Source organism: Pseudomonas donghuensis (assembly GCF_000696345.2).
GTDB lineage: Bacteria > Pseudomonadota > Gammaproteobacteria > Pseudomonadales > Pseudomonadaceae > Aquipseudomonas > Aquipseudomonas donghuensis.
Genome location: NZ_CP071706.1, coordinates 2,928,538 through 3,043,880, shown reverse-complemented (window position 1 = coordinate 3,043,880; position 115,343 = coordinate 2,928,538). Strand labels below are relative to the sequence as shown.

Below are 115,343 nucleotides of genomic sequence, written 5' to 3'. Positions count from 1 at the left end.
TCCGAAATGCAAAGTTCCTTCAAGACGGATTGTCGTTGTCGGGCTAGTCGAGAACGGGCCACGTGGAGTATTACCAGTACTGTCGGTAACTGACTTCTCATACGTGCGGCAACGAACTCGGAACAGCAGGTTTTTCCAGTCCGCGACGAGCCTTCGAACAATACTGCGGCGCGCCTCGCGCCAACGCGGTCCAGGCACAGTTGATAGACTCGCACCATCTGTTGGGTGATGATCTGCGCCTGAGCGGTGACCAAAGGGTGGCCGGAAGTCTTCATCGTTCACCTCGGTTCAGCGCTTTTCCGGGTGTGGGTAGCTCTCCGTACTCGACATCCGGCTGTAAGAAATAGTCCGGGCGCGGTGCTCGTTGCTTTTTCGAGGTGGTTTTTTCTACTGGAGGGGCGGCGTCTCGACTGATGGACAGCGCCACGGCAGCCTGCCCGTGCTGGGTGAAGTAATCGACGAGTTGTGGCACGGGGTCATGTTCGCTATCAATCCTCAACTCGCCAGTACGGATCAAACTATTGATCCTGCGCCGCACTGTGGGCGTATGTTTGAAGGTCCCCCAATAACCCTGGGCGCGAAGAAAACCAAGGCACTCACCATTCGGCAGATACGCTTCGATGGCTCGGTAATCGTGATAGTCGACTTTGATCAGCAGTTCCATCCCCACAAACCCAAAATCACCTGCTAACACCTCGTTGGTGTAGCGGGCTCGATCCAGTTGGATATGCGGTCTTCGGCCACTGTTTAATCCGCCCCGTACTGTCGCCTTGACCGTACTCATGTCCGCCTCTAAGCGTTGAATCTGGTCTGCCTCATAGTGGGGATGGAGCATGCCTTGATCGAAGTACTGCCGCAGGTAAGCCAGAGGGGAGAGCCAGCCCAAACCCTCAGTCGGCTTAGCGTTGTAATTGCACAGGAAGACATCCATCGCGTCCTCCATCAGCAGAAGGTCAATTTCGTACGTGGCTGCCTTCTGTTCCGCCTCGTTGACACGCCCTTGGTGAGGGTTGCTCCCGGTCGATGACATGAGCTGATGAACTGTACGCGCCACTTCCAGGAAGGAGCGTTCTATTTCTGCGCGCGTCTCGAAGTGCCCGACCGGCCCAATACACACCTGAAAACCGAAGTCGCAGCGCGCGGTAGTGGTGATCTTCTTGGCCAGGTTGGACAGGGCGCTGTCAGCGAAAAACACACCGAAACCAGTCCCTTGGCATTCATCCAGAACGCCCGAGGGCAGTCCTGCCCCTGCTGTGTAGGGAAATGCTTGATTAACCAACTCCCGCGGCCGCCAGTGGCCAAGACACGCTTGGGCAATGACTTCGCGGACATCGGCGGCCGACACCTCACTTCTCAATACCAGCTTGTACGCCAAGACAGCATTGGAAAAAGCTTCAATCATTGACAGCAGCCAGATTCGGTCAATGGTGATCCATTGGTAAATGCCGGGTGCCTGCTCGACCCGCAAGGCAAAGAAAGCGTCAATGTAATGGCCGTCCAGTTGCACACAATCAAAGGGGCGTTCTGCTTTGATGTAACGTTCATGGCCGGTACCCGTGGCGAGATGCGCCACAGCCTCCGGACTTCCGTGACTGTGTATGTATTGAACGGCGTACCGTGCTCGGAGCCTTTTCAGGTACTTGCGGATACTGGTGCGCCCTGCATGCTTGGTGTTGAACGGCCAAGCGGGGGCTGAGATCCCAGCCTTAATTAGCAGCTTGTAAAACTCGGTTATCAAATAGCTCAGTTCGCTTCGAGTGCTATCGTGCGGAGCGCCAGGTCTACGTAAGCGCTCGATCATGGCCGATTCGATGTTGCTGTGCTCGCCCAGCAGCTTGTTGAGCAAGCCAGACATGCCACCCCGCTGTTCCGTCCGTTTTGGCCCTGCAGCTTTCCGACGCTCGTAGAGCGTCACTCGTGCGTGAGCCAGCAAGGCCCGTTCGCCAAAGTAATGTCCATCCGCATCAATCGCGCAGAAACGATCAACGATTCGATTGACTTCGCTGGCTGGAAAACCGGTTCGCAATCTGATTTCGGTCATGGAGCGACCGTCAATGTACAGTTCCACCGCCAGCCGTTTACGGGCAAAAATCGGCCACTGTTCTTGCGGGACGGACGTCGGTTGGACGCGTGGCCAAGCGCCGTCCTTGATTGCTTGCGGAATGCCGACACGCTTCATAGTGACGCTCTCGCTGACCACCGCGTTTGCCGCGTCGGAGTGGTTTGCTCAATATCGAGTGTCACCCGGCCTTCGATCGCCAGCTGGATCAACGATGCAATGAGATGAGTGGGCGGTAGTGCAGAGTAGGCTTGCAGCATCTCACCCAAGGTCCCCGACTGCGCTTCGCTCACATAATTCAGGAGCGCCTGCCGAACATGATCAATGGATTGACTGCGGCTTACGGAAACGAAATGCATGAGTCGAAGCCGCGGCATTAACTCATATCGGCGTGTTAGCCGTGTTGATTCATCAAACAAGCGGTAGGTAGCGCCGTTGTCGGTAGCCATCTGCCGTTGCACGATGATCTGCTCACTGACTGTGTTTTCCTCGACGTACCCTGCCTTGACTTCGTGCCACTCCATTCCACCAGAGGCGCTCGTGGCAATCACGTCCGGCCGGGTCTTTCGACTGCCGCGTTGGTCAGCGTAGAGTTCGTCCGCTCCTGGAATCCAGAAGTTCACGATGTTTGGGTCAAATTCCAGGTGCAGCAACCAGTGAGCGAGCTCCTGATGGCTTTCCAAAATGAGGTCAGAGCGAGTCTTATGGCTGTAGACCAGCCACAGGTTGCTGCGCGTCGACTTGCGCCCCCGCAGACGGGCCAAAAAGGCATTTTCCGGTGTCTTATTAGGCATAGCCATCCCCTCGACTTAGATAGATCGCGTCGTGGAGTGACTCGCCACACCCTCGCGTGAATTCCTTTTAATCGGGGGGGCATGCACCGTCATAGGAGTATAGACCAGGCCTCTTGGGGCAGAGCGGCACGGCTCGCGGCGTGCCTGTCGGCCGCACGTTCGAAACGCCCGCAGCCCGACCACTTCACTGCTCACGTTTCTCCGCCTGAGTTGCTGCATCCGCATTGGCCAGCCTGTGCGGTGAAGTGAATCAGTACGCCGTAATTGAGGCGTTCACGAGGGACCTGCCAGGCCCACCTTCGCCGAGGAGGGGATGGGTTCCATGTAGCGGACATTACAACCCTGTGGCGACTCGACCGTAAACGATTGGAAAGGGCGCGGCCCTTACGCCTTGAGTAGCCTGGCCACCACGGAATCCTGGCTCGGGGTATTGAACGCAATTGATGGCATTATGCGAGCACTGGGTTAATATACAGCTATATGCGCGACGGGGTTTCCACGAGGACGCTGATGACTACTTCGATTGAAATTGTTGAGCTGAGAACGCTTGCGGATTTGAACTCGCTTTATCAACTCGCATCCGAGTGCACCTTTACCAAAGAGCAGTATAGGACTCCTCTGCGACCCTATCGGTTGATAAAGGCCGAGGCGAGCTGTCAGTACCAGAAGCATGGAAGGCGTTGTGCTCAGTTGCATCAGCATGGTTACGTAGTCGAGCTTCATGATGCTTCACAGGTGCTGATCGGTAACTGCTGCGCGCTCAATCACCTGGGTTTGGATGACGAGCAGGTCAGGGGACAGTTCAAGCGGCTGAGCGCTACCGAGCGGCAGAACATCCGGCGCCACAGGGTCGAAACCCTGCTTAGCCAGCGGCAATCTTTGATTGAACGAGTTCGCGCGGCGAATAGCAAACACCGTGAGCTGCAGGGCCGCGCCAGTGCGGTTCTGTCTTCCCTTCCTCAGCGTATTGGGGAACTTCTGAATAACCGCTGGAAGAGTAATGCGCTGGGAATCTCCTGGGACTACCAAGTCGTCAAGAAGGGGGTCGACGAGAAAGGCAAACCCTACGAGGAGCGGCACTGGTACCCACATTCGTTCGGCACGCTCAAGGGCTTGGGAGTGTGGTTACAGCTAGGGGGGCAGCGTTATCAGGAGCGTTTGTTTGAAATGCGCAAGCGGCTTGAGGCAATCCCAACCAAATCACGATTGAACACTGCGGAGCTGGAGTCAGCCGAAGCGGCGCTCAATGATATGACTGAGTTGGCGGTTATCGAGCGAGAACTGCATGCCCAGACCACGCTGCTCAACGACTTTCTCGACCCCGGTAATCTTCAGCTAACGGTCCAGCTTGTCAGCAGTCATCAGGCGCGCGCTGATACCGTGAAAGCCGTGCACCATTTGCTAGGACAGTCGCTCGACGTCTCTCCAAGCCAATACGTCGCGGCCATCGACCTGGCCTTCAAGCAGCGCTATTCAACCGGTGCTATCCGCATCGCCTCCTGATCCGACGCCCAACGTTCGTGCTTAGCCGCTTTTGTTACGGCGCCTGTAGGTAGGATTACGTTAGATAGGATCAAATACGTCCCATGAAGCTTTACGAAAACATCACCATCGGCAATTTCCTCTTCTCATTGGGTTACTCGATACGCGATAAGCAACGAGACTCCGGCCTGGGAGCGGCGGGATCTGTCAACTTGCTCCAACAAACGCCTGCCGACCAACTGTTGGGCGATGTGTTGGTGAAATTTAGCGGGGTGGTCCGGCTCTTGGAGTTCAAAGCAGAGGGAGCGGACTTAAGGAAGGAGCGGGGCAAACACGCAGGACTCAAGCAAATCATTAACGACCTGGGTCTCGCCGAAATTTCCCGAGAAGTGCATTGGTACGTTGAGACTAAAGCCACCGCTGATACATTAGGTCTGCTGACGGTCCCGTATCTGGATGCCTTCCCCAGAGATCATTATCCACGAAGCGGCCGGCTTGAGGCCCTTGTTCAGTCGACAGCTGAAGCCATCGCCACTCAGCAAACCCGCTTTTCCGGCGCGCAAATCAACCAGTACCTCTTGGCTATCAAGACTGTCAGTGGCAAAGCCGCTTCAGGCACTGGCGGACTGCTGCTTTTGGCTGAACCCGGTGGCGTACTGAAGTTCGCGCCGCTGGAGGACATGCTTGAGCTTAATATGAACCACCGCGATTGGGTGATGGAGCGGATCGCCCGTGCTGAGCGCAGCCACGAACTGCTGCTTCGGCAAGAGCAAGAAAAGGAGCTTGCCAAACAGATGACTTACGATCGAGGTTTGAGCCGATGACGACCCTCGTGACTGCGCGAGAATACGAAAGCTACGACGAGAAAATTCGAGCGCAAGCCGAAATGCTCACATCATTACTCTCGGCAGGATTGCAGACACAGGACGCCGCTGACAAAGCCGTTCTAGCGCTGAGCAGGCTTCAGCAAGAGGTGCACAGGCAGATCTCAAGCGCGAGAAATGACCTATCGACCCTTGCGGATGCAACTGCTACCGAGGCTGCGAAATTGCTAACTGAGAAATTCGACCAGGCCAATGAAGCTGCAGCGGTGGCAACAAAGCGCTATGAGAAAGCAGGACGCCTCTTGGGGGTGAAAACATTTGTGACCTTGGTTGGTGCTCTTGCCGTGATCGGTGCGGCCGCATGGTTCCTGGCCAGCCCTCTGTTACCGAGCCACGAGGAAATTGAGTTCCGTCGCAGGCAAATCGCCGAGATGGAAGCGAAGGCCGCGGTGCTGGCGAAGAAAGGGGTCAATCTCGACTGGGACCAATGCAAGACGGGGCTCTTGAACAGAACGAAACTGTGCTTTAGGTCGGATGGTGAGATTTACACGAGAAAAGGGACTGACCAGCACTACGCTGTACCACACCATTGAGCCACGTGGCCAAGCGCCACTGCGTTTTTGCTGTCCTGTGCCAGCTCTATGAGTGCGCCTCCCTCTCTGCGATTCCTGGCTAGATAATGTGGATCGAGTGGGACGCCGTGGCGCGGTATCGGCTGTCGGTGCTGCGTGCCGAGGTATGTCCCTATCGTGTAATGACGGTGACGCTGCGGTTCAGGCATTTTGATCAGGGCGATGCAGCTCTTCGTCACCCAGCAAACAGGTGGCGCGGCTGGACAGCATGGCTCCGGCTTGGAAGTACCCCATGACCGTATTCACGCTGCGGTGTTCGGTCATGGCCATGACCTCGCCGAGCGGCACGCCCTGACGCCCGGCCTCAGTGACGAAGCCCGAGCGCAAACTGTGCGCTGCCCAATCGCCCTCTAGGCCGGCTAACTGAGCGCGGCGCTGAACGATGCGCGCCACCTGATCCGCTGACAGCGCGGTGGTACCCACCTTGCCGCCTTTGTACAGCCGTCGGAAAAGCGGTCCGCTGACAGCCGGCGCTATTGCCAGCCAGGCGGCGAGCGCCTGTGCCGCTGGCCCACGCAGCGGTTTTTCGCGGCGAATCCCGCTGGTCTCAGTCTTGGTCGCCTTTAACGCGTACAGCCAGGTGTCGGTATCCAGGCGGCGCAGATCTTCGATCTGCAGGCCCACCACCTCCGATCGGCGCCGGCCGCCGCCACTCCAGGCCAACAGCAGCAGGGCGCGATCGCGGATTCCACGCACGCCATCGGTGCAGGTCGTGAGCATCCTCTGGAGGGGTTCCAGCGCCACCGCGGTTTTCTTGCGCACCGCCATACCCTGGCGCGCCTGCGCCTTGCGTGCCTCACGAAGCAAGGTCTTTACAGCCGCGGCTTCGCAGGGATTGTCCCAATCCTTGAGCCGGTGCCACTTGGCCACCACCGCCAGACGATGACTCACCGTACTGAACGCCAGAGCACCCAATTTACCCTTGACCCCAGCGGCGACCAGCGCTGCATCGACGTTCGCCGGCAGCAGGTGGCTCCAGGTACCGTCGGCGGTCGGGCGAGCCAGGTGATCGACGATGAACTGCACCGCCACTTCCGGTGGTAGGGCGCCGTCGCCGAGCGCCCGGCCGTAGCGCAGGCGCAGCCAGGCGGCCCAATAGGCGAGGGCGCTGCGATAGCTGCGCACGGTGTTGACAGCCGTGCCGGCGGCGATGAACGCCTCGGCTGCCGCGCGGGTAGTGTCAGCCATCTCGTGCAGGGCTAGTAGGTTATCAAACCGTGCCTGCAGTGCATCTGTATTATTCATTACGTTCAACGTATTATAAATTGAGTTTTAAATTTATAAGGTCGGATAATCTTTTATTATCAGACCTAATATACTTGGAGATGAGCCATGGCAGTAGGGGTGCCGGAACAGGAGGTGTTCGCGGCGGCGGACGCCGTATTGGCCCGCGGCGAACGGCCTACGGTTGAGCGCGTGCGCATGGAACTAGGGCGTGGCAGCCCAGCACGGGTCGGCAGCTTGCTCGATCAATGGTGGGCGCAGCTGGCCGTGCGGCTGAGCGGCGAGACCCGCCTGCCGGCGTTGCCGGCGGAAGTGTCGCAGGCGTTTGTCAACGTGTGGCAGCAGGCGATCCACTTGGCGCAGGCAGTCGCCGAGCAGGCCCTGGTTGGACAGCGGCAGGTGCTGGAATCCGAACGCGAGCGGGCGATGGCGGTCGAAGACCAGGCGCGTCAGGATGCGGCGCAGTATCGCCAGCAGGCGGCGGAGGCGGTGGCCGGCCGCCAAGTCGTGGAGACCCGCCTGGCCGACCTGGAGCAATTGTTGGTCCAGTGCCAGCAGCAGATCAATGACCTGCGTGAGCGGCATGAGGCCTTGCTCGATCAGCGTGATGTCGGGCAGGCGCAACTGGCCCTGGCGCATCAGCAGTTGCAGGACATGCACCAACAGGCGGAACAAGCACGCGAGGCCCAGCAGCACTACAGTCGCGAGGTCGAAGACCGGGCTTATCGCGAGGTCGATCGGGTTCGCGAGGAGAGCAAAGCGTTGGCCGTCCAGCTCAAGGAAGCCCATGCCCGCCTGCAAAGTCTGCAGCAGGCGTTGCTTGCGGGGCAGATGGAGTTGAGCGAGGTGCGTGAGCAACGTAGCGCGGCCTCGAGCCAAGCCCGAGGCCTACAAGACCAACTGCAGCAGTACCGTCAGGCAAGCCTGGAGGCGACGGAACAGCGCAACGCCGTGCAGCAACGCTTGCTGCAGGCCGAAGCCGACTTGGTGAGCGCCCGCGAACGGGCGGCAGCGGCGCAGGCACGGGCCGAGATTCAGGCCGAGCAGCTGGCGGCGGCTACCCGCAGTGTCGTGGCGGAGCCTGCTCGGCAGCCGCGCAAGGCTGCGTCCAATAAACGCGGAAAAGCCCTACCTGCAGGCGTCACCGTCGAACCCGCCCCCAAGCAGACCTGATGCCCGCGGGGTCCGTTGCTCCTCCCCTCGGCGCTCTGGCCAGAGCACCGACCTGATGAGCCTGAAGGCAAGGCGTAGGTCATCGGGCGCTGTACTTCCAGGCTTAGTAACGGCGCGCAGTTGGAACCAGGCTCGCCACCTGGCGTGTGTGACCAAGGGCTGAGAGCGATCCGCCGGCTGAATGATCGAATGAGCTGCGGACCTCCCGACCCGCGGTCCTGTATTCGCGTCCGAGGCGAGAGGCGTACGATTGAGGTCAGGCGACAAATCTGATATCACGCTGAGGTCACGTCGAACTGGAGAGGGTCATGCATGTTAGTCAGCTGCCTTGCCCTTCACAAATCCTAGAGTTGCTTCAAGCGAACCCTGGCCGGTGCGCCCCCTAATTTTGTTGATACCGTCACATGCTTAAACTGAAAATGTACCCGGCCAAGAACGGCGATGCCTTCTTGATCAATGCGAATGGTCAGCACGTGCTGGTCGATGCCGGCTATGCCAGCACCTACACCACGCACCTTGCGGGGGAGTTGGCTGAGCTTGCCGAGCGGGGAGAGCCCCTCAGGCTAGTGGTATGCACCCACATCGACGCGGACCATATCGGTGGTCTGTTGGCCTTGTTCAACGACAACGGTCCTCCCGGGCGTCGCCGGATCGAGATCGATGCGGTCTGGCATAACAGTCTGCGCTCGCTGCCTTACACGGCAGAGGGGGCGTGTTTAGGCGATCATGCCGGCGTGCTGGAGGCCATTAAACGACGCGGCTTCCCCGTGCCGCCAGCGCTTGCAGTCAATCCTATCGGGGCCGAGCAGGGGAGTTCGCTGGCCAAACTCCTCAGGACTCAGGGGTATCACTGGAATGATGGTGACGGCTCTCGCTCGATCGATAACCGCAGTGCTCCTTATATCTTGCTCAACCAGGTGCGTCTGGATGTGCTCGGGCCTCGCCTCGAACGATTGGAAGCCTTGCGTACGCTGTGGCTGCGAGAAATACGCCGACTTGGCCACCGAGGCAAACTGCTCAACAGCGACCTGGTCGACGATGCCTATGAAATGTGGTGCAGCTGCGCAGCGCAACAAACCAGCGCCCCGAGTGTTCGTCCTATTGCGGCTCACCGCGACCCCACCCTCGCCGAAACCTATACGCCGGATACTTCCGAGGCCAATGGCAGCTCCATTTCGTTGGTGCTCACCGCCGGCCAGGACCGTATGCTGCTGTTAGGTGACGCGTGGGCAGAAGATGTCCTCGACGAATTGACACGACGCCATCCGGGGACCCAGCAGCTGATGTTCAGTGCTGTCAAAATCGCCCATCACGGCAGCCACTACAACACCAGTCCGGAGCTGCTTGCATTGATCGATGCGCCTTGCTACCTCATTTCCACCAACGGTGGAAGGCACGGCCATCCGGACTTTGAAGTTCTGGCAGCGATCGTTGATCGACCTGCGAGCTTTGAACGCAAGCTCTATTTCAACTATGAAACCGCAGCCGCACAACGGCTACGGAGCTATTCATCAAAAGCCGGAGCGCGCTTCAGTGTTCACGTCGTCACGGATGAATGGATTCAACTAGGAGACGTCAGCTGTGGCGGATGAAGCAGTTAAACAAGCGACATGCCGGGTCACCAATGTTCATCAGGTGGGCACAGGCTGGCTGATTAGCCCCTCCTTGGTAGTGACGGCCTTTCACTGCGTGGAGGCAGCGGTGGCCGCCGGGGCAGACCTCTACGTCGAATTTAACACCGGTACCTCAGCGATACGGCATAGCGTGGAGGTTCAGGCTCACGATGAGGATTTGGATGTCTGTCTGCTGCGGCTTCCTGTCGCTCTGCAGATCGAGCCCCTCGCGATTGATAGCCGACTGCCCCGGGGCGGTGAGCAATGGTCTGCGTTTGGCTATGCCGTACACAAGCTGAACTTAGGCCACGCCCTCAACGGCACGATCCAGCAGACGTTGGGCGAACTCATTCACGGCGTGGACCTTGACCTCTCTGTCAGCCCCGAGACCCAACTCACCGATTATGGCGGTCTTTCCGGTGCGGTGTTGATGGTCGCCGGGGATTGTCGCGGCCTGTTGCGGGTCAGTGTAAATACCGCTGTCGCGGCCATAAGCTTTCACCAGTTGCGCCCGTTTCTGGAAGCCAACGGCGTATTGGCCAAGGCCGCTGCGGACGCAACGCCGAACGAGCCTGTCGGCGCCCGTCCGGACTTCGACGCGCTGTTTGAAGAGCGGCTAGCCACGCTGCAGAACGGTTACCTGATCCTGGACGGGGCACATGGCATCGGCAAGTCGACCTATTGCCAGCAATTTGTGCCCACCAGCGAATCGGTCGAGGTGCTGGGTGTGTATGCGCTGTCTGAGCGCGGACGCGGGATCACGCCTGCGCACCAGGCCCAGCCGGAAGTGTTTTTCGATTGGGTCAATTCGCTGTGGTCGAGTACGGTGAGCGGAAAGCCGGCGCGTCTGCAGGAGCTTTCTTACCCGGAGCTGATCCGGGCCAGCCACAAGCGCCTTCAAGAGCTGGCCGATCGACAGGTAACCGCGGGCAAGATTGGCGTGATCTTCATCGACGGCCTGAACGAAGCCGTCGGCGCTGGCACCGACGCGCTGCAACGTCTAGCGGCGTTGTTCCCGCCGACCTTGTCGAACGGGCTGGTCATCGTGATCACCGGTGCCGGTTTGGACGGGCATGCCGCGAGCCTGAGCACCGTACTGCCGGGGGCGATTCGGCTCACGCTGCCGGCATTGGGGCCAGACAGCCAGCGAGCGCTGTGTGCCGAGTTGCTTGATCAAGGCGTGGTGACCTCAAGGCTGGTCACCCTGTTGTGTGAGCGGGCTAAGGGGCATCCGCTGTACCTGCGGTACCTGACCGACATGGTGAACGGCGGCGCAAGTGAGGCCGACATTGTCCAAATGCCTGCATTTAGCGGCACCATCCAGGATTACTATGAATCCTTGTGGGGGCAGTTGTTGGCCGATCAGGATGCGGTCAATCTGCTGGGCCTTCTGGCGCGGCTGCGCTGGGGAATTCCGACCAAGGACTTGACGGATATGCTGCATCCGGCCGAGAGCGCGGTGTACGTCCCAACCCTAACCCGGATTCGCCATCTATTGACTGAAGCAGACAACACCGAAATCTACCACGCGTCGTTTTCGGAATTTGTCGCGCACAAAACGGCTGCGGTGAGCGAGCGGCTGCAAGAACGGTTGGCGGTGTTCTGTTGCACAGGCCACAGCGGTGACTATGGACAGTTGAATCGCGTTTATCACGGGCTGCGGGGCGGCACCGCGGCGCAGCAGCAGGCGATTCAGCTCTGCCAGCAAACCTGGGTGGACACATCGGTCACGCTCGGAGCGGAACCCGATGTGCTGCTTGGTGACATTGCGGCGACACTGACCGTGGCGACACACATCGGCGCCGCGGAGGATACGATTCGCTTGCTGCTGTTGTCGCAACGACTGACTTTCCGGTACAACACCTTGTTCACCCAAGCGGCCGAACAAGTGGCCTTGGCCCTGTGTGCACTGGGGCAGACCGACCAGGCGCTGCGTCATGTTATTCGCAACGGCCGTCTAATCGCCCCTCCGCTGGGGGCTTACGCGGTCGTTCACACCCTGATTCGGATGGGCAGTACTGAGCACGCCATTCAGCTCCTCGATACTATTCAACAATCATTGGATCCGGTTTTCGAAGCCTTTAGAGCGACAGGGAGTATTGAAACGGATCTTTTTCTCCAGACCATCATGCTGCGTCTTCATGGATTCGCTCTGGAATGCGCCGCCGGTGGCGAACCACCGACAGGTCGCATCTTGGCGGCGGCGATTCGGCAGGTCCGCGCTACGCCGGAAGCATTTGGCGAAGGCGGCTTGGTTGACGTACTCGCCAACCTAAGCGGCAGCTTCCATGGGACGAGGCTATGTCTGGACGGGCGGTATACCCCGGTTGCGCAATTGCCCTTGGCGGCTGTTCCGCCGGAAGCCCTGGTGTCGATGCTGCTCGGCGTGCTGCACCATGCTGAAACTAGCGCGGGCCTGTACGGGACACCCTTGTCTGCCAGCAAGGTTGGCTCACTGTTCAGTGATCTGGAGATGGCCAGTGATCGACTTCAGCAGCCCACCGAATTGAGTTCAGGCGTGGTCAGCACACTGATTGAAACCGGGGCGTCACCGGACCTGATCCGCAAGTGTGGTGGGACCAGTATCGTCAATGACCGGTCACTGGTGCTGTATGGGGACAATCGAGCGCGGCCGGACCTGGAGGGGTTCCAGGAGTCCTATGCACGGTGGCGGGCTGCGGAGTTTCTCGATGAGAGCCAGGTGCAACCGACAATTCAACTCGCTCCAAGCGATGACTGGGAGGCGTGGTTACGTTCGTTGGTGGCTGCCGTCGCCTGGGCAGACGGTGCTGCCCGTCGGGCAAAAGCAGGCGCTGATGAGCAGTCCCTAGGTCATGTATGGGCGTTTCTGTCGGACCGAGTACTGCCGATGCTCACGCGTCCGTTGAGTGTGCGCAGCCAATGGAAACAGGCCTATGCCATACCGGAAACCATTTTTCCTGCGCTTTTCCAGCGTTTGGCGAAACTGCTGCTGGACTGTCTGCCACAGCAGGCTGGGCAATTGTTAAAGGTACTCGATCAGGGCTTCGCCGAGCAGTTGGGGCTGTATAACGAAGGGTTTCGACAGAGCCTGGGCCTGGTGACGAACCAATTTCTGACTGTGGCTTTGGAGCCTGACACCGCTGATGCATTGTTTGATCTGGTAATCCGTTGGCGCGATTACGTCCAGACCAACGTGGAAAACCGTTACGAGCTCATTCCAGAGTTGTTGCAAATCGTGCCGTTGCTGACGCGCTTGGACGCACAGGAAGAGGCGGCCAGGACTTACCAGGCGGTATTACGCTTTTCTATGGGGCCGAGTTGGTACAAGGAAGATCAGTTGTCGCTGATGTCCAGCACACTCGCAGCGCTGCCAGCGGTCACGTCAGTACCGACCGCCTCATTGGTGCAGGTTGCGGCGTACCTGGAGCGGGCGAGCGGGGAGATGACGTTTCAGCGCTATGTGCGGGCCGACAAGAGCCATTTCATAGCGCAACTGTGCCGACGATCCCTGTACGGCCAGGCCGTTGACTACTTCAAGCATCAAACGTGTGGAACCTTGTCGCAACTGCAAGTACAAGCGGCGGCAGGGGATTTGGACCGGGTGGGGCCATTGACCGGTATGCATTTCCCTGGCGGCGCGCTTGAAGAGCAGTCCGCTTTGCTCGCGCTGCTGCGGGAAACATCGGACGGTGTTGATTGGCGGTTGCACTGGGCTTTGCTGGAAGTTTACCAGCATGGCGATGAACGCCACCTCGACGACTGGGGAACGCACTATGCCCGCTTGATCGGCGTAATGGCAGTCGGTTCCGAAGAGCTCATCTGGGCGACACGCCGCATATGGACCATTTCGCAGGGCATGAGTACCGAAAAGTCACGCAGCCTGCTACGTGCCATGGTATCAGCCATACCTACGACCCATGCTCCCGCTTTTGAGCCATTGCTTGCCGCCATCGAGAAACGGGCCCAGCCACAACTATTCGAGCCGTTGCTCGCCAGCTCGAGCCAAAGCGCTTCCGCTGCGCAGCCGGCAGCGGTTGAACCTGCGGCGACGCCAGAGGCTGAGTCCATCCACGCCAAAACCGTGGAGGAATCGCTCTACCAGCCCGGCGTGTTTGGACGGTTCTCGGTTGACGATAAGGCGCGTATCGACTTGCAGGCGGCCCTGGCGCTAAAACGTCGTGGCAATACTGCGGCCGCCGTCAAGGCGGCTGTCAACGTATTGCAGACGTTGCAGGAGGGCGGCTGGTCCATTTGGACAAACAACCACACTGGAGCACCCGCAGAACAGCTGATTCAAGACGCGGTTGCAGAGGCTGACGCGGTGATCAGGCTCTATGGTCCGCTGGTTTTGGATGAACGCCATGCGCAACACTGGTGGATCGCGTCCCACCTCATCGATAAGGTGGCCAACAAACTGGATGCGAAAGAGCAAATCAGGCTACTCGACATTTCTCTCGAGCATGTGGGGCACATGGTCGGAGTCGCCTCACCGACGGGTTTCGACTACCTCGGAGGCTCAACCACGGACCCCGCGGCAGCACTTTTCGACTTATTACTGTGGACGCTCGATCATCCGTCCTGGGAGCGGCGCGATAGTGCGGCAGCGATGTTGCTCTGGTTGGTGAGCCAAGAGGAGCGCTATTTTCCCCAAGTTGCGCGACTGGCATTTTCGATGGATCCGCGTAACCGGGCGGATCTCTCGGCGGCGGCGTTGGACCTGCTCTCCCAACGCAATCCTGTGGATTGTTGGGAGCGCCTTGCGCCACAGATAGATATTGCGGCGCTGCTCAGCGCATGTCGACACGTGTCGCGCTTGGCAATATTTTCACGCATCGTTGATCGCGCCGCAGGGCAGGGGAGCGTCTCGGCATGCACCGCACGGGCAGCACTAGACACCTTTTTAATCCAGCAGACCACTGGTTTGTCCGTCGAGAAGAGCGCCCCACCAGACTACTTCCCAAAGAGTCTGTGTACGCACTGGGAGACCCTGGTGGGGCAAGGTCTGGTAACGCCAGCCACGCGGATCACAACCGATGAGACGCTGGCGCGCCTCTGCTCACCGCTGTCAACAGACGTCGCGCAGTTACTAGAGCTGCGCGTCGCAGAAAACTTCAGAGAAGCGGAACAATTCCCGACGAGCCGCTGGGCCAACAAGGTGGGTTATGCGTTCAATATCGGCTTGTATCATCCCATGTCCCGAGAGCAGTTGTACGTTATAGACAACCTGCTGCGCTGCTATAACCCAAACAGTAGCGCAACGCCGCAGAATGGGCCGCAACTGCTCTCAGACTTCATCGCAGCGCTGAAAAGCCGGTCGCTAAAAGGGTTCCGGCCGTTCAGTCAGGGGTTAGTGTTTCTCGACGTGCAATCCGTTATCGAGCTCAATGGGGAAATGGCCACCGTTGAACTGCTGGCTCACCTTCGTCCTCCGGATCCTCGGCAGCCACCGTATTTATCGTTTGAAGGGTTCAGAGCCAACGACATGGCCCCACATATGCCTGACGGGCAAATGGCCATTTGCGTGCGGTCCCGGCCTACGGTGGCGTATTTTGCATCGCACACGCCTTCCGTGCCGACGCGCAAGTTCCTCCAGTTGATCGGGGCAAGCGAATCGGCGACTGTCCGTTACCACTGGCGTGATGGCAGTACCGTAGCGGGAAGCGGAGGCAGTCGTCGCTACGAGGCGGCGATGCTTGCTATCCATGAAGGTGCATTAACACTCCCACATGGATGGGATATTGGCTGGGAGATTCGTCTGAATGGCAAAGTCCTGGCCGTAATGAATGGTCAATAGGACAGGAGATCGCGATGAATTTTTTTGACACGCCAGGAACGCGCGCTGATTTTGAAGAGCGAATGGGCGTGCTGGCCGAACTCTGTCGAACCGGCCGCATGCGTTTTTTCGAGGGAGTAGGGGGGATGGAGAGCCTGACCCGGGTCAGATATTTACCGAACGGTAGGGTAGATTTGCTCAGTATTGATGAGTCAGCACGCCTGCAAGCGAACTCTGCTCATCAGATGCCGAATTTCGCCGCTTTGCTTGCTGCTGATGAAGCTCAATCGCCTACGGCTGTGGATAGCTGAACGCGGGGCGGCCAGTCGTAACAGCGCATATGCCACTGTGCCCGTCCCCGAAACATTCTCAGCCGCCCAGCGAGTTGTGTTTTTCTCACAGACAAAACCCTAATCTGGGCGACGCTCAAATGGCATGGCGAGCCACATACGCAGCCACCAGAGCTAAGACCCATTTCCCTCAGTCGTTGATGAATTCTTCAAATTTCCGATGGAGCGTATGACCCGGATACCTGGATATACGCTCACTTCCTACAAGATAGGAAGCAATGCTTTTGGGCTTTCGCCCCAGCTCGCGAGCGGCCAATGCTGAAACGGCACCAATCAACATCCCTGTGCATATCCTCCAAGGCTCATAAGGATCGCCGGAACCGAAGGTTGGGAGGGCAATCATCGTGGCAGCCACGGGAATCCCGACGGAGAAGATGCTGCAGATGTCATCCGTACGAAAGAATTTAATCGAATCCCTATAGTCGGCTTTTGCCCGCTCAAATCGCTTTACAAAATCGCCGACGATGTACTGAGCGTGGCCTTTGTTGTTGCACGTTGAGATCTCGGCTTTCAACAGCTTTAGTTCGTTCTGAAACAGCGTCCTAACCTCGGTATGCTCCTCGCGAAACCTCAAAAGTTTGTCGATCTTCACGTGCTCCAGATTGTGCGGCAACAGGTCGTTGATGGCCATATTTGCAAGGTACGCATTGGCGTCATCATCGTAAACGGCCTCGGTGAAACATCCTTCGTTGGCGAAGTAGGTACCCACGGCCCAACAGTCCGAGGAGTCCGTTGTAAGCTGCAGGGAACGTTGTTCAGCAACGGACGTTGCAAGGTAGAACATGTAGCCGCCGGCCAAGTCGTACGGCACCTCCAGAAAACCATCCGCGTTCAAGCGCTGGGCCAGCCCCTCAAACAATGGCAAAAGCTTGGCTTCGATCTTGCCCGGATTGATCCGCACGAATGATTCTGACGAGCATCCTGCGGGCCAGACCAAGGGACTCTCTGTGCGGGTTCGAAGGTTATAAAAGTCCAGAAAACGAGTCGCGGCGTTGTGCTTCTCGATCGGTTCAAGCGTCAGGTCAACTACTGCCCCGGCCTGGACTGCTTCCCGAACTTCCGCGTCGTCTTGTGGCGCATATTCCGCGGGTACTATCCGGTGGATGCCATCCCAAACCAGCAGCGACCGCTTCAGCGCGTCGGTATCCTGGAACTCAATTGATGGGTAGTGCAGGGCGCGTGTCATGTGGACGTCCTTGTATTCTCTGAAAAAGGTCTTGAGAGTAGTCCCGAATAGAAGATCATTACAAAAACTAGTTGGCCCATCCTCCGGCCAACGCCCTTTAAACCCCAGCTCAAGGAGCGGTGCTGGCCCGTGGTGAGCGGCCGACGGTGGAGCGGGTACGCCTGGAACTCGGCCCTGGCCGCCAGACCTGCCGGCCGAAGTGTCTCAGACCTTCGTCGCCATCTGGCAGCAGGCGATGGAGTAGTAGAGCAATCAGTGGACGAGCAGCGCAAGGTGCTGACGGAGAAGCGCGAGCAATTAGCCACGTTGGAAGTCCGAGCCGCACACTAACAGGCTGCCGAGGCGGTAGCGGCCCGCCAAGCGGTTGAAACCCAGCTGGCATAGACAATTGCTGGATCAGCGGCAAGTTCAGACAGCATCTCAACGGAGGCAAGCCGACACCCTATCTCAGCAACTGACGCTCCAAGTCCTCCTAGCCAGTGTCGAAACCGAAGGGCCGTAAACGTCCTACTATGGATTCAAAGCGAAAAAAGTAAGAATTCAGCCTGCGCCTCTCCGTGCTGGTGCTATTTATTGATTGGGGCGACGGCGTAAAAGCAGGCTAGGGGAGCCTTGCTCGCCGTTCTGCACCATTGTGTAGCAACGCACCTATCGATCATGGGGCAATGGCCTATGGACATCCTTCGGCCATTTAGCGACATTGGTCAGCCCCGCGGGCGCCAACGTTAAACGGCAAGGATGAGATTTAATGTACTTGAAACAGCTAGAGATTGAGGGCTTCAAGAGTTTCGGCAGGCGTTTCACGGTTGAGTTCCACGCAGGGCTGAACGTGTTGGTCGGAGAAAATGGAGCCGGAAAAACCGGCGTGATCAATGCGTTGCGTCAGTTGTTTCAGGATTCGGAGTCGGGTAAACGCTCGGTCGCCGAGCGCGACTTTCACAAGTCGTTCGAGCTTGATGCCGTGCCAGCCTCCAGTTTCGCCATCAAGGCGATATTTGGCGACCTCAGCATCTTTGAGAAAGTCGCACTCAATTCCTGGTGTGGCGAGCAGGACGAGGCGGTGCTTAATTTGACCGTGCTCAACCGCGAGATGCGCGGTCGCTACAGTCAGGACTTGTGGGGCGGAGCTATCAGGACGGGCGTCTTTAACCAGCAGACGCTGGACCTTATCCACTGCATCTATTTGCCGCCGCTGCGTGATGCGGAGCAAAAGTTACGGGAAGGGCGACAGTCCAGACTATCCAGGCTGATGAAGGCGTTATGCAAGGATCAGTTGCAAGTCTGCGCCAAGACCGGAACGTTGCATCCGCTTGAAGTAAAAGTCGCTGACTTCAACTCCCAGTTGGCCGCTGAACAGGACATTAAACGTGCGAACGCTCTGATCTCTAGTAGTCTGCGTGCGGCTCTCGGGGAAAGGCTGTCGCAAAACACGACGATTCAGTTTTCCGAATCCAACTTCACCAGGATCGTCGAAGGTTTGCGCTTGCTGTATTTCCCCAATGCATCACCCGCCGAACTATCGCAATTCCGTTCGCTGGATGAGAATAGTCTGGGCTACAACAATCTGCTCTATATTGCCTCTATTCTCGCCGAGTTGATTGTCGAAGATGGGGAGGGTCCAGGAGAGCGCACACTGCATAAGCTGTTGCTGATAGAGGAGCCCGAAGCGCACCTGCATCCGCAATTGCAAATCAGGCTTTTAAAGCACTTGCAGGAGGTGGCCCTCAATAAGAATATTCAGGTAGTGATTACTACCCATTCAACGGTGATTTCGTCAGCTGTTTCCATCGACAATATCATCCATATCAACGGCGGCGTCGAACCATTGGCCGTTCCTGCGCGCTTTTGCGGTCTGTCGGAGCCGAGTCGACGATTTATCGACCGCTGGTTGGACGTTACCAAGTCCAACCTACTTTTCTCCAAAGGCGTCATACTTGTCGAGGGTGTGGCGGAGGCCATTGCGTTGCCAGAGTTGGCGAAAATCGTGCTTGCGACCCGCGGCAAAGGGTTGGATACCCTGGATGACTATGGAGTGTCCGTCATCAATCTCAATGGCATCTATTTCGCCCATTTCATGCAGCTGTTTTGTGAGGTCGAGGGGCAGATGCGTAGCCGTAACCTGCCCATTCCCTGCGCAGGTCTCACTGATAAGGATCCGGTCAAAACCCAAAAGGTGCGGGTACAGGATCAGTTGGTCGACGTTATCGTCAAACCGCATGCAGGGAATTTGGCGGACGGGACCAATCCTGCACTGGGCCTGATCCCCAACATTGCGATGTCCCAATACGGGCGCTTGTTTAGTGGCGAGCTGAAAACCTTTGAGTATGACCTCGCAATGACGGCGAGCAATCTGCAGTTGATGCTGCAGGTGGCGTATAACAACTGGCCCACCGATGGCCCGATCAAGGCTTCGTTCAATGACATGCTTGCGGCCGACTTTGGGGCTATGTCTGAAGCGCAGAAAGCCGAATATGCCTACGAGCTTTTGGAGCGCATTGATTCCAACAGTATGGGGAAGGGGCTGTACGCCCAGCTACTGGCCGACAAGCTTGAACAGGGCGACTGCGCGTTTGCCGTACCGTACTACATCCAGCAGGCCATCTTTTGGGCGTGCGCTATCGCTGAGGAAGCGGTTCAATGACCTTTCCCAGCGAAGAGCAGCGGCGGTACCTCGGCTCCTCCATTGACGACAATGTTTACCTGGAAGCCTGTCCAGGGAGCGGAAAAACCGAAGTGATTGCCGCCAAAGTGGCGCGCGAAATCGAAGATTGGCAAGGTTATCCGGGGGGGATCGCGCTGTTGTCATTTGCCAACAGCGCCGCCGATGAGCTGAGGAGCCGGCTGATCGCTCACCGGCAACGGGCCCCGGTGGCCTACCCGCACTGGGTGTCGACGATTGACAGCTTCATCCTCAATTGTCTCGTGGGGCCCGTTGCCCATCGACTCACCGGCTATGCCGGCAAGGATGGCGATTTCCGGCTGCGGTTAGTCGATGCTTCGTCAACGGTTTACGTCAAAACTAAATACGCCATAGAACGCATCCACGTTCCCGCCAACCAGTACGACTTTGATCTGGCTACGGGACGGTTTGTCTTCCGAACGGGGGAGCCCGGGCTGGACCGCAAGCTGAACGCCATGGACTTGGCCGATTGGCAATTGCGTGACCTCAGAGAGGCCAAGACGCGTTTCAAAGCAGCAGGTTTTGCCACCTACCGAGATGTCGAACATCTCGCTATCCAGATCCTGAAGGAACCAAAGTTGTTAGACTTTTGCGCTCGATTGGCCCTGCGCTATCCATTTTTGGTGATCGACGAGTGTCAGGATCTCTCGGTGGAGCAGTTGACCGTCCTGGAGGGCTTGCTCGGACTGGGTGTGAAAATGCATATCGTGGGAGATCTCAACCAGTCTATTTACGGGTTTCGCCATGCGGATCCTTTACGTGTCGTGCAGTTCATCCGCGATCATGGATTCATCCGTCTGCTACTGCGTCAGAACTTTCGCAGTTCTCAGTCCATTGTCAATCTGTGTTCTGAGCTGGTGCCGGGAAACAAAACTCACGGCAATCCAACGATTCAGCCGGTTATGCCAGTAATTGTCGAGTATGACGACTGCCCCTCGGAAGCGATGCCTCTGTTCATGCGCCTCAGTGACAGCTATGCAAACCGGGTGATCGTCTCACGTGGTCATTCGACACTGAACCGATTTTTCAGCGGCGCCAATGACCTGAACAATACTGAACGCTTGGCACTTGCCTGCTCTTTGACGGGCAATGATTCGGCGTTCGCCATCCAGAAGTCACTCGCGCTATTTGGAGAGTGGCTGTCCAGCAAGTTGGATTATTCCGCAAAACCTAACTCCTTCCATTGCCCTGTAGATGTTGAGTCCGAGCTCGAATGGCGATTGTTTCTACATCAGGCACTAGCATTCATCACAAGCGCGGGCGCTTCTGTCGCGGGCCAGAATTGGAGCCGGTGGTGCCGGGTTGCCAAGGCCCGTCTTAATGAGCTACCAATGCAGGCCTTTGTCATCGCGGATATCGCTGTGGCAATTGCACCATTGGCAACACTTGGATTGCGCTCCCCTGCGGGACTCGGTGAGCAACTGGTAACTCAGAGACTTTCGTTAGTGACGTTGCATCAGCGCCGCATTCGACTGGCAACGATTCATGAAATTAAGGGTGAAACTCACGAAGCGACAATGCTGGTCTCAGCATCACGCCGCGGGGATCAGTCTCATTGGGCGGATTGGATTAGTGACAAAAACTTAGAAGCGGCAAGGCTCGCTTATGTCGCGAGTTCAAGACCAAAAAATCTATTGGTCTGGGCAGTCAAGAAATTAAAAGCCGCCGAGAGAATTACGCTTCAACGGATTGGATTTGAAATAGCTAATCAATAAGGCAGCAATAACAAATGTAAATCGAGGAGCTAAGAGAGGATACTAAGAAGTGAACTTTGCACTAACTATGTATTCTGCCGTCAGCCCAAAAAGTTTGCAACTTTTGGATAACTGAGCAAACTTCAGCAGCTCAGCCCCCGTAGAGCCCAATTGTCCCCACACACCGACTTAGAGCGTGCTCGGGCGTGAGTGGTATTAAGGAGAAAGTGCTTGCAGCCGGCAGTGATCGATGTATTGTATCGAGCGGTAGTTTTTAATCATCAAGAAGCCTGGCAGCAACTCGATGAGCGCGCTGCTGAGTGCGCAGCTATGCGGAGCCTAATCAGTACGGATCAACCAGGTGGAATAGATCTGGGTCTTGGACTTGGCGTAGATGGCAACGAATTTATAATCCCGCTGATTCAGGGGCCTAGGGCCTTCTTTGTCTCAGCCAAGACGGCTGTGCAGGGATTGCTGCAGGCAGGTCGATCCGAAATATTGCTTGATTACTCACTGAGTTTTGACTCGAATTTTGCTGAAAGATTAAAGCGGCTAATCAATCAAACAACGGCTTCTGCAGATCAAGATCTTGCACGGGTCAAAACCATTCTTATGTTGAAGGCGAACAATCCGCGGGTTCAATTCGATATCTTGCCGTTTCTCTATGAAAACGTCCGACTTTCAAGAGATGACACGAGTAATGAGCGACCAATCGACACCCTTGTCGCGTTTCGCACTTTGGATTATCTCGATTGGGACCGCTTCCGAAAAACGGAGGAGTTGCACTTCAATGGCGAATCGATCCACGCTTTGAAGGGGCGGCTTCGTCCTGCGGCTGAACGGCTTATTTACGGCCTCCACGCAAACGAAGAATTTTTGCGCCATGAAGCATCGGTCCTGGCGACAGAGGCCTTACTGCTGAGGCTAGCGGGGCTTTGGCATGCACCCAATCGAGATGTGAAAGCGATCTTTGGACAACTGATCGACTACTGCGTCAATGATCTAGGTTTCATTCCGATGACCGACTTGAGTTTGATTTGGAAGGGAATAGCGACGAAACAGGCGGCTCGCTTTTTCGGCCCCATCACTGGTCGTTCGCACACGATTTTCGAAAAAATAAAGGGAATGGCGTGGGATCTCTCCCATCTACGACTACTGGAGCGCATGGCTGCGCAAAATAGCTATGGCGCTTTTCACATTCCGTTTTTTGTCTCGTTAGATGCCAAGTGGCGGGAGTTATTGCGCTTGAATCCGATCCGCTTCATGTTGTTCGATGACCACACCCGCCGGATGCTCTCGGGACGGGCTGATGAAGAGAGGTTCCAAGAGATCTGTTTATCCAGCGTTAGCGAGAGCACTAAGCGTCTCCTATCACATGAGCAAGTTGCAAAACGTCGCGCTGCCGCCTCCTCACTGAGCATTGAAGCGATGCACACTTTGGTGAGGAAAGAGCAGGAGCGATGGCTGTGAATGGAACCTTTCTGCAAATGTCAGCAGATGGGAAATTGCACCTGACTTGACCAAGCGTTTGCATCCCATCTGACCACCTGTTTGCATTTGACTTGACCAGCCATTTGCATCGGATGTGGCCAGCGCACGGGTACGTCTTGACCGGCAGGTATCGACCCTTAGCTGGCCTTCATGTAGGGCAGCTTGCGGCCAAACACGGACAGGGGTGGAGCGCCACGCCGAAGGCCATTCTGCCGGGTGCATGCATGTCCATTATGTAGCGGCACGGAGGAATGCGGAGGCGTGGCCGGAAGGGAAGATCTGGACTTGGCTGTCTCCTGTAATGACCGACCCTATGATCGGTGAGGCAGGCGCTGACCGGTCAAAAACAAAGCCCGCCTTGGTAGGCGGGCTATCGAACGTCTCCAAGGGGAGGCTCATCGCCAACAAGTCTCGGAGCAAGCAAGTTCAGAATACACAGTTTTCAGCACGATGTCGTTACGAGGTCAGGGTGGCTTTGACCAGCGAACGCACACCCGAAAATTTACACAGCTCGCGGGCAAGAACTAAAAATTTCAAAACATGCAGGGAGTCCGGTTTTGCATCGTTAGTTTTCCGCATTTCGCAGGTTTAGTTCTGAGCGCTTCGGGGGCTGGTGACATCATGAACATCTCTAACATAGCACATCATTTAACATAATATACATTATGCGTAGTCACCTATAGAGGCTTGGCCCCCGTGCCAGGCTGCTTTTCACCAGGTGTTCCGGCTGACCAGGTCGAATTTCTCGTGTGCGAGAAAAACACCGTCACAAGCATGGCTATGGTTTGCATGGTTCATCAGCGGCATCGATTCGAATGTTGGCACGTGCAACGACGGCTATCGCCTCGACAATATGAGCTGCGTCACCAGTCTCGTATGCATCGGCCAAAAAGACATCTACGGCCTCAGGGTCAACCAGCGCGTCTGCTGGATCATAATCATGAATCGGCTCTGTCATTTGATCACCTGGGAAAAATATGAAGCCAGCATCTGGCTCTGACAATAAACGCTGGAACGTCACCTGCAAAGACGCTGCTGATGGACTGGCAACCTGATCGTACCTTTGCCTGACGATTTCGAGCGGCTTTCGGATTAACCACTGGTGACAAGCTGGACATGAAAATACAACCGGACGGCACGATATCCCTGGCACCCGTTTGTTCGTAGGTTTTATTCAGCCATTCAATGCCAGATGCATCTACAGCCCTCAGACTACGCGGCCTGTTACCGATTACGCGTGCATTCACTGGACGCTAATCTCGGTCTTTTTGAGAGATGGCGTTCAAATTTGTTAGATATCTAACATGGATGAGCTACCCCTGGATCATCTGGTGAGCTACCCTCTCCCACTAATATCAATAACTTATAACTCAACTAAATAGTCATTTAGTTGAGTTATAAGAGTCAAGCAATACAAGGGGCCGTGGCGGATAGCCACAGGCCCCCTGCTCCTCCTCCGGCCTCCTGCCAACCACAGGCCGGAATTCGGCTATCTGGGCGCTACCGAGGGTGGTTTCCATACCACCCTCGCCTGTCACTCGTGCGCTGCCTCAGGCGCCGCCAAACACAATGTCGCTATTGAGCAGATCGACCCCGACCAAGGTGATGGTCGTTGTCTGCCCGCCCGTCTCGGCAACCGTCACGATGCTGTCTGCACCGCTGTTGTCGATCGATTGGACAACGGCGCTCTGGTCGCCGTTGAGCACCAGCGTGTCGCGCAGGCTTAGGCTCACATCGAAGCCGGTGACCTGATACAGGTTCTCGGCGACAGACAGATCGATGTTGAAGGCATCCCGCTCACCGCCCGTGCCGACCAGGATGAAGTCGAACGTTGCGTTGGCCGCCTCGTTGGCGAACAGGTTGGCGTCGAACGTACTGGTCGCTGTGTCCCCGTCCTTGTCCGTCAGCGTCGCGTTGAACGCCAGCTTGATATCGCTGGCCAGGTTCTCGGTCTCCTGAATGAACTGGATCACCGGGATCTTGATCTCGCCCCTGGCCATCGTCAGCTGCACCGCATCGATCAGCGCCGTGCCCTGCTTCTCAATGAGGAAGGATACCTGCCCACCGGCCTCCGGCGTCAGGGTGTTGACCTCGATGAGGTTCGAGAATGTGCCATCCTCGTAGTAGATCCTGTAGTACAGGTCCTCGGTCGCCGTGTTGTATCCCCCCACGGAGTTGTCGATGAACACCTTCATGGCTGTCAGCAGGCTCTCCGGGTTGATGACGAAACTTTCATCGGCGTTGCTGATGGCTGCCAGGTTGTCCCCTTGGAAGAGGTTATTGGCGACGCCGATGCCGGATGTGCTGACGTTCATGGCCGCCGGGTCTATGTACGCTGGCAAGGGGTTGGTCTGCAGCGCAGCTTCAGTGGGGTCGGGTTCTCCGAGCCCGATGCCGGTCAGGATGTCCGCCGTAGACGCAAGCGCCTTGGCGGAAAAGAACACAATCTCCTCGGAGGGCGAAGGGATAGCCGGGTCATCCGGCTCTGGAATCAACAAGGTGCGCACCGGGTCCGGGCCGCCGGCAGCGAGTGCGCCGTCGGCACTGCTGAGCACGATCGTCGAAGCAAAGCCTTGCACCAGATCCAGTGCATAGCTGCCATTGGCAAAGGCGGTCAGCGTGTAGTCGACGGTGGTGTCCGCCGTTGCGGCGTTGTTGTCGAAGTCACCGGTCAAGGTCCCGGCGAACTGGTACGCACCATTGAGGTCCGGCGAGGGCACCAGCTCGGTGAGCGTGCCGGTCCCGGTCGTGGTCGTGTTGTCGGGTCTGACGAGGGTGAACTGGCCATTGACCAACGAGATGTTCAATCCCGTCGTCCCCAGCCCATCGGCGCCGGCCGACTTGCTCCAGAAGCCGTATTGCGCAAGGACGCTACCGGTCCCGATCAGGTTGCCGAATGCGAGTGCCGGGCCGTCGTCCTTGATCACCAGGTTCTGCCCGATATTGAGGGTGGCCTGGGCGCTGTCACCGTCCTTGTCGGTCTTGGTTGCCGTCAGGGTCACCAGGTTGTCCGAGGCCAGGCTGGTCGAGTCATCCGGATTGGTCGCGTCGGGATGGATCACGGCGCGGAGCTGGTCGAGGGTGACGTCACCGTTGGCGGCAACGCTGACGGTGAGCACCAGTTGATTGGTCGTCGCCGTGCGGCCTTCGACCACGCCGCCGTTGAGCGACAGGTTGACCGCCTCACCGGTGGCGGAATCGGTCAGCCCGGAGGCCCCCGCTACCACGCCCAGCGCATAGGTCAGGGTGCCAGCGCCATCGGCGCCGAACGCCGAGCTGAAGTTGGCGGCGAAGTTCTGCGTGGCGTTGGTCGCCAGCACCGTTTCGTCCACTGTCAGTGTCGGCTCCGTACCGGTGGTGTTGATGCTTGGCCCATCATCCTTGAACACCAGGTTTTGCCCGATGTTCAGAGTGGCCTGGGCGCTGTCACCGTCCCTGTCGGTTTTGGTTGCCGTCAGGGTCACCAGGTTGTCCGAAGTCAAACTGGTGGAATCATCCGGATTGGTGGTGTTGGAATGCACTACGGCGCGGAGCTGGTCGAGGGTGACGTCACCGTTGGCGGCGACGCTGACGGTGAACACCAGTTGATTGGTCGTCGCCGTGCGGCCTTCGACTACTGTGCCATTAAGCGACAGGTTGACCGCCTCACCGCTGGCGGTGTCGGTCAGTCCGGAGGCCCCGGCTACCACGCCCAGCGCATAGGTCAGCGTGCCAGCACCATCGGCGCCAAACGCCGAGGTGAAGTTGGCGGCGAAGTTCTGCGTGGCGTTGGTTGCCAGTACGGTTTCATCGACTGTCAGTATCGGCTCCGTGCCAGTGGTGTTGATGCTTGGCCCGTCATCCTTGAACACCAGGTTTTGCCCGATGTTGAGGGTGGCCTGGACGCTGTCGCCGTCCCCGTCGGTTTTGGTTGCCGTCAGGGTGACCAGGTTGTCCGAGGTCAGGCTGGTGGAGTCATCCGGATTGGTGGTGTCGGAATGCACCACGGCGCGGAGCTGGTCGAGGGTGACATCACCGTTGGCGGCGACGCTGACGGTGAACACCAGTTGATTGGTCGTCGCCGTGCGGCCTTCCACCACTGTGCCGTTGAGCGACAGGTTGACGGCCTCACCGGTGGCGGTGTCGGTCAGCCCGGAAGCCCCCGCTACCACGCCCAGCGCATAGGTCAGGGTGCCGGCGCCATCGGCGCCAAACGCCGAGGTGAAGTTGGCGGCAAAGCTTTGCGTGGCGTCGGTTGCCAGCACGGTTTCATCGACGGTCAGCGTTGGCTCGGTGCCAGTGGTGCTAATGCTCGGGCCGTCGTCCTCGAAGATCATCTTCGAGCCGATTTCGGCGGTCGTAGTCGAGGCTTGGAGCAGCTTGAAGCCACCGATATCGAAATCGGCGTGGTTATTGCCCTTGGCGTCGACGGCCGCGCCGTTCTCGATGAGCACGCGGTTGTGGTCTGCCGTTGTGGTGTATTCAATCCTGTAGCCGGCTTTAACGCCGGTGATGGTCGCAACCCCGGAAGCAAAGCTGATGACAATGGCCGGATCATTCGCCGATCCGTCCGAGTTCTCGATCACCAGCCCGGTGCTGATGTTGATGACGCGAATATTGCCGATTGCAACCGACGCATCACCCACATAGCCGTTGATGAAATTCGCGCCAGGTTCAGCAGCGGTGCTGAATGCGCTGATTTTTACCACCGCGCTCTTGCCGCTTTGCAACTGCACGACGTCGAACGTGGCCGACCTCGTATTGAAGACATTGGTGAAGTCGATGTTGGATTCAACATCTGCTTCGTTCTGATCCAGGTTGGGAATGGTCACATTCTGCCTGGCACCGGTGACGAACGAAAAGCGGATGCCCTCCTGTTCAACAATCATCTGGTTGTTAGTGCCGAAGGTGGTCGGGCCACCTGCCTGGCTGGTATTGATCGTATCGCCCGTCGTTATATTGGCGCCGCTCGATTGGTCGGCGGGGTTCTTGCCGGTGGCGATAATGGTCGGGTCAGTGATCCGCAAGACCCCACCGTCGTCGACCACGGTCGGGTTCGCCGTCGTGAACATCAGGAACAGGTTTTGCCCGGAAGGCGCATTGGCCAGGCTGAATACCAGGTCCTGGCTGGTGCCGATGAACACCTTGTTCAGCAGGTTGAGGGCATCGTCCGGGTTACTGGCGTCTGGATGCTTGAGCGGCTGGTATTCCACGGTCCAGATCTTGCCGCCGGTGACCGGCGATCCGCTTTCTTGAATGTAGGCCGCGAACACGATCGCACCGGCTGGCCCCCCGGCTCGGCCCAGCAGGATGTTGTTGTTGGTATCGGTATAAAGAAGGATGCTGGTGCCATCGAGGGTATCGAGTCCGCTGTCCAGGCCATTGAGCGGTGCGCCCAGGCTGTCGGTGAAGCTGACATCGGTAACGCTGGCTCCGGGTGCCGCGGTGATGGTGAACGCATCGCTGCCGGTGTTACCCACCGCCCCCGTATAGCCACTCAGGGCTGCACCTGTTGCGGTACCGGCCCCCAGCGCTGTCAAGCGGGTAGCGAAGGCCGAGGGCAGCGCCGAGATCAGAATGTCATTGTCGTCAGCGTCTCCCGCAGGGCTTGCGGTGGCCGTGCTGTTCTGCAATCCGGCGGTTTCGTCCAACGAAACGTTCACCCCCGTCGCCGCGACACTCAGGGTGCTGGCCACGGTGATGGCAGTGCTGGCGGGGGCGGCGTCTGTCGGGTTGGTGGAGGCGATCGTGATGGGAAACAGGCCGGCATCAGCGTCATCGGTAAGGTCGCTCGTCGGCGATGTGGTTTTTTTGCGGATTGTCATAGCGTTCTCCCGAGCAAGCCCAGCCACAGAGGCTGGAGCGTGGACCTTTACTGCTAGATGCCATCACTGTGAACACGCGTCGGGAATTGCGCATCGGCCGATACTCCCAGGCCGGATGGGAGTTTCAGCCTACCTGGGAGGGCAAACGAGATGATCTGGGAGCGCGCTACCGATCTGATTGGTGAATTCGGCGTCCCTCTCCCCACGAGGTTGATCGTTTGCGGGTTTCAGGGGCTGTCGAGGGTAGTCCGACTGGGAATCGTTTTTTTACAATTCATAGCATTTTGACCTTTCTGCGCTAACGTCAATTAACAACGACAGTTATTCAAACCAGAAGAGCAATCCCCTCTCGGGATCGCCAGACGAACAATAGGTGTGAGCAATCTGTAACAAGCAGACCTAAACCAGACAAGGAAGCAGTGAATGAACAATGATTACGTGAAAGTACTCAAGCGAGCTGCGTGGACTTTGGTTTTCACTGGATTACCTGCCAGCATGGCCCTGGCAGCCCCCGGCAACTGTTCAACATTGGCCCCCCTACCCGCCGTCCTCGAAGTCGGTGAAGGCATGCAAACGGTGATGGGCTCGGAGGTGGCCATCACTCGATTGGCTGTCGGCGATCCGAAAATCGCCGACGTGCACCTCAATAACAATAAGGACTTCCTGGTGACCGGCATTGCCCCCGGCGCTACCAGCCTGATGGTCTGGACCGCATGTTCCAGCTCACCTCGCCAGAGCATGGTGTTTGTCCAGGGCAAAGGCGCCGGTTCGCTGGTGAGCACGGTGATGCCGCCCTCGGAAGACCCACTGCTGCCCAGCCAGGTACAGACCGACATCCGCTTTGTCGAAGTCAGCCGTACCAAGTTGAAAGAGGCCAGCACGTCGATCTTCGGCAAAGGCGGCAGTTTTCTGTTTGGCTCCCCCGGCACCGTCCCCCTGGTCACCGTGTCGCCCGGCCAGCTTGGCAACACGGCAGCCCGTATCCCGCTGGATAATGGCAGTTTCAATATCGGCTTCGGTGGCGGCAACGTGCTGGGCTTGATCAACGCGCTCGAAGGCAGTGGCTTTGCCTATACCCTGGCGCGTCCGAGCCTGGTGGCGTTGAGTGGTCAGAGTGCGAGCTTCCTGGCCGGCGGCGAGGTGCCTATCCCGGTGCCCAGTAGTGGTAGCGACACGGTCACTATTGAGTACAAAGAGTTCGGGATTCGCCTGACCCTGACGCCAACCATCATTGGCCGCGATCGAATCGCCTTGAAGGTGGCACCGGAAGTCAGTGAACTCGACTATGAAAATGGCGTGAGGATCCAGGACTTTGTCGTTCCCGGGTTGCGGGTGCGCCGCACTGACACCAGTATTTCCCTGGCTGACGGCGAGAGCTTCGTGATCAGCGGCTTGATCAGTTCGACCAATACCTCATCGGTGAGCAAGTTCCCTGGCCTGGGCGACGTTCCGATTCTTGGGGCGTTCTTTCGCGACTCCACCATCAGCCGCGAGGAAAAGGAGCTGCTGATGATCGTGACCCCGCGCCTGGTACAACCGTTGGCGGCGAATGCCCGACTGCCTTCGTTGCCGGGCGAAAAACTGCGTAATTACGACCCGAACTGGTTCCGTATGTATTTCCTCGAAGACGGTAACTTCGACAAGCTCAGCGGCTTGTCGAAATGAGCACCAGGACATTGCAGGAGCACAGCATGAAGACAATGATTGCGGCGTTGGGACTGGTGATGCTCAGCGGCTGCGCCACCGATGGAGGCGCACGATGGTCGGGCATGGGCTCGGCCTCGTGCGCCAAGCCGAGCCCGGATCAGGAGCTGTCGCTGAGCATGGCGGATGACATGATCAGTGACGGCAAGTTGCATGCAGGCTTGGCCAATTTGCAGAACCTGCCGCCTGATCTTGCGGCCGTGCGCCTGCGCAAGGCCAAGATCTACCGCATGCTTGGGCAAAACGAGGCCGAGCCGCTGTATCGCAGTTTGCTGGGGACTTGCCTTGCCGCCGAGGGGGAACACGGCCTGGGCCAATTGGCCGCCGCGCACACCGATACCGAGCAGGCGCTAAAGCATTTGCAGCGGGCCGCGCAACTGTCCCCCACTGACGAGAAGATTCGCAACGACCTGGGCGTGGTCTACCTCAAGCAATTCAAGCTCAAAGAGGCACGTTTCGAGTTCATCACCGCCATGGAATTGAAGCAGTCCGATCAGTTGGCGGCCGTCAACCTGGTGACCTTGCTGATTTATCAAGGTAACTGGAAGCAAGCCTCGGAGTTGGTCAGTCGTATGGGCTTGAGCCCCGAACAAGTCAGCGAAGCCCAGGTACGCGCCGAAAAACTCAAGAGCTCGGCCAAGGCCGTAGCAGTGCCCAGTGATCGGGTAGCAACAGCGCTCGATCCGTCGCCATCCGGTGTCAATCCGCCAACAACGCAGAGGTAGTGATGAAACAGAACATACTCAGCTACCTGGGACTGTTGCTTGTTCCGCTCGCAGCCCAGGCTATCGAACCCGGTCCTTCATCGAAATATCAGCAGGAAACCGAACACTGGTTACTGCTGCAGTCTCGCGGTCAGGCCGTTTCGCCTATCCCGCAAACAGCGGCGGCCAGTGAGCGCGACCTGAGCCTGCAACGCTGGCTGGAGAGTTACAAACATCCCATCCCGCAGTTCTTCAAGGACTACTCCGGCTCAAACAGGAAGTAACCCATAACGACAAGGGGCCTCTGCCTCCAGCGGGTAAACCCGCTGGAGGCAGAGGCCCCTTGTCGTTGAGGTTTGCCCGCCTCTGCTTACAACTTCCCGAAGACCTTGAACACACCAATGATTGCTGGGCCGATCGCCACCAGGAAAAAGCTCGGCCACAGGCAGAAAATCAGTGGGAACATCAGTTTAGTGCCGATCTTAGCTGCTTTCTCTTCCGCCAACTGGGTACGCCGGTCGCGAAACTCTTCAGCGTAGATACGCAAGGTAGCCCCGACACTGGTACCAAAGCGGATGCTCTGCGCGAGCAAGCTGACCAGCCCGCGAATGTCTTCCAGGCCAGTCCGTTCGGCCAGGCGCTTGAGCGCTTCGGTACTGGGGATCCCGGCGCGGACTTCGGAGTTGACCAGCGCCAGTTCCACGGCCAGATCGGGTTGGCTGACCGCCATTTCCTCGGATACCCGCTCGATCGCCTGGGGCAAGGCCAGGCCCGACTCGACACACACCACCATCAGGTCCAGGGCATCCGGGAAGGCGACAAGCAAGCGGGTCATCCGTGCCTGTTTGCGCGCGTTGACGTAAATGGACGGTGCCAGCCACCCCACCCCCAGCGCCACTAGCAGCACGACCATACCGACGAGCAGCGACAGTTTTGGAATCAGCGGCAATGCCAGCACCGCAAGGCCCACCATGGCCAATGGCGACAACAGGCGAATGGCCCAGTACATCTGCACCGCTGCGTGCGAGCGATAGCCGGCATGGGTCAGCAGCGTTCGGGTCGCCGAGGGCTGGCCCTGCTCTACCGAGGAAAAGCGCTGGCCGACTTGCTCCAGCAACAGTTGCAGATTGCTGGGCGTGCTTTGCCCGTAACTCTCCCCGCCATGACCGCGTTTAATCAGCAAAAGACGCCGCTGTACCGGGTCTTGCAACCCCTGCACCAGCAGCACCAGCGTTGCCACCGCGAGCACTACGCTCAGGCCGATGGCCCCCGCGAACAACAGGCGCGCCAGTTGCTCGTCGCCCACCACACTGTTGATCAAGCTCAGCAGATAGTTCATGACCCCCTCCTCGACACCTGGCGATGTTCAAACCTGGATGCGGATGATTTTGCGGATCCAGAAAATCCCGATCAGCATCGCCACAAATGCCCCGATCACCATTTTCTGGCCCAGGGGCTCGTTGAGCAGCATCGGCAGGTAAGTCGGGCTCGACAGCACAATCGCCGCGGACAATACAAAAGGCACGGAGACCAGTATCCAGCCCGACATGCGCCCTTCGGCCGACAATGTCTTGATCTTGCGTTGAAAGCGAAAGCGCCCACGAATCAGGCTGCTCAACCGTTCCAGCACCTCCGTCAGGTTGCCGCCGGTTTCGCGGTGGATCAGCACCGTTGTCACCAGCATCATCACGGTCATGCTCGGCATGCGCTCAAGCAGACCCAGCATGGCCCGACGCACATCGTTGCCGTAGTTGATATCGGCGAACGTCAGGCCGAACTCATGGGCGACCGGCCCCTTATGCTCCTCGGCCACCAACTGCAGGGTTTCGTTGAACGGATGACCGGCACGCAACGCCCGGCACATCGCATCCAGGGCATCGGGTAGGCCTTCCTCGAACTGGGCGAAGCGTTTGCCACGGTCGCGGGATATCTTCAGCACCGGCAGCCAGAATGCCAGCATGGCCGCAGGGACAGCCACCCACCAGAGTTGGCTGAACAGCCAAACCACGAGCCCGGTTGCCACCGCCAGGACCAGCCCAAGCAACAGTACCCGGTAGGCGCGGTAGTCATGCCCGGCCTGTTCAATCATCTGTGCCAGCGACTCCATCGCCGGCAACTGCTCCAGACGGGCTTCCAGCGGTGACAAACGGCGCAGGTATTTCTGGCGCAGCACCGACTGCATGTTCGCCTGGTTACTGGCGGTCTCCAGCAGATTCAGGCGGCTACGGATACGCTTGCGCACCTTGCTGGCCTCGCCAAACACCGGAACCGCCAAGCCCTGGCTGAGCAGAAACATGGCCGTGAACACCATGCCGAGGAACGCCAGAATAAACTCGCCGGGGATTTGGTTCATGTTTATCCCTCCATCCAGTCAGGCCGAAACAGGCTGAGCGGCAGTTCGATACCGCGCCTGGCGAGCACATCGCGAAACGCCGGCACCATGCCGGTGGGGCGAAATTCGCCGAGGACTTCACCGTGCTCACCGATACCGTTGCGCACGAAGGCGAAAATCTCGGTCATGGTGATGATCTCGCCCTCCATGCCGTTGATCTCCTGGACGCTGACCAGGCGCCGTGTGCCATCCTCCTGACGCTCCAGCTGGATGACGACGCTGAGGGCCGAGGCTATCTGCTGACGCATGGCCTTGATCGGAAAGGTCGCGCCGGTCATCGAGACCATGTTCTCGATCCGGCCCAGGGCGTCGCGCGCGGTGTTGGCATGGATGGTGGTGAGCGAACCGTCGTGTCCGGTGTTCATCGCCGTCAACATATCCAGCGCTTCGGCGCCACGCACCTCGCCGATCACGATGCGGTCAGGGCGCATACGCAGGCTGTTACGCACCAGTTCGCGCTGGCTCACCTCGCCCCTGCCCTCGATATTCGCCGGACGGGTTTCAAGGCGTACCACATGGGGCTGTTGCAACTGCAACTCGGCCGAGTCTTCGATGGTAACGATCCGCTCGTTGTGCGGGATGAAGCTGGACAGCACGTTGAGCATGGTGGTCTTGCCACTGCCGGTACCGCCCGAGATCAGCACATTCATGCGGCCACGAACGATTGCCTTGAGCATCAGGGCAATGGAGGGCGTCAGGGTGCCCATCTTCACCAGGCTCTCCGTGTTGAGCAGGTCCACGGCAAAGCGCCGGATCGACATGCTCGGCCCGTCGATGGCGAGCGGCGGGATGATGGCATTGACCCGGGAACCGTCCTTGAGCCGGGCGTCCACCAGCGGTGACGACTCATCAATGCGCCGGCCCAGGCTGGAGACGATACGGTCAATGATGTTCAGCAGGTGGTGATTGTCGCGAAAATGCACATCGGTTCTCTGCAACTTGCCAAACCGCTCGACATACACCGAGTCAAACCCGTTGACCAGGATGTCGGACACGCTGTGGTCGGCCAACAGCGGTTCCAGGGGGCCAAGGCCAAGCACTTCGTCCGTGATCTGCTTGATGATCATTTGACGGCTGCTGGCACTGACCGGCGCCGAGTGCTCGTCGAGCAGGCGCTGACAGATCTCGCGGATCTGCCGCGTCGCTTCGGCAGGCTCCAGGGAATCGAGCAATGACAGGTCCATGACCTTGAGCAGCAATTGGTAGATCTTCTCCCGCCAGTCGGTCTCCACCTGATTGAGTTTGGTCCGGGTTTCGTAGAGCACGTCCGGTATGGCGGCCTCCCAGGCCATCAGTACACTGACGCAGTTTTCACTGTCGGCCTGTACATTCTGCTCGTCTGCCGGAGCATTTTTGCTGGCATGCTGACGCAGGCGATTACGAAAGTCGCTGAGCATGGCTTAACCTCCGAACAAACGGCTAAAGGTACGTTTAAACAGCCCCCGCTCGCTGGCCACCACCCCGATCAGGTTCTGGTTCAGCTCACGCATGGCTAAAGTCACGGCTGCACGCGGCGCGTGGACCTCCAGCGGTACACCGCTGTTCTGGCTTTCACTGACCACCGAATAGTCGTTGGGGAGCTTCTGCACGTCGGTGCAGCGCAGGGCCTCGGTAATGTCCTTGAGGCTGACCGGCGAGGTTTTGTTGTAGCGATTGACCACCACCTGCAAGCGATTGCCCTGCACACCCAGGTCGTCGCGCAGGATGCGTGTCAGGCGCGTGCCGTCTTTCAGGTGGCTGAGACTCTGTTGCATCACGATGTAGATCCGGTCCGCCTGCTCCAGCGTGACGCCTGTGAGGTGGTCGATTTGCCGCGGCAAATCCACCACCACCCAGTCATAGGTACTGCGCGCCAGCCGCAACAGGCTTTCCAGTTGTTCCAGGCGAACATCCTGCGACAGGCACAGTTCACCCGTACGGCCACTGAGGACATGCAGGGTCGGGCTGAAGTGGCTGCAGAAACCGCGCAAGGCGATGCTGTCCAGCTCGTCGACCTGTTTCAACACTTCCATGTGGCTGTGTGTCGGCAGTACATCCAGGCAGTGGGCCACCGTGCCGAACTGCAGGTCCAGGTCCAGCAGCAGGGTTCTGCCACCGCGGATGCTCAGCTGATGGGCCAGATTACAGGCCAGCATGGTGGCGCCCGATCCGCCCTTGGCATTCATCACCGCCACCAGCTTGCCGCCTGTGCCCTGTTCGGCATGGACCTCCAGCAACATGCGGTTGATTGCCGCCTGCAGGTCGTCAGCCGCCACTGGCTCGGGCAAGAAATCCCGGGCGCCGGCCTGCATCGCCATGCGCATGCCTTCACGCTCATCCAGCGGGCCGCAGACCAACAATGGCGGTCGCTCTTTGAGCGGATGCTGCAGCAGGGCCGCCAGCTCCTCGCGCCACAAGTGGCTGACCCGCAACAGCAACAAATCAGGCATTTGCTCCAGCCCATACAGCGGGTCGGTGTGACCGTTGCTCACCAGGCGCGTGTTGACGTTCAGGTTGGGCAAACCCTGGCTCAACGCTTTCAGATGGTTCAACGCCGTCACGTCACGTCCACTGATCAATAGGCGCATGCCTGTTTTTTCAGTCACGCTGGCGACGGGAGCTTCTTTGGTATTTAGCATGGCGTAATCTCCGGGGTGACTCCCGCCTCGGGTTGCCGACCAAGGCTTTCACGCGGCACGGTCGACCTGTACACCGGCAGGGTGAACCCCCCACCGAACCCGGGGATCAACAGCTTGAAGGTGAAGTTGCTCAGTTGTAACTGGATATAGCGAATGGCTCGAAAGCCGCTGGCGCCGCTGAGGTCGCCGGGGCTTGCGATCACCGCACCGTCCTCGTCCAGGTAGACCAGGTTCAGGTTGGCCGTGGCCAGGTTGCCGATCAGACTGCTCGTACCACTGTTAGTGGCCGCATTGAAAATGGCCCGACGCAAAATCACCGGGTCATGGATATCGCACACCGCCGCCAGGCGAGCACCGCGGCGAACGCTTTCATTCAGTGCGTTGACGGTGAAATACAGTCGGCCCATTTCCAGCACGCCGAACAGCAAGGTGAAAAACACCAGGCTGGTAATCGCGAACTCGACGACATACACACCGCGCATACGCTTGAGATTCATCATAAGGCCCTCATCACCACGGTAGAGGTCAACGTCAGGCCAAGCGGTTCGCTCTGGCCATAGAACGCAGGTAGTGCGCTACCGATCACCGGCAAGAAGGTGTAGTTGATACTGACCTGGACGTGATCAGTGCCCACTACCGTCACCGAGACTTTTCCGGTGGTCAGCCCCGGTACCACCGCCGGGTAGCCATTGGGGTTGGCCGGCACACCGTACACCGCAACGCTCTGGGCCTGGGCGCGAAGCGTGTCGCTCACTTCGACCTTGCCCAAGGTTGCATTCCAGGCCTGGCCGGCGACAAAACGTCCAGCATCCCGACTGGCTTGCATCAGGCTGTTGTACTGGAACAGCATGCGGCCGAACTCACCGAAGGTGAACAGCAGCAGTACCAGCAGTGGCAGCGTAATCACCATTTCCACCATCGCCAGCCCACGCTGGGCCTGCGGCGGCTTGCGTCCACGGTGTCCCATAAGGCCTCCTAAGAGTCGGTACTCGGTGTCTGGCTGTTATCGATATAGGTTTTGTACAGCTGAATGATTTGCGGGCCTGCGTCGTTGACAGGATTGGGGCCAGGCACATTGTCGCCCTCGCACTGTTTGACGAACTGGCCGAATATCTGCGCCGAGTTGCCCTGTTGATTGGCCGGTTGCATCACGTAATAGCAGCCGAAGCTCAACACCGGAATCGACGACGCCCCGTCGTTCTTGCCGGAGCAATCGCCGATCACCACTTTCAGGATCCGCCGCTCGAACGCGCCGTTGCCCAGGCAGCCGCCGCCGGTGCCGGCAACACATGCGGCAGAGGCCCGTGCCCAGTCGTTGTAGTCGTACAGGGCTTCACCACCGGCGGTGACGAGGTTGCCATTGGTGGAGGTGACGGTCTGGTTGTTGTACTGGATCTGTTCCGGTGTACCGGTGTACGTCAACGACTTGGCATTGACCGCAATCACCAGGTCCGGCGGATAGTCCGCAGCACTGAGGCCACCTGAATATTCGTTGAAGCGCGTATTCAGGCCTTGAGAGGCAGGCCCTACGGTGTTGCCCGGCTTGGTCAGGACGTTGTCGCCGACGCTGTTGCACTGATTGATTCCGCCCGCCAGGCCTTGCCTCACGGTGTTGCCGCCCGAGCCGAAGTCGAGCAGCTGAAAATTGCCGGGGCCGATTGCCGAACTGTTGTTCGCCGCCGTTTTCAACACTTGCAAATCACCGAACTTGAACCCCCAGAACATCCCGGTAGCGGGGTCGTTCTTGCTCGGGTCGCCACACACCATCAGCGGCGTGATATTACACGGGCTGGCAGGGCTGGGGCCGGCGGTGGCCACCGCGGCCACGGCCTTGTTCGGGGCAACGCCATCGCCGATCGCCTTCAATATGCCCCAGAAAAAACCGCTCAGCGGGTAGTTGGGCACCGAAACCCGTACATAGCTCGCATTGGCCGGGCCCGGAAAGGAAAAAGGCCCATAGACACTGGCAGACAGCTCTACCGTGGCGAAGCCGGAAACATTATTGCCAACAGCGCTGGCCAGTTCCTTGTTGCCACTGGCGTTGGCATTAAGCGTCAGTGTGCCCAGGGCAGCGGCTTGCGTGAGGCTGGCCGAGCCGGTTGCACCGTATACCTCGCTGAGCGTCTTGGCCCCGCTCAGGGCTGCGGCATCGACAGCATTTTGCAGCCGCGCCTTGTTTACCAGCATATGCCCGCCGTCCAGCGCAAAAGCCCCCATCACCAGGATGGCGGCCATGGCGATCACCGCCAGCACAATAATCGTTCCGCGCTGTTGCCCTGGAAACGCACGGAGTGGTTGGTGGATACGTGCTCTCATCATCAAGCCCTCCAGAGTTCTGCCGACCTTGATCTGCCGGGTGCCGTCGCCCACCACCGCCAAGCGGCGACGCTACCTGGCGGGCGATGCCTGCAACGGTTGCGCCTGTCAGCTACAGAGTGTTCACGCGTTTGACTTCGATACCGCGGATCAGCGTGATACCACTGACGTCAGATCCGCCCTTGCGCTGGACGATCTGCTTGACCGGCGGCACTGGCGCAACCTGGGCCAGCTCCACCGGTTTGGTGACCGGTAGCTTGTTGTTGTCCAGTGGATTGCGCAGGGCCAGTTGCAGCTTCCCGTCCGTCATGCCCTTGACCAGCAGTTCCGCTTCGTCGGGCGTCATTTCCAGGGTGACCGCACGTACCACCACCGGCTGGGTCTTGTCGGTACTGGCGGTCTGGTCCACTGCCAGTACCCGCAAGTCCTCCAGAATGGTGCGGGACTCGGCGTTACCGGTATTACCTGTCTGCTTGGTCGCCAGGACATCGACCCGATTACCCGGCAAGAGGAACCCGCCCACCCCCACCACATCATCCACACGTACCGAAATCGCACGTTTGGTGGGTTCGATCAGCGAGGCCAGCGTGCTCCCGCCCAGGTGCGCGGCCAGACGCGCACCGCGCACGATATCGCCGTTCAACATGGAGAACGTGGCGATTTTGCCGACGACCTTGTCGATGGCATCGAAGGCATCGTCGGGTACCGTGTCCTTGGGCATGCGCACCAGTGTCACCTGTTGCGCCTCGACCATTTGCCCAAAAGCGATTTCCACGGTGGCCACCACCACGTTCTGCTGATTATCGTCGGGGCTGGCGTTGAGCCGGGCACTGAGCCAGGTGTTGGCCATCCATGCGGCGCCCAACCCCAGGATCACGGACAAGGCAATCAAGATGAAAGTACGAGAACTCATGGCGATATCTCCTTACCTATCCAAGGAAGTCGAGCTGTACGAAATAGTTGTGCCATGCCCACTCCAGCTCCTGCGCCGACAACTGCCCTGTGCCGCCCAGGTAACGCTGGCGGTCGAGGGCCATGTTCAACAGGTCCCGTGGATGGCAAGGCACCAGCGGCATGTTTTCAACGCCGTAGAGTTCCTCAAGCACGTAATGCAGTAGCTGCGGGTCGTGAGACATACCCAGGCGTTCACTTTCCTGGCGCCAGATGCGTTCGTATTCTTCGGCTTTCAGGTAGCCGAATTGCAGCTTGTAGCCAATGCGCCGCAAAAACGCTTCGTCGGCCAGCTCCAGCGGATTGAGGTTGGTGGAAAACACCAGGATCAGGTCGAACGGCAGCTCACAGTGCCGCCCACCGCCGAGGTTAAGAAAATCACGTTTCTCCTCCATCGGCACGATCCAGCGGTTGAACAGCTCGGCCGGCGACATGCGTTGACGCCCCATGTCATCGATGACAAACAGGCCATTGCTGGCCTTGAGCTGCAGTGGCGCCTGGTACTGGCGCGTGAAAGGGTCGTAGCGGACATCCAGCTGCTCCATGCTCAATTCGCCGCCGGTAATGACGATCGGGCGTTCACAGCGCAGTAGCCGGCGATCGACCCCTTCGTCGAGCAGCAGATTGCTCTGCAGTTCATCGTCGCCAACCAGGCGCCGGTGTACCTGTGGGTCGTAAATCTCGATCACCGCATCGTTGATTGCAATGGCATGAGGTACCCAGATGGTTTCGTCAAACAGACGTATCAAGCGGCTGCTGACATAGGTTTTGCCAGTGCCCGCCGGCCCGTAGATCATGATGGCGCGGCCGGAATTGAGCGCCACACCCAGTTGGTCGAGCATGCTTTGCGCCAGGACCACCCCGCCAAAGGCGTGTTGCATGTCTTGGGCATTGATCCGACCGTGGTGAATGGTCTGCAGCTTGAGCAGCGCGCGATAGCTACTCACCGGAAAAGGCGCCGCACCGATATAGCCGCTGCGCGCCAATGCATCACGGGCGGCGCTGCGACCGCGTTCAGTCAACCCGTAGCGCAATGTTTGACCACCGGATTGCCCCAGTATTTCGACACGACCGTCCTTGCGCAGAAAGGTCAGTACTTCTTCAAGCACCGCGCCTGTCAGTGCCAGGCGTTCCACCAGCCGCGACATGTCCAGCACACCGGCATCGTGCAGATGCTTGCAGACCAGGTCACCGAGCAAGTTGTCCGCCAACCCGGTTTCACGGATGGTGCGTGGCTGTGGCGCCAGCCGCTGCACAACTTCTTCGCGCGCATCGTGAGTAACGCTGCTGTTGCTGATGGCGTACATAGTGTTCTCCTGACCTACTGGCCGAGGGGCAGCCAGAAGACACTGGTCAAAGTGCCGAGCAGGACTGCGACTGAATAGGGAAAGGGCTTGCCTGCCACTTCATCAACCGCTGGCGAGAAATAGGCCCTGGCTTTCAACATCAGCCAGTAGCGCCCCATGGTCTGCTGTACTTGACCACGCACGAGGACAATCAATACTCCGCATAGACCGCCGGCGATAAGGCTGAACAGCGCGGTCCACAGGGCATCGTGGGGAGTAAGAAAGGCGCCGACCATGGCCATTAGCTTGACATCACCGGCAGCCATCCCCCCAAAGGCATACATCGGGAGGAAAACGGCAAAACCGATCAACATACCCAGCGCCCCATAGCCAAACCCGATGACACCCAGGGTGTAAACCTGGCCGGCCAAGCCCAGCCCCAAACCCAGCAAGACCAAGAGGTTGGGAATGCGGTGATGGCGAAGATCGCTCAGCACCGCTATACCCAGCAGCCCCAGCAACGATGCAATAACGACTGATTGCTCCATGCCCATGGCTGCAACCCTCTGTGGACGGTGGGGTGTTAGCAAGTGGTGCCTTTGACTGCGCAGCCCAGGCTTTTAATGGCTGCACTGACGTTACCGCCCAGGGTGACAAATGCGGCAACAGCGCCCAGCGTTATCAACCCACCCGCCACCGCATACTCGACAATGGTCAGGCCATCTTCGTCTTTGATGAACTTCACTACCGACGTCTTGATCGATTGCAGATTCATTTTGCTCACCTCGTTCAGTGTGTTGTTTTTAGAGCAGCACTTCTGGTACTGCCTGGGTGAACATTAGTCAGAAGCACAACGCAGGGGTTAGGAGTTTTTTGCTCAACGCTAGGAGTTTTTTGCGGTATTTAGCGGCGCAAGAAAAAATACTAAGTACGCCGTCTTAAACCCGAACGCACGCGATCAATAGGGAATAACTTACATAACGTTGCAACCTAATCGCAGGCGAAACTCGGTCGCCTCCCGCTACCCTGCAAAGACCCGAAACAGCGCCAATGCGCCGAGAAACAAATCTCGCCAAACGGTCTAAGCAAGCGCTTTCTTATCAGGATTTGATCTGCTCACAGGCAACACAACGACGATACTGGTCAACGAGGAAGAAATATCAGGAGCGGGGCCAGGACAGTGAAGTCCGACGCGCCAAGAGACTGGATTGTTGGGGGGCTCGGCACGCAGGCCTTTAGCCTGCGGCGCCACGGCTGAGAAGACTCCACCTTGTCCGAACGGGATCATGGTTAATCAACCAGGCAGAGTCCATATGATGCGTTTTTATCCTCGCGACACGTCCCTCAGCCTGCGGCAAGGTGTTCGTCGCCGCCACGGCCCAGAGGCTAGCAAGCTGCTGGCGCTCTGGGCGGGGCCGACGATGCGTGTTGTGCCGCTAGCAGGTGGTGCCTTTGACTGCACAACCCAGGCTGGTAATGGCGGTAGCCACGTTACCGCCAAGTGTCACGAAAGCAGCCACGGCGCCCAGTGTAATCAAACCACCCGCTACCGCATATTCAACAATCGTCAGGCCTTCTTCGTCCTTGATGAATTTCAGCACCGACGTTTTGATCGATTGCAGATTCATTTTATTCACCTCATCTAAGTTCTATTGGCCGAGGCGGTGACTTAGTGTGCCGCCTGTTTGCATCCTAGTCAGGAGACATAACGAGGGGTTAGGAGTTTTTTATTGATTACTAGGATTATTTTGCAGCGCTGCCTGCCCGGCGAGGTTAAGAAAACGAGAAACAAGGAAGGAATGAGAAAATGAAACCTGAATCGGCCAACTTGCCATTTCTGCTGTGGTTCGATCGCACCCGGGATCGATCGGCCGAGGCGTTGGTTGCGCATTTTCGCCCGACCTGTGAATGCCGTATCGCCAAGAACGGCGAGTTGTCCGAGCTTGCGGGTGAGCGCCAGCCAGACATGGTCTGCATCCATTATGACCGCCCGGACATGCCTGGCCTCAACCTGCTGCTGGAGATCAAGCACAAGTCCCCCTCGATACCGATCGCCATGTTCACCGTACAGCACTCCGAGGAGCTTGCCGTATGGGCCATGCGCTCGCGTGTCTGGGAGTACATCGTGCTGCCCCTGTGCAACAGCGAAAAAAGCCGCTTTCTGCACGCACTGCAGCAACTCTGCGAACTGCGCCGCAGCACTCACTTCCATGCCAAGAAGCCACTGATCGAACATGGCCCGTCGCTGCCGGACAGCATCCGGCTGACCGCTGAGCACCACAAGCACCAGGCACTCAGTAACGTATTGCTCTACATCGACCAGCATTTGCGCGACAGCATCGACCAGAAAGAACTGGCAAAGCGCTGCGGCATGACCACCTTTCGCTTCAGCCGCCTGTTCAAGGAAGTCAATGGCCTGGGGTTCATGGAGTACATCCTGAGCAAACGGATGGACTTTGCCAGGGACCTGCTCGACAACAGCCAGATGCCCATCACCAGCATCGGTTACGAAGTCGGATTCAAGGACCCTTCTTATTTTGCCCGTGCCTTCAAGCAATTCGTCGGGTGTACACCTAGCGAGTACCGGCAGCTCCCTCGAGCTGAAAGCTCCGGGGCAGAATCGACCTCAACGGAAGAACTCTCGGAGGTCGTCGAAAGCCTGCGACTGGGTGCCAAACGCTGAAAGATGGCCACGAGCCATTAGCCCGTTTGTGCTAATCGACCCCCCTCTTTCCCGGCGCTATATTCCTCTTCACCCCAGTGTTCCCCAGTGCCGCTGCTTTGCGGCGCGAGGGATCGCCGTGCCTGCAACAACACAACAACACCAAGGAAGAAGCGCCATGAAACCTGCATTCAACAAGCTCACCCTGCTCAGCGCCCTGCTCAGCGCCCTGCTCGTCGCCCTCGCCGGCTGCCAGACTATGAAACCCAACGAAGATCGCCTGAAAACCACTGCCCAGACGACGATCGGCGAGCCGGTGACCAAGATTTCCAACGTGCGCAACGACAACAGCGCCACTTACTTCATCGCCAGCACCGCTTCAGGGGATTACAACTGCGAGCTGCCCAGCGGCGTCATGGTCGGGATCGCGTCGATGGGCATGGGGATGAGTGCACACTGCTACAACAAGAACAGTGGCCGGCCGCAAAATCCGCTGCAGCGCTATTGATCCTCAGCTAAACCGGTTCTGTGCGGGGTTCACGCAACGAGCGCAAGGTGGTGCGTAACTCGGCCGGGCGCACCGGCTTGGACAGAATCGCGATCTGGCGGTCATGCAGGGCCGCCTGGATCTTCTCCACCTCATGCCCGGTGAGGATCAGCGCCGGCACCGCCCTGCCCCGTTGCGCACGTAGCTGGTCGATGCACTCGATGCCGGTGGCCTGATTGCCCAGGTCATAGTCGGCGACGATGATATCGCAGTCGCTGAGCAGGTCCTTGCCACTGGATTCGGCCTGCACCTCGCAGCCCCAGCGTTCAAGCAACGCTTTGGTGGCCAGCAGCACGTTGCGGTCATCCTCCACCAGGCACACTTTCAGGCCGGTCAACAAGCCGACCTGGCTCGCTTGCTCTCGGGTGACCGGCTGCCGGGGTGCTTCAACCTTGCGCAAGCCCAGCAGGCTCACCGCCGTACCATGGCCGACCCGCGAACGTATCGCCACCTGCATGTCCATCATCCGGCCCAGGCGTCTGACGATCGACAGGCCCAGGCCCACGCCTTCAACGTCCTTGTCGCGCAACTGGCGCACGCGGTAGAACTCCTCGAAGACCTTGGGCAATTCATCGGCATCAATGCCGCAGCCCTGGTCATAAACGACAATGGCCAACCCGTCCCCACGCTTGCGCACAGCGATCAGTACCGGCCGCTGCGGTGCGTACTTGAAGCAGTTGGACAGCACGTTCTGGACCATGGTGGCCAGCAGCGCCGGGTCAATCTGCACCCAGTGCTCGGCCACCCGCAGGCGCAATTCGACGCCGGCCCAACGCGCCGCTTCGGCGTTCTGGCGCACCAGATCGTGGAGCAGATCAGCCAGCTGTACGCATTGCAGGCGGGGTTGCAGGCGCCCGTTGTCGAGGGTGTACAGGTCGAGAATCGAGCGAAACAGTTGTGCGACGTTGAGCAGCGAGCGGTCGATGTTGTCGACCAGGCGCCGCTCCTCCTCGCCCAGGCGCGCTTCGCGCAGGCAAGCGGTGAACAGGCCGATCGAGTGAATCGGTTGGCGCAGGTCGTGACTGGCCTGGGCCAGAAAGCGCGACTTTTCCAGGTTGGCGGCGGTCGCTTCTTCGGAGGCCTTGCGCGTGCGCTCAAGCAGCAGGTGCGCGTACATGGGGATGACCGTACTGGTGATCATCAGCATCAGCACCATGAACGGTTGCGCCTGCCAGTAAGGGGTCAGCCGGTAAACGCAGAGCAAGGCCAACAACGCCAGGGCGGTGGCGATCGCCAGGTACCGCGAGCCATAGCGCATGCCATTGCCCAGGTTGACCCAGACCATCACCGCGTACAGCGGCAGCGCGGCCTCGCCACCCACCACCAGGCCGAAACAGGTGCCGGTGTAGTCCTGGACCATGCTGAAGATACGCCGGGCCGGATAGTGGCCCGGCCAGCGCACGATGACCTGGCGCAGGACGATCGACAGCAACAGGAACAGGACGATGTAGATCATGATCGGCAGGTACATGTTGACCTGCTGCCCGGGCAGAAAACCCAACACGCTGATATAGATCATGGCAAGGCCGGCGACAATGATCCGCAGGTTGGCCTGGTCGAGCTCGGTATTTTTCTCGAACTTCATCGGGAACATCCTTGTGCGACAGTCGTCATATCCAGTACGTACACCGGGCAGCGTCCGTGCCCGGTGGTAAAGTAACACGCCTGTAAGGAACGCCAGGCCCAGGGAGGCACTCGACATGGCATGCCGGATCATCATAGCTGACGACCACCCGCTGTTTCGCGAAGCGATGGTGGGGACTGTCCAGCGCCTGTTACCTGATGCGCTGATCGAACAAGCCGGGGATTTCGACAGCGTCCTGGCACAGGTTGCACGCGGCGCGGAGCCCGACACCCTGCTCCTTGACCTGCGCTTCCCGGGGCTTACCTGCATTACTCAGTTGGTCGACTTGCGACAACAGTTGCGCCGCACCACCCTGATTGTGGTGTCGATGGTCGATGACCCGGAGCTGATCAGCGAAGTGATGGCCGCCGGTATCGACGGTTTCATTGGCAAGAACATCGCCCCCGACGAGATCGGCCAGGCGATTCTGGCCATTCGCGAAGGCGAAGTGCTGGTGCGTTTTGCTCCGTCCGGGTTGCTGCCGCTGGACACCAGTGCAGTGGCCACCACCCTGACCGCGCGTCAGCAAGAGGTGTTGCGCCTGATCGCCGAGGGCAAGACCAACAAGGAAATCGCCCGCGCGCTGGATATCTCGCCCTTTACCGTGCGCATTCATGTGTCGTCGTTGTTGCGCACCCTCAACGTGCCGTCGCGGGCCGCCGCGGTGAAATACGCTGTCACACCATAGGGGCCGGCTTGCCCCGCGATTTCACTACTGAAGCCCAGGCTCGTCAGGCTTTCGTCCGCTGTCGCAGTGTGAATACCCAGCATTTTTTTATCGCCAGCAAGCGTGCATCCGCCCACCGACTATATTGATAAAGCCGCCCGCTGCGGCAGGTGGGAAGCGCAGCCGTCCGTTTTTTCCACACCTTGGGACATCACCATGGTCTGATACTGCATGCCCCTTCCCACCCCGACCAAGTGATCTTGAAATGCCACTTTGCTCTGCTAGCGTTAGCAGCGCACCAGCGCATCCCCGCGTTCGCGGGTTGCAACCGCGGTACAAGGACGATAGACCCTCTGCCAACAATGATTGGAGGCAACAATGAGCGCAGTCACCAGTTCGACCAATTTCGGTCATGGCTACCCCACCCCCGGCCCACAAACACCCAACGCACAGAAGGTGCTGGACCATGTGTTCTTTCTCTCCGAGTCCGCATGGAAACAGGTCCGCGAAGAGGAGCAGTTCGACTTCATCATCATCGGTACCGGCTTCTGCTCCCTGGCCTTCGCCGAGCGGATCCTGGGCAGCAACCCCAAGGCGCGGATCCTGATGGTCGAACGCGGGCCGTTCTTCCTCCCCGAGCACTTCCAGAACCTGCCGATCCCCTACCAGAAAACCCTCGGCGGCTTTTCCGAAACCTTCCCCTGGACCCTCTCGGCCCGCACCGCCAGCCAGCCACCGGGCAACATCGGCTGGCAGCACGGCATGGTGCCGTTCTTTGGCGGGCGCAGCATCATGTGGAGCGCCTGGTGCCCACGGCCGACCAAAGATGAAATGGCCTTCTGGCCCGAGCAGACCATCGCTGCCGCCGAGGCCCGCTTCGAGTCGGCCGAGAAGCTGCTCAACGTGATCCCGGCCGACAAGATCGACACCCAGCTCGACCCGCAAGTGCGCGCCCATGTTACCGAGCAGCGCCCGGTCTACGGCACCCTGCAGCTTGAGCTGCAGAAAATGCTCGAGCACAACATCGGCAAGATCGACTCGGCCACGCGCTGGTTACCGGCGCCACTTGCTGCCGCTGCCGATCGTGCTGGCGGCGTTGACTTCGCCAAGTTTTCGACCCCGGCCTCGATCATGGAACTGGCGGGCAAACAAGCCGACCTTGCCGCCGCCGGCAGCGGCAGCCCGCTGCGCATCATTACCGAGTGCGTTGTCGAACGTATCCACCAGCAGGATGGCGTAGCCACTGCGCTGCAAACCTCGCGCGGGGTGGTCAACATCGGCAATGCCAAGCTGATCCTGGCCATGGGCACCCTGCCGCCGGCGACCTTGCTGATGAACTCGTTCCCGCAGGTCAAGCGTGCTGGCGATCGCTTTACCGCGCACTTCATCACCTCGGTGGTGGCGCGGGTGCCGCGCAAGGACTACCCGTTCGCCGCCAAGCTGGCCGAGCTGGAACTGGCGGCGATCTACCTGGCCGGCAAGAACCGGGACAACGGCATGCAGTACCACGTGCAGCTGTCGGTGCTGTCTGACCGCGAGCCTGCAAAGAACGCGCAGAAAGCCGCGCGCTACATGCCTGACGTGGTGGCCACCGCATCCATGGCGCAACTGGAATCGTCGAAGGATTACCTGGTGTTCGTTTGCGCCGTGCTCGGCGAGATCGACTTCCGCAACCCGGAAAACCACTTCCACCTCAACGGCCAGGCCGACCCGACCACCAACGTCAACCTGCAGGTGCTGGCCAGCGAAACCGACCGGCAAACCTGGGACACCATGGATCAAGGGACCTTCCAGATGATGGAACGGGTGTTTGCCCCCGAGGGCAAGGTCGAATACTGGCATGGCGACCCGAACCTGGGCCATTGGACCAGCGAGCGGCCAAGCATTCCCGAGCGCCGGGTGGCCGGGCTGGTGCACGAAGGCTCGACACTGTGGATTGGCGACAAGGACGAAGGCGTCGTTGGCCTGGATTACCGCCCCCATGGTGTGGAAAACGTCTACGTCACCGGTGGCGCGCTGTGGCCGGCCAGTGGTTCGTGGAACCCGACCATGACCATGGTGGCCCTGGCCCAGGACCTGGCTGACCAGCAACTGCACTGCATCAATGCCGTCCAGCCGCTAACCTCGGACCTGACCGAAGTCTGACCGAAGCCTGATCTGTAGGAGCTGACAACTCCTACAGAGCCTTCCCCCTCAACGCCGTCTTTCAGACGCTGCCGTGGCGTTCGCGAATCAGCTTCTTGTTGATCTTGCCGACGCTGGTTTTCGGAATCTCGCTGACAAAGCGCACCAGCCGCGGGATCGCCCATTTATTCAGGTGGCCACTGTCGACAAACGGCTGCAGGTGGCGGGCCAGCGCTGGCTGGTCCAGCTCGACGCCGGCAACGCAGACCACCAGGGCCAGCGGCTGTTCGCCCCATTGCGCATCGGCCACCGCCACCACCGCCACCGACTCGACACCGCTGTGCTGGCTGATCAGGCTCTCCAGCGCCACCGAGCTGATCCACTCGCCGCCGGTCTTGATCACGTCCTTGATCCGATCGCGAATCTGCACCACGCCGTGTTCATTGATGCAGGCCATGTCACCGGTGTGCAGCCAGCCGCCGGCCCAGAGCGCGGCGCCCTGCTCCGGCTCTTTCAGGTAGCCCTGGGTCAGCCACGGCGCGCGGACGACGATTTCCCCGAGGCTTTCGCCGTCATGGGCCAGCGCCTCGCCGTATTCGTCGACGATGCGCAGGTCCACCAGCGGGATCGGCACCCCGGCATTGATGCGTAGCGGCAGTTGCTCGTGCATCGGCAGCGCCAGGTCCGCAGCGCTGAGGCGGGTGACGCTGAGCAACGGGCAGCTCTCCGACATGCCGTAACCGCAGTGCACGCGAATGCCCCGGGCGCTGGCCCGCGCCGCCAGGCCCTGGGTCAGGGCACTGCCACCGAGCAGCATCTTCCAGCCGCTAAGGTCGGTGCGCTGGCCCTCTTCGCAGTCGAGCATCATCTGCAGCAGGGTCGGTACGCAGTGGGAGAAGCTCACCTGCTCTTCACGCATCAAGCGCACCAACTGGTTGGGCTCGTAGCGGCCGGGGTAAACCTGTTTGATCCCCAGTGCCGTGGCCACGTAAGGCACGCCCCAGGCATGCACGTGGAACATCGGTGTAATGGGCATGTACACATCACCCGAGCGCAGCAGTGCCTCGCCTCCGCTGGCGGCGAAGGTGCCCAGTTCATTGAGGGTGTGCAGCACCAGTTGCCGATGGGTGAAGTACACGCCCTTGGGGTTGCCGGTGGTGCCGGTGGTGTAGAACAGCGTGGCGACGGAGTTTTCGTCGAAGTCGGCGAAGTCGAACGAGGTCTCGGCGCTGGCCAGCAGCGCTTCGTACTCACCCAGCAGCGGCAGATCCGTGTCGGCGCCAGGGCCATCGCTCAGGCCAATGTAGCCCTTCACCGTCGGCAACTGATCGCGCAACGGCGCAATCAGCGGCAGAAAGTCGTCATGCACCAGCACCAGGTGATCCTCGGCATGGTTCATGGTGTAGCGCACCTGCTCCGGTGACAGCCGGACGTTGACGGTATGCAGCACCGCGCCGAGCATCGGCACGGCAAAGAAGCACTCCAGCGCGCGGTGGCTGTCCCAGTCGAGCAAGGCCACGGTGTCGCCGGGTCTGACCCCGGCTTGGCTGAGCACATTGGCCAGGCGCTGGATGCGTTCGAGCAAGGTGCTGTAGCTGTAGCGCAGCTTGTCGGCATAGACGATTTCCTGGCCGGGCTGATAGCGCACCCCCGAGAGCAGCAGGCGCTTGATCAGCAACGGATAAGCATAGGCCCCGGGGGCCGGTTCGATGATGCGGGTGGTGGTCATGTGCGCCTCGTTCACAGTTGTTCGGCCTTAAGCAGGTACAGGCTCTGGCTGCCGGCCTTGACGCTGGCACTGAGCGAGCGGATGCGCGGCAGCAAGCGGGCGAAATAGAAGCGGGCGGTGCCCACCTTGCTCTGGTAGAACGCGCCGTCCTGCGCCAGGGCGACGTCCGCCATCTGCGCCCATAAATAGGCATACAGCGTGTAGCCGAACACCTGCAGGTACTCCACCGCCGCCGCGCCAATTTCCTTCGGGTTGCCCTGGGCGCGATCGAGCACCCAGGCGGTCAGGTCATCGAGGTTGGCCACGGCCAGTTGCAACGGCGCCTTGAACTCGCCACGTGACGGCGCCAGCCCCTCGGCGAAGGCGTTGATCTCCTGCGCCAGCGCCGCGTAGGTGCGGCCACCGTCGGCAACCAGCTTGCGCCCGAGCAGGTCCAGGGCCTGGATACCATTGGTGCCCTCGTAGATCTGGGTGATGCGACAATCACGAATCAGTTGTTCCTGGCCCCATTCGCGGATGTAACCGTGGCCGCCGAACACCTGCTGGCCGTGCACGGTGGTCTCCAGGCCCATGTCGGTGAGAAATGCCTTGGCCACCGGGGTCAGTAGTGCCACCCGCGCTTCGGCCCGGCTGCGTTCATGGGCGTCTTCGCTGTACTTGGCCAGGTCCAGTTGCAGTGCTACATAGGTGGAAAACGCTCGCCCGCCTTCATTCAGCGCTTTCATGGTCAGCAGCATGCGCCGAACATCCGGGTGCACGATGATCGGGTCGGCCGCCTGTTCACGCGCCTGCGGCCCGTTAGAAGCGCGGCTTTGCAGGCATTCGCGGGCATAGGCAACGGCGTTCTGGTACGAGCGCTCGCCCAACGCCAGGCCCTGGATACCCACGCCCAGGCGCTCGTAGTTCATCATCGTGAACATGGCGTTGAGGCCTTTGTTGGCCTCGCCCACCAGATAGCCGATAGCACCGTCGAAGTTCATCACGCAGGTGGCCGACGCCTTGATACCCATCTTGTGCTCGATGGAGCCGCAACTCACCGCGTTGGCCTGGCCCAGCGCACCGCCCTCCTCGACCAGCACCTTGGGTACCAGGAACAGCGAGATACCCTTGGCGCCGGCCGGTGCATCCGGCAGCTTGGCAAGCACCAGGTGAATGATGTTCTCGGTCAGGTCCTGTTCGCCGCCGGTAATGAAAATCTTCGTGCCGCTGACCTTGTAACTGCCATCCGCCTGCGGCTCGGCGCGGCTGCGGATCAGCCCCAGGTCAGTGCCGGCATGGGGTTCGGTCAGGCACATCGACCCCGACCAGCGCCCTTCGTACATCGGCGGCAGGTAACGTGCCTTGAGCGCCTCGCTGGCGTGGTTGAGCAGCGACAGGCAGGCCCCGGCGGTCAGCATCGGGTACAGCGCGAACGACAGGTTGGCGGCGTTGAGCATCTCCTCGACCTGGGCGGCGATGACCTTGGGCATGCCCATGCCGCCATATTCGGTTGCCCCGGCCACGCCCACCCAGCCGTCGTCGGCGTAGTTGCGGTAGGCCTGGGCAAAACCGTCCGGGGTACTCACGCGGCCGTCTTGCCAGCGGCAACCCTGCTCGTCGCCACTGCGGTTGAGCGGCGCCACCTGCTGGGCGATGAGCTTGCCGGCCTGTTCCAGGATGGCCCGCGCGGTGTCGGCATCGACCTGCTCGGCCAGGGCCGGTATCCGCGCCCACTGGCCGGGGATGTCGAAGACTTCGTTGAAGAGGAAATCCATGTCGCGCAACGGCGGTAGGTAGTCAGACATGCGATGAACACTCGGCTGGTTGGGTGTTGAGGTGCAGCCCCTCGACATTGCCGGGGCTGGGTGAAGGCGCCCGCGCCTTGCTGATGGGCAACAGAAAATGCGACAACGCCGGAATCAGGATCAGCGCACCGAGCATGTTCCACAGGAACATGAAGGTCAGCAGGATGCCCATGTCGGCCTGGAACTTGATCGGCGACCAGGCCCAGCCCACCACCCCGGCGGCCAGGGTGATGCCGACCAGGCCCACCACCCGGCCGGTAAAGGCCACGGCATTCTTGTAGGCCTGGGCCAGCGACAGGCCCTGGCGCTGGTAGTGCAGCTGCACGCTGAGCAGATACAGCGCGTAATCCACGCCAATGCCCACGCCCAGGGCGATCACCGGCAAGGTGGCGACCTTGACGCCAATGCCCATGGTCACCATCAGCGCCTCGCACAGCACCGAAGTGAGCATCAGCGGCAGCACCGCCACCAGCGTCGCGCGCCAGCTGCGGAAGGTGATCAGGCAGAACAACGTCACCGCCAGGTACACCAGCAACAGCATGCTGCGGTTGGCGTCGCGCACCACGATATTGGTCGCCGCCTCGATCCCGGCGCTGCCGGCGGCCAGCAGGAACTGGCGATCCTCGCCGCTGTTGGCCTGGGCAAAGCGCTCGGCAATCGCCACCACCTGATCCAGGGTGTCGGCCTTGTGATCCTTGAGGTAGGCAATCACCGGCATCAGCGAGCAGTCGTTGTTGAACAGCTCCGGGGCGTTCACCGAGGCTTGCTGGGCGGCGTAGTTGAGCACGTCCTGGTTGCGCTGAATGCTGCTCAGCTTGGGGTTGCCCTCGTAGGTGCCGGCGGTGATCTGCCGTACCGCATTGGTCAGCGACAGGGTGGTCTGCACCTGCGGGTGCTGTTGCAGTGCCCAGGCCAGGCGGTCGGCGAGCACCAGGGTCTGGTAGCGCAGGCAGCCTTCCGGCGCGGTCTTGATCATCACCGCGAAGGTGTCGCTGGACAGCGCGTAGTGGCCGGTGATGTAGGCGTTGTCGCGGTTGTAGCGCGAGTCGGCGTGCAGCTCCGGGGCGCCGCTGTCGAGGTCGCCGATTTTCAGTTGCAGGCTGAGCCAGAAGCCACCAGCGCCGAGTAGCACAGCCACCAGCACCGCAGCGGTGGCCCACGTGCGTTCGGTAAAGCGGTCGAGCAGGTCCCAGAGCTTGCCAAAGCCCCGGTGCTCGGCCGCGCGCAGGTCGATGCGCAAGGCCCGTTCGGCCGCCTTGCGCCCGACGCCGACGTACGACAGCGCCACCGGCATCAACAGCAGCGAGGTGAAGATCAGCACCGCCACACCGATGCTGGCGGTCGTCGCCAGGTCCTGGATCACCGGGATATCGATCAGCATCAGCACGGCAAAGCCCACCGCATCGGCCAGCAAAGCGGTGACCCCGGCGACGAACAAACGCCGGAAGGTATAGCGCGCGGCGATCTGCCGGTGGGTGCCGCGGCCGATGTCCTGCATGATGCCGTTCATTTTCTGCGCGGCGTGGGAGACGCCAATGGCAAAGATCAGGAACGGCACCAGGATCGAATACGGGTCGATGGCATATCCCAGCCAGGCGACGATACCCAGCTGCCAGACCACCGCCGTCAACGAGCACAGCACCACCAGCAAGGTGCTGCGCACGCAGCGGGTGTAGAGGTAGATGATCAGCAGCGTGGTCAGCACCGCCAGGGCGAAGAACAGCATCACCTGCAGCAGCCCGTCGATCAGGTCGCCCATCAGCTTGGCGAAACCGATCACGTGCAGCTTGTACACGCCACCTGCTTCGTACTGCTGGCGCAGTTGCTCAAGCTTGGCGCTGAAGCCGTGATAGTCGATGCTGGCGCCAGTCGCCGAGGCCTGGTCGAGCAGCGGCACGATGAGCATGCTCGACTTGAAGTCACGTGCCACCAGGCTGCCGAGAATGTTGGCCCGCTCGATGTTCTGGCGCAGTTGCTGGATGTCGGCGGCCGAGCCCTGGTAGGCGTCGGGCATCACCGGGCCGCCCTGAAAGCCCTCTTCAGTGACCTCGGTCCAGCGCACCGCCGGGCTCCACAGGGATTTCATCCAGGCGCGGTCGACGCCCTGGCTGAGGAACAGTTCGTCGTTGATCTGGCGCAGGGTCTGCAGGTAGGCCGGGTCGAAGATATCGCCGCGGGTATTTTCCACCACCACTCGCAGTGAATTGCCCAAGCCGCGCAGCGACTGGCGATTGTCCAGGTAGTTCTGGATGTAGGGATGGCTCTGCGGGATCATCTTCTCGAAGCTGGGCCGTAGCTCCAGACGCGTCAGGGCCATGTAGCCCAGCACCAGGGTGACCAGCAGCATGCACAGCATGAACGGCAGCCGATGGTTGAACACCAGGCGTTCGAGACGATTGCCGGAGCGCGTATCGAAGTCGCCGAGGTTGCGGATCACCGGCAAGGTGTCTTGTTGGATGTCGGCCATCAGGGTTTTCTCTTGTTATGGCTGCTGCGGTTGTTCGAGGGCCAGGGTGCGAATGCCGCGCTCACCGACCAGCACCAGGTCGGCGGCGCTATCGAAGGCCACGCCGCTCACCGGGGCGCGTTCGCTCTGCGCCACGGCGCTGAAACGTGCGCCGTCGTTGCTGCTGACCAGCAGATCACCGGCCTGGCTCGCCAGCCAGAAGCGCCCGCTGGCGTCGAGGCTGGCGGCAGTGATGCTGGTGTTCAGGCCGGTATTGACCGGCAGCCACCGGGCGCCGCCGTCGCTGCTACGCAGCACATGGCCGCGTAGCCCATAGGCCAGCAGCGTCCCGGGCTTGCCGATGACGCCGAAGTAGCTGCCGGCATACGGCGTGTGCAGGCGCTGGAAGCGTTCGCCATCGGCGCTCAGTTTGAGCAGCAGGCCCTGCTCGCCGCTGATGTACAGCGCACCGTCGACACTGGCCAGGCCGGTCAGGTGCAGGCCTTGCGGGTTGTCGCTGCGCTCAAGCCAGGGGGTCCAGTGCTGGCCGCCGTCAACGGTATGCAGCACCAGGTTGAACACCCCGACCGCATAGCCATGCAGCGGGTCGCTGAACCAGACATCCAGCAACGGCTTGTCGGCACCCTCCGCGACCAGGCGCTCGCCCTCGCCCACCCAGGCGGCCCACTGATCGCCCCCTGTCTGCGCCCGTGCCTGGTAATAGGCCAGCGCCTGCGCACCGAGCTGTCGCCCGTCCAGCTGTTTTTCCCAACGCAAGCCACCGTCGCGGCTGTGCAGGATCACCCCGTCGTTGCCCACCGCCCAGCCAAGCTCAGGGGTCGGAAAACTCACGGCATTGAGGTCGGCGCTGACCGGCACCTGCGCTTGCTGCCAGTGGCTGCCAAGGTCATCCGAATACAGGATGTGCCCCCGTGGCCCCACGGCAACCAGGCGGGCGCCGGCGCGGGTGACATCGCGCAAGGCGCTGGACGCTGCCAGCGCGCTGGGCAGCGCCGGCAGGTCGAGTACGTCGACGTAAGCCTCGGCCTGGGCCGCGCCTTGCAGCGCGGCCCAGGCCAGCAGCATCACGCTGCAGCGTTTGAACACATTCATCCCTGATCCTCCACGGTGTGTGATCATCAGGCTCAGCGAATGCCGGCCCCGGCCAGGGATTCGGGCGACCACTGGGTCCGTGACAATGGCTCGATGTAGCGGATGCCGCCGTAGGCACCGACCACGCCATTGAGGTTGTAGGTGCCGCCGATCAGGTCGTAGATCATGAACGGCGTGGCATCCGGGGTCTGTTTGTCGTAGCTCTGGCTAAGGAAGGCGAAGGAGCCACGGTACAGCTGGCCACGGGCGTCATACTGGTCCGAAGCAAGGGCGATCCAGCTGTCCTCGTCGAGGTAGAAGCGGCGCTTGTGATAGATATGCCGCGCGCCATCCTTGAGCTTGCCTTCCACCACCCAGACCCGGTGCTTTTCCCAGCGCACGAACTGCGGCGCCAGGTGATTGGCCGTGGTCAGCTGCTTGACGTCGGTGTTGTAGGTCAGCCGGTAGGTGTTGTACGGCACGTACATTTCCTGCTTGCCGACCAGGGTCCAGTCGTAGCGGTCCAGGGCGCCATTGAAGACGAACACGTCATCGTAAGTGCCCGAGCCCGAGGTGCCCGGGTTGGGCGTGTCATAGGCCAGGTTCGGTGCCAGCTTGACCCGACGCTGGCCCGGCAGGTACTGCCAGGCGCTGCGTGGCTGCACCAGCGGGTTGGCGGCATCGCGCAGCATCATCGCCTCACCGGCGCGCCGGGCCGGCGCGGTGTAGGTGAGTTTCATCTGGTAGTAGGTGTCCTTGGCGCCGATCGGCTTGGCCATGTCTTCGTAGATCGGGTAGCTGATGTTGGCCTGGCCGGTGGTACTCAGGGTCGCGTTGCCGGCGGCATCGACGTTCCACGAGTCGTACTTGGCGGTCATGCTCACGCCCTGGTAGCGCAACAGGAAGTTCCACATGGCCTCGGCGCCGGTCTGCGGGATCGGGAACGGAATACCCGGCAGCACGTTGTCGACCGCACTACCGCCCTCCTGGCTGCGGGCAGCCACAGCGTTCTTCAGGGTGTTGTCGAGCACCGGTTGCGGCAGCGCCACGCTGCGATGGGTGGGGTAGACATCGACGCGAAAGCTCGGGAAGCGCTTGAGCAGTTCCTGGGTGGTGGCGGTCAGTTGTCCCTTGTATTGGTCGGCATTCTTGCCATCGATGACCCGCAGCGGTTTTTCCTCGGCGAACGGGTCCGGGCGCATGCTCGCGCCGTTCTTGAACGCCGCCGGCGGGGTCAGCAGGCCGCCCTGGTAGGCGGGGATCGAACCGTCGGCGTTGGCGGCCTTTTCTGCGCCAATCGGCGTCAGGCTGGTGCCCAGGCGCGCGGCCTGTTCGGGGGAGACAGCGGCGTCAGCCGCGTTCAGGGCAGCCAGCGACAGGCACGTGGCCAACAGGGTGTGCACGTAGTTCATGATTGTTGTTTTCCTGTGTGACTCAGAAGGTGGTTTTCAGGGTCAGGTACAGCGCGCCACGGTCCTCGGTGGTGGCGGCGCCGCCAGAGAACGCGGCGTATCCGCCGCCGTAGCAGGTGTAGTCCTGTTCGCCGTCCAGGGCGTTGGGGGTGGTGCCGTCGGTCTGGCCGTTGTTGCAGGACTGGGTCTTGCCGAAGCCGTCGACGTACTTGAGGTCGACGAAATACTGGTTATAGATCGCCGCGCTCAGGCCCACGGCGTAGTTGCCGGTGTTCTCGGCGCCACCGCCCTGTACCGGCGACACGCCGTCCAGGCCGAGGTTGATCGACAGCGGCATGCTCAGGTCCATGCCTGGAAACACCTGGTACCAGGTCGGCGTGAAGTTGACCGCGATGCCCCAGTTGTCGCGGGTCGGCTGGTCGATGCCGCGGTAGCTGCCCTTGCCCTTGTACAAGGCCTCGTTGTGGCTATCGAGCTTGAGCAGGTTGCTGTAGAACAGCTCGCCGAGCAGGGTCGCCGAGTCGAACAACGGCGTGTCGCCAAGGGTCATTAGGCCGTTGAGGGTCCAGTGCAGGGTGTCGCCGGTGGCACTCATGCTGTCGCCGTCCGACGGCACCTCATAAATCACGCCGCTGCTTGGCAAGCGCGCGGGCAAGAGCCCGAAACCGCCGCCCAGGCCGGCCGGCCCCGGTGCGCTGAGGATCGCCGGTATACTCGCCAGGGGCATGTTGTGGCGAATGTTCAGGTCGCTGCCGACGCTGATACCGCCGACATCCTTGGACAGGCTCAAGCCGTAAATGTCGATGTTGTCGGCATAGGCGAACTGGTAGGTGGCGCTTTGCAGCGAGTTGTAGAGGTTGCCCACCGCGCCCTGGGCGCTGCCCGGCGGGTTGCCGAACGGGCCGTTGGCGACGGTCAGGCCACGGGCGTCGAGCCAGGCCTGGGGCAGGATCTCCGAGCTCTTGCGGTAATAGAAGCCCAGGGTGCCGCCCAGCCATTCGGGCGACCACTTGGCCATGACGCCCCAGTCGCCGCGCTTACCCGGGGTCAGGTCGTGGCCACGGCGGATGCTGGTCAGCGCGCCACGTACCGGAATCAGCCCGGGGGTGCCGGTATGGCCGAGCAACAAGCTCTGTGCGCCCTCGCCCACCAGGTCCGAACCACCGTAATAGGTGCCGGCTTCCGGCAGCCGCGCGGCATCCCAGTCGAAGAAATACTGCGCGCCAACGGTGAGCTCGGGGTTGAGCAGAAACGCCGCCGAGAGTTGATTGCGCGGCACGAACAGTTCCTTGGCTTCGGTGCCGGGTGACGCGGCCAGCTTGGCCAGGTCCAGGCCCGACTGCCCATAGCTCAGCGAATGCACCGGGTTGAGCAGGGTTTCGCCCCAGAACAGGTTGTGCTGGCCGAGCTTGGCGCTGATCTCGGATGAGTCGCCCACTTCACGGCGCATGAACACGAAGGCATCGAGCACTTCCCCGGACGGGCCGCTGTAGTAACGCTGGGCGTAGTTGCTCAGGTGCGGGCTGCCCAAGGGCACGCCGGTGCCGGGCAAGCCGTTGAGGCTGGGGTTGATGCCCGACTGGCCACCGTTGCCGTTGACGAACGGGTTGGAGTTGGAGCCGGTGTTGTCATAGGCCTTGTCGTACCAACTGGCGGCGCTGACACGAAAGCCCATGTTGCCCTGGTAGATCACGTCCAGTTCGGTGAGCAGGTCCACGCGGTTGGTGACGGTGGTTCCGGCCTTGCGGAAGTTGTAGTCGCCGTCGTTGTTGTTGGGGGTTGCCAACAGACGCTTGTCGGCGCTTTCGGTGCGCACGCCGTAGTTGTACTTGACCGTGTTATCCAGGCGCACGGCCCAGTCTTCACTGCCGGTATCGACTTCGAAGGCCTGGGCGCCGGGCAGTGCCAGCAGGCCGATGGCGCAGGCCAGCAGGCAGCGCTGTGGTTTCACAGCACGGTGAATGCGAGGGTTTGGCATCGCGATGACTCCACTTATTGTTATTGTTTTTTTTCGCCGCCCGTCGTTTGCGGGCTTGGCTCAAGCGTCCGTGCGCTACTGCAGGATTAGCGATCCAGGGCCTGGATCAGGGTTTCGGCCTGGGGCCAGGGGCCGTAGCCGGCTGCCGGGTTGAGGTGGCCGACGGCGCCAAGTTCGAGCAACTGGCTGCCCCAGCCGCGCGCCATGTTGCTGACCGCCTCAAGGCTGGCCAGATGATCATTGCTACTGGCGGCGACGATGCTTGGGAACGGCAGCGGCGTGATCGGCAGCGGGCTCCAGCCGTTGGCGCGCAAGCTGTCCGCGCTTGGGTAGGCGGCGGGCCACGCCGCCTCAAGGTCCGGCGGCGCCGCCAGCAGTGCGCCCTTGATCGGCCGCTGATAGCGCGCCGCCCAATGGGCCACCATCAGCACGCCGGCGCTGTGCGCTACCAGCACTACCTCGCCGTCGATCTGCTCCAGCGCCTGCTCGATGGCCTCGACCCGGGCATTGCAGTCCAGGCCGTTGCGCTGCAGCAGTGGCACCGTATGGACCTTGGCCAGGCGCGCCGCCAGCAAGGTCTGCCAATGCTCGGCGACATGCTCGCGCAGGCCGGGGACGATCAGGACAGTAGCGGTGGTATGCAGTTTTTCCACGTCGGCACCTATGCTCAAGACAGTGCGCTCGCAGGTCACCTGGAGCGTTTGCACAGTCACAGTAATCAGCCCTCCCCCGAGGCGCTTTACATTGCGCGTCAGCGACTTTTCATTTGATGACAGGGTTTCTGGCTTACCACCGAGCGGCCCGAGATCAGGGACGTTGCGCTGATTTCACTCGCCGAAAACGGCTTCTCATTTGACGACACCCGCGCTATAACGAACCACCCGCCACAGAAGCGGAACGCCAGATGAGAACGCGTGGAAAACAATAAAATGACCGCCCTCGTACGTGCTGCAAGCCTGACCAACTACCTTGAGGTGTCCCGTCACTTGGGGCTCAACCCTCATGCCCTGTTGGCCCAGGTCGGCCTGAGCGCCGCCCTGCTCGACGATCCCAACCAACGTATTGCGGTCTCCAGCGTGGTGACCCTGCTGGAGGAGTCGGCGCGGGTCAGCGGCTGCGAAACCTTCGGCTTGCGCATGGCCGAATTGCGCCAGTTGTCGGATTTCGGCGAAATCAGCCTGCTGCTCAGCCACCAGCGCACCCTGCGCGATGCCCTGCAGGTCATCGTGCAGTACCGCCATCTGCTCAACGACGCCTTGGCCATCCATATCGAAGAGGCTGGCAAGACCGTGATCATTCGTGAAGAGGTGGTCACCGACCTGCCCCAGCGCGGCCGTCAGGCGACGGAACTGGCCATTGGCGTAATGCTGCGCTTGTGCGCCGCCCTGCTGGGTGCCCACTGGCATCCGATCAGCGCCAACTTCACCCATGCCGCGCCCGCGGACCTGGCGATTCATCGACGGATCTTTGGCTGCACGCTGGTGTTTGGCAGCGAATTCAATGGCATCGTCTGCCCGGCCGCCGACCTCGACACGGCCAATCCGTTGGCCAACGAAGCCATGGCGCGCCTGGCGCAGCGCTACCTGGATACCCTGCAGGCCGGTGGCAAGCTGTCGCTGGAGCTGGAAATGCGCAAGACCATCTACCTGCTGCTGCCCATGGGCCGGGCGACCATCGAGCAGGTAGCGCAAACCCAGGGCATGAACGTGCGCACCTTGCAGCGGCGCCTGGAGGAATGCGGGGTAACCTTCAGCGACCTGGTCAACGGCGTGCGCCGTGACCTGGTGATCCGCTACCTGGAAAACCCCAGCTATTCGCTGGGGCGGATTGCCGACATGCTCGGCTACTCGATGCCCAGTTCATTTACCCGCTGGTTCATCGCCCAGTTCGGCATGCCCCCGGCCAGTTGGCGGGCGCAGCATGATCGCCGGCACAGTCAGCACTGACCGGACTACGACCGCTGCGCGCTCGATCGCGGGTCTAGCCCGCTCCTGCAGGTTCGGCGTACACAGATACATTGTGGGAGCTGGCTTGCCAGCGATGAGGCCAGTTCAGCCGGCACATCAGGCGCTGCCTGGACTACCATCGCTGGCAAGCCAGCACCCACAGGTTCGCGGAGCATGCAGAACGGTTGTGGGCAACCGTCTACAACCCCCAGTGCATCAGCGCCAGCACCAGCAACACCAGAAACACCGTCTCCCCGACCATCAGCGCAATCGGCTTGAGGCCCACTGCCGCCAGCTCCTTGAGCTGAGTCTTCATGCCCAGGGCACTGATCGCCACCACCAGGCACCAGCGCGACAGGTCATTGACCCCGCCCTGCACGGCCGCCGACACCCAGCCGGTACTGTTGATGCAGGCCAGCAACACGAAACCGACGGCAAACCACGGTAACAATGGCGGTCGCTGCCCACTGGCATCGCCGCCGGCGCGGCGGGTGATCATCGCCGCACAGACAATCACCGGCAGCAACATGGCCACGCGCATCAGCTTGACCACGGTGGCCACATCCCCGGTCTCGGTAGACATGCTGTACCCCGCGCCCACCACCTGCGCCACATCATGAATGGTCGCGCCGAGAAACACCCCGGCCTGCTGCGGCGACAACTGCAGCCAGCCGGCAATCATCGGGTAGACGATCATCGCCAGGGTCGACAGTGCTGACACGCCGATCACGGTAAACAAGGTGGCGCGCTCTTTCTGCGGATGCTGGGGCAAGGCCGCGGCCAGGGCCAGGGCCGCCGATGCACCGCAGATCGCCGTGGCACCGCCGGTAAGCATGCCGAACAAGCGCTGAAAGCCCAAAGCACGGGCGGCCACTACTGAAACCAGGATGGTCACCACCACCAAGATCACCACCAGCGCCACCGGTTTCCAGCCCAGGCTGGCGATCTGGCTCAGGGTAATGCGCATGCCCAGCAGCGCCACCCCCAGGCGCAACACCGTGCGCGCGGTAAATTCAATCCCGGCCTTGCAACGGCCATCGGCCGCAAGAAAGTTCAAGGCCATGCCCAGCAACAAGGCAAACAGCATCACCGGGGCATCGTAGTGCTCACTGAGAAAGCTGGCCGCCGCCGCGGCGATCAGGCTGACGATAAAGCCCGGCGCCAGTTCCCGGGCACGAAGATTGACGGCGGTAATTGCGATCACGCTCATTGGCCCGGTTCCTTGCACGCTAAAACGATGAACAGTTGCTCGCCCTGGCGCTCGACCGGGTAGCTGGCAACCTTGAGTTGATTGGAGTTGAGCAAGTAGCCGCTGGCCAGATCAAAGCGCAGGCCATGGGCGCAGCACTGGATCACCCGCCCGTCCAGACGCCCGCCGCACAGCGAGGCGCCCTGGTGCGGGCAACTGTCGTCGATGGCGTAAAAGGTGTCAGCGACGTTGAACAGCGCCACGCTCCTGCCTTGCCATTCGAGCAGCACCCGCCCGCCACGCGCCGGCACTTTGTCGGCCGGTACCGGATAGCGCAGGCTCATGCCGGGACCACCTCTTCCAGGGCGTCGCCCATGGCCTGCAGCAGCACCGCGACCGGCTGCGCGCCCGACACCCGCAGGCGCTGATTGAAACGGAAACACGGCACGCCATCGGCGGCGCGGTCATTGGCGCCAATGAACGGGCTGGCATCGCCGCGCAGGCAATCGGCAACCTGGGCCGGCTCCAGGCCACAGGCGCGGGCGATGTGCAGCAAGGTAATCGGATCGCCCAGGTCCTTGCCCTGCTGAAAGTAGGCGGCAAACAGCCTGGCCAGCAGGGCTTGGGCCTGTTCCGGCGAGCCCAGCGCCACGGCGCGCTGCAGCAAGCGGTGGGCGTCGGCGGTATTGGGCATGCGACTGATACGGGCAAAATCGATATCCACCCCTGCCGCCTCGGCGGCGGCGCGCACCTGCGCCTGGCGCAGGCGTACTGCCTCATCACTGCCCAGGCGCTTGCGGTAGAACGCCTCGAACGGCTGGCCGGTCCTGGCCATCTGCGGCAGCAGTTGCACCCCGCGCCAGTGCAGACTCACCTCAACTTCCGGCTGCTCGCGCCGCAACTGCTCAAGGGCCCGTTGCAGATGAGCCTGGCCGATCAGGCACCAGGGGCAGATAAAGTCGAAGAACACTTCGATCGACAGCACGTGCTTCACGGTTTCAACTCCCGGGCCGCACCAGGCTCAACCGCGTGCGGGTTGTCCAGGCGGGCCATGTCATGGTGGTAATGCCGCTTGGCGATGAAGAACACCGCCGCGGCGCCGATGCTGATCAACGGCACCAGCTGGAAGGCGCCATGCAGGCCGATCAGGTCGGACACCCGGCCGGTGATCAGCGGCCCGGTCGCCAGGCCAAGCAGGTTGTTGGCCAGGGTCAGGGTGGCGAACGCCGTGCCGTGCACCGAGTAATGAGTCAGGTTGGCGACCATGGCGCTGGACGGCCCGTTGGTGCCGGCGGCAACCATCATCCCCAGGCAGATCAGCACCAGTTGCGCGGTGCCCGACGGCAGCGCGAAGGCCAGCGACAGCAACAGGCAACTGCCCAGGCAATAGCCGATGGCCAGGCTGATCTTGCGGTCCGGACGCTGGCGGCCCAGGCGGTCGCAAAGCATGGCGCAGAGGATCATGCCGATGCCGCTGCACAGCACGATGATGGCGGCCACCACCCCGGCCTGGTCGGTGCTCATGGCGTAGTAGCGGTTCAGGTAGCTGGGCATCCAGACGATCACCGTGCCGCCGACGAACAACTGCAAACCGCTGCCGACATAGGCGGCGATCACCGAACGGCTGCCGTACAGGGTATGCAGTGGCCGGCTGACCTTGTCGGCGGCAGCCTGCACACGCTGGGGAGCGATCTTTGCCTCCTTGACGATCAGCGGGTACAGCAATGCCAGCAACAGGCCGAACAAGGCCATGCCGGCAAACGCCCAGCGCCAGCCGAAGTGCTGGGCCATCAAACCGCCCAGGGCCATGCCCAGCACCGAGCCGAACATGCCGCCGGCCATGAAGGCTCCGGCCAGGGTGGCGCGCATGTCACGGGGGAACACCGACACCACCACGGCGATGCCGACGCTGCCGTAGGCGGCCTCACCGACGCCGACCAGAAAGCGTGCGGCAAACATTTGCGGGTAGTTGTCGGCCAGGGCGCAGCCGAGGGTTGCCAGGCTCCAGAGCACGGCCATCAGCACCAGGCTGCGGATCCGCCCGAAGCGGTCGGCCAGCAGCGACAAGGGGAAAGTCAGCAGCCCGACCATCAGCGCGACAATGCCGCTGAGCAGGCCCAACTGGCTGTCGCTCAGGGCCCATTCGGCCTTGAGCAGCGGGAATACGGCGTTGAGCACCTGCCGCGACATGTAGTCGGAAATCAGCAGGCCGAAGGTCAAGGCGAAGACAATCCAGGCATAACGCCGTGGAATGCCCCGTGAAGTGTCGGCGCCATCGTCTGTGGCATTGGCAAGATAGGCGGCCATGCTGCCTCCTGTGGTTGTCTGGCGTGAGTCTTGTTCTTGTTTTTATTGAAAAGCTGAAAAGCCCGACGGACAGCGCTGCGGATCGGCGGCCCGGCTCGCACAAGCGTGCCGGACCTGTCCAATCAGGCGCGCTGCGGCACACCTTTCTGGCCTGGCTGGCGGTTGGGCGCCATGCCGTTGGCCTGGAGGGTCTGCTCGATGCTGCTGTACTGCTCACCGATGCGGTAGATGGCCCGCGCCTCCTTGCCGTTGGCAATCTCGCGGCCCAGTTCATGGGCCACGCGCACGGTCTGCTGGATCTGCTGCACCGAACCGAAGCGCTTGCCGTGCTGGTCGATGATGGTGTCTTCGTTGCCGCAACGCGGGTGCAGCCCCATGGCCAGGGCCATGGTGTTGAACGGCAGGACGTTTTTCAGCAACGATTCGGCGGTCAGCGTGCAGCCGTTGGGCGCCCGGTGAATGAAGTTGAAGAAGTTGAACGGGTTGGGCCCGTCGAAACCGCCGCCAATGCCGATCCAGGTCAGGTTCAGCGGGCCCATGTAGTCACCCTTGCGCACAATGCGTTCGAGGGTTTCCAGGGCGTGCATGCCGGTCAACTGGAAGTGCGGCTGGATGTTGCTGGCCTGCAGGCGGCGCAGGTGTTCGCGCACCCAGGCGGGACCGGCCGGTACGGTCATTTCGCTGTAGGCGGCCTGGATCGCCGGATGGGCCAGGGAGGTGCCTTCCAGGTACTGCGGGTACAGCAACTCCATGATGTTCATCTGCGTGGTGTTGATCGCCACGGTGACCTGGTCGGGCTTGGGCGTCAGCTCCGCGAGCATGTGCCGGGTGTCGTCGGACAGCCACTTGGCCGCCTCGCCATCGCTTTCCGGGGCGAACGAGATCGAGCCGCCAACCTGGATGATCATCTGCGGCACCGCCTCGCGCACGCCGGCAATCAGTTCGTTGAATTTCGACAGGCGCTTGGAGCCCTTGCCGTCCAGTTCGCGCACGTGCAGGTGGAGCACAGTGGCACCGGCCTCATAGCAATCGACCGCCTTTTGCACCTGTTCGTCCATGGTCAGCGGAATGTCTTCGGGAAAGTCCTCGGGCATCCATTCCGGGCCGTACGGGGCCACGGTGATCACCACTTTTTCCATGTTTTCCGGGTGCAACGAATCGTCGAAGAATTGCATGCTGTAGTCCTCGGTCTTGTTATTGTCCTGGGGTGTTGCAGGCGCTCAGAAGGTGCGATCGCCCTTGATTCCGGCGCGCTCCATCTTGCGGTGACAAGGCGGGTAGTCCATCACCGCGTAGTGCTGGGTGCTGCGGTTATCCCAGATCGCCACGCTGTTGGGTTTCCAGCGCCAGCGCACCTGGTATTCGGGCAGGTAGGCCTGGCTGATCAGGTAGCGCAGCAGATCGCTGGCACCGGGGTTGGCATCCTGGCCGAAACGCACCCGCTGCGGCGTGTGGTAGTTGCTGAAGTGGGTGGTGAAGGCGTTGACGAACAGCACCTGCTCGCCCGTTTGCGGGTGGGTGCGCACCACCGGGTGCTCGGCATCGGGGAACTGCGCCTTGAGCGCCAGGCGTTTTTCCAGCGTCATGGCGGCGCCAAAACTGGCCTCGATGCTGTGCCGGGCACGCAGGCCCTCGATCTTGACCTTCACCTCCTCCGGCAGGTTCTGGTAAGCCAGCACCATATTCGCCCACATAGTGTCGCCGCCTACCGGCGGGCATTCCAGGCAGCGCAACACGCAGCCCATGGGCGGTGCCTCGCGCCAGGTGGCGTCGGTGTGCCAGGCGTTTTCGTAGCGATCGGCCGGCTGGTCCGGGCGCTTGTAGATCTGTACCAGGCCCGGGTGCTCGGGGTCGCTGCCGGCCACCGGGTGGTCCTCCAGCTCGCCGAAGCGACTGGCAAAGGCCACGTGCTCGGCGCGCGTGATGTTCTGGTCGCGCAAGAACAGCACCCGGTGCTTGAGCAACTGCGCACGCAGTTGCTCGAACAGGTCGTCATCATGAATCGCATCTGCCAGGTTGACCCCGATGACTTCGGCACCGATGGCGCAGGTCAGTTGTTCGATGTGCATGCTGTTGCCCTCTTCAGATGACGAAGATCGACGAACCGGTAGTCTTGCGTGCTTCCAGGTCACGGTGGGCCTGGACCGCGTCCTGCAACGCATAGTGCTGGTTGATCTCGATCTTGATCCGCCCGCTGCTGACATGCTCGAACAGCTCGCCGGCAAGGTCGGCCTTCTCGGCCGGATCTGCGATGTAGTCGGCCAGCGCCGGACGGGTCAGCTGCAACGAGCCTTTGATCGCCAGGATCTGCGGGTCGAACGGCGTGATGCTGCCCGAGGCGGTGCCGACGCAGACCATCAGGCCGCGGCGCTTGAGCGAGTCCAGCGAGGCCATGAAGGTGCTCTTGCCGACGCTGTCGAACACCACGTTGACGCCAACGCCGTCGGTGAGCTCGCGCACGCGCTTGGCCACGTCTTCATGGCTGTAGTTGATGGTGTGGCTGCAACCATGGGCGCGGGCCACTTCGGCCTTGGCCTCGGTGGACACGGTGCCGATCACCGTCAGGCCGAGCAGGCGCGCCCACTGGGAAACGATCAGGCCCACGCCACCGGCGGCAGCGTGGAGCAGAATCGTGTCACCGGGCTTGAAGTCGTACAGGCGGCGCATCAGGTAGGCCGAGGTCAGGCCGCGCATGGTCATCGCCGCCGCGGTTTCGAAGGCGATGGTTTCCGGCAGCTTGATCAGCGCCGCCGCCGGGATCAGGCGCTCGGTGCAGTAGGCGCCGAGGGTGTTGAGAAAGCCGGTATAGGTCACCCGGTCGCCGACCGCGACCTGGGTCACGCCCTCGCCGACCGCCTGTACCACCCCGGAGGCTTCCACGCCCATGCCGTTGGGCAGCGCGATCGGGTAGGTGCCGTTGCGAAAATAGGTGTCGGCGTAGTTCAGGCCCACCGCCACCTGGCGCAGGCGAACCTGCCCCGGGCCCGGTTCGCCGACCTCGGCATCCTCATAGCGCAGAACCTCGGGGCCACCGGTTTCATAGAAGCGTACGACTTTGGCCATGCATGTCACTCCAGTCATCCTGACGCAGTGCGTCAATTCTTGTTGACTGGACTCTATGCCCAACGCTTGCCGGGTGCTTCGCATCGGACGACAGGCTGTTTTCATTTGATGACAAAACCCCGTGGGCTGGCTGCCTGGCGGGCTTTCTCGTAGCATAGCCAGGCCCTCCTCCGTGCCTGCGAGCCCTTGATGAAGTCCCCCGCCGGTTTATTGTTCTCAGGTATTGAACTGGACCGTGACAGCGCGACGCCGCTTTACCGCCAGCTGTACCTGCAGATCCGCAAGCAGATCCTCACCGGTCGCCTGCAAGGCGGCATTCGCTTGCCATCGACGCGGACCCTGAGCCAGGAATTGCAGCTCTCGCGCATTACCCTGCTCAACGCCTTCGACCAGTTGATTGCCGAGGGCTTCCTGGTGTCGCGTACCGGCGCTGGCACCTATGTCAGTGACGAGTGGCAGCGCAGCGCCGGTGCCGAGTTGCAAGCTCCCGCGCCACCCAAGCTCTCGGAGCTGAGCCAGTCGATGCTGTCGCTGCGCAGCGATCATTTTCGCGGGGTGTCCTACGCCCACTGCGGCGCCGATACACCGACCTCGTTCCTGCCCAGTCATGGCGCTTTCGAGGCCTTTCCCCAGACGTTGTGGAAGCGTCTGCTCAACCGCCACGGGCAGAAACCGAGCAAGGCCATGCTCGGTTATGGCGAACTGCAGGGCTTGCAGACGCTGCGCCAGGCGATTGCCGAGTACGTTTTCGACGCCCGCGGTATCGACTGCAACGCCGAGCAAGTGGTGATCGTCTCCGGCGCGCAGCAGGCCTTCAACCTGCTGGCGATGCTGCTGCTCAACCCGGACGAGCCGGTATGGATGGAAGACCCTGGTCATATCGCCGCGCGTATCGCCTTTCAGGCCCATGGCTGCCGGGTGGTGCCCGTCCCCATCGACGATCAGGGCCTCGATGTGCAACACGCCATTGACGAATGCCCCGAGGCGCGCCTGGTGTTCACCACCCCGTCACGGCAACACCCGCTGGGTATGACCCTCAGCCACAACCGGCGCCTGGAACTGATTGACTGGGCGGCGGCCAGTGGCAGCTGGATCATCGAAGACGACTGCGACAGCGAACTGCGCTACCGCGGCCGGCAATTGCCGGCGCTGTACGCCATGGACCGAGGCGACCGGGTGATCTACGTCGGCACCTTCAGCAAGGTGCTGTTCCCTTCCCTGCGCCTGGGTTACGTGATTCTGCCCCCGGCACTGGTCGAACCGTTCTGCACCTTGCGCGCGGTGCTCGACCGCAGCCCGCCGACCCTGTTGCAGGCAGTGACCGCTGACTTCATGAGTGAAGGCCACTTCATTGGCCATATCCGCCGCATGCGGACGTTGTACCAGGCCCGCCAGCAGTGCTTGCTGGAGGTGCTGCAACGGCGCCTGGGCGGCTTTTTGCAGGTTGCCCCGGTCGAAGCCGGCATGCACCTGATTGCCTGGCTCCCGCCGCAGCTGGATGACCAGGCACTGGCCCGGCAGTTGGCCGGGCATGGCGTGCATACCTACGCCTTGAGTGACTACTGCCTCACGCGCTACTTGCCACCGGCGCTGCTGCTCGGCTTTGCCGGCACGCCCCAGGATCAGGCCGAAGCCAAGGTCGAGGCGCTGGTGCAGGCCCTCAGGGCGATTGGCCACCCGGTCTGAGCAGTGGCCTTATCAATTGATTGGTAATGGATCTATCGAGTGTTCCTCGGCGGCGCGATAAAGAACGCGCCGGTAAACCGGTGCCCGCACCAGGAACGACTCGAATGAACACAATACAAAAACGCTTCGCTACGTTGCTGAACCACAATGCGCAAGGTGCTGACGCACCCCTGCTGACCCGCGAGCTGGCCACCCGCCTGCTTGAACGCCTCGACCAGGCGCGACTGTTTGCCCACGCCTACCCGCTGCTGACCAACCTCACCCACGGGCGCGTCACCCCGTTCGACCTGCTCGACTTCGCCTATCGCCATGAACTGGCCGGCCTGAGCCTGCACATGCTCGACGGTGAGCACAACAGCCTGGCGCAAATGAACACGACGCAATTGTGCGCCTTTGCTGAAAAGGCCCGGGCCCTGCAACTGGACGTGCACCTGGAGATCAGCAGCACGCGCAAGGCCGACGTCGATGCGGTGGTTGCCGTGGCCAAGGTCATCGGCAGCCGCAACATTCGCGTGTACTCGCGCTATGAAGGCCTGCTGTCGCAGGTGATGGACCAGATCGGTGGCGACCTGCTGTACCTGGCCCACCAAGCCGATGCCCACGACCTGCACTTCGACTTCGAGCAGCACGAGGAGCTCAAGAGCGATGAAATTGCCCAGCTGCTGCGCCAGGCCAACCATCCGCGCCTCAATGCCCTGTTCGATTTCGGCAACATGATCAATGCCTGCGAGCAACCGCTGCAGGCCCTGCGCAACCTCGCCCCGCATATTCGCCAGAGCCACCTCAAGGGCGTACGGGTGGTGGCCGAAGACCAGGGTTTTGGCCACTACGGTGTGCTTCAGGGCAGCGCCGAGGACGAGCTGCCCGGCGCGCGCATGCTGTTCGAGCTGCTGATGCTCGGGGACCGGCAGGCGCAAGTGATCGCCTTCATCCTCGAACAGGAGAACCACTACATCGCCCCGGCCTTCCGTCAACACAACGAGCCGGCCGATCCGTTCATTGCCTACCGGGAAATGAGTGACACGCCCCTGCCCGCCGGCTTCACCCTCGAACAGATGCTGGCCGGTGAGCAGCGCTGGGCCAACAACCAGGTCAGCTACGTGAAAACCCTGCTGGCCGAGCTGCGCACCCTCGCCGAGCTGACCCTGGCCAGCTGCGCCACCCCTTGAACGCCACAACCAAACACGCCTGGAGAATAAGAAAATGACAGCGCACGACAAGGCCAAATGGTTCAAATTCCTGGTCCTGATCCTCGGTGGCGGCACCGTCTACAAGCTGGCCAACCTCAAGGACGCGTTCTACGTCCCCATGCAGGACTTCATGGGGCTTTCGCATACGCAAATCGGCTTGCTGCTCAGCGCCAACGCCATCATCGCCACCGGGTTGTTCGTGGTCGGCGGCATGCTGGCCGACCGTTACGATACCCGCAAGCTGATCCCGCTGGGCCTGATCGGCACCGGCGCCCTGGGCCTGTACCTGGCCACCTTCCCGCCGTTCAGCAGCCTGATGGTGGTGTTCTGCCTGCTCGCGGTCTGTGCCGACTGCATCTACTGGCCAGCGCTGCTCAAGGCCATTCGCGGCCTGGGCAACGACCAGGAACAAGGGCGCATGTTCGGCCTGCTGGAAGGTGGCCGGGGCGTCGTCGATACGCTGGTGGCGTTTTCCGCGCTGGGCGTGTTCATTGCCCTGGGCAGCGGCGAACATGGCCTGAAAGCGGCGATCCTGTTCTACGCCTTGATCGATATCGCCGCCGGCGTGCTGACCTGGTTTTTGCTCAAAGGCAATCAGGCGCCAGCCCAGACCAGCGCCAAGAACCCGCTGGCCAACCTCATGCAAGCCATCAAGGTCCCGGCTATCTGGCTGGTCAGCTTCAATGTGTTCATGGTTTACATCGTCTACTGCGGCCTGACCTATTTCATCCCATACCTGAAGGAAGTCTATGGCCTGCCGCTGGCGCTGGTCGGTGCCTACGGCATCATCAACCAGTACATGCTGAAGATCTTCGGCGGGCCGGCGGGCGGTTTCATCGCCGACAAACACTTCAAGAGCCCCAGCCGCTACCTGAAGTGGGCGTTCCTGGCACTGCTGCCGATGATGGCGATCATCCTCCTGGTCCCCAAGAGCCCGGGCTTCATCTATGCCGGCATGGCCGCGACGCTGTCGTTCGCCTTTATCGTGTTTTCCATGCGCGGGGTGTTCTGGGCACCGATGGGCGAAGTCGGCATCGCCCCGCACATTACAGGTTCCGCTTTCGGCATCGGTTGCCTGATCGGCTATGCGCCGGGGATGTTCGCCTATGTCGGCTACGGCGCAATCCTTGACCACTTCCCGGGCCAGCAAGGCTACAACTATGTGTTCATCGCCATGATGCTGCTGGCTCTGATCGGTTTTGCCGTCGCCAGTCGCCTGCAACGACAGGTGCGCAACGCCGCCCCGGTTGCCACACCGGCCGCGGCGTAGCGCCTGGGTTACATCTCGACCTGGGTGCCCAGTTCGATCACCCGGTTAAGCGGCAGGTTGAAGTACTTGAGGTTGCTGTTGGCGTTCTTGAGCAGGAACGCAAACAGCGCCTCACGCCAACGCGCCATGCCGATGCGCTTGGTCGGGATCACCGTCTCGCGGCTGAGGAAGTAGGTGGTGACCATCGGGCTGAAGTCCAGCTCTTCGAGGTGGCACAGTTGCAGCGCGGCCGGTACGTCGGGCTCCTCGATGAAGCCGAAGTTGAGGTTGACCCGATAAAAGCCTTCGCCAAAACCCTGCACTTCGAAGCGCTGCGCCGCCGGTACCCGCGGGCGGTCCTGGGAGACCACGGTGAGCAGCACCACCCGCTCATGCAGCACCTGGTTGTGCAGCAAGTTATGCAGCAACGCATGGGGCACGGCATCGGCCCGAGCGGTGAGGAACACGGCAGTACCCCGCACCCGGTGCGGCGGTTGCGCGGCGATGCTGCTGATGAACAGCGGCAGCGGCAAGGCCGACTCGTCCAGGCGCTCGACGATGATCTTGCGCCCGCGCTTCCAAGTGGTCATGAGGATGAACAAGGCAGTACCGGCGATCACCGGAAACGCGCCGCCCTGGAAGATCTTCGGTGCGTTGGCGGCAAAGTACAGGCTGTCGACCAGCAAGAAGCCCAGCAACAACGGCACCGCCAGCCAGCGCGGCGCCTTCCACAGCAACAAGACCACCGCCGAGGACAGCAAGGTGGTAATCAGCATGGTGCCGGTCACCGCCACGCCATAGGCCGCCGCCAGTGCGCCGGACGACTCGAAGCCGATCACCAGCAACACCACGCCGACCATCAACGCCCAGTTCACCGTACCGATGTAGATCTGCCCCTGTTCCTGGCTGGAGGTGTGCTGGATGAACATGCGCGGCACGTAACCCAGTTGAATCGCCTGGCGGGTCAGCGAGAAGGCGCCGGAGATCACCGCCTGGGAGGCAATGATGGTCGCCAGGGTGGCCAGGGCGATCATCGGCAGCAGCGCCCAGTCCGGAGCCAGCAGGTAGAACGGGTTGCGTACCGCCTCGGGGTTGCCGAGGATCAGCGCGCCCTGGCCGAAATAGTTGAGTACCAGCCCCGGCAGCACCAGCAGGATCCAGGCGCGGGCAATCGGCTTGCGGCCAAAGTGGCCCATGTCGGCATACAGCGCCTCGGCACCGGTCAGGGCCAGCACCACTGCGCCAAGAATCGCCACGCCCATGCCCGGGTGGACGATAAAGAAGTTCACCGCCCAGGCCGGGTTCATCGCCAGCAGCACTTCCGGGCGCTGGACGATGCCGTACACCCCCAGCGCGCCCAGCACGCTGAACCACAGCACCATGACCGGGCCAAAAATGATACCGATGCGTGCGGTGCCATGCTTCTGGATCAGAAACAGCGCCACCAGCACCACCACCGCCAGGGGCACCACCCAGTGGTCGATGCCGTCAAAGGCCAGTTGCAACCCCTCCACCGCCGACAGCACGGAAATCGCCGGGGTGATCATGCTGTCGCCGTAGAACAAGGCCGCGCCAAACAGCCCGAGCAGCACCAGCACCCGGCTCAAGCGCGGGTACGGCGCAGCAGCCCGCCGCGCCAGGGCGGTCAGGGCCATGATCCCGCCTTCGCCCTGGTTGTCGGCGCGCAGCACGAACAGCACGTACTTGATGGTCACCACCCAGATCAGCGACCAGAACACCAGCGAGAGGATGCCGAGCACCCCGTCATGGTTGGCCTGCACGCCATAATGGCCGGCGAAGACCTCCTTGAGGGTGTACAACGGGCTGGTGCCGATATCGCCATAGACCACGCCGGCGGCGGCGATCAACAGGCTAAGTGACGAAGTTTTTACGGGGGAATGGGCGTTTGCGGAGGTTGCGGCTTGGCTCACGGTCAGACGTCTCGAAGAAATGCCAGGGCAGTATCTCTTTCTGCGTAACGGGCCTTCGTAAAAAGTCCGTAAAATTTTCTTACATTCAGCATGGCCTGCTATTGCGGGAGCGGGACTTGCCCGCGATCGAGCGCGCAGCGGTCGTAATCCAGGCAACACCTGATGGGCTGGCTGGACTGGCCTCATCGCTGGCAAGCCAGCTCCCACAGGTCCGGCGTACACCTATCTACTGTGGGAACGGGCTTGACCCGCAATCGATCTACTGCCCGATCACAGTCCCTTCCCACGCGCCGGCACCGTCCTGCCGAGCCACCACCAGGCACTCCCCAGCCCCATCCGCCTTGCAGATCAGTGCGCCATCCCTGGCCCAGATCGCACTCTGCCCCGCCGCTTGCCAGCCACCCGTCTCGCCGCCATGGTTGGCAAGCATCACCATCATCTGGTGTTCGACGGCATAACCGGCCATCTGCTGGCTCTCGGCAACGATGCCCCTGTGGGAAATCAGCATCCCCGCCGCATAGATGTCCGCACCGAGCCTGGCAGCATGAGCCGGGTGGCCGGGCTGCATGGCATCGGCGCAGATGGCCAGGGCCAGCCGTTGGCCCCCCAGTGGCAGCAGATCACCACCGCTGCCGGGGCTGAACACCAGGTCCTCGCCAGGATGCAGATGCTGCTTGCTGTACAGACCGACACTGCCGTCGGGGCGAAAGATCAGCGCCGCCAGCAGCACGTGGCCGCTGCCGGGCACACGCACCGGCGCGCCGACCACGCTATACATAGCCTGTTGACGGGCCAGGGTGCGCAATGGCTCGAGCAGCGGGTCGTCCGTGCCCAGGGCCAGGTCGGACGCGGCATCGAGCTCATAGCCGGTCAGCGACAGTTCCGGGAACAACAGAAACTGCACGCCCTGTTCGGCGGCCAACTGCATCATCTGCAGATGACGCTGCACATTGCCCGTAATGTCCCGGGCAATGGCAACGGTTTGAGCGCAAGCGACAGTCATTGTCATGCTTTCATCCTTAAGGAGGGGTGTTCAACCCGTGAGCAAAGCACTCAAGTCCAGGCCATGCTCGCCCAGTGGCGGGCACCAGTAGTAGCCGCCGGTGAGCGGCCGGCTGAAGCGGTACAGGGCGTCGACCACGCCGTCTTCCAGGCCGCTCATGCGTCGCAGCTGCACTTCGAAGGCATCGAAGGAGTGGCCGAAGGCGAGGAAGGCCAGGCCCGCGCCGCGCTCGTCTGCCCAGGGCATCGAGCGACGGACGATAAAGGCCTCAGGCGCGAAGCTTTCCTGGGCGGTGCGCTTGACGTGAGCCGACTGCGGCGCGTCGTCGAGTTCTTCGTTGTCGGCCTTGCGGCGGCCGATGATGTCGTCCTGCTCGGCTTGTGGCAATGCCTTGAAACAATTCAGGTCATGGCGCCACAGCTGGAAGGCGGCAAAGCTCGAGCCGTTCAGGCCCGGCACGTCGCTGGAGCGGATGGCGGCGTCGATGGCGGCGTCTTGCACCGGGTTCTCGGTGCCATCTTCATAGCCGGTCAGGTCATGGCCGCTCTTGTGGCGGAAGGCATCGGTGGCCTCGGCCAGGGTGAACGCCGCGGCCAGCAGTTGTTCCAGGTCCTGGCTGAGCAGCCACAGGTCGCCGCGGTCTTCACCGCGCAGCCACAGCCACAGGTGGTGCTGGGTGCAGGGATTGTCGACCGCCGCAGTCAGGCGTGGAAACTCGCGCAGGCCGTCGATGCTGCGGCCCAGGGCCTGCACCAGCGGCGCACCGAAACCGGCCACCACACGGCTGCCATCGACCTGTTGCTGCAGCGCATCGAGCACGCCCGGCAGCGCAGCTGGCGAGTGCAAGGTGAAAAACAGGTGGCGGGCCTGGGCGGGAACGGGGGCGGCGAGAATGCCTGGCTGAAACTGCATCGGGAATCGGGTCCTGGGGTAAAAGCGGCGATGCTACTGTCTGGTGGGCATAAACCGCAAGATAAGTAATGGATATTGAAATCCTTTCCTACACTGGCGTACATCGCCCCTTTTAAGAGTCTATGCCATGACTGCATCGCCCTTGCTCAGTGCCTTCCTGCCCATTGCCCTGGGCTTCATCATGCTCGGTCTGGGGCTGACCCTGACCCTGGCCGATTTTGCCCGGGTGGTGAAGTTCCCCAGGCCCGTGCTGATTGGCCTGGCCTGCCAGATCCTGCTGCTGCCGTTGATCTGCTTTCTGATCGCCAAGGGCTTTGGCCTGGCGCCTGCGCTGGCAGTCGGGCTGATGCTGCTGGCGGCCTCGCCGGGTGGCACCACCGCCAACCTGTTCAGCCACCTGGCCCATGGCGATGTGGCCTTGAACGTGACCCTGACGGCGGTCAACTCGCTGATCGCGATCCTGACCATGCCGCTGCTGGTCAACCTGTCGCTGGCGCACTTCATGGCCGCCGACCAGGCCATCCCGCTGCAGTTTGCCAAGGTGCTGCAGGTATTTGCCATCGTCCTGGTGCCGGTGGCCCTGGGGATGCTGATTCGCTATCTGGCGCCGGGATTTGCAACGCGCATGGAGCGGCCGATGAAAATCATTGCCGCACTGTTTCTGGTATTTACGATTGTCCTGGCGATGGTCAAGGACTGGCAGACCGTCGTCGACTATGCCCCGGTGGTAGGTGGCGCCGCGCTGTTGTTCAACCTGTTGAGCCTGAGCATCGGCTACTGGCTGCCGCGCCTGCTGAAAATCCCCAAACGTCAGGCGATTGCCATCGGCATGGAGATCGGCATTCACAACGGCACCTTGGCGATTGCCCTGGCGCTGAGCCCTACCCTGCTGAACAACTCGACCATGGCGATACCGGCGGCGATTTACAGTTTGATCATGTTCTTTACCGCAGCTGGGTTTGGCTGGTGGGTGAGCCGCGCTCGCGAGCATATCAGTGTCGGTGAGGTGGCTGACCAATAACAGACAAGCCCGCTGCTTCAAGGCCAACACAGCGCTGAAGCAGCCGGTTTCAACGCTGGGTCAAGTGCTGTTTGAGCGAGGCTGCCCGGGCGACGATAGTGTGCAATAGCTCACTGCTATCGGTGTCGTTGCCAAATCGACGCTCAATGTCTTCGTAAAGGGCAATGGCCTCGTCCTTACGCTGAAGCGTGCTTAATGTGATGCCTTTGAACAACAGCGCTTTGGCAACCTGCTCACGAAGCCCGAGCGTGGTGTCTTGATCGTAGCGCCGGATGGCCTCGTCATAGGCTGCGATCTCATCAGTACTGGATCCCTTCTTACCAAGCATGACACCTTTGTTGACCAGGGCCACCGCCACGCGCTCGCGAAGCTCAACGTTTTCATCCTTGCCGTAACGCTCTTCGACCAATGCGTAGGCGTTGATAGCCTCTTCAATGCGTCCCTGTTCATTGAGCCTTGCACCTTTGGAAATCAATGCCTTGGCAACCGCGATGCGCACAGGGAGCGCCTTGTCGTTACTGTATCGATGATCCACGTCCTGGTAGATGGCAATTGCCTCTTCGCCGCGACCTAACTGGTTCAGTCGATAGGCTTTGCTGGCCAATGCCGTGGCGACCTGTTCACGTATTTCAGGGCTATTGTCCCGGCCATATCGCTGGTCGATCAGGTCATAGGTCTTGAGTTCTTCTTCACTGTCGCCGCGCTGCCCTAGAACAATCGCTTTGTTATAGAGGGAACGGGCAACACGCTCACGCAGGTTAGGATTATCGTCACTGCCGTACCGCTGGTTGATCACTTCATAGGTGGCGATTTCTTCGTCACTGCGCTCAACCTGGCCCAAGGTCAGTGCCTTGTTGAACAGTGCGGTGGCAACCAGTGCACGCAACGCATCGTTATTATCCTGGCCGAAGCGTCGATCAATTTCTTCATACACACTGATCTCCTCATCGCTGCGGTTAAGCCAATCAAGGCTGGAGGCTTTGTTAACCAGCGCCCTGGCGACCTGCTCGCGCACATGGGGATCGGAATCGCCGCGATAGCGTTGATCGACACGGTCATAAACAGCGATTTCTTCTTGCCGGCGACCGAGTTGCGCAAGCGTTATACCTTTGTTGACCAGTGCGCTGGCAACCTGTGCTCGCCACGCCCCCTCGGCATCCCCGTACAAACGATCAATTTCATCGTATACGGCAATTTCTTCATCACTACGCCCCAACTCTGAAAGTGATTCCGCACGCCTCAAGAGGAAATCGACAAAGCGCTCTGGTGAAATGTCTTCGACCTTCCCTTTCTCCAACGCTTTATCGAACCAATACAAGGCCGACTCGTAGTGTTTACCCAGCTGTTCACTGAGCCCGCGCGCATAGTTGTCTTCAGCGGTGAAGTCGTTCTCCGCTTTAGACTTCAATGCCTCGCTGACTTGCAGTACGGCACTTCTGTCATCGTTTGCGCTTTGCAAGAGGTGGTCTTTATGGCCCTCTCGAGAAAAAATCTTCTGGTTTTCCTGATCATGCTTGTTGCGGGTTTCCTCGATGAAATGTTTCAGCTCATCAGCGTGATTCTTGGCATCGGAGGTGTGCTGATCAATTTCCCGATGGGCCTGTGCGACTTTAACCTTGAGCGCACTAATCTCGTCTTGAAGGCTTTCGGTATGCTCTTTAAGCCACTGCTCAACAGCCTCTTTGGCCTCGGTGACCGCTTGATTCTTGGCGGTGAAGTACACGAGCAGACCGGCGATGGTGGCAATGATTGCGACGATCACGGTGATACCGATGCCAACCAGTGTGGAAAGGTTCGAGATTTCCCCGATCGCGTTGGCCTGGCCCGCAATGGACAAGCCGACATCACCGATGCGCTTGTCCTGCGCGTCGAGGCGATTGTCGATGACGCTCTTGAGGATGATCGCCTCGTTTTGCAGTGTGCGCACCTGCTCTTGAAGCGCTTGGGTCTGGTTCTGATTAGCCGCGGGTGCCGCGCTGGCCAGAGAGGCAAGGATTACCAGGCAGAAAGTAAGTCCGGTTAGCAGTGTACGCATACTCATTCCATAGACAGCGGGTGCCTCCCGAAGAGCGGGAAGTTATCGACGCAAAAGAAGTTCCGAGAGGTGGCGTCTGGCGCCGAGCGAAGCGGGGTATAGTTCAGTCCTGGCGCGCACATGTCAACTAGCCATTATTGGCGGGGGGCTTTACCCTGCGCCAGGCCGCGCGGCGGCGCGCCATAGGTGCGGCGGAACAGCCGGCTGAAATGGGCCTGGTCGTAGAAGCCCAGGTCCAGGGCGATGGCACTTAACGGCTGGCCGGCCAGTACCCTGGGCAGGGCCCGCTCCAGGCGCAGCTGGGTCAGCCATTGCTGCGGCGGCAGGCCGCAATGGTTGCGAAAGCGGCGCAGCAGTTGCCAGGGGCTGAGGCCGGTGAAGGCGGCCATCTCTTCCAGGCTTGGCGGCAGGTCCAGGCGCGACTCCAGCCAATCACGCAGTTGCCGCCAACGCAGCGGATCGAAACCCTGGCCGTGTTCGCCGACCTTGAGCGTCGAACCCAGCCCGAGCAACAGTGCCAGGGCCTCCCATAGCTGGCTCTGGAACGCCAGCGGGTCGCGTTGCCGGTGCAGGCCGTCGAGCAGCTGCTGCAGTTGCGGGTGGCGCAACTGCAAGGCATTGAGACTGGGCAGGCCCTGGCGGCCGTCGCTCAGGTCACGGCTGACCTCGGCCAGCCAGGCAGGGTCCAGGGTCAGGATGCGGATACTGTAGCCTTGGTCATCGGCACTGGCGCCATCGTGCACATGCTCCGGCGCCATCAGCAGGATGTCCCCTGCCCCGGCCAGCTGGCGCGTGCCGCCGGCGGCGTAACGCTGCTGGCCGGTGACGATCAGGCCGATGTGGTACTCCAGGTGAAAATGCCGGGGAAAGGCAAATTGCTGGTAGCGGGCATCGATCAGGCGCACGCCTGGATGCCCGGGGGCCTGGTGGACGACGCTATCCAACTAGCAGGCCGCCCGCCATTGGCGGATCTGGTCGAGGGTCGCGGTCACGCCACCACAGACGATCACCAGCACTTTCTGGTGCTGCTTGAGTGCTGCCGTTGGCGCATATGCCAGGGCCAGGGCTGCACCGCAGGCGGGCTCGACCAGGATGCGTTGGTCCAGCAGGAACTGCTCGCAGGCCTCCAGCGCCGCCTGATCACTGACCACATGGCTGTACACCGGTCGCTGCTGGCTCCACTCGAACGCCCGCTGGCACACCTGTTTGGCCGCCAGCGAGGTCGCAACGGTATTGACGCTATCGAGCGCCACCAGTTGCTTGCGCGCCATGCAGGCTGCCAGCGAGGCGGCGCCGGCGGTCTCGACGGCAAACACCGGCACCTGGCCCCAGCCGTTGCGCGCCAAGCCTTCACAGACGCCGGACAGCAAGCCGCCGCCACCGACTGCGACCACCACGGCATCGGGCTTGAAACCGGTGGCGGCGACTTCGTCGATCATGGTCGCATGGCCCTGCCACAGCAGCGGGTCATCGAACGGATGGATATAGGCGTCGTCCTCGCCCATCAGCGACAGCGCCAGGGCATTGGCCTCGTGCCAGGCCTTGCCGTGCACGATCACCTCGGCCTGTTCCTGGCGAATCAGTTGCTTGGCCCGCTCGGTGGTGGTCTCTGGCACCACTACCGTCACCGGCAGGCCCAGAATGCGCCCGGCAACAGCCACGGCGATGCCGGCATTGCCGCCCGACGACGACACGAAGCGGCGCTTGCCCTGCTTGGCATAGGCTTCACAGGCGGCACCGATGCCACGCAACTTGAACGAGCCGGACGGCTGCAGCGCATCGAGCTTCAGCCAGATGTCCAGGCCGCTGGCCAGGCTCAACGGGCGTGAGGCCACCAGCGGGGTTTCGATGTGCAGGCTCATAAGGTTTCTCCACTGGTCAATTCAACGATCAGTTCTATTTCGACACAGGCGCCCAGCGGAATCTGGCTGGCCCCGAAAGCGCTGCGGGCATGCTTGCCGCGCTCGCCGAAGACTTCTTCGAACAATTCAGAGCAGCCATCGGCGACCAGATGCTGCTGGGTGTAGTCACTGCAGCTGTTGACCAGGCATAGCAGCTTGACCACTTTGGCCACGCGGTTCAAGTCGCCGGTGGCGGCGAACAAGGTCGCGAGCAGGTCGAGGCCAACCCTGCGCGCGGCGAGGTGCCCGCTGGCGGTGTCCAGTTCGCGGCCGAGCTGGCCAACCCAGGGGGCGCCATTGTGTTTGGCGATATGACCGGAGATGAACAGCAGGTTGCCACTCTGCACCCACGGCAGATAGGCGGCGGCCGGTGGGCTGGGCGGCGTGAGAATGATGCCCAGTTGTTCCAGGCGCTGATGAGGGGATACGGACATGGCAGGTGGCCTTGAGGAGGGAACCTGGCCAGCCTACTGCTACTGGGCTGTGGGAATCTTGTATGAAATTGCGCTCGATCGCTGGCAGGTCCGGCGTGCACAGATCCCCTGTGGGAGCCGGCCTTGCCAGCGAAAATCTCAGCCGCGCTGCCGCGCCCGCAGCTGCTGCCTCAACCTGCGCAGCGGCGGCGCGTAGAGAAAGCCGAACGACACGTTGTTGTCCCGCCCCTTCAACGCATGATGCAGCATATGCGCGCGGTACAGGCGCTTGAGGTAACGGTTGCGCGGCCGTGGCCGGAACGGCCAGTGCCGGTGAACGATGCCGTCATGGACGATCACATAGATCACCCCGAACGCTGCCACCCCCGCCCCCACCCACTGCAGCGGCGCATGCCCGGCCCTGCCCAGCGCGACCAGGGCAAAGGCGATCAGGGCCAAGGCCAGGAGGTAGACATCGTTGGTTTCCAGCGCCCCCAGGTGCGGTTCATGGTGCGAGCGATGCAGGAACCAGCCCCAGCCATGCATGATGTAGCGATGCGCCAGATAGCCGATGCCCTCCATGGCCGTCAGGGTGCAGAGAAATACAACAAGGTTGAGGATCATGCGCTCAGGTTCGCGTGAGTTGGCAAAAACGCCGCAAAGCCTACCACCTCGGCCCTACTCGCGCACCGTCACTGTCGCCGTGGTACCGGCGCGCAGGTCGGCCTTGCCGGCATAAGCCGGGTCGATTTCAATGCGCACCGGGATGCGCTGGGCCAGTTTCACCCAGGTGTAACTGGGGTTGATATTGGCCAGCAGGCGGTTACCGGGGGCGTTTTCGCGGTCGGTGATGGCGTAAGCGATGCTCTGCACCCAGCCCTGGAAGCGCTCGCCGCTCATCAATGCGATGTCTACCTTGCTGCCCTGATGAATGCGCGGCAGCTTGGTTTCCTCGAAGTAGCCACTGATGTGGAACGAGCCGCTATCGACCAGCGCCAGCAGCGGCCCGCCGGCGGTGGCGTAATCCCCCTGGCGGGTCAGCAGGTTGGTCACATAACCGCTGACCGGCGCATAGATGCGCGTGCGTTGCAGGTCCAGTTCCGCCTGGGTCAGGGCGGCGCTGGCCAGTTGCACGTTGGCGCTGGCCAGGCTCAGGTTGGCCTGGCCACGCATCAGTTCGGCCTGGGCCACAGCAACGTCGGTACTGGATTTTTCCCATTCTTCACCGGAGATGGCAAAGCCCTGCTTCAAGGTGCGCCGCCGTTGTTCCTCACTCTGGCGCTGCTTGAGCAGGGCCTGGCTGGAGATGATCGCCGCCTGGGCCAGGCCTTCGCTGGCCCGCGCCACCTCGATGGCGCGGCGGGCATGCTCAACCGCCAGGGCATAACGCTCGGGATCGATCTCCAGCAGCAGCTCGCCCTTGTCGACGTGCTGGTTGTCCGCCACCTTGAGGCTGACGATACGCCCGGCGACATCCGCCGACAGCGTCACCACGTCGGCGCGCACCCGTGCATCACGGGTCCAGGGCGCGCGGGTGTAATGCTCCCAGGCAAACCAGCCGAGCACCAGCGCCAGCACCACCACAACCAGGGTCGAGACCTGGGCGACAAGTTTGTTCAAGGTTCAGCTCCCCATGTACAGGATGATCAACGCGCACAGGCAGGCGTACAACGCGCCTTCAAACAGGGCCGGATGCCAGACCCGCTGCATGACCCCCAGCTTTTGCAGCAGCCAGAGCACGGCAATCAACAGCGGTATAGCCAGCAGCAACGCCTGGGCAATCGGTGGCAGGTAGACGCCGCCAATCTCGAAATCAATGGGCAAGGGCCGGGGCTCCTTCATCTGCAGGTTGAAGATAAGAGCTGTAGTGACGCAAGAAACCGGCGATCACCAGCAAGGCCACACGGATCCGGAACAGCGAGCGTAGCTGTTCGGCCGGCGCCTGCAGCTGTTCGCCGTGCAGGTTGTCGAGGCGCTCACCCAGGTCCTGCAGGGTCTGCAGCAAGGTTGGCAGCACCAGCGCAGTACGCCCGGCAATGTACCGGCCAGTATTGCGCAACACCTGCTCAAGCTGGGTGCGCATTGCCTCCGGCAGCAACGGGTTGACCCTGCCCTGCTCCTGCAACTGGCGCAAGGCCACGCCCAAGGCCATGCACGCCAGGTTGACCTCGAACAGCGCCCGCGAACGCGCATCCGTTGTGGCCGGCAGCAGGCCGATAATCAGGGTCAGGCGGTCGACCATGCGACTTTCGAAGGCGAACTGGCGTTCATCCGAGGCCGGGCCCTTGAGCAAGGCATAGACCTGTTCACGGGTTTCGCGAAACAGCCGTTCGATGCGCAACTGCGGGTTGAACGGGAATATCCACGCATACACCATCAATGACAGCGCCGCGCCACAGGCATAGGCACCGGCGAATTCAAACCACTGCATCGCGGTGTTCTGCCAGGCGCCGATGTTCTGCGGGCCGAACAGCAAAAAGCTCGACAGGCCCAGGCCCATGCCGATCCCCGCGGTCATCGGCCCCGACAACCCTACCGCCACCACATAGAGCAACGGCACCAGCAACAGCGCGAGCATTTCGAAGTCGACCACCTGCGGGATCAGCCAGAACTGGTACAGCGCCGACACCACCAGCGCCAGGCCCAGGCCACGGGCGTAGTTCTGCGCGGCCATCAGCGGGCGCGGAAAGGTCGCCATCAGCGAGCACAGAATCCCTACCAGGATCATTCCGGCGCGGGCGCCGTCCCAGGCGGTCTCGATCCAGATCAGCCCGGCAGCGACCAGGGCGATAAAGGCGCGGCTGGCATTCATTGCCGCCAGGCGCCAGTCCAGGTGCAAAGGGTTGGTGCGCCCTTGGCGGTACAGGCAGTCGCCGGCACGGCCTTCCTGAATGGCATCGCTGAGTTCGAGCATTTCCCCCAGCTGTTCAAGCAACCGCGCTTGCTCCCAGCGCAAGGCCCAGGCCAGCGAGCGCAATGGGGTTGGCAGGTCGCTTTGCAGCTGCTCGGCTTGCAGCGCGGCCTGGTCGAAGCGCCGCTGCAGGGCACTGAAATGCTCACGGGCCGGTGCCGGCAAGGCACGGCCCTGCTGCGCCAACTGGTCGAGAAAGGCCAGCTCATCGGCCAGCAGGCGGCTGATGAACTCCGGGTAACTGCCCTGCCAACGCTCGGCGATCATCAGCTTCTGGTTACGCAAAACCGTCAGCCGCGAGCTGAGCAGCACCAACTGGTTGCCCAATAGCTGCACCAGGCCGTTGGCCCCGCGCAAATGCGGCGCATCGAAGTACAGGTGCCGGCGCAGGCCTTCCAGGGCGCTGATCTCACCAAGGATCTGCATCTGCCGCTTGGTGAACTCGGCAGCGCTTTGCTCACCGCGAATCGCCGCCGCAGCATGGCTGGCCATGAGTTTGATCAGGTTGTCGATCTTGGCAAAGTACCCCGTGGCCACCGCCTGCGGCCGCGCACTGAGCAGGCTGACCGCACACACACAGGCCACCGCCAGCAGGGTTTCGGTGACCCGGGTAATGGCCAGCATCAAGGTGTTGTCCTGCTCGGGGATCGCCAGCATCGCCACCACCACGGCGGTAAAACCACTGAGCACGAAGGCATGCGAGCTGGTGTAACGCAACAAGGTACCGCCGGCGGTACACAGGGCCAGCCACAGCGCCAGGGTGATGATGAACGGCAACGGCGCCTGCGGGAACAGCGCCATGATCAGCACCGCCACCGCCGCCCCGAGGGTGGTGCCGAGCACCTGGGCGAAGCTGCGTTGCAAGGTCATGCCGCCCAGCGGCTGGCTGACGATGAACACCGCCATGATCGACCACTTGGGTTGGTCCAGGTCAAAGATGAACGCCAGGTACAAGGTCAACAGGCAGGCGACGATGGTCCGCAGGGCGAAGCGCAGGGTGTCTGCCCCCGGATGCAGCACCAGCCGCCAGTAATTGATCAATGGTTGCACACCGGTCTCTCGAAAGTCCTTTCAGCGAACACTAGCCATATAAGCGCTCCAGGGAAAGACCACGACATGACCCAGAGCGTTGCAAATCCGGAACGATAAACCGCTATCAAACAACAAATGTCATGTTTTTACCCTTGACCCTGCCAGGCCCGAGGGTTAGTTTCTCGCCCGCATTTTTGCATGCCTACACAGGAGTCCTGCATTGGACAGTAGCTCTGGTCGATTGCGACAGGTCCACACGGCGCGCTAGTTCAGCAGGTTGCTTCTGCCACTGGCACGCCGAACATGGCGGTTAGTGGCGATTCGCATCCCTTGCGGATGACAAATCCTCATTCCCCCTCCCGCACACCTGGCACCTTCAATGGTGTTGAAGGTTCGTGGTCCTGCGCATTCTCTTTGTTCACGAGTATCACCTTTGGGGTCGATGCCAAAGCGGCGCATTGCCGTGGATTCGAGGTTTGCTATGGATTGGAAAGTATTTCTGCTGCGCGTCACCGTCGCGCTGGTACTCGGGGCGCTGATCGGCGCCGAGCGTCAACTGCGTCAGCGCCTGACCGGCCTGCGCACCAACGCGCTGGTCAGCACCGGCGCCTGCCTGTTCGTGCTGATGACCCAGGCGGTGCCGGGCATGGCCGCGACCGATGCCTCGCGCGTTGCCGCGTATGTGGTCTCGGGCATCGGTTTTCTCGGCGGTGGCGTGATCATGCGCGACGGCCTCAACGTGCGCGGCCTGAACACCGCCGCCACGCTCTGGTGCACCGCGGCCGTTGGCGTGCTGTGCAGCCTGGGCCTGCTGCTGGAGGCCGCGCTGGGCAGTTGCGTGGTGCTGTGCGCCAATATCCTGCTGCGCGACATCGCCCAGCGCCTGAATCATCAGGACGTGCTGCCGGCCAACGAGGCCGAGCAGCGCTTTGAAGTGCGCATCACCTGTCGCGCCGAGGACGAGATCCAGGTGCGCAGCCTGATGCTGCACAGCTTCGGCAACGGCGGTCTGCGCCTGCAGTCGCTGCACAGTGAAGACCTGGCCAACCCGGCCAAGCTGGAAGTGCGCGCCGAACTGATGGGCAGCCCCGATGCGCCCACCCAGCTTGAACGCCTGGTCAGCCGGGTGAGTCTGGAAAAAGGCGTGAGCTCGGTGCGTTGGCAAGTGCAGGAGCTCACGGCCGATTAACGGCGATCGTCCGACAGCGGGGTGGGCTGATCAGGCTTGGGCAGGGGGTCGTCCAGCGACGGGGCATCGGGCATGCGCTCGATGTCCTGGGACGGGTCGCGCCGTTGCCGGTCATCTGCTACGTTGGGGTCACTGACCGGGTCATGTTCGCGCTGCGGGTTGTTAAGTGGATCCTTCCAGAGGGGATCACTTTCGGGACGTGGCTGGCTCATGACAACTACCTCGCAATAGCGGCGCAAAAGTATGCGCACCGTACAGTTTCGAGGTGTTTTGAGTGCCTGCAGTGCCGTCCAGGCGATCAACGGCAGGCCCGCAAAAATATGCCCAGTGGCAAGTAAAATCCGCTGCAGCACCCAGCTGATCAAGGGGTATCGTGTAGCAAAATAATCAGCCAGAGGTGCACTGTGGCGTCCTATACCTTGCGTCAGTTGAAGTACTTCGTCACCACCGTTGAATGCGGCAGCGTCGCCGAGGCGTCGCGCAAGCTGTACATCGCCCAGCCGTCGATCTCCACGGCGATCAAGGGCCTGGAAGACAGCTTCGGCGTACAGCTGTTCATCCGCCATCACGCCCAGGGCGTTTCACTGACCCCAAGTGGTGCACGCTTCTACCGCAAGGCCCAGGAACTGCTGCGCATGGCCCGCGAGTTCGAACAGAACGCCCTGGCCGACAATGACGTGGTCTGTGGCCAGATCGACATCGGCTGCTTCGAGACCGTCGCCCCGCTCTACCTGCCGCGCCTGATCGCCGGCTTTCGCCAGCGCTTCCCGGGCGTGGAGATCCGCCTGCAGGACGGCGAGCAGCAGGAACTGGTGCAAGGCCTGACCGGCGGGCGTTTCGACCTGGCGATCTTCTATGAGCACGATTTGGACAGCACCATCGAAGTCGAAGCCCTGACCGCCCCGCAGCGCCCCTATGCGCTGGTGCCGGCCGGCCATCGCTTTGCCGGGCAGGCCCAGGTGTCGATCCGTGACCTGGCCCTGGAGCCAATGATCCTCCTCGACGTGCAGCCCAGCCGAACCTATTTCGTGAGTATTTTCGAAGAGCTGCAACTGAACCCCAACATCGTCTTCAGCTCGCCATCGATCGAGATGGTGCGCGGCATGGTGGGCCAGGGCTTTGGCTTTGCCCTGCTGGTGACCAAGCCCCATGGCCATAGCACCTATGATGGCCAGGAGGTGGTCTGCGTGGAGATTGCCGAAGATGTCACCGGATCGGCGCTGGTGGCTGGCTGGCTCAAGCGTGCGCAACTGACCAAGCCTGCGCAGCTGTTTGTCGATTACTGCAAGGAGCAGTTTGCCGCGTGGCTGGCTTAGGGTTCAACAGCATCGCGGGGCAAGCCCGCTCCCACATTATCTGTGGGAGCGGGCTTGCCCCGCGATGAACTCAGCGCGTCGCCCAGGCGTTGAAACGCTGCTCCAGCTCCTCGCCATGGTCCACCCAGAACTCGGCATCCACCGCCCGCGCCCCGGCCAGGTTGGCTTCTGCGGTCGGCAACTGCTGCTGGACAGTCGCCGGCAACAGCTTCAAGGCCTCGCGGTGTACCGGCCCGTAAGGGATCTGCTCGGAGAACACCTTCTGGGTCTGTGGCTGGCTGGCAAAGGCAATGAAATCCTCGGCCAACGCTTTGTTCGGCGTGCCCTTGACCACCGCCCAGTACTCCGGGTCGTACAGGCTCTGCGGCCAGACGATGCTGAGCTTCATGCCCTCCTTCTGCGCCGAGGCGATCCGGCCGTTGTAGGCCGCGCTCATGACCACGTCACCGGCGATCAGCCACTGCGCTGGTTGCGCGCCGGCTTCCCACCACTGGATATTGCCTTTGATCTGGTCCAGCTTGGCAAAGGCGCGGCTGACGCCCTCGGCGGTGCCGAGCACTTGATACAACTGCTCGGGCTTGACGCCGTCGGCGAGCAAGGCGATTTCCAGGGTGTACTTGGCGCCCTTGCGCAAGCCGCGCTTGCCAGGGAAGTCGGCAACGTTCCAGAAGTCCGCCCAGGAGCTCGGCGCCCTGGCCAGCTTGCCGTTGTCGTAGGCCATGACCATCGACCACACATAGGTGGCCACCCCGCATTCACTCAGGGTGCCCGGCACGAACTGCGCCGGGTCGCCGAAGCGCGCCGGATCGAGGCGTTCGAACAGGCCCTCGTCGCAGCCGCGCAGCAGCTCCGGGCTTTCGACTTCGACCACATCCCAGCTGGTATGGCCGACATCGACCATGGCCTTGATCTTCGACAGCTCACCGTTGTACTCGCCGGCAACCACGCGTCCTGCACCGCTGGCGTTGAAAGGTTGGAAGTAGGCCTTGTCCTGGGCCTGCTTGGTGGCACCGCCAAAAGAGATGACGGTGAGGTTCTGCGGCGCAGCCGACACGGCGCTGCACAGCAAAACCAGGGCAAAGGGAACACAGCAACGCAAGGATCTGGACATGAAGCGGTTCCTCTAATAGGCCGACGCGCCCGCACGCGCCGGCCGCTTGTGGGCTTACAGGCGACCGAATTCGCGGGCGGTACGGTCTACGGCGGTACGGGTCTTGTCGACCAGTTCATCGATGTCGGCGTGGCTGGCCACCAGGGCCGGGGCCATGATCATTCGGCCCAGGGTCGAGCGGATGATCAGGCCTTCTTCAAAGCCGAGGGTGCGGCAACGCCAGGCCATGTCGTTTTCGTTGGCGAAGCGCTTGCGGCTGGCCTTGTCTTCGGCGAACTGCAAGGCGGCAACCAGGCCGGTGCCCTGCACCTCGCCGATCAATGGGTGGTTGCCGAACACCTCACGCAGGCAGCGCTGCAGGTACGGGCCGGTCTGCTGCTTGACCCGGCTGACGATGCCCTCGTCGCGCAAGGCCTTGAGGTTGGCAATCGCCACCGCCGCCGCCACCGGGTGGCCGGAATAGGTCAGGCCGTGGGCGAACACCCCGCCCTGCTCCACCAGCACTTGCGCCATGCGCTTGGAGAGGATCAGGCCGCCCATGGGGATGTAGCCGCTGGTCAGGCCCTTGGCGATCGACAGGGTGTCGGGCTCGAAACCAAAGTGCTGGTGGGCGAACCACTCGCCGGTCCGGCCAAAGCCACCGATCACCTCATCGGCGCACAGCAGCACGTCGTATTGACGGCAGATGCGCTGGATTTCCGGCCAGTAGCTTTCGGGCGGGAAGATCATGCCGCCAGCGCCCTGGAACGGCTCGGCAACGAAGGCAGCAACGTTCTCGGCACCCAGTTCGAGGATCTTTTCTTCCAGCTGGCGCGCCGCGCGCAGGCCGAATTCGGCCGGGGTCAGGTCGCCTTCGTGGGCGAACCAGTACGGCTCGTCGATGTGTGCAACATCGGGGATCACCCCGCCCATGTCGTGCATGAACTTCATCCCGCCCAGCGCCGTGGCGCCCAGGGTCGAGCCGTGGTAGCCGTTCCAGCGGCCGATCATGATCTTCTTCTGCGGCTGGCCGAGGATCTGCCAGTAGCGGCGCACGGTACGGATCAGCACCTCGTTGGCTTCGGAGCCGGAGTTGGTGTAGATCGCGTGGCTGTAGTGCGCCGGCAACAGGCTGAACAGCAGCTCGGACAGCTCGACCACCGCCGGGTGGGTGGTGTGGAAGAACATGTTGTAGTACGGCAGTTGCTCAAGCTGCTGGCTGGCGGCCGCGGCCAGGTCCTTGCGGCCATAGCCGAGGTTGGTGCACCACAGCCCCGACATGCCGTCCAGGTAGCGTTTGCCGTCGTTGTCCCACAACGCCAGGCCTTGGCCACGGACGATCACCCGTGGGCCTTCGGCGTTCAGTGCCTTCTGGTCAAGAAAGGCATGAATGTGGTGCGCGGCGTCCGCTGCCTGGTAATCACCGGTGCTACGGACAGGTTTCTCTTGAGCGGTCATTGCGAGTCTCCTTGCGGGTTTTTATCGTGTTGAGTGCCCAGCACGCTTTCCAGCGGCTCGGGCTTGAACAGCGGCTTGCCCATCACACCCTTGATCCACAGCACGGCGATGATCGAGACGATCAGCAGCACCAGGCCTGCGTAGGCAAAAATCGAAAAGGTCATGTCCGGGCTCGGCGAGACGTTCCAGATCGCAAACAGCATGCCGGCGATACCGAACAGCTGCGGCAACGGGTAGAACGGCGTGCGGAACGGCCGCGCCACCTGCGGGTAACGCCGGCGCAGGGCGATGACGTTGATGTGGGTGATGATGTAGGCCAGCAACCAGGCCAGGGCGGCGGACAACAGCAGCTGGTTGATCGCATCGGCATGGTCGTGCATCAGCAGCAACGGCAGGCCGGTGACCGCAGCGATGAACAGCACTGCCACCCAGGGCGCACCGGTGCGCTTGCCCTGGCGCTTGAACACGCCGAAGGCCTGGCCGTTGCGGGCCATGCCCAAGAGCATGCGCGGGATCGCCGCCAGCGAGCTGTTGAGGGTGCTGCAGGTGGCGGTAATCGCGGCGGTGACCAGGAACACCTTGCCGGCCTCACCGAACACCGTGGTGGCGAACAAGTAGTGCGGCAGGCCGTTGCTGGCCAGTTCCGCCTGCGGCACGGTGAGCAAGGCACCCAGGCCGTACAGGCTGATGATCACGAAGATGATGGTCAGGCCGAGCATCATCGACCCCGGTATGTTGCGCTCCGGACGGCGGGTTTCTTCTACCAGTGGGCAGACGAACTCGGCGCCGACAAAGCCCCACACCGCCATCGCCGTCAGGGCGATCACCCCCAGGCCCAGCGGGTTCCAGTGGGCACTGTCGAACAACGCCGGGTTGGGCGCGACGATATCGCTGTTCATCGCGCTCAGGCCCATCACCAGCAACACCACGGTCATCACCACCGCCAGCACCGTTTGCAGGCGGGCGAAGATGTCGATGTTGAACAGGTTGAGCACGGTGAACAGCGCCAGCACCCCGAGGGCCACGGTCAAGGGCGGCATGGCGTGCGGGTAGACCTTGTCGATGATGAACTCCATCAGCAACAGCTCGGCCGACAGGGCGAACATCGCCACCACCACATAGCCGGAGAAGGTCGCCAGGATCGCCGGGAACTGACCGATGGCGACTTCGGTGTAGCTGCTCAGGCTGCCGGCACGGGGGATCATCAGTGCCAGCTCCGAGAACGAACAGGCGTAGCTCAGGGCCAGCAGATAGGCCAGGCCCAGGGGCACGATAAAGCCCAGGCCGGCGATGCCGACGCCTTGCAGCATCAGCACCATGACGCCCTGGGACACCACCAGGCCGATAGCCACCGCCAACAGCGCAGTGAGGCCGAGTTTCTTGCGACTTGCAGGCGGCGCCAGGGCGCCGGTTTGCACGCTTGCATTGCTGTTCATCGGTTGCTCCGAGTTGTTGTTATTGGAAGAACAGAGTTGTTGCCTGTGCTGGCCTCATCGCTGGCAAGCCAGCTCCCACAGGCCCTCAGCCACGCAGCTGAATCCAGGTGGTTTTAAGCTGCGTGTACTTGTCGAACGAATGCAGTGACAGGTCGCGGCCAAAACCCGACTGCTTGCCGCCGCCAAAGGGCACGGTCACATCCAGGGCATCGACGGTATTGACCGACACCGTCCCGGCATTCAACCGCCGGGCGACGCGGTGGGCGCGGTTAAGGTCGTCGGTCCACAGCGAAGCCGCCAAGCCATAGATATGGTCATTGGCCATGGCCACTGCCTGGTCTTCGTCATCGAACACGCTGACCGCCAGCACCGGGCCGAAGACCTCTTCGCGGGCCAGGGTCATTTCAGCGGTTACGCCGGTAAAGATCGTCGGCTCGATGAAGTTGCTGGAGCCGTCGAAACTCAACTGCCGACCACCACACACCAGCTGCGCGCCCTCGGCCTGGGCCTGCTCGATGTAATGCATGATCCGCTGCGCCTGGCGGCTGTCGACGATGGCCCCGGCGCGGCTCGCCGGGTTCAGCGGATTGCCCGGCTGCCACTGGCGCGCCTTGTCGATCAGACGCGCAATGAACGCATCGGCGATCGAGCGCTGCACCAGCAGGCGCGAATTGGCCGAGCAGACTTCGCCCTGGTTGAAGAAGATCCCGAACGCGGCTTTCTCGGCCGCCAGGTCCAGGTCCTGGCAGTCGGCAAACACCAGGTTCGGGCTCTTGCCACCGCATTCGAGCCACACCTGCTTGAGGTTCGACTGCGCGGCGTACTGCATGAAGTACTTGCCGACCTCGGTGGAGCCGGTGAACGCCAGGGCATCGACGTCCATGTGCAGGCCCAGAGCGCGACCAGCCTCCTCGCCCAGGCCCGGCACGACGTTGAGCACGCCCCTGGGAATGCCCGCTTCAATCGCCAGCTCGGCCAGGCGCAGCGCCGAGAACGGCGATTGCTCGGCCGGTTTGAGCACCACGCTATTGCCCGCGGCCAATGCCGGGGCAAGCTTCCAGGCGGCCATGTCCAGCGGGAAGTTCCACGGCACCACGGCGCCGATCACCCCCAGCGGCACGCGGGTGATGGTCGCCAGGGCATTGCTGGCGGTCGGCGCCACCTGATCGTAGAGTTTGTCGAGGCTTTCGCCGTACCAGGCAAACACATGGGCGGCGCCCGGCACGTCGATGTTCCAGGCATCCATCACCGGCTTGCCCATGCTCAGCGAGTCGAGCAATGCCAGCTCATCGCGGTGTTCGAGCATCAATTGCGCCAGGCGCAGCAGCACGGCCTTGCGCTCGGTCGGTGCCCTCTTCGCCCAGGAGCCTTGCTCGAACGCCTGGCGAGCACTGTGCACGGCCTGGTCGACCTCGACCTGGCCGCAGGCTGCAACCTGGGCCAGTAACTTGCCGGTGGCCGGGTTGATGACATCGAATCGCGCCCCGCTGCGCGCTTGACAGGCCTCGCCGTCGATAAACGCGCTGTCGATCAGGCGCTGCTGTTGCGCCAGGGTTGTCCACTCGTTGCAGTTTTTCACCGCAGACTCCTTATTGTTATCCGTTGTTGGAGAGGTATTCGGCCAAGCGGTCCATCAGGCGGTCACAGGCCGCCATCTGTTCGACGCTGACGAATTCATCCGGCTTGTGGCCCTGGTCCATGCTGCCCGGCCCGCACACCACGGCCGGGATCCCGGCCTGGTCGAACAAGCCGCCTTCGGTGCCAAAGGCCACGGTGCTGAAGGCGTCGCTGCCGCACAGCTGCGCAACCAGTTGCGCCGCCGCGCTCTCAGGCGCGGTGGCCAGGCCCGGGTAAGCGGACAGCGGCTCGAAGCGAATCGCCGTGTCGGCCTTGACCGCTTGCATGGCCGGCAGCAGTGTTTGCTGCGCATAACGTTGCAGCTCGTCCACCACCGCCTGCGGCTCGAAGGCCGGCAAGGCGCGTACCTCAAAGTCGAAGCGGCAAGTGGCCGGGACGATGTTCAGCGCCGTGCCGCCGTGGATCACCCCAACCTGCACGGTGGAGAACGCCGGGTCGAAGCGCGCATCGTGATGCTCCGGCGCCGCCAGGCGCTGGCCGATGTCGCCCAGGCGGCCGATCAAGCGCGCCGCCTGCTCGATGGCGTTGACGCCATACGGCGCATAGGCCGAATGACACGGCGCACCGTGTACGTGGCAGCGCATGGCCAACTTGCCCTTGTGGCCGAGCACTGGCTTGAGCTCGGTGGGCTCGCCGATCAGGCACAGCGCCGGTTGCGCGATACGCCGGGGCAACAGCTCCAGCAGGCTGCGCACGCCCAGGCAGCCGAGCTCCTCGTCATAGGAGAACGCCAGGTGCACTGGCCGGCGCAGGGGGCGTTGCAGAAACAGCGGCACCGCCGCCAGCACCGAAGCCAGGTAGACTTTCATGTCGGCGGTGCCACGGCCGTACAGCTTGCCGTCGCGCTCGGTGAGGCTGAACGGCTCGACCGTCCACGCCTGGCCGTCCACCGGCACTACGTCGGTATGCCCCGACAGCACCACCCCGCCCGCCACTGCCGGGCCGATGCTGGCCAGCAGGTTGGCCTTGGTCCGTTCGTCGTTGTAGATCAGCTCGCAGCTCACCCCCAGGCCGTGCAGGTAGTCGCGGACGAACTCGATCAAGGCCAGGTTCGAATCGCGACTGACCGTGGCAAAGCCGATCAGCCTGGCCAACAAGGCACGGCTGCGCAGCTCACTCATCGCCCGGCACTCCGTAGCTCGGCGCCAGGGTCGGGTTGAGGGCGCGGGTCAGGTAGTCCTGCAACTGCGGCTGGTAAGCGGTCCAGAGTTTGTTTAGCTCGCCAATGGGGTTTTCCTCGGCCCAGTCCACGCGCAGGTCGACGATCGGCCAGAGCAGCTCGCCGACCACCGACAGCGCCGCCGAATGCACCGCCCCGGCTTCGCCGCCGGCGTCCTGGCTGGCCTGCAGCGCGCTGAGCAAGCGGGCGGCCAAGCAGCCCTCGCTGTTCTCGAAAACCTCGACCATGCGCTCGATCACCGCGCTGTTGGCCAGCAGGTTGCCCGCCGCCACGCATTGCTCACCGGCCACGGCATTGTGGATGCCCAGCGCATGGTTGCCGCTGAACAGCGCCGTGCGCCCCTGGGCATCGATCACCGCCACCTGGCGGTATTGGCTGTAACCGTTGCGGGTCAAGGCCCGGTCCAGGGCCTGGTGCGGCGCCAGGCCTTCATCGAGGCCGTCGAGTATCTGCGGGCCGAGGGCCGGCAAGGTGATGTTCTGGCTCGACACCGCACCGACGCCGCTGCGCAGCCACGGGCAGCGGGCGCCGACGGCGATGCTCGATGAGCTGATGGCAATGCCCAGTTGGCCGGTGTCGGCGCAGCGACCAACGATGGAAAAGGTCATGGCACGCTCCTTATTCGGGGATGACCGCAATCACGTCGATTTCCATCAGCCACTGCGGCTGGCCGAGGGCGCTGACCACCAGGCCCGTGGAGATCGGAAACACGCCCTTGAGCCATTTGCCGACCTCCTGGTACACCGGCTCGCGGTAGCGCGGGTCGATCAGGTAGGTGGTGGTCTTGACGATATGACTGAGGTCGCTACCGGCCTCCTCCAGCAACTGCTTGACGTTGCGCATGGCCTGCTCGGCCTGGGCCCGTGGATCACCGAGGCCGACCAATTGGCCATTGAAGTCGGTGCCCACCTGGCCCCGCACATACACGGTGTTGCCGGCACGCACGGCCTGGCACAGGTCGTTGTCCAGGGTCTGGTTGGGGTAGGTGTCTTTGGTGTTGAACATGCGAATACGGGTATGAGTAGGCATCAACGGGCTCCGATCAGGCTGGCAGGTTGGCTGGACGCTTCGCGCTCGGCTTGGCGTTGCGCGGCGTCGCGGTAATTGAGGTAGGTGCGTTGCTTGGCAATGTGCTCGGCGATGTGCTTGGCGTCGTGCCACACGCCCCAGATAAACGCCGAGCCGCGCCGCGACAGCCATGGCAGGCCGACGAAATAGACCCCCGGCTCGCTGGACACGCCGCGCTGGTGGCGGGGCTTGCCGTTGTCTTTGAAGGCGTCGACCTGCAACCAGCTGTAGTCCACCGAATAGCCGGTGGCCCAGATGATGGTGCTGACGCCGGCCTTGGCCAGGTCGAGTTCGAGAATCGGCTGGGTCAGGCACTGCGGGTCGGGGAGAATCTCCCGCGCTTGCGGCTCTTGCGGCAGGTCGAGGCCATTGCGGGCGATATAGGCGTCGGCGGCATCGAGCAGCGCCAGGTAGTTTTCGTCACCGCGGGCGATGTTCTCGGCCAGGTTCGCCTCGAAACTGACCACGCCATTGTCAAAGCCCTTGGTCAGGCCGACCAGGGTCATGCCCTGCTGCGCCAGCCTGCGAAAATCGACCGTATGGCCGCCGCGCGCACCGCTGACGGCGATGGTCACGTGCTCCTTGCCCGGTTGCATGGTCTCGGCATCCCACTCGCCGAGCACGCCCAGCCACCAGCAGAAATCACGGTTGCGGTAGGCCCGTGGCGGCCGGTCGTGGGCACCGACCGAGAGGTACACCTGCTTGCCGGCGCGTTGCAGTTCATCGGCGATCTGCACCCCCGAGGAGCCGGCACCGACCACCAGCACCGCCCCTTCAGGCAGCTGCTGCGGGTTGCGGTACGCGGCCGAGTGGATCTGCAGCACGCTCGACTGTTGCGCGGCAATCGGCGGGATCACCGGGCGCTGGAACGGGCCGGTGGCGACCACCACCTGCTGGGCTTCGATCACCCCGTCGCTGGTTTGCACGGTGAACCCCGGGCGATCGCTGTTGCGCACGACCTGGGTGACATCGACGCCGGTGCGGATCGGCGCGTTGAACTTACGGGCGTAGGCTTCGAAGTAATCGGCAACCTGGTCCTTGCCGGCGAAGGCATCCGGGTCCAGGCCCTCGAATTCCAGGCCCGGGAAGCGGTCGTGCCAGGCCGGGCCGTTGGCCACCAGCGAATCCCAGCGGCCGGTGCGCCAGGCTTCGGCAATGCGCTTGCGTTCCAGCACCAGGTGCGGCACGCCCAGGCGGCTCAGGTGTTCACTCATGGCCACACCGGCTTGCCCGGCACCAACTACAAGCGTATCGATCTTGGTTTTATGGGTTGTCATGTCTGCGCCCTACTGAGTTGTCCCACGCGGGTAGCCGTGGGAGGGTGTAGGGCGCATTCTGGGAGCGCGCGGGAAAACGCGAAATTATGATTTTTGTGGTTGTTAGAGAGTAAAAAACTGGGGCTGCTTTGCAGCCCATCGCTGGCAAGCCAGCCCCCACAGGGATGTTGCACACCACAACTCCTGTGGGAGCTGGCTTGCCAGCGATCGAGCGCGAAGCGGTCGCTAGTACGTTTCTGGCGTTAGTCCAAAAGTGCCAAAAGGCCCACCTGTTGCGGATCGGCCGACGATTGACGACACTGCAGCTTTACCCTGCACAGTTGCCATCATGCCCCTGAACATTCGCCTGGCCCGCGTCGAAGACGCCCCCCTGCTGCCCGCCGTCGAGCGTTCGGCGGCGCAATCCTTTATCCATCATCACGGCCTTGAATGGATTGCCCAGGGGCCGGTCATGAGCACGGCTGAGCACCTGGCCTTTATCGATCAGGGCCATGAATGGGTGCTGGTAGACCCACACGATCAACCCCAGGGGTTTCTCTGCGCCACGCCGTCGGGTGCCGACCTGTTCGTTCATGAACTGTCGGTTGCCCAGCACGTCCAGGGTCAGGGCCATGGTCGCAGGCTGATCAACACCGCCTGCCAGTGGGCCCGCGAACACGACTTTCAGGGCCTGACCCTGACCACGTTCGCCCAGGTGCCCTGGAACGCGCCCTTCTATGCCCGCCTGGGTTTCGCGCTACTGACCGAACAGCAACTCAGCCCGGCCCTGCACCAGCAATTGACACGTGAACAGTTGCAGGGGCTGACCGGGCGCTGCGCCATGCGCCTTGATCTTCAGCCCTTGCCCTGAGCCTGCTCGCCGGCGCGTTCAGCCTGGCGCAGTTGCGCTTCCTGCTTGCCAATCAGCTGCAACTGGCGGCGCAGCTCCGAGACCCGTTCGGCCAGGCTCAAGGCCAGGTCCTTGTTCTGTTTCTCCAGTTCGTCACGTGATCCGCTGAGCTGCGCAAGCTTTACCTCCAAGCCCTGGATCTGCGCCTGCTGACGCTCGCTCTGGGTCTTGAAGCCACGCTGGGCCTCCTTGAGGGTGCGGATCTGCACCAGCAAGCCTTCGTTGTCGCGGTTCAGCCGGGTCAGCTCGTCCTGTTTGACGATCAGGGTCTGCTGCAACTGGCGCACTTCCACCTGCAGCAACTGCACCTGGGCCTCATGACGGCGCTGATCCTGATCACGCTGCTCGCGGCTGGCGTTGCGGTAATGCTCAAGGGCATCGCGGGCATGCTGGTGCTTGTCTTCCAGCGAGCGGATCTGCTCGTCCTTGTCCGCCAGACGCAGGTTCAGCTCGCCGACGGCCTGGTTGAGGGTGGCGTTACGCGTCTGCTCGCTTTGCAGGGTGCTGCGGGCGGTGGCCAAGGCTTCTGACTCGCCGGCCAGTGCCGCCGCCTGGATGTCGTGCTGCTGTTGCAATGCGGCCAACGCCTGCTGGCTGATCTGTACTTGCGCGAGCAACGTCTGGCGCTGTTGTTCAAACGCGCTACGGGCTTGCTCGATGCGCGCCTCGCCCTCCTCCCGCAACTGTTCAGCCAGTTGCTCGACCAATGTCGCCAGCGTGCCACTGAGGTTTGGCGTACTGGCAGGCACGGCGGGCTGCAGGCTCTCCAGCGCTTTCAGGTAACGGTGAATGGTGGTTTTCGAGCCGGTATTGCCCAGTTCGATACGTACCGCATCGATACTTGGATGCTCGCCACGGGCCAGCAATGCTTGCCGCGCCTTGTGCACTAATGCCTGGTTGATGCCGCCACGGGCCATGTCAGCTCCTACGATTTCGTACTGTGATACGTACCATGTATTTACATACTATCTCATCGCCTGATTTTGTGCCTGATGAACCTGCTACTGAGATAAAATAATCACGGCTTATCGCATCTAAGGCGCTAAAATGCCGAGTAAAAGTGCCCGGGCGGTACGACAGGCGAGGAACCAGGCGATGAATACGATCGAGCGCTATCTGCAGGCGGCGGTGCGCGACAACACCCGGCGCAGCTATCAGGCGGCGGTGGAGCACTTCGAAGTGAGCTGGGGCGGTTTTTTGCCGGCCACCGCAGACAGCATCGCCCGCTACCTGGCCGACCACGCCCAGAGCCATTCGATCAGCACCCTCAAGCAGCGCCTGGCAGCGCTGGGCCAATGGCATGTCAGCCAGGGGTTTCCCGACCCGACCAAGGCACCGCTGGTGCGGCAGATGCTCAAGGGCATTCGCACCCTGCATCCGGCAGAGCCCAGGCAAGCCACACCGCTGCTCATACAGCATCTGCAAACCGCGGTTGCGGTGCTGGAAGGCGAAGCGACCCAGGCCCGCGCCCGGCACGATTTGCCTGCGCTACTGCGCGCCAGCCGTGACAAGGCCTTGCTGTTGATCGGTTTCTGGCGAGGATTTCGCGGTGATGAACTGGCGCGCCTGCAGGTCGAGCATATCCAGGCGCAGGCGGGCGTCGGCATGACGATCTTCCTGCCGCGCAGCAAGGGCGACCGCCAGGCGCTCGGCGTGCGGCACCGGGCACCGGCGCTCAAGGTCCTGTGCCCGGTGCAGGCTTACCTGCAGTGGATCGAAGTGGCGGGCATTGCCCACGGGCCGGTGTTTCGCAAGCTCGACCGCTGGGGCAACCTCGGCGAACAGGCCCTCAACAGCAACAGCTTGATCGCTTTGCTGCGACGCATCCTTGAGCGCGCAGGTGTTCCGGCAGCTTTATATACCGGTCACTCGCTACGCCGCGGGTTTGCCACCTGGGCCAGCAGCAATGGCTGGGAGCTCAAGGCGCTGATGAGCTATGTCGGCTGGAAGGATGCCAAGTCGGCGCTGCGCTATATCGATGCCTCGGTGTCGTTTGGCGAGCTGGCGCTGCTCGAAGGTGGCAGCACCGCTGGGCTACTGACGGATCAGGCTTAAAACAGAGAGTGAAGGTGCTGGCCTCATCGCGGGTCAAGTCCGCTCGCACAGGTCTTGCGGGCGCAATTCCACAGGCGGGCAATGTCGCGGGCCCGCGCCTGGAGCAAGGCTGGTGCATTGGCACAGGCCGCCTCCAGGGTCATCGGCCCGCTGGTCAAGGCAAATGCGGCGTCGATGCCGTGGGCGTACAGCTGTTCGTAGCCATCCCCCAGCGTGCCGGCGATCACCACCACCGGCACGGCGTGGCGCCGCGCCACCCGGGCCACGCCGAACGGCGTCTTGCCGCGCAGGGTTTGCGCGTCGAAACGGCCTTCGCCGGTAATCACCAGGTCAGCCCCCTGCACCGCCGCCTCCAGCCCGGCCAGTTCCGCCACGACCTCGATCCCCGGGCGGAAGGCGGCCTGCATGAACGCCTTGGCGGCAAAGCCCATGCCGCCGGCCGCGCCACATCCGGGAAAATCCCGCACGTCGGTGCCCAGCAGTTGTGCGCAGTGATCGGCAAAGTGCCCAAGGGCATGGTCCAGGGCTTCTACCTGCTCGGGGCTTGCGCCCTTTTGCGGGCCGAAAATCGCTGACGCGCCATTGCTGCCACACAGCGGGTTGTCAACGTCCGCGGCGACTTCCAACTGTACATCAGCCAGACGCGAGTCCAGCGCGCTGGCGTCGATACGGGCAAGCCGAGCCAAGGCCAGGCCGCCGTCGGCCAGCGGCTGATGATCAGCATCGAACAACCGCAGCCCCAGCGCACGCAGCATGCCGCTGCCGGCGTCATTGGTCGCACTGCCGCCGATGGCCAGGATGATCCGCCGGGCACCGGCATCCAGTGCCGCGCTGATCAGCTGACCGGTGCCGAAGGTGCTGCTGCGGCACGCATCGCGCTGATCGAGGCGAAGCAGTTGCAAGCCGCTGGCGGTGGCCATTTCGATGATCGCCGTGTGGCTCTCGGCCAGCCAGCCCCAGCCCGCCTCCACCGGCTCACCCAGCGGCCCGCGCACCTGCAGGCTGCGCAACTCGCCAGCACAGGCGGCAACGATGGCCTCCATGCTGCCCTCACCGCCGTCGGCCATCGGGCACTGGACCAGTTGCGCCTGCGGCAATACCTGGGCAATACCTGCGGCAATGGCCGCAGCCACACCTTCAGCGCTGAGGCTGTCCTTGAACGAGTCGGGGGCGATGACGATTTTCATGGGGGTCTCCTGATCCAGATGCCTGCATGCTGACAGCTGGGCCTTCATCGGGCGTCGGTCGAATGCACAAAAACCGCCGCGCTTTGTTTGGCACTTGGCCAAAGCCGGTGTCAGCTACCGGCCGGCAGCAACTGCAAGCCCAGGTACAAGCTGAGCATCCCTTCCAGCCGCAACGGGTCGACCTCGCTCAGCTCGGCGATGCGTTCCAGGCGGTAGCGCAGGCTGTTGCGGTGAATGCCCAGGGCGTCGGCACAGGCCTGGCTCTGGCCATCATGGGCGCACCAGGCGCGCAGGGTGGCCAGCAACTGGCCGCTGTTGTCCTTGGCGCGGATGCGCTGCAGCGGTTCGAGCACTTCGTCCAGGGCGTCATCGTTGCGGTGGCGCCACAGCAGGGCCGGCAGCCGATAGCGGCTCAGGGTCAGCACGCGCTCCGCCGGCAGCACCTCACGCCCATAGGCCAGCAGATCACGCACCCGGCGGTAGCCGCGGCGCAATTGCTCCAGGCTTTGCGTCGCCGTCCCAGCGGCCAGGCGCTGGACCTGCCAGCCGTGACGCTGCAGCCGCTCAAGCAATTTCAACTCATCCAGGGCGACGCTGGCGGGCCGGCACCATAACAGCGATTGGCGTGCCGGGCTGACGCACCAGCTGTCTGGATAGCGGCTCATCAACCAGCTGGCCAGCGCTTCAGCGGGAGGCCCGGCATCCAGTTCGAACAGGCAGGGAATGCGCGGCAACTGCGGCTTGAGCCCGAGCTGCCGGGCTTCATCGACCAAGCGCGGCGAGTCGCCAGAGCCTCCCAGCAACAAGGCCAGCAAGTCATCACAACGTTGCCGCCGCCACTGTTGCTCGACCTGCAGATGACGCTGGGCCAGGAGCATTTCGGCGGTCATGCGCACCAACTCGCCATAGGTACGCAACTGCTGCGGATCACCGGTCAGGCCAAGTACGCCGATCAGCCGCCCGTCGAGAAACAGCGGCAGGTTGACCCCGGGCTGCACGCCCTTCAGGCACTTGGCCGCGTCCACGTCGAGCTCGACGATACGGCCGTTGGCCAACACCAGCTGCGCACCCTCATGGCGGGTGTTGATGCGCTCCGGTTCGCCGCTGCCCAGGATCAGGCCCTGGCTGTCCATGACGTTGACGTTGCACGGCAGGATCGCCATCGCCCGCTCGACGATGTCTTGTGCCAGGTCATGGTCCAGTTCGAACATGGGAGGATCCTTGTTGTCGCAATGATTGGTCCGGGGCACAGCAGGCCAGGCGAAATGCTGTGCAAAAGCACAAAGACAGCCACGGCCCGCTCACCGAGACTCGTCGCAGCAGCCGCCTTGACGCAGGTTGCGGCGATAAACATAACAACAGAGAGAGAATCATGTCATACAGCCCTGCCCCTGACCAAGGCCAAGACGTCACCCGCAATGCGCTGTATCGGCGCATTACCCTGCGGCTGATTCCGTTCATCTTCATCTGCTACCTGTTCAACTATCTGGACCGGGTCAACGTCGGCTTCGCCAAGCTGCAGATGCTCGATGCACTCACGTTCAGCGAAACCATCTACGGCCTGGGTGCCGGGATCTTCTTCATCGGCTACGTACTGTGCGGCCTGCCCAGCAACCTGGCACTCAATCGCTTCGGCCCACGGCGCTGGATCGCGCTGATGATGATCGCCTGGGGCACGCTGTCGACCTGCCTGCTGTTCGTCACCACGCCGATGGAGTTCTATGTGCTGCGCCTGTTTACCGGCGCTGCCGAAGCGGGCTTCTTCCCCGGCATCGTGCTGTACCTTTCGCGCTGGTTCCCGGCGGCCCGTCGCGGGCGGATCATGGCCCTGTTCATGTCGGCGATCCCGGTATCCGGGCTGCTCGGCGGGCCGTTCTCGGGCTGGATTCTCAATCACTTCGCCGCCGGCCAGCATGGCCTGGCCGGCTGGCAGTGGATGTTCCTGATCCAGGGCCTGCCCACCGTGCTGCTGGGCTTTCTGGCGATTTTCCTGCTCAGCGATGGCTACGCCAAAGCTACGTGGCTGAGCCCGGCCGAGCGCCAGATGATCGAGGCCGACCTCAAGGCCGATGCCGCCAGCAAGCCGGTGACGAGCAGCGACAGCCTGCTGTCGGTGTTCGCCAATCCGCTGATCTGGACCTTCGGTTTCGTCTACTTCTGCATCCAGAGCGGCGTCTACGCGATCAACTTCTGGCTGCCGTCGATCATCAAGAACCTGGGCTTCAGTGATGCCTTGCTGATCGGCTGGCTGAGTGCGATCCCCTACCTGCTGGCCGGGGTGTTCATGCTGCTGGTCGGACGTTCGGCAGACCTGCGCAACGAGCGGCGCTGGCATTTGGTGGTGCCGATGCTGATGGGGGCACTGGGGCTGCTGATCGCAGTGAACTTCGCTCACAGCCCGGTGATCGCCATTATCGGCTTGAGCATCGCCACCATGGGCGCCCTCACCGGCCTGCCGATGTTCTGGCCGATGCCGACCGCCCTGCTCAGCGCCGGCACTGCCGTGGCGGGCCTGGCGATCATCAACTCGGTCGGGCAGATGGCCGGCTTTCTCAGCCCCTACCTGGTCGGGTTCATCAAGGACCAGACCGGCTCCACCGATGCCGCGCTGTATTCGCTGGCGGGGTTGATTGTGTTTGGCAGCCTGGTGGCGTTGCGGGTTTCGCGGGTGCGGGCTTCCGGGACGGTGGCTGAGCCGGCGAACTGATCAACTGCGCGGCGCTGCTATCGCTGGCAAGCCAGCTCCCACAGGTTCCGGTGATGTGGGAGCTGGCTTGCCAGCGATGCTTTTAATCCCTCGGCGAACTGTGTAAAACAGATCGAATTCCAACCGCGAAGGGACTTTCGATCATGATCTACCGTCCTCTGGGCCACAGCGGCCTGCAGGTGTCAGCGCTGACCCTGGGCAGCATGATGTTCGGCGAGCCGACCAGCACCGAAGACTCGCTGCGTATCATCGACAAGGCCTGGGACCAGGGCATCAACTTCATCGATACCGCCGACGTGTACAACGCCGGGCGTAGCGAAGAAATCGTCGGCGAGGCCATCGCCCGCAACCGCCAGGGCTGGATCCTCGCCTCCAAGGTCGGTTTCGGCCCCGCCGAGGGCCTGCCCAACCGCAGCGGCCTGAACCGCAAGCATATTTTCAATGCCATCGACGCCAGCCTGACCCGGCTGGGCACCGATTACCTAGACATCTATTACCTGCACCGCGAAGACCATAGCACCCCGCTGGAGGTCAGCGTCAGCGCCATCGGCGACCTGCTGCGCCAGGGCAAGATCCGCCACTGGGGCGTGTCCAACTTCCGTGGCTGGCGCATCGCCGAAATCTGTAACCTGGCCGAGCGCCTGGGCGTGGCCAAGCCTGTGGTCAGCCAGCCGCTGTACAACATCGTCAACCGCCAGGCCGAGCCCGAGCAGCTCACCGCCGCCGCTTACCATGGCCTGGGCATCGTGCCGTTCAGCCCGTTGGCCCGTGGCGTGCTCAGCGGCAAGTACAGCCCCAATTCCAACCCCGATGCCAACAGCCGCGCCGGGCGCCAGGACAAGCGCATCCTGGAGACCGAATGGCGGCCCGAATCGCTGGAAATCGCCCAGAAGATCCAGGCCTATACCCAGGCCAAGGGCATCGGCATGGTCGAGTTCGCGATTGCCTGGGTGCTCAACAACCAGCTGATCAGCTCGGCCATTGTCGGCCCGCGCACCGAAGCCCAGTGGGACACCTACAGCGGCGCCCTGGCGGTGAAGATCACGGCTGAAGACGAAGCCTTCATCGATTCGCTGGTCACTCCGGGCCACGCCTCGACCCACGGCTACAACGATGCCGCGCACTTCGTCAGCGGGCGCCTGGCGCGCTAAGTTCGCTGCCGAGCAGGTGGCTGATGGCAGCCTTGAGCCTCATCGGCCGCACCGGCTTGTGCATCAGGGTGTGGCCCTGCTCGCGCACTTGCTGCTTGAGCTCGTTGCTGTAGTTGGCGGTGATCATCAACGCGGCCAGCGGCACACGCCGTTGGGCGTTGATCGCCGCCACCGCATCGACGCCATTGCGGCCGTTGTCCAGGTGATAGTCGGCGATCAACAGGTCGGCGTCGGCGCGGTCGGTCGCCACCTGACGCGCCAGGTCCTGTTCGCTCAAGGCAGTTACCACCTCGCACCCCCACTGCTCCAGCAAGGTGCGCATCCCCGCACAGATCGCCGCGTCGTTATCCAGCACCCAGATGCGTGCACCCTCCAGGCGTTCGCGCAGCGGCTCACTGAGGTCAGGCTCCACCGCTCTTTGCGGTGCCCGTTGGCTTTGCGGTACGCCAATGGCAAACACCGAGCCCTTGCCGGGCACTGAACGCAACTGCAGGCGATGACCGAGAATCCCGGCGATTTTGTCGACGATCGCCAGGCCAAGCCCCAATCCGCGATCCTGGTCCGGACGCTGGATATCACCACGCTTGAACTCCTGGAAGACTTCCTCACGGCGGTCCTCGGCGATACCGATGCCGGTGTCCCAGACTTCGATCCACAGCGTCGCGCCACGACGCCGGCAACCAAGCAGCACGCGTCCACGCGGGGTATAGCGAATGGCATTGCTGAGCAGGTTGCGCAGGATCCGCGCCAACAACTGGATATCGCTGTGCACGCTCAGGCGGCACGGCACGTAGTCCAGGCGCAGGCCCTCACTGGCGGCGGCATGGGCATATTCGGCGGCGAGGTTGTCGAGCAGGTCACTGACCGCGAAAGTCGCAAGGTCTGCCTTGATCACCCCGGCATCGAGCTTGGAGATGTCCACCAGGGTGCCCAGCAGGTTCTCGACATCATCCAGCGAGTTGCTGACGTTGCGCACCAGCGCCGGGTTGGCGCTGCTTTGTTCGAGCAAAGCGCTGGTGAACAGCCGCGCGGCGTTCAAGGGTTGCAGCAGGTCATGGCTGACGGCGGCGAGAAACTTGGTCTTCGACAGGTTGGCCTGCTCGGCCTCCTGTTTAGCCTTGCTCAGTTCGGCGGTGCGTTCACGCACTCGCACTTCGAGGTTCTGGTAAGCCTGGTGCAAGGCCTCGGCGGTGCGCCGGCGCTCGGTAATGTCGCGGATCAGCACGAAGATCCCGACCACCTCGCCATTGGCCAGGCGATTGGGCACGTAGGAGCGCAGCATGTAGCGTTCCTGGCCGTTGACATGGGTTTCGGCGCATTCGAACGTCACGCTTTCGCCGGCCAGGGCCCGCTGGATGTAGCCCTCCAGGCGCTGATAGTGCTCCGGGCTGTGCACCTCGCGCAGGCTCTGCCCAAGCATCACCCCCGGCGGCCAGCAGTACCACTGCTCGTACACCTTGTTGGTGAACTCGTAGACCAGCTCGGCATTGAGGTAAGCGATCAAGGCCGGAACATGGTCGGTGATCAGGCGGATCCAGCGCTCGCTTTCGCTCAGCGCTTGCGCGTGCTGGTAACGCTCGGTGATGTCGGTGAAGGTGTTGACGAAGCCGCCGGTGGGCAGCGGGTGGGTGCGGATCTCGAGCATGCGGCCATCGAACAGGCGTTGTTCCCGTTCATGCACGCAGCGGCCATTGCCGTCGCGACTGGCCGGGGTCAGCAGGGCCAATTCGCTGTCGGCGATCACCTCGGCAAAACTGCGGTGCGCAGCGATTGGCGCCAGGCCGCTGAGCTCGAGAAAGCGCCGGTTCCACAGTTCCAGTACGCCATCGGCATTGACCATGGCCACGCCCTGGGAAAGGTTGTCGACCGCCCGTTGCAGCAAATAGGATTTCTGCGCCACCGCCTGCTCACGGCGCCGGGTTTCGCTGTGCTTGACCTCGGTGATATCGGTGAACAGCATCACCCGCCCGCCGTCGCGGGTCGCCCGCTCGCTGACCTGCAGCCAGCGTCCGCCTTGCAATCGGTACAGCAGGTGATCGTCATTGGCGCCGCGTTGCTCTTCGCTGAACAGGCCGCTGCTGTGCATCAGGCGCTTGACCTCGGCCAGGCGCATGCCGCTGATGATGCGGATACGGCTGCCTGCCCAGAACGCCTTGAAGCGGCTGTTGAACAGCACGATGCGCAAGTCCGGATCGAACAGCACGAAAGCGTCGGAAATACTCTCGATGGCATCGACCAGGTACTGGTGAGCGGTCTCGGCGCGCAAGCGCGCATCGCTGAGCAGGTGGTTGCTGGCCTTGAGTTCGACCAGGGTCTGGTTCAGGGCATCGGTGCGTTCACGCACCTGTTCGGCCAGCACCACCGAATGCTGAAACGCCGCATAGGAATCGTCCGGCCGCGCCGCCCCTGACTCCAGGCGTTCGATCAGTGCGGCGTTGATCCGCAGCAGCTTATGGTTGGCCCGCTGCAGCTCGGCCAAGCGCAGGTCACTGCTGTCGCTGGCCACGGGGCCGTCCGATGGCAACGCCGGTGAAGGTCTGGTTGATGTGCATGCCATTGAACTGTTCTCCGTAGGAGTTAAAGCCCAGCACCCGCTGGCGGCGCAGGAAACTGCCGACTTCGGCCAGGCTGTCGCTGCCTTCCAGCTCCAGGCGGCGTAGGAAGCAATCGCAGCCGATGGCCAGCAACAGCGGCCCGAGGCGCTCACGCAGCCCGTCGAACAGGCCTTCAAGGTTGGGCAACAAGGGGCCGGGACGCATGGCGGTGAGGACGATGCCGTTCTCTACCGCGCAGTAGAAGCTCAGGCTCAGGTCCTCGTGGACCTGCTGAATGGCACGTACGTAGTAGCGCTCGTTGATGCGCACCGCCAACGGGTGGGCGGCGAAGGTACGGTGGTTGATCTGGCTGACCGGCACACCGATCAGTTGCGCGTATTCCAGCGCGGCAGGCTCGGCATTGAGCTCGTAGACCCGGCGCAGGTTGCGGTCGGCGCGGGTGACCACCAGTTTCTCCGTGCGAGGTTCGATGTGATGGGTGGTGAACACCTCGAAGTCCAGCCAGGTATTGACCAGCAACACCACGGCGGCGCCGCTGCGAAAAGCACCGTCGAAATAGACGTGGGTGTGGTTGAGGTAATTGTCATCGCCTGCCGAGCCGCCAAAATGCGGAATATCGCCCAGCGCCGCACTGAGCGCCGCCAGGACCATCTCCTCGCGGCTGGACAGGCCGTCGAGCAAGGTCAGGGCAAAGCTGTGGCCCTTGATCGGTGCCAGGGTATTGCTGCGGCACTCGCCCACCAGCCGCTCGACCGTGGCTTGTGCCTGGATCAGGCTGAACGCCGGCATGGCGTCGATGAGTCCGGCGGCAATCGAGAACTGGCGGTGATCGAAGCCCAGAGCGGTGATGCAGCCCCGGCCATAGCCGTCGGGGGTCAGTTCGCCGGCGCTGGTGCAACCGGCCAGGCGAATGCCGCCAAAGCTCTGTTGCAGGGCCTGGGCCAGGGCCGGCAGATCGTACTCGGCGGAGCAGAAGAACAGCACGAAGCCCAGGTGCGGGTGCAGCAGCTGGCTGGCCAGCTCCTGGGCGGCGAGCTCGGCGGCGCTGGCCCGCGACACGGCACTGATCACCCCCTCGGCTTGAAACTGCTGCATGGCTGCCTCCTGGGTGGGCATTGATGGATGCAGGCAGTTTATGGAGGCTCGGGAGCGGGCCGAATGCTACTTGGGTACTGGGTGTGGGTGGCATTGGTTGTAGAACGGAACCTGTGGGAGCTGGCTTGCCATGCACATAACGCGGCGCCTGGATTACGACCGCTGCGCGCTCGATCGCCGGCAAGTCCGGCTCCCACAGGATTGGCAGTGCTCCCAGGGTCGGTGCAAGACCTGTGGGAGCTGGCTTGCCAGCGATGAGGCCGGTCCAGCTTGCACATAACGCGGCGTCTGGATTGCGACCGCTGCGCGCTCGATCGCCGGCAAGTCCGGCTCCCACAGGATTGGCAGTGCTCCCAGGGTCGGTGCAAGACCTGTGGGAGCTGGCTTGCCAGCGATGAGGCCGGTCCAGCTTGCACATAACGCGGCGCCTGGATTGCGACCGCTTCGCGCTCGATCGCCGGCAAGTCCGGCTCCCACAGGATTGGCTGTGCTCCCAGGGGCGGTGCAAGACCTGTGGGAGCTGGCTTGCCAGCGATGAGGCCGGTCCAGCTTGCACATAACGCGGCGCCTGGATTACGACCGCTGCGCGCTCGATCGCCGGCAAGCCCGGCTCCCACAGGATTGGCAGTGGTCCCAGGGTCGGTGCAAGACCTGTGGGAGCTGGCTTGCCAGCGATGAGGCCGGTCCAGCTTGCACATAACGCGGCGCCTGGATTGCGACCGCTGCGCGCTCGATCGCCGGCAAGTCCGGCTCCCACAGGATTGGCAGTGGCCCCAGGGTCGGTGCAAGACCTGTGGGAGCTGGCTTGCCAGCGATGAGGCCGGTCCAGCTTGCACATAACGCGGCGCCTGGATTGCGACCGCTGCGCGCTCGATCGCCGGCAAGTCCGGCTCCCACAGGATTGGCAGTGCTCCCAGGGGCGGTGCAAGACCTGTGGGAGCTGGCTTGCCAGCGATGAGGCCGGTCCAGCTTGCACATAACGCGGCGCCTGGATTGCGACCGCTGCGCGCTCGATCGCCGGCAAGTCCGGCTCCCACAGGATTGGCTGTGCTCCCAGGGGCGGTGCAAGACCTGTGGGAGCTGGCTTGCCAGCGATGAGGCCGGTCCAGCTTGCACATATCGCGGCGCCTGGATTGCGACCGCTGCGCGCTAGATCGCCGGCAAGTCCGGCTCCCACAGGTTTGGCAGTGCTCCCAGGTCTTGTGTTTACCAGGTCAGCACCGCCCCCACGGCAAAGGTATCGGTATCCTCGTTCTGCGCATCGCCCTCATGCCCGTCGATCTCGAACTGGTTGTACTCGGCCACCAGCTTGAGGTTGTCGTTGATGTCATGAAACAGCGCGATACCGCGGGTTTCATAATCGGCGCCGGTGTTCACCGCGCCGTTGCCGTCATCCTTGGTCTTGCCGTAGGACAGCGCCACGCGGTTCTTGCCGACCTTGTACGAGCTCTGCAGCAAATAACCCTTGCTGTCGACTTCACGCAACGTGGCCTCACCGGCGTTGTTGGTGAAAAACGGGTTGATGCCCTTGGCGGTAAAACCCGAGCCGGTCAGGGAAAAGCCACCCACCTTGGCCTGCACGCCATAGCCCAGGCCTTTGGAGGTGACCGAATCAACCCGGCTGTCGGTGTTGTCCGAGGTCTGGTAGGTGCCGTTGAGCCAGCTGTAGAGCTGCACCCCGCCCAGGTCGAACTGGTAGGTGATCTCGCTCTCGGTACGCGGGTTTTCCTGGTAGGCCTTGCCCACCGCGCTGTCGTCGTTGGTATCGACCGGGTCCATGATCCCCACGGCAATGCGCAGGCCTTCCATCACCGGTGTGCGGTAAGTGATCTGCGAGGTCGGGAACGGGTACGGGTAACCACTGCCGATGTTGCCGAACGACACGCCGCCGCCATCGACCAGGCCCAGGGTGTCACTGACTTGGCCATAACCTGCGAGCAGCTCATCGAGGAGGATGTTGGAGCGGGCGAACAGGCCGAAGTCCTTGCCGATCAGCACCTCGCCCCACTCGGGGTTGGCCACGGTGCCGTAGAACTGGCGCACGTCGATGGCGGTGTCGGTGCCGTTGGTTTCGCTGTCATTGATGGTCACCCAGAACGAGGCGCGGCCACCGAGCTTGAGGTCATCCACCTGGCGGGTCATGTTGAAGCCCAGGTAGTTGGGCAAAAAGCCCATTTTCACCCGCGACTGTCGACGGTCGTACTGCTCCCCCGCCCGATCGACGTCGCTATTGACGTAGAAGGCGTTGATATAGCCGTCGGTGGAAAAGGTCGTCTGCTCCTTGTCGTAGAGCATGATTTCGGCATCGGCCAAGGGGCTCAGACTCAAGGCGACAAGGCTGGTCAGCAAGGGCAGGAAACGGCGATTGGCATTGTTATTGTTGTGCATGGCGCTCTCCGCAAACGGGGGGACGAATGTCGGAGGCGATTATCGAAACCCTCGCCAGGCAGCCATACGCTGCCTTGGCACCGGCCGGGTGCTGCTTTGGCGGCGCGGGCCTGGCTCCCCGCAGGCGGAACTACTCCTCTGACCTAAGCCCTTGCCCACCGGTGCCACAAGGCTAAAGTGGCAAGACCCGGTGCGTTAGGCGCAATCGGCCATGCAAAAATGCAGACTCAGCCTGCAGATTTACGGATTGTATTGGGCAATTTTGCACTGATAGGATCCTTCGATCCTCTAGCGCCTATCCAGACCGTGTTAAAACACGTGGAAAATCAATAACAAAGCAGGGAGACAGCGATGACCGCGCACGCTCAAGCGCCAACCGACGCCCATGTACTGGCCGAGGTTCGCAACCATATCGGTCACTTGACCCTCAACCGCCCCGCCGGCCTCAACGCCCTGACCCTGGACATGGTGCGCAGCCTGCAACGCCACCTGGATGCCTGGGCCAGTGACCCGCAGGTGCAGGCCGTGGTGCTGCGCGGCGAAGGCCCGAAAGGTTTCTGCGCCGGCGGCGACATCCGTTCGCTGTACGACAGCTACAAGGCCGGCGACAGCCTGCACCGGGATTTCTTCGTCGAGGAATACGCCCTCGACCTGTGCATCCACCATTACCACAAGCCGATCCTCGCCTTGATGGACGGCTTCACCCTCGGCGGCGGCATGGGCCTGGCCCAGGGTGCCGATCTGCGCGTGGTCACCGAGCGCAGCCGCCTGGCCATGCCGGAAACCGCCATCGGCTACTTCCCGGATGTCGGCGGCAGTTATTTTCTTTCGCGCATTCCTGGCGAGCTGGGCACCTACCTGGGGGTCAGCGGCGTACAGGTGCAGGCGGCCGATGCGCTGTACTGCGGCCTGGCCGACTGGTACCTGGACAGCAGCAAGCTGGCCAGCCTCGATGAACGCCTCGACACCCTGAGCTTTGGCGAACACCCGCTCAAGGACCTGCAAAGCGTGCTGGCCAAGCTTGGCACCCAGGTGCTCGAAGACGCGCCATTGGCCAGGTTGCGCCCGGCCATCGATCACTTCTTCGCCCTGGCCGATGTCGGCAGTATCGTAGAGCAATTGCGGGCAGTCACCGTGGCCGACAGCCACGAATGGGCGGTGAAAACCGCCGACCTGCTGGAAAGCCGCTCGCCTTTGGCCATGGCCGTGACCCTGGAGATGCTGCGCCGTGGCCGCCACCTGGGCCTGGAAGACTGCTTCGCCATGGAACTGCACCTGGACCGCCAGTGGTTCGAGCATGGCGACCTGATCGAAGGCGTGCGCGCACTGATCATCGACAAGGACAAGCAGCCACGCTGGAACCCCACCACCCTCGCCGGCCTCAACCGCCAGCGCGTGGATCAATTCTTCGAAGGCCTGTGAGGCCTGGAGTACGCAGATGCAAGACCTGGAACTGACTGAAGAACAGATCATGATCCGCGACATGGCTCGGGATTTCGCCCGCGGCGAGATCGCCCCCCATGCCCAGGCCTGGGAAAAGGCCGGCTGGATCGATGATGGCGTGGTGCAGAAGATGGGCGAGCTGGGCCTGCTCGGCATGGTCGTGCCCGAGCAATGGGGCGGCAGCTACACCGACTATGTCGCCTACGCCCTGGCGGTCGAGGAGATCGCCGCCGGCGATGGCGCCACCGGCGCACTGATGAGCATCCACAACTCGGTGGGCTGCGGCCCCCTGCTCGCCTACGGCAGCGCCGAGCAGCAACAGACCTGGCTCGAACGCCTGGCCAGCGGGCAAGTGATCGGCTGCTTCTGCCTGACCGAACCGCAGGCCGGCTCCGAGGCCCACAACCTGCGCACCCGCGCCGAACTGCAGGGCGATCACTGGGTGATCAATGGCGCCAAGCAGTTCGTCAGCAATGCCCGCCGCGCCGGGCTTGCCATCGTCTTCGCGGTGACCGACCCGGAGCTGGGCAAAAAAGGCATCTCAGCGTTTCTGGTGCCCACCGATAACGAAGGCTTCGTGGTCGATCGCAGCGAACACAAGATGGGCATCCGCGCCTCCGACACCTGCGCGGTAACCCTGAACAACTGCCGCATCCCCGCCGCCAATATGCTCGGCGAACGCGGCAAGGGCCTGGCCATTGCCCTGTCCAACCTCGAAGGCGGCCGTATCGGCATTGCCGCCCAGGCCCTGGGCATTGCCCGCGCGGCGTTCGAGGCGGCGCTGCTGTACTCACGCGATCGCATCCAGTTCGGCAAGCCGATCAACGAGCACCAGAGCATCGCCAACCTGCTGGCCGACATGCAGGTGCAGATCAACGCCGCGCGGCTGTTGATCCTCCACGCCGCGCGCCTGCGCAGCGCCGGCAAGCCGTGCCTGAGCGAGGCTTCACAGGCCAAGCTGTTCGCTTCGGAGATGGCCGAGCGGGTGTGTTCCAAGGCGATTCAGGTACACGGTGGCTATGGGTATCTGGAGGATTATCCGGTCGAGCGCTATTACCGCGATGCGCGCATTACCCAGATCTACGAAGGCTCCAGCGAGATTCAGCGCATGCTGATTGCGCGGGAGTTGAAGCACTACACCCTGTAATCACGACCTACTGTAGGAGCGGGCTTGTCCCGCGATAGCGATTCAACAGTGATATCGCATCGCGGGACAAGCCCGCTCCTGCAGTCACTCTTCGACATGCACGCTGTCGAGGTAGCTGCGCACCGCCCATAGTGCTTCCTGGCTCAGGTAGTCGGCCATCTTCGGCATGTACACCCGGCCATCGCGTACCGCGCCGTTGCGCACCCGCTCGACGAACCACTCATCACCGGCAGCGCCTTCGTCAAGCAAGCGCAAATCCGGGGCGATGCCACCGGACTTGGCCTCCAGGCCGTGGCAGGCGGCGCAGTTCTGGTTATAGGCCGAAGCGCCGATCGACACCGCCTCGTCATGGTCCTTGCTGTTGCGGTAAGGGTTTTCTGCGCGCCACTGATCACCGAGCTTTTCCAGGTTACCGGTATTGACCGCGGTCGGCGTGACGTTGCCATGGGCGAAAGCCCCGGCGCTGCTCATCAGGCCGACACCGACGATCAGGCTCAACCAGGCGTGTTTTGCTGTTTTCATTGTTCTGCCCTCGACTGCTGTTTGCACGCAAGAACCTCTCGGCTGAAAGGTTGTGCCGGCATCTTAGGAAGGCCCTGGCAAGGGCCCCATGCTGCTTTGGTGGTCGCAGCCTCCTCCCTTGGTAGTAGCGCTTGTGGGGCAGTGCCAAATCATGCCCGGATTGGGAAGTTTTCCCGCTAAGACCGGGAGTTTTTCCGTATCGATCGCGCCCTTGGCGTTCCAGTCTATGCAGGCCAAAACCTTCATTGGGAACTCCAACCATGACAATAAGATCGTTACCCGCCGCGCTTTCTCCGCTGTCTGCCGCCGTGCACACCGTCCTCCTGCTGGGCAGCCTGGCCCTGACCCCGCATGCCCTGGCGAAACCGGTGAGCTGGGAAGACATCGCCGACGACCACAAGAGCACCAGCAACGTGCTGCAGTACGGCATGGGCACCAATGCCCAGCGCTGGAGCCCGCTGGCCCAGGTCAACGACCAGAACGTGTTCAAGCTGACTCCGGCTTGGTCGTACTCCTTTGGCGACGAGAAACAACGCGGCCAGGAGTCCCAGGCCATCGTCAATGACGGGGTGATCTACGTCACCGGCTCCTATTCGCGGGTATTTGCCCTCGATGCCAAGACCGGCAAGCGCCTGTGGACCTACAATCATCGCCTGCCGGACAACATTCGCCCGTGCTGCGACGTGGTCAACCGCGGTGCCGCCATCTATGGCGACAAGATCTACTTCGGCACCCTCGACGCCCAGGTCATTGCCCTGAACAAGGACACCGGCAAGGTGGTGTGGAAGAAGAAGTTCGGCGACCACAGCGCCGGCTACACCATGACCGGCGCCCCGACCCTGATCAAGGACCAGAAGAGCGGCAAGGTGCTGCTGATTCACGGCAGCTCCGGCGACGAGTTCGGCGTGGTCGGCCAACTGTACGCCCGCGACCCGGAAACCGGCGACGAGGTGTGGATGCGTCCCTTCGTCGAAGGCCACATGGGCCGCCTGAACGGCAAGGACAGCACCCCCACCGGCGACGTCAAGGCACCGTCCTGGCCGAACGACCCGAGCACCGAGTCCGGCAAGGTCGAGGCCTGGAGCCATGGCGGCGGCGCCCCGTGGCAGAGCGCAAGCTTCGATGCCGAGACCAACACCATCATTGTCGGCGCCGGCAACCCGGGCCCCTGGAACACCTGGGCGCGCACGTCCAAAGACGGCAACCCGCACGGCTACGACAGCCTTTACACCTCCGGCCAGGTCGGCGTCGACCCGAGCACCGGCGAGGTCAAGTGGTTCTACCAGCACACGCCCAATGACGCCTGGGACTTCTCCGGCAACAATGAACTGGTGCTGTTCGACTACAAGGACAAGGACGGCAAGCAGTACAAGGCCACCGCCCATGCCGACCGCAACGGCTTCTTCTACGTGGTCGACCGCACCAACGGCAAGCTGAAGAACGCCTTCCCGTTCGCCGACAACATCACCTGGGCCAGCCATATCGACCTCAAGACCGGCCGCCCGGTAGAAAACCCCGGCCAGCGCCCGGCCAAGCCCGAGCCAGGGCAGACCAAGGGCAAGCCGGTGGAAGTGTCGCCGCCGTTCCTCGGAGGCAAGAACTGGAACCCCATGGCCTACAGCCAGGACACCGGCCTGTTCTATGTGCCGTCGAACCAGTGGAAAGAGGAATACTGGACCGAGGAGGTCAACTACAAGAAGGGCTCGGCCTACCTGGGCATGGGTTTTCGCATCAAGCGCATGTACGAGGACCACGTCGGCTCGCTGCGCGCCATGGACCCGACCACCGGCAAGATGGTCTGGGAGCACAAGGAACGCCTGCCGCTGTGGGCCGGGGTACTGGCGACCAAGGGCAACCTGGTGTTCACCGGTACCGGTGACGGCTACTTCAAGGCCTTCAATGCCAAGACCGGGGAGGAGCTGTGGAAATTCCAGACCGGCAGCGGCATCGTCTCGCCGCCGATCAC

Annotated in this window: 92 protein-coding genes and 1 pseudogene (2 of these 93 only partly in view); 32 read left to right on the top strand and 61 right to left on the bottom strand. The window is 61.9% G+C overall.

Annotated elements, in window-relative coordinates:
• The 3 genes in view from BV82_RS14325 to BV82_RS14315 are tightly spaced (each overlapping or abutting the next) and all read right to left on the bottom strand, a layout consistent with a single transcriptional unit that may run on beyond the window.
• Positions 1–275, bottom strand: the 5' portion of a protein-coding gene (locus BV82_RS14325) for an ATP-binding protein (RefSeq protein WP_036997219.1). It extends 646 nt beyond the left edge of the window; 275 of the gene's 921 nt are visible here — the first part of the coding sequence; it begins with the start codon at positions 273–275; the stop codon falls past the left edge of the window.
• Entirely contained in the window at positions 272–2,179 is a 1,908-nt protein-coding gene (locus BV82_RS14320; protein WP_036997220.1) for a hypothetical protein, read from the bottom strand. The genes BV82_RS14325 and BV82_RS14320 overlap by 4 nt, the downstream gene beginning before the upstream one ends.
• Positions 2,176–2,853 carry a hypothetical protein gene (locus BV82_RS14315; RefSeq protein ID WP_145997617.1) on the bottom strand — a complete coding sequence of 226 codons (678 nt, stop codon included), beginning with the start codon at positions 2,851–2,853 and terminating at the stop codon, positions 2,176–2,178. Before BV82_RS14315 ends, BV82_RS14320 begins: the two co-directional genes overlap by 4 nt.
• A gap of 510 nt (positions 2,854–3,363) precedes the next feature.
• Here BV82_RS14315 and BV82_RS14310 point away from each other — a divergent pair.
• The 3 genes from BV82_RS14310 to BV82_RS14300 all read left to right on the top strand — a co-directional run bounded on the left by BV82_RS14310 (position 3,364) and on the right by BV82_RS14300 (position 5,752).
• The gene (locus BV82_RS14310) at positions 3,364–4,356 is read left to right on the top strand and encodes a hypothetical protein (RefSeq protein WP_036997222.1); all 993 of its coding nucleotides are present in this window, start codon (positions 3,364–3,366) and stop codon (positions 4,354–4,356) included.
• An 83-nt stretch (positions 4,357–4,439) separates the two neighbouring features.
• Positions 4,440–5,159, top strand: a complete 720-nt coding sequence (locus BV82_RS14305) for a hypothetical protein (protein WP_036997223.1) — start codon at positions 4,440–4,442, stop codon at positions 5,157–5,159.
• Positions 5,156–5,752, top strand: coding sequence for a hypothetical protein (locus BV82_RS14300; RefSeq protein ID WP_036997224.1), 597 nt, complete (start codon positions 5,156–5,158; stop codon positions 5,750–5,752). The genes BV82_RS14305 and BV82_RS14300 overlap by 4 nt, the downstream gene beginning before the upstream one ends.
• A gap of 180 nt (positions 5,753–5,932) precedes the next feature.
• Here the strand turns inward: BV82_RS14300 and BV82_RS14295 are convergent, their stop codons facing one another.
• Positions 5,933–7,036, bottom strand: coding sequence for a site-specific integrase (locus BV82_RS14295; RefSeq protein ID WP_051636832.1), 1,104 nt, complete (start codon positions 7,034–7,036; stop codon positions 5,933–5,935).
• Between the two features lie 87 nt (positions 7,037–7,123).
• Here BV82_RS14295 and BV82_RS14290 point away from each other — a divergent pair, with 87 nt between their 5' ends.
• From BV82_RS14290 to avs1c, 4 genes are all read left to right on the top strand, one after another.
• Positions 7,124–8,188 (top strand): DNA-binding protein, encoded by a 1,065-nt coding sequence (locus BV82_RS14290; RefSeq protein ID WP_081839717.1) that lies wholly within the window; start codon positions 7,124–7,126, stop codon positions 8,186–8,188.
• Between the two features lie 404 nt (positions 8,189–8,592).
• Positions 8,593–9,780 (top strand): AVAST type 1 anti-phage system MBL fold metallo-hydrolase Avs1a, encoded by a 1,188-nt coding sequence (gene avs1a / locus BV82_RS14285; RefSeq protein ID WP_036997226.1) that lies wholly within the window; start codon positions 8,593–8,595, stop codon positions 9,778–9,780.
• Positions 9,770–15,577: an AVAST type 1 anti-phage system protease Avs1b gene (avs1b, locus tag BV82_RS14280; RefSeq protein ID WP_036997227.1), complete on the top strand. Its 5,808-nt coding sequence runs from the start codon at positions 9,770–9,772 to the stop codon at positions 15,575–15,577. The genes avs1a and avs1b overlap by 11 nt, the downstream gene beginning before the upstream one ends.
• A 14-nt stretch (positions 15,578–15,591) precedes the next feature.
• Positions 15,592–15,867, top strand: a complete 276-nt coding sequence (avs1c, locus tag BV82_RS14275) for an AVAST type 1 anti-phage system protein Avs1c (protein ID WP_036997228.1) — start codon at positions 15,592–15,594, stop codon at positions 15,865–15,867.
• A 169-nt stretch (positions 15,868–16,036) separates the two neighbouring features.
• On the opposite strand, the gene BV82_RS14270 is transcribed toward avs1c, so the two are convergent.
• Entirely contained in the window at positions 16,037–17,092 is a 1,056-nt protein-coding gene (locus tag BV82_RS14270) for a hypothetical protein (protein WP_036997229.1), read from the bottom strand.
• 119 nt (positions 17,093–17,211) lie between these two features.
• Here BV82_RS14270 and BV82_RS26430 point away from each other — a divergent pair.
• The 4 genes and pseudogenes from BV82_RS26430 to BV82_RS14255 all read left to right on the top strand — a co-directional run.
• Positions 17,212–17,419 (top strand): annotated as a pseudogene (locus tag BV82_RS26430) (DNA-binding protein); the annotation flags it as partial.
• A gap of 421 nt (positions 17,420–17,840) precedes the next feature.
• Positions 17,841–19,733, top strand: a complete 1,893-nt coding sequence (locus tag BV82_RS14265) for an ATP-dependent nuclease (RefSeq protein WP_036997230.1) — start codon at positions 17,841–17,843, stop codon at positions 19,731–19,733.
• Positions 19,730–21,487: a UvrD-helicase domain-containing protein gene (locus BV82_RS14260; RefSeq protein WP_036997231.1), complete on the top strand. Its 1,758-nt coding sequence runs from the start codon at positions 19,730–19,732 to the stop codon at positions 21,485–21,487. Before BV82_RS14265 ends, BV82_RS14260 begins: the two co-directional genes overlap by 4 nt.
• A gap of 210 nt (positions 21,488–21,697) precedes the next feature.
• A complete protein-coding gene (locus BV82_RS14255) occupies positions 21,698–22,936 on the top strand; it encodes a hypothetical protein (RefSeq protein WP_036997234.1) in 1,239 nt (412 codons plus the stop codon).
• A 799-nt stretch (positions 22,937–23,735) separates the two neighbouring features.
• On the opposite strand, the gene BV82_RS14250 is transcribed toward BV82_RS14255, so the two are convergent.
• On the bottom strand, positions 23,736–23,915 hold the full coding sequence (locus tag BV82_RS14250; protein WP_081492757.1) for a helix-turn-helix domain-containing transcriptional regulator: 180 nt from the start codon (positions 23,913–23,915) through the stop codon (positions 23,736–23,738).
• A gap of 592 nt (positions 23,916–24,507) precedes the next feature.
• Positions 24,508–28,761 (bottom strand): DUF5801 repeats-in-toxin domain-containing protein, encoded by a 4,254-nt coding sequence (locus BV82_RS26425; protein ID WP_244993518.1) that lies wholly within the window; start codon positions 28,759–28,761, stop codon positions 24,508–24,510.
• A 423-nt stretch (positions 28,762–29,184) separates the two neighbouring features.
• Between BV82_RS26425 and BV82_RS14240 the strand changes: the two genes are divergently transcribed.
• The 3 genes from BV82_RS14240 to BV82_RS14230 are packed head-to-tail and all read left to right on the top strand — an operon-like array spanning position 29,185 to position 31,453.
• Positions 29,185–30,426, top strand: coding sequence for a type II and III secretion system protein family protein (locus BV82_RS14240; RefSeq protein WP_026001556.1), 1,242 nt, complete (start codon positions 29,185–29,187; stop codon positions 30,424–30,426).
• A 26-nt stretch (positions 30,427–30,452) separates the two neighbouring features.
• Entirely contained in the window at positions 30,453–31,190 is a 738-nt protein-coding gene (locus tag BV82_RS14235) for a tetratricopeptide repeat protein (protein ID WP_010227155.1), read from the top strand.
• 2 nt (positions 31,191–31,192) lie between these two features.
• Complete coding sequence (locus tag BV82_RS14230) at positions 31,193–31,453, top strand: DUF3613 domain-containing protein (RefSeq protein ID WP_010227157.1); 261 nt, start codon at positions 31,193–31,195, stop codon at positions 31,451–31,453.
• A gap of 86 nt (positions 31,454–31,539) precedes the next feature.
• Here the strand turns inward: BV82_RS14230 and BV82_RS14225 are convergent, their stop codons facing one another.
• The 12 genes from BV82_RS14225 to BV82_RS14170 form a co-directional block, all read right to left on the bottom strand.
• The gene (locus BV82_RS14225) at positions 31,540–32,508 is read right to left on the bottom strand and encodes a type II secretion system F family protein (RefSeq protein ID WP_010226140.1); all 969 of its coding nucleotides are present in this window, start codon (positions 32,506–32,508) and stop codon (positions 31,540–31,542) included.
• 27 nt (positions 32,509–32,535) lie between these two features.
• A complete protein-coding gene (locus BV82_RS14220) occupies positions 32,536–33,522 on the bottom strand; it encodes a type II secretion system F family protein (RefSeq protein ID WP_036995607.1) in 987 nt (328 codons plus the stop codon).
• A gap of 2 nt (positions 33,523–33,524) precedes the next feature.
• The gene (locus BV82_RS14215; RefSeq protein ID WP_036995608.1) at positions 33,525–34,958 is read right to left on the bottom strand and encodes a TadA family conjugal transfer-associated ATPase; all 1,434 of its coding nucleotides are present in this window, start codon (positions 34,956–34,958) and stop codon (positions 33,525–33,527) included.
• 3 nt (positions 34,959–34,961) lie between these two features.
• Positions 34,962–36,179, bottom strand: coding sequence for an AAA family ATPase (locus tag BV82_RS14210; protein ID WP_026001486.1), 1,218 nt, complete (start codon positions 36,177–36,179; stop codon positions 34,962–34,964).
• On the bottom strand, positions 36,173–36,676 hold the full coding sequence (locus BV82_RS14205) for a TadE/TadG family type IV pilus assembly protein (protein ID WP_036995656.1): 504 nt from the start codon (positions 36,674–36,676) through the stop codon (positions 36,173–36,175). The genes BV82_RS14210 and BV82_RS14205 overlap by 7 nt, the downstream gene beginning before the upstream one ends.
• Positions 36,676–37,146 (bottom strand): TadE/TadG family type IV pilus assembly protein, encoded by a 471-nt coding sequence (locus BV82_RS14200; RefSeq protein ID WP_010226131.1) that lies wholly within the window; start codon positions 37,144–37,146, stop codon positions 36,676–36,678. Before BV82_RS14200 ends, BV82_RS14205 begins: the two co-directional genes overlap by 1 nt.
• 8 nt (positions 37,147–37,154) lie before the next feature.
• A complete protein-coding gene (locus BV82_RS14195) occupies positions 37,155–38,498 on the bottom strand; it encodes a TadE/TadG family type IV pilus assembly protein (RefSeq protein WP_081839659.1) in 1,344 nt (447 codons plus the stop codon).
• 109 nt (positions 38,499–38,607) lie between these two features.
• The gene (gene cpaB, locus BV82_RS14190; RefSeq protein WP_010226127.1) at positions 38,608–39,408 is read right to left on the bottom strand and encodes a Flp pilus assembly protein CpaB; all 801 of its coding nucleotides are present in this window, start codon (positions 39,406–39,408) and stop codon (positions 38,608–38,610) included.
• A 16-nt stretch (positions 39,409–39,424) separates the two neighbouring features.
• Positions 39,425–40,753: an ATPase AAA gene (locus BV82_RS14185; RefSeq protein WP_036995609.1), complete on the bottom strand. Its 1,329-nt coding sequence runs from the start codon at positions 40,751–40,753 to the stop codon at positions 39,425–39,427.
• Between the two features lie 14 nt (positions 40,754–40,767).
• Positions 40,768–41,286 (bottom strand): A24 family peptidase, encoded by a 519-nt coding sequence (locus tag BV82_RS14180; RefSeq protein WP_010226125.1) that lies wholly within the window; start codon positions 41,284–41,286, stop codon positions 40,768–40,770.
• A 29-nt stretch (positions 41,287–41,315) separates the two neighbouring features.
• A complete protein-coding gene (locus BV82_RS14175) occupies positions 41,316–41,507 on the bottom strand; it encodes a Flp family type IVb pilin (protein WP_010226124.1) in 192 nt (63 codons plus the stop codon).
• 661 nt (positions 41,508–42,168) lie between these two features.
• Entirely contained in the window at positions 42,169–42,360 is a 192-nt protein-coding gene (locus BV82_RS14170; protein WP_036995610.1) for a Flp family type IVb pilin, read from the bottom strand.
• Positions 42,361–42,539: 179 nt separating this feature from the next.
• Here BV82_RS14170 and BV82_RS14165 point away from each other — a divergent pair, with 179 nt between their 5' ends.
• Positions 42,540–43,415, top strand: coding sequence for a response regulator transcription factor (locus BV82_RS14165; RefSeq protein WP_036995611.1), 876 nt, complete (start codon positions 42,540–42,542; stop codon positions 43,413–43,415).
• Positions 43,416–43,572: 157 nt separating this feature from the next.
• The gene (locus BV82_RS14160) at positions 43,573–43,902 is read left to right on the top strand and encodes a hypothetical protein (RefSeq protein WP_103143290.1); all 330 of its coding nucleotides are present in this window, start codon (positions 43,573–43,575) and stop codon (positions 43,900–43,902) included.
• A gap of 7 nt (positions 43,903–43,909) precedes the next feature.
• Here the strand turns inward: BV82_RS14160 and BV82_RS14155 are convergent, their stop codons facing one another.
• Complete coding sequence (locus tag BV82_RS14155) at positions 43,910–45,526, bottom strand: ATP-binding response regulator (protein WP_036995612.1); 1,617 nt, start codon at positions 45,524–45,526, stop codon at positions 43,910–43,912.
• Positions 45,527–45,641: 115 nt separating this feature from the next.
• Between BV82_RS14155 and BV82_RS14150 the strand changes: the two genes are divergently transcribed.
• On the top strand, positions 45,642–46,253 hold the full coding sequence (locus tag BV82_RS14150) for a LuxR C-terminal-related transcriptional regulator (RefSeq protein ID WP_010226118.1): 612 nt from the start codon (positions 45,642–45,644) through the stop codon (positions 46,251–46,253).
• Between the two features lie 357 nt (positions 46,254–46,610).
• Positions 46,611–48,377 (top strand): GMC oxidoreductase, encoded by a 1,767-nt coding sequence (locus BV82_RS14145; RefSeq protein ID WP_036995613.1) that lies wholly within the window; start codon positions 46,611–46,613, stop codon positions 48,375–48,377.
• 61 nt (positions 48,378–48,438) lie between these two features.
• Here BV82_RS14145 and BV82_RS14140 read toward each other — a convergent pair whose 3' ends face one another.
• The 7 genes from BV82_RS14140 to BV82_RS14110 form a co-directional block, all read right to left on the bottom strand.
• Entirely contained in the window at positions 48,439–50,085 is a 1,647-nt protein-coding gene (locus BV82_RS14140; RefSeq protein WP_036995615.1) for a fatty acid--CoA ligase, read from the bottom strand.
• 11 nt (positions 50,086–50,096) lie between these two features.
• Positions 50,097–51,869 (bottom strand): acyl-CoA dehydrogenase C-terminal domain-containing protein, encoded by a 1,773-nt coding sequence (locus BV82_RS14135; protein ID WP_036995616.1) that lies wholly within the window; start codon positions 51,867–51,869, stop codon positions 50,097–50,099.
• Positions 51,862–54,336: an efflux RND transporter permease subunit gene (locus BV82_RS14130; RefSeq protein WP_036995617.1), complete on the bottom strand. Its 2,475-nt coding sequence runs from the start codon at positions 54,334–54,336 to the stop codon at positions 51,862–51,864. The genes BV82_RS14135 and BV82_RS14130 overlap by 8 nt, the downstream gene beginning before the upstream one ends.
• Positions 54,337–54,351: 15 nt before the next feature.
• Complete coding sequence (locus BV82_RS14125; protein ID WP_036995619.1) at positions 54,352–55,428, bottom strand: WD40/YVTN/BNR-like repeat-containing protein; 1,077 nt, start codon at positions 55,426–55,428, stop codon at positions 54,352–54,354.
• 32 nt (positions 55,429–55,460) lie between these two features.
• Positions 55,461–56,819 carry a DUF1329 domain-containing protein gene (locus BV82_RS14120; RefSeq protein ID WP_036995620.1) on the bottom strand — a complete coding sequence of 453 codons (1,359 nt, stop codon included), beginning with the start codon at positions 56,817–56,819 and terminating at the stop codon, positions 55,461–55,463.
• Positions 56,820–56,841: 22 nt separating this feature from the next.
• Positions 56,842–58,797, bottom strand: a complete 1,956-nt coding sequence (locus BV82_RS14115; RefSeq protein WP_036995621.1) for a DUF1302 domain-containing protein — start codon at positions 58,795–58,797, stop codon at positions 56,842–56,844.
• A gap of 86 nt (positions 58,798–58,883) precedes the next feature.
• On the bottom strand, positions 58,884–59,450 hold the full coding sequence (locus BV82_RS14110) for an RBBP9/YdeN family alpha/beta hydrolase (RefSeq protein WP_036995623.1): 567 nt from the start codon (positions 59,448–59,450) through the stop codon (positions 58,884–58,886).
• Positions 59,451–59,726: 276 nt separating this feature from the next.
• On the opposite strand from BV82_RS14110, the gene BV82_RS14105 reads away from it, so the two are divergent.
• Positions 59,727–60,743, top strand: a complete 1,017-nt coding sequence (locus BV82_RS14105) for an AraC family transcriptional regulator (RefSeq protein ID WP_036995624.1) — start codon at positions 59,727–59,729, stop codon at positions 60,741–60,743.
• Between the two features lie 199 nt (positions 60,744–60,942).
• Here the strand turns inward: BV82_RS14105 and BV82_RS14100 are convergent, their stop codons facing one another.
• The 7 genes from BV82_RS14100 to BV82_RS14070 all read right to left on the bottom strand — a co-directional run bounded on the left by BV82_RS14100 (position 60,943) and on the right by BV82_RS14070 (position 67,302).
• Entirely contained in the window at positions 60,943–61,953 is a 1,011-nt protein-coding gene (locus BV82_RS14100; RefSeq protein WP_036995625.1) for a YeiH family protein, read from the bottom strand.
• Positions 61,950–62,276 (bottom strand): Rieske (2Fe-2S) protein, encoded by a 327-nt coding sequence (locus BV82_RS14095; protein WP_010226083.1) that lies wholly within the window; start codon positions 62,274–62,276, stop codon positions 61,950–61,952. Before BV82_RS14095 ends, BV82_RS14100 begins: the two co-directional genes overlap by 4 nt.
• On the bottom strand, positions 62,273–62,926 hold the full coding sequence (locus BV82_RS14090; protein ID WP_036995626.1) for a DsbA family oxidoreductase: 654 nt from the start codon (positions 62,924–62,926) through the stop codon (positions 62,273–62,275). Before BV82_RS14090 ends, BV82_RS14095 begins: the two co-directional genes overlap by 4 nt.
• Positions 62,923–64,239, bottom strand: a complete 1,317-nt coding sequence (locus BV82_RS14085; RefSeq protein WP_010226079.1) for an MFS transporter — start codon at positions 64,237–64,239, stop codon at positions 62,923–62,925. Before BV82_RS14085 ends, BV82_RS14090 begins: the two co-directional genes overlap by 4 nt.
• Positions 64,240–64,361: 122 nt before the next feature.
• Positions 64,362–65,414 (bottom strand): beta-keto acid cleavage family enzyme, encoded by a 1,053-nt coding sequence (locus tag BV82_RS14080; RefSeq protein WP_036995627.1) that lies wholly within the window; start codon positions 65,412–65,414, stop codon positions 64,362–64,364.
• A gap of 45 nt (positions 65,415–65,459) precedes the next feature.
• Positions 65,460–66,308, bottom strand: a complete 849-nt coding sequence (locus BV82_RS14075) for a TauD/TfdA dioxygenase family protein (RefSeq protein WP_010226075.1) — start codon at positions 66,306–66,308, stop codon at positions 65,460–65,462.
• A 13-nt stretch (positions 66,309–66,321) separates the two neighbouring features.
• Complete coding sequence (locus BV82_RS14070; protein ID WP_010226073.1) at positions 66,322–67,302, bottom strand: quinone oxidoreductase family protein; 981 nt, start codon at positions 67,300–67,302, stop codon at positions 66,322–66,324.
• A gap of 189 nt (positions 67,303–67,491) precedes the next feature.
• On the opposite strand from BV82_RS14070, the gene pdxR reads away from it, so the two are divergent.
• The 3 genes from pdxR (at position 67,492) to BV82_RS14055 (ending at position 71,448) form a co-directional block, all read left to right on the top strand.
• Complete coding sequence (gene pdxR / locus BV82_RS14065) at positions 67,492–68,988, top strand: MocR-like pyridoxine biosynthesis transcription factor PdxR (RefSeq protein ID WP_026001481.1); 1,497 nt, start codon at positions 67,492–67,494, stop codon at positions 68,986–68,988.
• Between the two features lie 104 nt (positions 68,989–69,092).
• Positions 69,093–70,157: an apurinic/apyrimidinic endonuclease family protein gene (locus BV82_RS14060; protein ID WP_010226069.1), complete on the top strand. Its 1,065-nt coding sequence runs from the start codon at positions 69,093–69,095 to the stop codon at positions 70,155–70,157.
• Between the two features lie 34 nt (positions 70,158–70,191).
• Positions 70,192–71,448, top strand: a complete 1,257-nt coding sequence (locus BV82_RS14055; RefSeq protein WP_010226067.1) for an MFS transporter — start codon at positions 70,192–70,194, stop codon at positions 71,446–71,448.
• An 8-nt stretch (positions 71,449–71,456) separates the two neighbouring features.
• On the opposite strand, the gene BV82_RS14050 is transcribed toward BV82_RS14055, so the two are convergent.
• From BV82_RS14050 to BV82_RS14040, 3 genes are all read right to left on the bottom strand, one after another.
• Positions 71,457–73,358, bottom strand: a complete 1,902-nt coding sequence (locus BV82_RS14050) for a potassium transporter Kup (RefSeq protein ID WP_036995628.1) — start codon at positions 73,356–73,358, stop codon at positions 71,457–71,459.
• Between the two features lie 259 nt (positions 73,359–73,617).
• A complete protein-coding gene (locus BV82_RS14045) occupies positions 73,618–74,367 on the bottom strand; it encodes a carbon-nitrogen hydrolase family protein (RefSeq protein WP_036995629.1) in 750 nt (249 codons plus the stop codon).
• A 24-nt stretch (positions 74,368–74,391) separates the two neighbouring features.
• Positions 74,392–75,273 carry a Dyp-type peroxidase gene (locus tag BV82_RS14040; RefSeq protein WP_036995630.1) on the bottom strand — a complete coding sequence of 294 codons (882 nt, stop codon included), beginning with the start codon at positions 75,271–75,273 and terminating at the stop codon, positions 74,392–74,394.
• A 127-nt stretch (positions 75,274–75,400) separates the two neighbouring features.
• Between BV82_RS14040 and BV82_RS14035 the strand changes: the two genes are divergently transcribed.
• A complete protein-coding gene (locus BV82_RS14035) occupies positions 75,401–76,294 on the top strand; it encodes a bile acid:sodium symporter family protein (RefSeq protein WP_036995631.1) in 894 nt (297 codons plus the stop codon).
• A 49-nt stretch (positions 76,295–76,343) separates the two neighbouring features.
• On the opposite strand, the gene BV82_RS14030 is transcribed toward BV82_RS14035, so the two are convergent.
• The 8 genes from BV82_RS14030 to BV82_RS13995 all read right to left on the bottom strand — a co-directional run bounded on the left by BV82_RS14030 (position 76,344) and on the right by BV82_RS13995 (position 84,604).
• Entirely contained in the window at positions 76,344–78,329 is a 1,986-nt protein-coding gene (locus tag BV82_RS14030) for a hypothetical protein (protein WP_036995633.1), read from the bottom strand.
• Between the two features lie 134 nt (positions 78,330–78,463).
• A complete protein-coding gene (locus BV82_RS14025) occupies positions 78,464–79,273 on the bottom strand; it encodes an AraC family transcriptional regulator (RefSeq protein WP_036995635.1) in 810 nt (269 codons plus the stop codon).
• Entirely contained in the window at positions 79,274–80,191 is a 918-nt protein-coding gene (locus BV82_RS14020; RefSeq protein ID WP_036995637.1) for a pyridoxal-phosphate dependent enzyme, read from the bottom strand.
• A complete protein-coding gene (locus BV82_RS14015; RefSeq protein ID WP_010226055.1) occupies positions 80,188–80,664 on the bottom strand; it encodes a RidA family protein in 477 nt (158 codons plus the stop codon). The genes BV82_RS14020 and BV82_RS14015 overlap by 4 nt, the downstream gene beginning before the upstream one ends.
• Before the next feature lie 138 nt (positions 80,665–80,802).
• Positions 80,803–81,267, bottom strand: coding sequence for a sterol desaturase family protein (locus tag BV82_RS14010; RefSeq protein ID WP_010226054.1), 465 nt, complete (start codon positions 81,265–81,267; stop codon positions 80,803–80,805).
• Between the two features lie 54 nt (positions 81,268–81,321).
• Positions 81,322–82,263, bottom strand: a complete 942-nt coding sequence (locus BV82_RS14005) for an HlyD family secretion protein (protein WP_036995638.1) — start codon at positions 82,261–82,263, stop codon at positions 81,322–81,324.
• Positions 82,264–82,266: 3 nt separating this feature from the next.
• Positions 82,267–82,467, bottom strand: a complete 201-nt coding sequence (locus BV82_RS14000; protein WP_010226052.1) for a DUF1656 domain-containing protein — start codon at positions 82,465–82,467, stop codon at positions 82,267–82,269.
• Complete coding sequence (locus BV82_RS13995) at positions 82,457–84,604, bottom strand: FUSC family protein (protein ID WP_036995639.1); 2,148 nt, start codon at positions 84,602–84,604, stop codon at positions 82,457–82,459. The genes BV82_RS14000 and BV82_RS13995 overlap by 11 nt, the downstream gene beginning before the upstream one ends.
• 463 nt (positions 84,605–85,067) lie before the next feature.
• Between BV82_RS13995 and BV82_RS13990 the strand changes: the two genes are divergently transcribed.
• Positions 85,068–85,775 carry an MgtC/SapB family protein gene (locus BV82_RS13990; RefSeq protein ID WP_010226050.1) on the top strand — a complete coding sequence of 236 codons (708 nt, stop codon included), beginning with the start codon at positions 85,068–85,070 and terminating at the stop codon, positions 85,773–85,775.
• Here the strand turns inward: BV82_RS13990 and BV82_RS13985 are convergent.
• A complete protein-coding gene (locus BV82_RS13985) occupies positions 85,772–85,987 on the bottom strand; it encodes a hypothetical protein (RefSeq protein ID WP_010226049.1) in 216 nt (71 codons plus the stop codon). The two genes, BV82_RS13990 and BV82_RS13985, sit on opposite strands and share 4 nt — an antisense overlap.
• Before the next feature lie 192 nt (positions 85,988–86,179).
• Between BV82_RS13985 and BV82_RS13980 the strand changes: the two genes are divergently transcribed.
• A complete protein-coding gene (locus tag BV82_RS13980; protein ID WP_036995640.1) occupies positions 86,180–87,091 on the top strand; it encodes a LysR substrate-binding domain-containing protein in 912 nt (303 codons plus the stop codon).
• A gap of 70 nt (positions 87,092–87,161) precedes the next feature.
• Here BV82_RS13980 and BV82_RS13975 read toward each other — a convergent pair whose 3' ends face one another.
• The 8 genes from BV82_RS13975 to BV82_RS13940 form a co-directional block, all read right to left on the bottom strand.
• On the bottom strand, positions 87,162–88,202 hold the full coding sequence (locus tag BV82_RS13975; protein WP_036995641.1) for an ABC transporter substrate-binding protein: 1,041 nt from the start codon (positions 88,200–88,202) through the stop codon (positions 87,162–87,164).
• A gap of 54 nt (positions 88,203–88,256) precedes the next feature.
• Positions 88,257–89,639, bottom strand: coding sequence for an aspartate aminotransferase family protein (locus BV82_RS13970; RefSeq protein WP_036995642.1), 1,383 nt, complete (start codon positions 89,637–89,639; stop codon positions 88,257–88,259).
• The gene (locus BV82_RS13965) at positions 89,636–91,075 is read right to left on the bottom strand and encodes an APC family permease (RefSeq protein ID WP_010220456.1); all 1,440 of its coding nucleotides are present in this window, start codon (positions 91,073–91,075) and stop codon (positions 89,636–89,638) included. Before BV82_RS13965 ends, BV82_RS13970 begins: the two co-directional genes overlap by 4 nt.
• Before the next feature lie 85 nt (positions 91,076–91,160).
• Positions 91,161–92,654, bottom strand: coding sequence for an aldehyde dehydrogenase (locus tag BV82_RS13960; RefSeq protein WP_036995643.1), 1,494 nt, complete (start codon positions 92,652–92,654; stop codon positions 91,161–91,163).
• 16 nt (positions 92,655–92,670) lie between these two features.
• Entirely contained in the window at positions 92,671–93,834 is a 1,164-nt protein-coding gene (gene argE, locus BV82_RS13955; protein WP_036995644.1) for an acetylornithine deacetylase, read from the bottom strand.
• Positions 93,827–94,501, bottom strand: a complete 675-nt coding sequence (locus BV82_RS13950; RefSeq protein ID WP_036995646.1) for a DUF1028 domain-containing protein — start codon at positions 94,499–94,501, stop codon at positions 93,827–93,829. The genes argE and BV82_RS13950 overlap by 8 nt, the downstream gene beginning before the upstream one ends.
• A 10-nt stretch (positions 94,502–94,511) precedes the next feature.
• Positions 94,512–94,922 (bottom strand): RidA family protein, encoded by a 411-nt coding sequence (locus BV82_RS13945; RefSeq protein WP_003201555.1) that lies wholly within the window; start codon positions 94,920–94,922, stop codon positions 94,512–94,514.
• A complete protein-coding gene (locus tag BV82_RS13940; RefSeq protein ID WP_036995647.1) occupies positions 94,922–96,238 on the bottom strand; it encodes a flavin-containing monooxygenase in 1,317 nt (438 codons plus the stop codon). The genes BV82_RS13945 and BV82_RS13940 overlap by 1 nt, the downstream gene beginning before the upstream one ends.
• Before the next feature lie 328 nt (positions 96,239–96,566).
• Here BV82_RS13940 and BV82_RS13935 point away from each other — a divergent pair, with 328 nt between their 5' ends.
• Positions 96,567–97,088, top strand: a complete 522-nt coding sequence (locus tag BV82_RS13935) for a GNAT family N-acetyltransferase (protein WP_036995648.1) — start codon at positions 96,567–96,569, stop codon at positions 97,086–97,088.
• On the opposite strand, the gene BV82_RS13930 is transcribed toward BV82_RS13935, so the two are convergent.
• Positions 97,073–98,044, bottom strand: coding sequence for a DNA-binding protein (locus tag BV82_RS13930; RefSeq protein ID WP_036995650.1), 972 nt, complete (start codon positions 98,042–98,044; stop codon positions 97,073–97,075). The genes BV82_RS13935 and BV82_RS13930 overlap by 16 nt on opposite strands.
• Before the next feature lie 178 nt (positions 98,045–98,222).
• Between BV82_RS13930 and BV82_RS13925 the strand changes: the two genes are divergently transcribed.
• A complete protein-coding gene (locus BV82_RS13925) occupies positions 98,223–99,182 on the top strand; it encodes a site-specific integrase (RefSeq protein ID WP_036995651.1) in 960 nt (319 codons plus the stop codon).
• 23 nt (positions 99,183–99,205) lie between these two features.
• Here the strand turns inward: BV82_RS13925 and BV82_RS13920 are convergent, their stop codons facing one another.
• Both BV82_RS13920 and BV82_RS13915 read right to left on the bottom strand, forming a co-directional pair.
• A complete protein-coding gene (locus tag BV82_RS13920; RefSeq protein ID WP_036995652.1) occupies positions 99,206–100,369 on the bottom strand; it encodes a glycerate kinase in 1,164 nt (387 codons plus the stop codon).
• Positions 100,370–100,479: 110 nt separating this feature from the next.
• Positions 100,480–101,580 (bottom strand): sugar diacid recognition domain-containing protein, encoded by a 1,101-nt coding sequence (locus tag BV82_RS13915; RefSeq protein ID WP_010220466.1) that lies wholly within the window; start codon positions 101,578–101,580, stop codon positions 100,480–100,482.
• A 161-nt stretch (positions 101,581–101,741) separates the two neighbouring features.
• Here BV82_RS13915 and BV82_RS13910 point away from each other — a divergent pair, with 161 nt between their 5' ends.
• A complete protein-coding gene (locus BV82_RS13910) occupies positions 101,742–103,076 on the top strand; it encodes an MFS transporter (RefSeq protein WP_036995653.1) in 1,335 nt (444 codons plus the stop codon).
• A gap of 143 nt (positions 103,077–103,219) precedes the next feature.
• Entirely contained in the window at positions 103,220–104,227 is a 1,008-nt protein-coding gene (locus BV82_RS13905; protein ID WP_036995654.1) for an aldo/keto reductase, read from the top strand.
• On the opposite strand, the gene BV82_RS13900 is transcribed toward BV82_RS13905, so the two are convergent.
• From BV82_RS13900 to BV82_RS13890, 3 genes are all read right to left on the bottom strand, one after another.
• Positions 104,205–106,784 carry a hybrid sensor histidine kinase/response regulator gene (locus BV82_RS13900; protein WP_036995655.1) on the bottom strand — a complete coding sequence of 860 codons (2,580 nt, stop codon included), beginning with the start codon at positions 106,782–106,784 and terminating at the stop codon, positions 104,205–104,207. The two genes, BV82_RS13905 and BV82_RS13900, sit on opposite strands and share 23 nt — an antisense overlap.
• Entirely contained in the window at positions 106,714–107,877 is a 1,164-nt protein-coding gene (nosP, locus tag BV82_RS13895) for a nitric oxide-sensing protein NosP (RefSeq protein WP_010220471.1), read from the bottom strand. The genes BV82_RS13900 and nosP overlap by 71 nt, the downstream gene beginning before the upstream one ends.
• A gap of 1,206 nt (positions 107,878–109,083) precedes the next feature.
• Positions 109,084–110,265: a porin gene (locus BV82_RS13890; RefSeq protein ID WP_036995659.1), complete on the bottom strand. Its 1,182-nt coding sequence runs from the start codon at positions 110,263–110,265 to the stop codon at positions 109,084–109,086.
• A 351-nt stretch (positions 110,266–110,616) separates the two neighbouring features.
• On the opposite strand from BV82_RS13890, the gene BV82_RS13885 reads away from it, so the two are divergent.
• Both BV82_RS13885 and BV82_RS13880 read left to right on the top strand, forming a co-directional pair.
• Positions 110,617–111,687, top strand: a complete 1,071-nt coding sequence (locus tag BV82_RS13885; RefSeq protein ID WP_036995660.1) for an enoyl-CoA hydratase/isomerase family protein — start codon at positions 110,617–110,619, stop codon at positions 111,685–111,687.
• Between the two features lie 16 nt (positions 111,688–111,703).
• Positions 111,704–112,855: an acyl-CoA dehydrogenase family protein gene (locus tag BV82_RS13880; protein ID WP_010226529.1), complete on the top strand. Its 1,152-nt coding sequence runs from the start codon at positions 111,704–111,706 to the stop codon at positions 112,853–112,855.
• 84 nt (positions 112,856–112,939) lie between these two features.
• Here the strand turns inward: BV82_RS13880 and pedF are convergent, their stop codons facing one another.
• The gene (pedF, locus tag BV82_RS13875) at positions 112,940–113,377 is read right to left on the bottom strand and encodes a cytochrome c-550 PedF (RefSeq protein ID WP_010226528.1); all 438 of its coding nucleotides are present in this window, start codon (positions 113,375–113,377) and stop codon (positions 112,940–112,942) included.
• 260 nt (positions 113,378–113,637) lie between these two features.
• Here pedF and exaA point away from each other — a divergent pair, with 260 nt between their 5' ends.
• Positions 113,638–115,343, top strand: the 5' portion of a protein-coding gene (exaA, locus tag BV82_RS13870; protein WP_036995662.1) for a quinoprotein ethanol dehydrogenase. The gene runs 166 nt beyond the window's last position; the window shows 1,706 of its 1,872 coding nt (coding positions 1–1,706); its start codon is at positions 113,638–113,640; the stop codon falls past the right edge of the window.

What these genes read in the sequence shown, in the direction of transcription:
- BV82_RS14315 (WP_145997617.1), bottom strand. Translation starts at nt 2,853, where the DNA reads ATGCCTAATAAGACACCGGAAAATGCCTTTTTGGCCCGTCTGCGGGGG.
- BV82_RS13900 (WP_036995655.1), bottom strand. Translation starts at nt 106,784, where the DNA reads ATGGCATGCACATCAACCAGACCTTCACCGGCGTTGCCATCGGACGGC.
- BV82_RS14085 (WP_010226079.1), bottom strand. Translation starts at nt 64,239, where the DNA reads ATGGCCGCCTATCTTGCCAATGCCACAGACGATGGCGCCGACACTTCA.
- BV82_RS14075 (WP_010226075.1), bottom strand. Translation starts at nt 66,308, where the DNA reads ATGCACATCGAACAACTGACCTGCGCCATCGGTGCCGAAGTCATCGGG.
- BV82_RS13920 (WP_036995652.1), bottom strand. Translation starts at nt 100,369, where the DNA reads ATGAAAATCGTCATCGCCCCCGACTCGTTCAAGGACAGCCTCAGCGCT.
- BV82_RS14320 (WP_036997220.1), bottom strand. Translation starts at nt 2,179, where the DNA reads ATGAAGCGTGTCGGCATTCCGCAAGCAATCAAGGACGGCGCTTGGCCA.
- BV82_RS13935 (WP_036995648.1), top strand. Translation starts at nt 96,567, where the DNA reads ATGCCCCTGAACATTCGCCTGGCCCGCGTCGAAGACGCCCCCCTGCTG.
- BV82_RS14155 (WP_036995612.1), bottom strand. Translation starts at nt 45,526, where the DNA reads ATGAAGTTCGAGAAAAATACCGAGCTCGACCAGGCCAACCTGCGGATC.
- BV82_RS13965 (WP_010220456.1), bottom strand. Translation starts at nt 91,075, where the DNA reads ATGAACAGCAATGCAAGCGTGCAAACCGGCGCCCTGGCGCCGCCTGCA.
- BV82_RS26425 (WP_244993518.1), bottom strand. Translation starts at nt 28,761, where the DNA reads ATGACAATCCGCAAAAAAACCACATCGCCGACGAGCGACCTTACCGAT.
- BV82_RS14035 (WP_036995631.1), top strand. Translation starts at nt 75,401, where the DNA reads ATGACTGCATCGCCCTTGCTCAGTGCCTTCCTGCCCATTGCCCTGGGC.
- BV82_RS14260 (WP_036997231.1), top strand. Translation starts at nt 19,730, where the DNA reads ATGACCTTTCCCAGCGAAGAGCAGCGGCGGTACCTCGGCTCCTCCATT.
- BV82_RS13905 (WP_036995654.1), top strand. Translation starts at nt 103,220, where the DNA reads ATGATCTACCGTCCTCTGGGCCACAGCGGCCTGCAGGTGTCAGCGCTG.
- BV82_RS14205 (WP_036995656.1), bottom strand. Translation starts at nt 36,676, where the DNA reads ATGAATCTCAAGCGTATGCGCGGTGTGTATGTCGTCGAGTTCGCGATT.
- BV82_RS13940 (WP_036995647.1), bottom strand. Translation starts at nt 96,238, where the DNA reads ATGACAACCCATAAAACCAAGATCGATACGCTTGTAGTTGGTGCCGGG.
- BV82_RS14125 (WP_036995619.1), bottom strand. Translation starts at nt 55,428, where the DNA reads ATGAATGTGTTCAAACGCTGCAGCGTGATGCTGCTGGCCTGGGCCGCG.
- pdxR (WP_026001481.1), top strand. Translation starts at nt 67,492, where the DNA reads ATGAAGTCCCCCGCCGGTTTATTGTTCTCAGGTATTGAACTGGACCGT.
- BV82_RS14215 (WP_036995608.1), bottom strand. Translation starts at nt 34,958, where the DNA reads ATGCTCAGCGACTTTCGTAATCGCCTGCGTCAGCATGCCAGCAAAAAT.
- BV82_RS14195 (WP_081839659.1), bottom strand. Translation starts at nt 38,498, where the DNA reads ATGATGAGAGCACGTATCCACCAACCACTCCGTGCGTTTCCAGGGCAA.
- BV82_RS14305 (WP_036997223.1), top strand. Translation starts at nt 4,440, where the DNA reads ATGAAGCTTTACGAAAACATCACCATCGGCAATTTCCTCTTCTCATTG.
- BV82_RS13890 (WP_036995659.1), bottom strand. Translation starts at nt 110,265, where the DNA reads ATGCACAACAATAACAATGCCAATCGCCGTTTCCTGCCCTTGCTGACC.
- BV82_RS14140 (WP_036995615.1), bottom strand. Translation starts at nt 50,085, where the DNA reads ATGACCACCACCCGCATCATCGAACCGGCCCCCGGGGCCTATGCTTAT.
- BV82_RS14115 (WP_036995621.1), bottom strand. Translation starts at nt 58,797, where the DNA reads ATGCCAAACCCTCGCATTCACCGTGCTGTGAAACCACAGCGCTGCCTG.
- BV82_RS14105 (WP_036995624.1), top strand. Translation starts at nt 59,727, where the DNA reads ATGACCGCCCTCGTACGTGCTGCAAGCCTGACCAACTACCTTGAGGTG.
- BV82_RS14145 (WP_036995613.1), top strand. Translation starts at nt 46,611, where the DNA reads ATGAGCGCAGTCACCAGTTCGACCAATTTCGGTCATGGCTACCCCACC.
- BV82_RS13880 (WP_010226529.1), top strand. Translation starts at nt 111,704, where the DNA reads ATGCAAGACCTGGAACTGACTGAAGAACAGATCATGATCCGCGACATG.
- avs1c (WP_036997228.1), top strand. Translation starts at nt 15,592, where the DNA reads ATGAATTTTTTTGACACGCCAGGAACGCGCGCTGATTTTGAAGAGCGA.
- BV82_RS13985 (WP_010226049.1), bottom strand. Translation starts at nt 85,987, where the DNA reads ATGAGCCAGCCACGTCCCGAAAGTGATCCCCTCTGGAAGGATCCACTT.
- BV82_RS14295 (WP_051636832.1), bottom strand. Translation starts at nt 7,036, where the DNA reads ATGAATAATACAGATGCACTGCAGGCACGGTTTGATAACCTACTAGCC.
- BV82_RS14150 (WP_010226118.1), top strand. Translation starts at nt 45,642, where the DNA reads ATGGCATGCCGGATCATCATAGCTGACGACCACCCGCTGTTTCGCGAA.
- BV82_RS14240 (WP_026001556.1), top strand. Translation starts at nt 29,185, where the DNA reads ATGAACAATGATTACGTGAAAGTACTCAAGCGAGCTGCGTGGACTTTG.
- pedF (WP_010226528.1), bottom strand. Translation starts at nt 113,377, where the DNA reads ATGAAAACAGCAAAACACGCCTGGTTGAGCCTGATCGTCGGTGTCGGC.
- BV82_RS14300 (WP_036997224.1), top strand. Translation starts at nt 5,156, where the DNA reads ATGACGACCCTCGTGACTGCGCGAGAATACGAAAGCTACGACGAGAAA.
- BV82_RS14095 (WP_010226083.1), bottom strand. Translation starts at nt 62,276, where the DNA reads ATGAGCCTGCGCTATCCGGTACCGGCCGACAAAGTGCCGGCGCGTGGC.
- BV82_RS13910 (WP_036995653.1), top strand. Translation starts at nt 101,742, where the DNA reads ATGTCATACAGCCCTGCCCCTGACCAAGGCCAAGACGTCACCCGCAAT.
- BV82_RS14135 (WP_036995616.1), bottom strand. Translation starts at nt 51,869, where the DNA reads ATGTCTGACTACCTACCGCCGTTGCGCGACATGGATTTCCTCTTCAAC.
- BV82_RS14020 (WP_036995637.1), bottom strand. Translation starts at nt 80,191, where the DNA reads ATGAGCCTGCACATCGAAACCCCGCTGGTGGCCTCACGCCCGTTGAGC.
- BV82_RS14045 (WP_036995629.1), bottom strand. Translation starts at nt 74,367, where the DNA reads ATGACAATGACTGTCGCTTGCGCTCAAACCGTTGCCATTGCCCGGGAC.
- BV82_RS14170 (WP_036995610.1), bottom strand. Translation starts at nt 42,360, where the DNA reads ATGAATCTGCAATCGATCAAAACGTCGGTGCTGAAATTCATCAAGGAC.
- BV82_RS14080 (WP_036995627.1), bottom strand. Translation starts at nt 65,414, where the DNA reads ATGCAATTCTTCGACGATTCGTTGCACCCGGAAAACATGGAAAAAGTG.
- BV82_RS13990 (WP_010226050.1), top strand. Translation starts at nt 85,068, where the DNA reads ATGGATTGGAAAGTATTTCTGCTGCGCGTCACCGTCGCGCTGGTACTC.
- BV82_RS14270 (WP_036997229.1), bottom strand. Translation starts at nt 17,092, where the DNA reads ATGACACGCGCCCTGCACTACCCATCAATTGAGTTCCAGGATACCGAC.
- BV82_RS14130 (WP_036995617.1), bottom strand. Translation starts at nt 54,336, where the DNA reads ATGGCCGACATCCAACAAGACACCTTGCCGGTGATCCGCAACCTCGGC.
- BV82_RS14165 (WP_036995611.1), top strand. Translation starts at nt 42,540, where the DNA reads ATGAAACCTGAATCGGCCAACTTGCCATTTCTGCTGTGGTTCGATCGC.
- BV82_RS14160 (WP_103143290.1), top strand. Translation starts at nt 43,573, where the DNA reads ATGAAACCTGCATTCAACAAGCTCACCCTGCTCAGCGCCCTGCTCAGC.
- BV82_RS13930 (WP_036995650.1), bottom strand. Translation starts at nt 98,044, where the DNA reads ATGGCCCGTGGCGGCATCAACCAGGCATTAGTGCACAAGGCGCGGCAA.
- BV82_RS14185 (WP_036995609.1), bottom strand. Translation starts at nt 40,753, where the DNA reads ATGTACGCCATCAGCAACAGCAGCGTTACTCACGATGCGCGCGAAGAA.
- BV82_RS14030 (WP_036995633.1), bottom strand. Translation starts at nt 78,329, where the DNA reads ATGCGTACACTGCTAACCGGACTTACTTTCTGCCTGGTAATCCTTGCC.
- BV82_RS14175 (WP_010226124.1), bottom strand. Translation starts at nt 41,507, where the DNA reads ATGAATCTGCAATCGATCAAGACGTCGGTAGTGAAGTTCATCAAAGAC.
- cpaB (WP_010226127.1), bottom strand. Translation starts at nt 39,408, where the DNA reads ATGAGTTCTCGTACTTTCATCTTGATTGCCTTGTCCGTGATCCTGGGG.
- BV82_RS13925 (WP_036995651.1), top strand. Translation starts at nt 98,223, where the DNA reads ATGAATACGATCGAGCGCTATCTGCAGGCGGCGGTGCGCGACAACACC.
- BV82_RS14180 (WP_010226125.1), bottom strand. Translation starts at nt 41,286, where the DNA reads ATGGGCATGGAGCAATCAGTCGTTATTGCATCGTTGCTGGGGCTGCTG.
- BV82_RS14040 (WP_036995630.1), bottom strand. Translation starts at nt 75,273, where the DNA reads ATGCAGTTTCAGCCAGGCATTCTCGCCGCCCCCGTTCCCGCCCAGGCC.
- BV82_RS14070 (WP_010226073.1), bottom strand. Translation starts at nt 67,302, where the DNA reads ATGGCCAAAGTCGTACGCTTCTATGAAACCGGTGGCCCCGAGGTTCTG.
- BV82_RS13975 (WP_036995641.1), bottom strand. Translation starts at nt 88,202, where the DNA reads ATGTCCAGATCCTTGCGTTGCTGTGTTCCCTTTGCCCTGGTTTTGCTG.
- BV82_RS14250 (WP_081492757.1), bottom strand. Translation starts at nt 23,915, where the DNA reads ATGACAGAGCCGATTCATGATTATGATCCAGCAGACGCGCTGGTTGAC.
- BV82_RS14265 (WP_036997230.1), top strand. Translation starts at nt 17,841, where the DNA reads ATGTACTTGAAACAGCTAGAGATTGAGGGCTTCAAGAGTTTCGGCAGG.
- BV82_RS13970 (WP_036995642.1), bottom strand. Translation starts at nt 89,639, where the DNA reads ATGACCGCTCAAGAGAAACCTGTCCGTAGCACCGGTGATTACCAGGCA.
- BV82_RS14210 (WP_026001486.1), bottom strand. Translation starts at nt 36,179, where the DNA reads ATGCTAAATACCAAAGAAGCTCCCGTCGCCAGCGTGACTGAAAAAACA.
- BV82_RS13915 (WP_010220466.1), bottom strand. Translation starts at nt 101,580, where the DNA reads ATGTTCGAACTGGACCATGACCTGGCACAAGACATCGTCGAGCGGGCG.
- nosP (WP_010220471.1), bottom strand. Translation starts at nt 107,877, where the DNA reads ATGCAGCAGTTTCAAGCCGAGGGGGTGATCAGTGCCGTGTCGCGGGCC.
- BV82_RS14200 (WP_010226131.1), bottom strand. Translation starts at nt 37,146, where the DNA reads ATGGGACACCGTGGACGCAAGCCGCCGCAGGCCCAGCGTGGGCTGGCG.
- BV82_RS14290 (WP_081839717.1), top strand. Translation starts at nt 7,124, where the DNA reads ATGGCAGTAGGGGTGCCGGAACAGGAGGTGTTCGCGGCGGCGGACGCC.
- argE (WP_036995644.1), bottom strand. Translation starts at nt 93,834, where the DNA reads ATGAGTGAGCTGCGCAGCCGTGCCTTGTTGGCCAGGCTGATCGGCTTT.
- BV82_RS14120 (WP_036995620.1), bottom strand. Translation starts at nt 56,819, where the DNA reads ATGAACTACGTGCACACCCTGTTGGCCACGTGCCTGTCGCTGGCTGCC.
- BV82_RS14225 (WP_010226140.1), bottom strand. Translation starts at nt 32,508, where the DNA reads ATGAACTATCTGCTGAGCTTGATCAACAGTGTGGTGGGCGACGAGCAA.
- BV82_RS14100 (WP_036995625.1), bottom strand. Translation starts at nt 61,953, where the DNA reads ATGAGCGTGATCGCAATTACCGCCGTCAATCTTCGTGCCCGGGAACTG.
- BV82_RS14015 (WP_010226055.1), bottom strand. Translation starts at nt 80,664, where the DNA reads ATGTCCGTATCCCCTCATCAGCGCCTGGAACAACTGGGCATCATTCTC.
- BV82_RS14310 (WP_036997222.1), top strand. Translation starts at nt 3,364, where the DNA reads ATGACTACTTCGATTGAAATTGTTGAGCTGAGAACGCTTGCGGATTTG.
- BV82_RS14235 (WP_010227155.1), top strand. Translation starts at nt 30,453, where the DNA reads ATGAAGACAATGATTGCGGCGTTGGGACTGGTGATGCTCAGCGGCTGC.
- BV82_RS13945 (WP_003201555.1), bottom strand. Translation starts at nt 94,922, where the DNA reads ATGCCTACTCATACCCGTATTCGCATGTTCAACACCAAAGACACCTAC.
- BV82_RS13950 (WP_036995646.1), bottom strand. Translation starts at nt 94,501, where the DNA reads ATGACCTTTTCCATCGTTGGTCGCTGCGCCGACACCGGCCAACTGGGC.
- BV82_RS14220 (WP_036995607.1), bottom strand. Translation starts at nt 33,522, where the DNA reads ATGAACCAAATCCCCGGCGAGTTTATTCTGGCGTTCCTCGGCATGGTG.
- avs1a (WP_036997226.1), top strand. Translation starts at nt 8,593, where the DNA reads ATGCTTAAACTGAAAATGTACCCGGCCAAGAACGGCGATGCCTTCTTG.
- BV82_RS14230 (WP_010227157.1), top strand. Translation starts at nt 31,193, where the DNA reads ATGAAACAGAACATACTCAGCTACCTGGGACTGTTGCTTGTTCCGCTC.
- BV82_RS14055 (WP_010226067.1), top strand. Translation starts at nt 70,192, where the DNA reads ATGACAGCGCACGACAAGGCCAAATGGTTCAAATTCCTGGTCCTGATC.
- BV82_RS14010 (WP_010226054.1), bottom strand. Translation starts at nt 81,267, where the DNA reads ATGATCCTCAACCTTGTTGTATTTCTCTGCACCCTGACGGCCATGGAG.
- BV82_RS13885 (WP_036995660.1), top strand. Translation starts at nt 110,617, where the DNA reads ATGACCGCGCACGCTCAAGCGCCAACCGACGCCCATGTACTGGCCGAG.
- BV82_RS14060 (WP_010226069.1), top strand. Translation starts at nt 69,093, where the DNA reads ATGAACACAATACAAAAACGCTTCGCTACGTTGCTGAACCACAATGCG.